This window comes from Rhizobium sp. 9140 (genome assembly GCF_900067135.1).
Taxonomy (GTDB): Bacteria; Pseudomonadota; Alphaproteobacteria; order Rhizobiales; family Rhizobiaceae; genus Ferranicluibacter.
The window spans coordinates 747,501-861,156 of sequence record NZ_FJUR01000001.1 but is presented as its reverse complement, the minus strand read 5'-3'; the positions used below and the strand labels follow the sequence as shown (position 1 = coordinate 861,156).

At 64.0% G+C, this 113,656-nt stretch carries 98 protein-coding genes, 2 tRNA genes, 2 rRNA genes and 3 pseudogenes (1 of these 105 running past the window's edge); 43 read left to right on the top strand and 62 right to left on the bottom strand.

Annotated features, from left to right (window positions below; translation table 11 throughout):
- On the bottom strand, positions 1–406 hold the 5' portion of the coding sequence (locus GA0004734_RS03875; RefSeq protein WP_092931340.1) for a MarR family winged helix-turn-helix transcriptional regulator. The gene continues 98 nt to the left of window position 1, outside the view; the window shows 406 of its 504 coding nt (coding positions 1–406); its start codon is at positions 404–406; its stop codon lies beyond the left edge, outside the window.
- Positions 407–824: 418 nt separating this feature from the next.
- Here GA0004734_RS03875 and polA point away from each other — a divergent pair, with 418 nt between their 5' ends.
- The 3 genes from polA (at position 825) to GA0004734_RS03860 (ending at position 4,695) form a co-directional block, all read left to right on the top strand.
- A complete protein-coding gene (gene polA / locus GA0004734_RS03870; protein WP_092931338.1) occupies positions 825–3,842 on the top strand; it encodes a DNA polymerase I in 3,018 nt (1,005 codons plus the stop codon).
- A 174-nt stretch (positions 3,843–4,016) separates the two neighbouring features.
- Positions 4,017–4,376 (top strand): type II toxin-antitoxin system RelE/ParE family toxin, encoded by a 360-nt coding sequence (locus tag GA0004734_RS03865; RefSeq protein ID WP_092931336.1) that lies wholly within the window; start codon positions 4,017–4,019, stop codon positions 4,374–4,376.
- Positions 4,366–4,695: a helix-turn-helix domain-containing protein gene (locus tag GA0004734_RS03860; protein WP_092931334.1), complete on the top strand. Its 330-nt coding sequence runs from the start codon at positions 4,366–4,368 to the stop codon at positions 4,693–4,695. The genes GA0004734_RS03865 and GA0004734_RS03860 overlap by 11 nt, the downstream gene beginning before the upstream one ends.
- A gap of 26 nt (positions 4,696–4,721) precedes the next feature.
- On the opposite strand, the gene GA0004734_RS03855 is transcribed toward GA0004734_RS03860, so the two are convergent.
- The 4 genes from GA0004734_RS03855 to dut form a co-directional block, all read right to left on the bottom strand.
- Positions 4,722–5,348, bottom strand: coding sequence for a TetR family transcriptional regulator (locus tag GA0004734_RS03855; protein WP_092931332.1), 627 nt, complete (start codon positions 5,346–5,348; stop codon positions 4,722–4,724).
- Between the two features lie 55 nt (positions 5,349–5,403).
- Entirely contained in the window at positions 5,404–8,580 is a 3,177-nt protein-coding gene (locus GA0004734_RS03850) for an efflux RND transporter permease subunit (protein ID WP_092931330.1), read from the bottom strand.
- Positions 8,581–8,589: 9 nt separating this feature from the next.
- The gene (locus GA0004734_RS03845) at positions 8,590–9,891 is read right to left on the bottom strand and encodes an efflux RND transporter periplasmic adaptor subunit (protein ID WP_092931328.1); all 1,302 of its coding nucleotides are present in this window, start codon (positions 9,889–9,891) and stop codon (positions 8,590–8,592) included.
- A 210-nt stretch (positions 9,892–10,101) separates the two neighbouring features.
- Positions 10,102–10,566, bottom strand: a complete 465-nt coding sequence (gene dut, locus GA0004734_RS03840) for a dUTP diphosphatase (protein WP_092931325.1) — start codon at positions 10,564–10,566, stop codon at positions 10,102–10,104.
- Positions 10,567–10,688: 122 nt separating this feature from the next.
- Between dut and GA0004734_RS03835 the strand changes: the two genes are divergently transcribed.
- Positions 10,689–12,272, top strand: a complete 1,584-nt coding sequence (locus tag GA0004734_RS03835; protein WP_092931323.1) for a peptide chain release factor 3 — start codon at positions 10,689–10,691, stop codon at positions 12,270–12,272.
- 101 nt (positions 12,273–12,373) lie between these two features.
- On the opposite strand, the gene otsA is transcribed toward GA0004734_RS03835, so the two are convergent.
- The 8 genes from otsA to GA0004734_RS03795 form a co-directional block, all read right to left on the bottom strand.
- Positions 12,374–13,747 (bottom strand): alpha,alpha-trehalose-phosphate synthase (UDP-forming), encoded by a 1,374-nt coding sequence (otsA, locus tag GA0004734_RS03830; RefSeq protein ID WP_092931321.1) that lies wholly within the window; start codon positions 13,745–13,747, stop codon positions 12,374–12,376.
- A gap of 64 nt (positions 13,748–13,811) precedes the next feature.
- Positions 13,812–14,657 (bottom strand): trehalose-phosphatase, encoded by an 846-nt coding sequence (gene otsB / locus GA0004734_RS03825; RefSeq protein ID WP_092931319.1) that lies wholly within the window; start codon positions 14,655–14,657, stop codon positions 13,812–13,814.
- Positions 14,658–14,715: 58 nt separating this feature from the next.
- Positions 14,716–15,426 carry an HAD-IA family hydrolase gene (locus tag GA0004734_RS03820; protein WP_092931317.1) on the bottom strand — a complete coding sequence of 237 codons (711 nt, stop codon included), beginning with the start codon at positions 15,424–15,426 and terminating at the stop codon, positions 14,716–14,718.
- A gap of 832 nt (positions 15,427–16,258) precedes the next feature.
- Positions 16,259–17,059: a 5-deoxy-glucuronate isomerase gene (iolB, locus tag GA0004734_RS03815; protein ID WP_092931315.1), complete on the bottom strand. Its 801-nt coding sequence runs from the start codon at positions 17,057–17,059 to the stop codon at positions 16,259–16,261.
- Positions 17,060–17,084: 25 nt separating this feature from the next.
- Complete coding sequence (iolE, locus tag GA0004734_RS03810) at positions 17,085–17,987, bottom strand: myo-inosose-2 dehydratase (RefSeq protein ID WP_092931313.1); 903 nt, start codon at positions 17,985–17,987, stop codon at positions 17,085–17,087.
- 37 nt (positions 17,988–18,024) lie between these two features.
- Complete coding sequence (gene iolD, locus GA0004734_RS03805; RefSeq protein ID WP_092931311.1) at positions 18,025–19,923, bottom strand: 3D-(3,5/4)-trihydroxycyclohexane-1,2-dione acylhydrolase (decyclizing); 1,899 nt, start codon at positions 19,921–19,923, stop codon at positions 18,025–18,027.
- Positions 19,924–20,028: 105 nt separating this feature from the next.
- Entirely contained in the window at positions 20,029–21,957 is a 1,929-nt protein-coding gene (iolC, locus tag GA0004734_RS03800; protein ID WP_245292474.1) for a bifunctional 5-dehydro-2-deoxygluconokinase/5-dehydro-2-deoxyphosphogluconate aldolase, read from the bottom strand.
- A gap of 105 nt (positions 21,958–22,062) precedes the next feature.
- Positions 22,063–22,980: a MurR/RpiR family transcriptional regulator gene (locus GA0004734_RS03795; protein WP_092935882.1), complete on the bottom strand. Its 918-nt coding sequence runs from the start codon at positions 22,978–22,980 to the stop codon at positions 22,063–22,065.
- Positions 22,981–23,215: 235 nt separating this feature from the next.
- Here GA0004734_RS03795 and GA0004734_RS03790 point away from each other — a divergent pair, with 235 nt between their 5' ends.
- A complete protein-coding gene (locus tag GA0004734_RS03790) occupies positions 23,216–24,022 on the top strand; it encodes a class II glutamine amidotransferase (protein ID WP_092931307.1) in 807 nt (268 codons plus the stop codon).
- Here GA0004734_RS03790 and coaBC read toward each other — a convergent pair.
- The 7 genes from coaBC to ubiE all read right to left on the bottom strand — a co-directional run bounded on the left by coaBC (position 24,019) and on the right by ubiE (position 34,401).
- A complete protein-coding gene (gene coaBC / locus GA0004734_RS03785) occupies positions 24,019–25,278 on the bottom strand; it encodes a bifunctional phosphopantothenoylcysteine decarboxylase/phosphopantothenate--cysteine ligase CoaBC (RefSeq protein ID WP_092931305.1) in 1,260 nt (419 codons plus the stop codon). The two genes, GA0004734_RS03790 and coaBC, sit on opposite strands and share 4 nt — an antisense overlap.
- A 100-nt stretch (positions 25,279–25,378) precedes the next feature.
- Complete coding sequence (locus GA0004734_RS03780) at positions 25,379–27,934, bottom strand: HWE histidine kinase domain-containing protein (RefSeq protein ID WP_092935880.1); 2,556 nt, start codon at positions 27,932–27,934, stop codon at positions 25,379–25,381.
- A 40-nt stretch (positions 27,935–27,974) separates the two neighbouring features.
- The gene (locus tag GA0004734_RS03775; RefSeq protein ID WP_092931303.1) at positions 27,975–28,544 is read right to left on the bottom strand and encodes a biliverdin-producing heme oxygenase; all 570 of its coding nucleotides are present in this window, start codon (positions 28,542–28,544) and stop codon (positions 27,975–27,977) included.
- A gap of 97 nt (positions 28,545–28,641) precedes the next feature.
- A complete protein-coding gene (locus GA0004734_RS03770; RefSeq protein WP_092935878.1) occupies positions 28,642–30,588 on the bottom strand; it encodes a MacB family efflux pump subunit in 1,947 nt (648 codons plus the stop codon).
- A gap of 20 nt (positions 30,589–30,608) precedes the next feature.
- The gene (locus tag GA0004734_RS03765; RefSeq protein WP_092931301.1) at positions 30,609–31,871 is read right to left on the bottom strand and encodes an efflux RND transporter periplasmic adaptor subunit; all 1,263 of its coding nucleotides are present in this window, start codon (positions 31,869–31,871) and stop codon (positions 30,609–30,611) included.
- A gap of 126 nt (positions 31,872–31,997) precedes the next feature.
- Positions 31,998–33,572 carry a 2-polyprenylphenol 6-hydroxylase gene (gene ubiB / locus GA0004734_RS03760; protein ID WP_092931300.1) on the bottom strand — a complete coding sequence of 525 codons (1,575 nt, stop codon included), beginning with the start codon at positions 33,570–33,572 and terminating at the stop codon, positions 31,998–32,000.
- Positions 33,573–33,624: 52 nt separating this feature from the next.
- Positions 33,625–34,401, bottom strand: coding sequence for a bifunctional demethylmenaquinone methyltransferase/2-methoxy-6-polyprenyl-1,4-benzoquinol methylase UbiE (gene ubiE / locus GA0004734_RS03755; RefSeq protein WP_092931299.1), 777 nt, complete (start codon positions 34,399–34,401; stop codon positions 33,625–33,627).
- Between the two features lie 251 nt (positions 34,402–34,652).
- On the opposite strand from ubiE, the gene mutM reads away from it, so the two are divergent.
- Positions 34,653–35,549 (top strand): bifunctional DNA-formamidopyrimidine glycosylase/DNA-(apurinic or apyrimidinic site) lyase, encoded by an 897-nt coding sequence (gene mutM / locus GA0004734_RS03750; RefSeq protein WP_092931297.1) that lies wholly within the window; start codon positions 34,653–34,655, stop codon positions 35,547–35,549.
- Between the two features lie 201 nt (positions 35,550–35,750).
- Positions 35,751–36,017, top strand: coding sequence for a 30S ribosomal protein S20 (gene rpsT / locus GA0004734_RS03745; RefSeq protein WP_092931296.1), 267 nt, complete (start codon positions 35,751–35,753; stop codon positions 36,015–36,017).
- A 693-nt stretch (positions 36,018–36,710) separates the two neighbouring features.
- Here rpsT and GA0004734_RS03740 read toward each other — a convergent pair.
- Complete coding sequence (locus tag GA0004734_RS03740) at positions 36,711–36,944, bottom strand: hypothetical protein (RefSeq protein ID WP_139056227.1); 234 nt, start codon at positions 36,942–36,944, stop codon at positions 36,711–36,713.
- 190 nt (positions 36,945–37,134) lie between these two features.
- On the opposite strand from GA0004734_RS03740, the gene dnaA reads away from it, so the two are divergent.
- Positions 37,135–38,583, top strand: a complete 1,449-nt coding sequence (dnaA, locus tag GA0004734_RS03735; protein ID WP_245292332.1) for a chromosomal replication initiator protein DnaA — start codon at positions 37,135–37,137, stop codon at positions 38,581–38,583.
- Positions 38,584–38,654: 71 nt separating this feature from the next.
- Here dnaA and GA0004734_RS03730 read toward each other — a convergent pair whose 3' ends face one another.
- Positions 38,655–40,073: a leucyl aminopeptidase family protein gene (locus tag GA0004734_RS03730; RefSeq protein ID WP_092931290.1), complete on the bottom strand. Its 1,419-nt coding sequence runs from the start codon at positions 40,071–40,073 to the stop codon at positions 38,655–38,657.
- Positions 40,074–40,255: 182 nt separating this feature from the next.
- On the opposite strand from GA0004734_RS03730, the gene GA0004734_RS03725 reads away from it, so the two are divergent.
- A complete protein-coding gene (locus GA0004734_RS03725; RefSeq protein WP_092931288.1) occupies positions 40,256–41,122 on the top strand; it encodes a tetratricopeptide repeat protein in 867 nt (288 codons plus the stop codon).
- 32 nt (positions 41,123–41,154) lie between these two features.
- On the opposite strand, the gene GA0004734_RS03720 is transcribed toward GA0004734_RS03725, so the two are convergent.
- The 6 genes and pseudogenes from GA0004734_RS03720 to GA0004734_RS03695 form a co-directional block, all read right to left on the bottom strand.
- On the bottom strand, positions 41,155–42,123 hold the full coding sequence (locus tag GA0004734_RS03720; RefSeq protein ID WP_092931286.1) for a type II secretion system F family protein: 969 nt from the start codon (positions 42,121–42,123) through the stop codon (positions 41,155–41,157).
- A gap of 12 nt (positions 42,124–42,135) precedes the next feature.
- The gene (locus tag GA0004734_RS03715) at positions 42,136–43,146 is read right to left on the bottom strand and encodes a type II secretion system F family protein (RefSeq protein WP_092931284.1); all 1,011 of its coding nucleotides are present in this window, start codon (positions 43,144–43,146) and stop codon (positions 42,136–42,138) included.
- Between the two features lie 4 nt (positions 43,147–43,150).
- A complete protein-coding gene (locus tag GA0004734_RS03710; RefSeq protein ID WP_092931282.1) occupies positions 43,151–44,611 on the bottom strand; it encodes a CpaF family protein in 1,461 nt (486 codons plus the stop codon).
- Positions 44,612–44,656: 45 nt separating this feature from the next.
- Entirely contained in the window at positions 44,657–45,946 is a 1,290-nt protein-coding gene (locus tag GA0004734_RS03705; RefSeq protein WP_092931280.1) for an AAA family ATPase, read from the bottom strand.
- Positions 45,947–45,973: 27 nt separating this feature from the next.
- The gene (locus tag GA0004734_RS03700) at positions 45,974–46,675 is read right to left on the bottom strand and encodes a CpaD family pilus assembly protein (protein ID WP_092931278.1); all 702 of its coding nucleotides are present in this window, start codon (positions 46,673–46,675) and stop codon (positions 45,974–45,976) included.
- Between the two features lie 57 nt (positions 46,676–46,732).
- Positions 46,733–47,488, bottom strand: a pseudogene (locus GA0004734_RS03695) (type II and III secretion system protein family protein); the annotation flags it as partial.
- Between the two features lie 125 nt (positions 47,489–47,613).
- Between GA0004734_RS03695 and istA (GA0004734_RS03690) the strand changes: the two are divergent.
- The 8 genes from istA (GA0004734_RS03690) (at position 47,614) to GA0004734_RS03655 (ending at position 54,776) form a co-directional block, all read left to right on the top strand.
- Positions 47,614–49,110, top strand: a complete 1,497-nt coding sequence (istA, locus tag GA0004734_RS03690) for an IS21 family transposase (RefSeq protein WP_139056207.1) — start codon at positions 47,614–47,616, stop codon at positions 49,108–49,110.
- Positions 49,107–49,865 carry an IS21-like element helper ATPase IstB gene (gene istB, locus GA0004734_RS03685; protein ID WP_092930036.1) on the top strand — a complete coding sequence of 253 codons (759 nt, stop codon included), beginning with the start codon at positions 49,107–49,109 and terminating at the stop codon, positions 49,863–49,865. Before istA (GA0004734_RS03690) ends, istB (GA0004734_RS03685) begins: the two co-directional genes overlap by 4 nt.
- Positions 49,866–49,969: 104 nt before the next feature.
- Positions 49,970–50,479, top strand: a complete 510-nt coding sequence (locus GA0004734_RS03680) for a TadE/TadG family type IV pilus assembly protein (RefSeq protein WP_245292331.1) — start codon at positions 49,970–49,972, stop codon at positions 50,477–50,479.
- Positions 50,479–51,075 (top strand): TadE/TadG family type IV pilus assembly protein, encoded by a 597-nt coding sequence (locus GA0004734_RS03675; RefSeq protein WP_092931274.1) that lies wholly within the window; start codon positions 50,479–50,481, stop codon positions 51,073–51,075. Before GA0004734_RS03680 ends, GA0004734_RS03675 begins: the two co-directional genes overlap by 1 nt.
- 114 nt (positions 51,076–51,189) lie before the next feature.
- Complete coding sequence (locus GA0004734_RS03670) at positions 51,190–52,407, top strand: phosphopentomutase (protein ID WP_092931272.1); 1,218 nt, start codon at positions 51,190–51,192, stop codon at positions 52,405–52,407.
- Complete coding sequence (locus tag GA0004734_RS03665) at positions 52,404–53,372, top strand: adenosine deaminase (protein ID WP_092931270.1); 969 nt, start codon at positions 52,404–52,406, stop codon at positions 53,370–53,372. The genes GA0004734_RS03670 and GA0004734_RS03665 overlap by 4 nt, the downstream gene beginning before the upstream one ends.
- A 130-nt stretch (positions 53,373–53,502) precedes the next feature.
- Complete coding sequence (upp, locus tag GA0004734_RS03660) at positions 53,503–54,132, top strand: uracil phosphoribosyltransferase (RefSeq protein WP_092931268.1); 630 nt, start codon at positions 53,503–53,505, stop codon at positions 54,130–54,132.
- 113 nt (positions 54,133–54,245) lie between these two features.
- Entirely contained in the window at positions 54,246–54,776 is a 531-nt protein-coding gene (locus GA0004734_RS03655; protein ID WP_245292330.1) for a TIGR02281 family clan AA aspartic protease, read from the top strand.
- Positions 54,777–54,778: 2 nt separating this feature from the next.
- Here the strand turns inward: GA0004734_RS03655 and deoA are convergent, their stop codons facing one another.
- From deoA to GA0004734_RS03625, 6 genes are all read right to left on the bottom strand, one after another.
- Positions 54,779–56,092 carry a thymidine phosphorylase gene (deoA, locus tag GA0004734_RS03650; RefSeq protein ID WP_092931266.1) on the bottom strand — a complete coding sequence of 438 codons (1,314 nt, stop codon included), beginning with the start codon at positions 56,090–56,092 and terminating at the stop codon, positions 54,779–54,781.
- 4 nt (positions 56,093–56,096) lie between these two features.
- A complete protein-coding gene (gene deoC / locus GA0004734_RS03645) occupies positions 56,097–56,873 on the bottom strand; it encodes a deoxyribose-phosphate aldolase (RefSeq protein WP_092931264.1) in 777 nt (258 codons plus the stop codon).
- A 128-nt stretch (positions 56,874–57,001) separates the two neighbouring features.
- Entirely contained in the window at positions 57,002–57,394 is a 393-nt protein-coding gene (locus GA0004734_RS03640; RefSeq protein ID WP_092931262.1) for a cytidine deaminase, read from the bottom strand.
- Positions 57,395–57,398: 4 nt separating this feature from the next.
- Positions 57,399–58,370: an ABC transporter permease gene (locus tag GA0004734_RS03635; protein WP_092931260.1), complete on the bottom strand. Its 972-nt coding sequence runs from the start codon at positions 58,368–58,370 to the stop codon at positions 57,399–57,401.
- Positions 58,371–58,373: 3 nt separating this feature from the next.
- The gene (locus GA0004734_RS03630) at positions 58,374–59,507 is read right to left on the bottom strand and encodes an ABC transporter permease (protein WP_092931258.1); all 1,134 of its coding nucleotides are present in this window, start codon (positions 59,505–59,507) and stop codon (positions 58,374–58,376) included.
- Entirely contained in the window at positions 59,504–61,039 is a 1,536-nt protein-coding gene (locus tag GA0004734_RS03625; RefSeq protein WP_092931256.1) for an ABC transporter ATP-binding protein, read from the bottom strand. The genes GA0004734_RS03630 and GA0004734_RS03625 overlap by 4 nt, the downstream gene beginning before the upstream one ends.
- A gap of 233 nt (positions 61,040–61,272) precedes the next feature.
- Between GA0004734_RS03625 and GA0004734_RS03620 the strand changes: the two genes are divergently transcribed.
- Complete coding sequence (locus GA0004734_RS03620; protein ID WP_092935872.1) at positions 61,273–61,482, top strand: SlyX family protein; 210 nt, start codon at positions 61,273–61,275, stop codon at positions 61,480–61,482.
- Positions 61,483–61,550: 68 nt separating this feature from the next.
- Here the strand turns inward: GA0004734_RS03620 and GA0004734_RS03615 are convergent, their stop codons facing one another.
- From GA0004734_RS03615 to GA0004734_RS03595, 5 genes are all read right to left on the bottom strand, one after another.
- A complete protein-coding gene (locus GA0004734_RS03615) occupies positions 61,551–62,543 on the bottom strand; it encodes a BMP family lipoprotein (protein WP_092931254.1) in 993 nt (330 codons plus the stop codon).
- Between the two features lie 269 nt (positions 62,544–62,812).
- Positions 62,813–65,026, bottom strand: coding sequence for a TonB-dependent siderophore receptor (locus GA0004734_RS03610; RefSeq protein WP_245292329.1), 2,214 nt, complete (start codon positions 65,024–65,026; stop codon positions 62,813–62,815).
- A 231-nt stretch (positions 65,027–65,257) separates the two neighbouring features.
- Positions 65,258–66,157 carry a helix-turn-helix domain-containing protein gene (locus GA0004734_RS03605; protein WP_092931253.1) on the bottom strand — a complete coding sequence of 300 codons (900 nt, stop codon included), beginning with the start codon at positions 66,155–66,157 and terminating at the stop codon, positions 65,258–65,260.
- Between the two features lie 151 nt (positions 66,158–66,308).
- Positions 66,309–66,965, bottom strand: a complete 657-nt coding sequence (msrA, locus tag GA0004734_RS03600; RefSeq protein ID WP_092935868.1) for a peptide-methionine (S)-S-oxide reductase MsrA — start codon at positions 66,963–66,965, stop codon at positions 66,309–66,311.
- 119 nt (positions 66,966–67,084) lie between these two features.
- Positions 67,085–67,399, bottom strand: coding sequence for a hypothetical protein (locus GA0004734_RS03595; protein WP_245292328.1), 315 nt, complete (start codon positions 67,397–67,399; stop codon positions 67,085–67,087).
- A 387-nt stretch (positions 67,400–67,786) separates the two neighbouring features.
- On the opposite strand from GA0004734_RS03595, the gene GA0004734_RS03590 reads away from it, so the two are divergent.
- Positions 67,787–67,876: transfer RNA gene (locus tag GA0004734_RS03590), tRNA-Ser, on the top strand.
- A gap of 118 nt (positions 67,877–67,994) precedes the next feature.
- Here GA0004734_RS03590 and GA0004734_RS03585 read toward each other — a convergent pair.
- The gene (locus GA0004734_RS03585) at positions 67,995–68,921 is read right to left on the bottom strand and encodes a manganese catalase family protein (protein ID WP_092931251.1); all 927 of its coding nucleotides are present in this window, start codon (positions 68,919–68,921) and stop codon (positions 67,995–67,997) included.
- A 192-nt stretch (positions 68,922–69,113) separates the two neighbouring features.
- Here GA0004734_RS03585 and GA0004734_RS03580 point away from each other — a divergent pair, with 192 nt between their 5' ends.
- Positions 69,114–69,344 (top strand): hypothetical protein, encoded by a 231-nt coding sequence (locus tag GA0004734_RS03580; protein ID WP_092931249.1) that lies wholly within the window; start codon positions 69,114–69,116, stop codon positions 69,342–69,344.
- A 56-nt stretch (positions 69,345–69,400) separates the two neighbouring features.
- Here the strand turns inward: GA0004734_RS03580 and GA0004734_RS03575 are convergent, their stop codons facing one another.
- Genes GA0004734_RS03575 through GA0004734_RS03565 form a run of 3 tightly spaced genes read right to left on the bottom strand, consistent with a single transcriptional unit; the run spans position 69,401 to position 72,381 of the window.
- Positions 69,401–70,153, bottom strand: a complete 753-nt coding sequence (locus GA0004734_RS03575; RefSeq protein WP_092931246.1) for an ABC transporter ATP-binding protein — start codon at positions 70,151–70,153, stop codon at positions 69,401–69,403.
- On the bottom strand, positions 70,147–71,253 hold the full coding sequence (locus GA0004734_RS03570; RefSeq protein ID WP_245292327.1) for a FecCD family ABC transporter permease: 1,107 nt from the start codon (positions 71,251–71,253) through the stop codon (positions 70,147–70,149). Before GA0004734_RS03570 ends, GA0004734_RS03575 begins: the two co-directional genes overlap by 7 nt.
- A 3-nt stretch (positions 71,254–71,256) precedes the next feature.
- Positions 71,257–72,381, bottom strand: coding sequence for an ABC transporter substrate-binding protein (locus tag GA0004734_RS03565; protein WP_092931244.1), 1,125 nt, complete (start codon positions 72,379–72,381; stop codon positions 71,257–71,259).
- A 104-nt stretch (positions 72,382–72,485) separates the two neighbouring features.
- Here GA0004734_RS03565 and GA0004734_RS03560 point away from each other — a divergent pair, with 104 nt between their 5' ends.
- The gene (locus GA0004734_RS03560; RefSeq protein WP_092931242.1) at positions 72,486–73,316 is read left to right on the top strand and encodes a class I SAM-dependent methyltransferase; all 831 of its coding nucleotides are present in this window, start codon (positions 72,486–72,488) and stop codon (positions 73,314–73,316) included.
- A gap of 55 nt (positions 73,317–73,371) precedes the next feature.
- Here the strand turns inward: GA0004734_RS03560 and GA0004734_RS03555 are convergent, their stop codons facing one another.
- Entirely contained in the window at positions 73,372–74,298 is a 927-nt protein-coding gene (locus GA0004734_RS03555; RefSeq protein WP_092935864.1) for a GGDEF domain-containing protein, read from the bottom strand.
- A gap of 438 nt (positions 74,299–74,736) precedes the next feature.
- Positions 74,737–75,498, bottom strand: coding sequence for an EAL domain-containing protein (locus GA0004734_RS03550; protein WP_092931240.1), 762 nt, complete (start codon positions 75,496–75,498; stop codon positions 74,737–74,739).
- 198 nt (positions 75,499–75,696) lie between these two features.
- On the opposite strand from GA0004734_RS03550, the gene GA0004734_RS25855 reads away from it, so the two are divergent.
- Positions 75,697–75,855, top strand: a complete 159-nt coding sequence (locus GA0004734_RS25855; RefSeq protein ID WP_175386208.1) for a hypothetical protein — start codon at positions 75,697–75,699, stop codon at positions 75,853–75,855.
- 4 nt (positions 75,856–75,859) lie between these two features.
- Here GA0004734_RS25855 and rhaI read toward each other — a convergent pair whose 3' ends face one another.
- Together rhaI and GA0004734_RS03540 are read right to left on the bottom strand one after the other, a co-directional pair.
- Positions 75,860–77,152: an L-rhamnose catabolism isomerase gene (rhaI, locus tag GA0004734_RS03545; protein WP_092931238.1), complete on the bottom strand. Its 1,293-nt coding sequence runs from the start codon at positions 77,150–77,152 to the stop codon at positions 75,860–75,862.
- Between the two features lie 25 nt (positions 77,153–77,177).
- Positions 77,178–79,277: a bifunctional rhamnulose-1-phosphate aldolase/short-chain dehydrogenase gene (locus GA0004734_RS03540; RefSeq protein ID WP_092931236.1), complete on the bottom strand. Its 2,100-nt coding sequence runs from the start codon at positions 79,275–79,277 to the stop codon at positions 77,178–77,180.
- Positions 79,278–79,477: 200 nt separating this feature from the next.
- Here GA0004734_RS03540 and GA0004734_RS03535 point away from each other — a divergent pair, with 200 nt between their 5' ends.
- The 7 genes from GA0004734_RS03535 to GA0004734_RS03505 all read left to right on the top strand — a co-directional run bounded on the left by GA0004734_RS03535 (position 79,478) and on the right by GA0004734_RS03505 (position 86,730).
- Positions 79,478–80,290: a DeoR/GlpR family DNA-binding transcription regulator gene (locus GA0004734_RS03535; RefSeq protein ID WP_092931234.1), complete on the top strand. Its 813-nt coding sequence runs from the start codon at positions 79,478–79,480 to the stop codon at positions 80,288–80,290.
- A gap of 38 nt (positions 80,291–80,328) precedes the next feature.
- Positions 80,329–81,324, top strand: coding sequence for a rhamnose ABC transporter substrate-binding protein (gene rhaS / locus GA0004734_RS03530; RefSeq protein ID WP_092935862.1), 996 nt, complete (start codon positions 80,329–80,331; stop codon positions 81,322–81,324).
- Positions 81,325–81,389: 65 nt separating this feature from the next.
- Complete coding sequence (locus tag GA0004734_RS03525; RefSeq protein WP_245292326.1) at positions 81,390–82,919, top strand: sugar ABC transporter ATP-binding protein; 1,530 nt, start codon at positions 81,390–81,392, stop codon at positions 82,917–82,919.
- Between the two features lie 10 nt (positions 82,920–82,929).
- Positions 82,930–83,967 (top strand): ABC transporter permease, encoded by a 1,038-nt coding sequence (locus GA0004734_RS03520; protein ID WP_092931230.1) that lies wholly within the window; start codon positions 82,930–82,932, stop codon positions 83,965–83,967.
- Complete coding sequence (locus GA0004734_RS03515) at positions 83,964–84,992, top strand: ABC transporter permease (RefSeq protein WP_092931228.1); 1,029 nt, start codon at positions 83,964–83,966, stop codon at positions 84,990–84,992. The genes GA0004734_RS03520 and GA0004734_RS03515 overlap by 4 nt, the downstream gene beginning before the upstream one ends.
- Positions 84,992–85,333, top strand: coding sequence for an L-rhamnose mutarotase (rhaM, locus tag GA0004734_RS03510; protein WP_092931226.1), 342 nt, complete (start codon positions 84,992–84,994; stop codon positions 85,331–85,333). The genes GA0004734_RS03515 and rhaM overlap by 1 nt, the downstream gene beginning before the upstream one ends.
- Positions 85,330–86,730 carry an FGGY-family carbohydrate kinase gene (locus GA0004734_RS03505; RefSeq protein ID WP_092931224.1) on the top strand — a complete coding sequence of 467 codons (1,401 nt, stop codon included), beginning with the start codon at positions 85,330–85,332 and terminating at the stop codon, positions 86,728–86,730. The genes rhaM and GA0004734_RS03505 overlap by 4 nt, the downstream gene beginning before the upstream one ends.
- Positions 86,731–86,810: 80 nt before the next feature.
- On the opposite strand, the gene GA0004734_RS03500 is transcribed toward GA0004734_RS03505, so the two are convergent.
- The gene (locus tag GA0004734_RS03500) at positions 86,811–87,431 is read right to left on the bottom strand and encodes a LysE family translocator (RefSeq protein WP_092931222.1); all 621 of its coding nucleotides are present in this window, start codon (positions 87,429–87,431) and stop codon (positions 86,811–86,813) included.
- 64 nt (positions 87,432–87,495) lie between these two features.
- Positions 87,496–88,383, bottom strand: coding sequence for an N-acetylmuramic acid 6-phosphate etherase (locus GA0004734_RS03495; protein ID WP_092935860.1), 888 nt, complete (start codon positions 88,381–88,383; stop codon positions 87,496–87,498).
- Between the two features lie 210 nt (positions 88,384–88,593).
- Between GA0004734_RS03495 and GA0004734_RS03490 the strand changes: the two genes are divergently transcribed.
- The 4 genes from GA0004734_RS03490 (at position 88,594) to nagA (ending at position 92,521) form a co-directional block, all read left to right on the top strand.
- Positions 88,594–89,493: a BadF/BadG/BcrA/BcrD ATPase family protein gene (locus GA0004734_RS03490; RefSeq protein WP_092931220.1), complete on the top strand. Its 900-nt coding sequence runs from the start codon at positions 88,594–88,596 to the stop codon at positions 89,491–89,493.
- Entirely contained in the window at positions 89,490–90,254 is a 765-nt protein-coding gene (locus GA0004734_RS03485; RefSeq protein ID WP_092931218.1) for a GntR family transcriptional regulator, read from the top strand. The genes GA0004734_RS03490 and GA0004734_RS03485 overlap by 4 nt, the downstream gene beginning before the upstream one ends.
- Positions 90,255–90,317: 63 nt before the next feature.
- Positions 90,318–91,349 carry an SIS domain-containing protein gene (locus GA0004734_RS03480; RefSeq protein ID WP_092931216.1) on the top strand — a complete coding sequence of 344 codons (1,032 nt, stop codon included), beginning with the start codon at positions 90,318–90,320 and terminating at the stop codon, positions 91,347–91,349.
- Entirely contained in the window at positions 91,346–92,521 is a 1,176-nt protein-coding gene (gene nagA / locus GA0004734_RS03475; RefSeq protein WP_092931214.1) for an N-acetylglucosamine-6-phosphate deacetylase, read from the top strand. The genes GA0004734_RS03480 and nagA overlap by 4 nt, the downstream gene beginning before the upstream one ends.
- Before the next feature lie 16 nt (positions 92,522–92,537).
- On the opposite strand, the gene GA0004734_RS03470 is transcribed toward nagA, so the two are convergent.
- The 3 genes from GA0004734_RS03470 to GA0004734_RS03460 are packed head-to-tail and all read right to left on the bottom strand — an operon-like array spanning position 92,538 to position 95,520.
- The gene (locus GA0004734_RS03470) at positions 92,538–93,251 is read right to left on the bottom strand and encodes a copper homeostasis protein CutC (protein ID WP_092931212.1); all 714 of its coding nucleotides are present in this window, start codon (positions 93,249–93,251) and stop codon (positions 92,538–92,540) included.
- A complete protein-coding gene (locus GA0004734_RS03465; RefSeq protein ID WP_092931210.1) occupies positions 93,248–94,159 on the bottom strand; it encodes an ROK family protein in 912 nt (303 codons plus the stop codon). Before GA0004734_RS03465 ends, GA0004734_RS03470 begins: the two co-directional genes overlap by 4 nt.
- Positions 94,156–95,520: an amidase gene (locus GA0004734_RS03460; RefSeq protein WP_092935858.1), complete on the bottom strand. Its 1,365-nt coding sequence runs from the start codon at positions 95,518–95,520 to the stop codon at positions 94,156–94,158. The genes GA0004734_RS03465 and GA0004734_RS03460 overlap by 4 nt, the downstream gene beginning before the upstream one ends.
- Positions 95,521–95,707: 187 nt before the next feature.
- Between GA0004734_RS03460 and GA0004734_RS03455 the strand changes: the two genes are divergently transcribed.
- From GA0004734_RS03455 to nhaA, 4 genes are all read left to right on the top strand, one after another.
- Positions 95,708–96,469, top strand: coding sequence for a sulfate transporter family protein (locus tag GA0004734_RS03455; RefSeq protein ID WP_092931209.1), 762 nt, complete (start codon positions 95,708–95,710; stop codon positions 96,467–96,469).
- A 406-nt stretch (positions 96,470–96,875) separates the two neighbouring features.
- The gene (locus GA0004734_RS03450; protein WP_175386206.1) at positions 96,876–97,841 is read left to right on the top strand and encodes an HD-GYP domain-containing protein; all 966 of its coding nucleotides are present in this window, start codon (positions 96,876–96,878) and stop codon (positions 97,839–97,841) included.
- A gap of 96 nt (positions 97,842–97,937) precedes the next feature.
- Complete coding sequence (locus tag GA0004734_RS03445; protein WP_092931205.1) at positions 97,938–98,759, top strand: bifunctional allantoicase/(S)-ureidoglycine aminohydrolase; 822 nt, start codon at positions 97,938–97,940, stop codon at positions 98,757–98,759.
- Between the two features lie 206 nt (positions 98,760–98,965).
- Positions 98,966–100,189: a Na+/H+ antiporter NhaA gene (gene nhaA / locus GA0004734_RS03440; RefSeq protein WP_092931203.1), complete on the top strand. Its 1,224-nt coding sequence runs from the start codon at positions 98,966–98,968 to the stop codon at positions 100,187–100,189.
- Positions 100,190–100,219: 30 nt separating this feature from the next.
- Here nhaA and GA0004734_RS03435 read toward each other — a convergent pair whose 3' ends face one another.
- From GA0004734_RS03435 to istA (GA0004734_RS03415), 5 genes are all read right to left on the bottom strand, one after another.
- Positions 100,220–100,816, bottom strand: a complete 597-nt coding sequence (locus tag GA0004734_RS03435; RefSeq protein ID WP_139056226.1) for a hypothetical protein — start codon at positions 100,814–100,816, stop codon at positions 100,220–100,222.
- Positions 100,813–101,406 carry a type II secretion system protein GspM gene (gene gspM, locus GA0004734_RS03430; RefSeq protein WP_092931199.1) on the bottom strand — a complete coding sequence of 198 codons (594 nt, stop codon included), beginning with the start codon at positions 101,404–101,406 and terminating at the stop codon, positions 100,813–100,815. The genes GA0004734_RS03435 and gspM overlap by 4 nt, the downstream gene beginning before the upstream one ends.
- The gene (locus GA0004734_RS03425) at positions 101,403–102,515 is read right to left on the bottom strand and encodes a PilN domain-containing protein (RefSeq protein WP_092931197.1); all 1,113 of its coding nucleotides are present in this window, start codon (positions 102,513–102,515) and stop codon (positions 101,403–101,405) included. The genes gspM and GA0004734_RS03425 overlap by 4 nt, the downstream gene beginning before the upstream one ends.
- A gap of 303 nt (positions 102,516–102,818) precedes the next feature.
- On the bottom strand, positions 102,819–103,577 hold the full coding sequence (istB, locus tag GA0004734_RS03420; protein ID WP_092930036.1) for an IS21-like element helper ATPase IstB: 759 nt from the start codon (positions 103,575–103,577) through the stop codon (positions 102,819–102,821).
- Complete coding sequence (istA, locus tag GA0004734_RS03415; protein ID WP_139056207.1) at positions 103,574–105,070, bottom strand: IS21 family transposase; 1,497 nt, start codon at positions 105,068–105,070, stop codon at positions 103,574–103,576. The genes istB (GA0004734_RS03420) and istA (GA0004734_RS03415) overlap by 4 nt, the downstream gene beginning before the upstream one ends.
- Before the next feature lie 102 nt (positions 105,071–105,172).
- On the opposite strand from istA (GA0004734_RS03415), the gene gspG reads away from it, so the two are divergent.
- The 5 genes from gspG to GA0004734_RS03390 all read left to right on the top strand — a co-directional run bounded on the left by gspG (position 105,173) and on the right by GA0004734_RS03390 (position 108,217).
- Positions 105,173–105,616 (top strand): type II secretion system major pseudopilin GspG, encoded by a 444-nt coding sequence (gene gspG / locus GA0004734_RS03410; RefSeq protein ID WP_092935856.1) that lies wholly within the window; start codon positions 105,173–105,175, stop codon positions 105,614–105,616.
- 58 nt (positions 105,617–105,674) lie between these two features.
- Positions 105,675–106,082 carry a hypothetical protein gene (locus GA0004734_RS03405; RefSeq protein ID WP_092931195.1) on the top strand — a complete coding sequence of 136 codons (408 nt, stop codon included), beginning with the start codon at positions 105,675–105,677 and terminating at the stop codon, positions 106,080–106,082.
- 13 nt (positions 106,083–106,095) lie between these two features.
- A complete protein-coding gene (locus GA0004734_RS03400; RefSeq protein ID WP_092931193.1) occupies positions 106,096–106,557 on the top strand; it encodes a type IV pilus modification PilV family protein in 462 nt (153 codons plus the stop codon).
- Positions 106,554–107,327: a PulJ/GspJ family protein gene (locus GA0004734_RS03395; protein WP_139056225.1), complete on the top strand. Its 774-nt coding sequence runs from the start codon at positions 106,554–106,556 to the stop codon at positions 107,325–107,327. Before GA0004734_RS03400 ends, GA0004734_RS03395 begins: the two co-directional genes overlap by 4 nt.
- Positions 107,328–107,530: 203 nt before the next feature.
- A complete protein-coding gene (locus tag GA0004734_RS03390) occupies positions 107,531–108,217 on the top strand; it encodes a type II secretion system protein GspK (protein ID WP_175386204.1) in 687 nt (228 codons plus the stop codon).
- 96 nt (positions 108,218–108,313) lie between these two features.
- Here GA0004734_RS03390 and GA0004734_RS03385 read toward each other — a convergent pair.
- A pseudogene (locus GA0004734_RS03385) lies at positions 108,314–108,472 on the bottom strand (YecA family protein); the annotation flags it as partial.
- Between the two features lie 55 nt (positions 108,473–108,527).
- Here GA0004734_RS03385 and GA0004734_RS26365 point away from each other — a divergent pair.
- A pseudogene (locus GA0004734_RS26365) lies at positions 108,528–109,319 on the top strand (IS66 family transposase); the annotation flags it as partial.
- Positions 109,320–109,808: 489 nt separating this feature from the next.
- Here the strand turns inward: GA0004734_RS26365 and GA0004734_RS03370 are convergent.
- From GA0004734_RS03370 to GA0004734_RS03355, 4 genes are all read right to left on the bottom strand, one after another.
- Positions 109,809–109,885 (bottom strand) — tRNA-Met (locus GA0004734_RS03370).
- A gap of 59 nt (positions 109,886–109,944) precedes the next feature.
- Positions 109,945–110,059 (bottom strand): 5S ribosomal RNA (gene rrf, locus GA0004734_RS03365).
- Positions 110,060–110,126: 67 nt separating this feature from the next.
- A complete protein-coding gene (locus GA0004734_RS03360; RefSeq protein ID WP_139056217.1) occupies positions 110,127–110,393 on the bottom strand; it encodes a hypothetical protein in 267 nt (88 codons plus the stop codon).
- Positions 110,386–113,281 (bottom strand): 23S ribosomal RNA (locus GA0004734_RS03355). The genes GA0004734_RS03360 and GA0004734_RS03355 overlap by 8 nt, the downstream gene beginning before the upstream one ends.
- Between the last annotated feature and the right edge of the window lie 375 nt (positions 113,282–113,656).

The window sequence follows — 113,656 nt, the reverse complement described above, 5'->3', positions numbered from 1 at the left end:
CCATGCGCATATATTCCAGCATCAGCGCGCGCTCGAAGCGGCGGAACCCGACAAAGAGCGCGTCATCGGCCGCCCGCGCCGCCGTCATCGCCTCGTCCCTCAGGCCACGGCCACGATCGGTGAGGAAGACCTGCCGGGTCCGCCGGTCGGTCGGGTGGGGACGTCGCGTGATCAGTCCGTCGCGCTCCATACGCGCCAGCGTGTTGGCAATGGTTGCCTGCTCGGCATCCAGCCGGTCGATGAGCTGGCGCTGGGTCAGCCCGTCCTCGTTCCACAATTCGGCGAGCACCGGAAACTGCCCCGGTGCAAAGCCGAGCTTGCGGCCCCTCTCCTGCAGCTGGCGGGAGAAGCCTCGAGCCAGCAGACTGGCGAGATAGGTGGCGGACTCCATGCGGTCATAGGCCATGAGAATGGGTACGCCCGGGACAGAATCCTGACAAGATCGCAGCGACCACCAAAAGCGGAAAAACCGCCATGCCCCCAAAGAAAAACCGCCATGGCGGAGGCGGGCCATGACGGTTTTTGATGATGGACAAAGGCCCGGAGAGGGGGGTTAGGCCTTTGTCCTTGCATCTGGGTTCGGCGGGGGACAGGCCTTGACCAGATGACGGCGCTAGTCGCTGCCGTTGGTTGAGATTTGTGGGTCCGAATGTGGCTTTTCAAGGGAAGCTCAGGGAAAGCCTGATTACAATTTGGTAAGGTTTGGGGTGGGTCCTCATTTTCCCGGCTTCTCCTTCATCAAACGGTGGGAGACCGCGCGGACGGCATCGGCGGGACGGGTTGCCCGATGGACCTTTCGCGCCTGTCGCGCTATCCGTGTCTCCATGAAAAAAGGCGATCATCTTTTCCTCGTGGACGGCTCCGGCTTCATCTTCCGGGCCTTCCACGCCATTCCCCCGCTGAACCGCAAATCGGACGGCCTGCCCGTCAATGCGGTCTCGGGCTTCTGCAACATGCTGTGGAAGCTTCTGACGGACGCGCGCGATACCTCCGTCGGCGTCACACCGACGCATTTCGCCGTGATCTTCGACTATTCCTCGAAGACCTTCCGCAACGATCTCTACGACAAGTACAAGGCCAACCGTACGGCCCCGCCGGAAGACCTGATCCCGCAATTCGGCCTGATCCGCCACGCCACGCGCGCCTTCAACCTGCCCTGCATCGAGATGGAAGGGTTCGAGGCCGACGACCTGATCGCCACCTATGCCCGCATGGCGGAAGAAGCCGGCGGCGACGTGACCATCGTGTCGTCCGACAAGGACCTGATGCAGCTGCTCACCCCTTGCGTCTCCATGTATGACAGCATGAAGGACAAGCAGATCGGCATTCCCGAGGTCATCGAGAAATGGGGCGTGCCGCCTGCAAAGATGATCGACCTTCAGGCGCTGACCGGCGATTCGACCGACAACGTTCCGGGCATTCCGGGCATCGGCCCGAAGACCGCCGCCCAGCTTCTGGAAGAGTTCGGCGATCTCGATACGCTGCTGGCCCGCGCCGGCGAGATCAGACAAGTCAAGCGCCGCGAGAACATCGTCGCCAATGCCGATCTCGCCCGCCTGTCGCGCGAACTCGTGACGCTGAAGACCGACGTGCCGGTGGAGATGCCGCTCGACGCGCTGGACCTGCACCCGCAGGACGGGCCGAAGCTCGTGGCTTTCCTGAAAGCCATGGAATTCACCTCGCTCACCCGCCGCGTGGCCGCCGCCACCGATACGAATGCCGATGCGGTGGATGCGGCGCATGTCCCGGTCGAGGGCGGCGCGCAGGCGCATGGGCCGGATCTCGACAAGGGCGAGGCCGCGCTCGCAGCCGGAAGCGCCGCACAGGCTGCACAAGGCAAGCCCGAAACCGCGCAGGAAGCGGCCAGCGTCCTCAGCCAGGCGCCTGTGCTGCCCGTGGAGACCGGGGCGACGCCGCAGGCGCTCGCCCAATCCCGGGCCGAGGCCTTTGCCACAGCGCCTATCGACCGCTCGACCTATGTCACGATCCGCGATGTCGCGACGCTTCAAAGCTGGATCGCGGCGGCCCGCGAAGCCGGGCTCGTCGCCTTCGACACGGAAACCAATTCGCTCGATGCGATGCGCGCCGATCTCGTCGGCTTCTCGCTCGCCATCGCCGACAACAGCCGCGATGCGTCCGGCACCTCCATCCGCGCCGCCTACGTGCCGCTGCTCCACAAGAGCGGCGTCGGCGATCTCTTGGGCGGCGGGCTCGTGGAAAACCAGATCCCGCAAGGACAGGCGATCGATCTCCTGAAGAGCCTGCTGGAAGACCCGGCCGTCCTCGTCGTCGCCCAGAACATGAAATACGACTATCTCGTCATGAAGCGTCATGGCGTCGAGATCGCCCGCTTCGACGACACGATGCTGATGTCCTACGTGTCGGATGCCGGCGCGAACACGCATGGCATGGACACCTTGTCCGAGCGCTGGCTCGGCCACCAGCCAATCCCCTTCAAGGATGTAGCCGGCAGCGGCAAGTCGATGGTGACGTTCGACTATGTCGATATCGACCGGGCCACCGCTTACGCCGCCGAGGATGCCGACGTGACGCTGCGGCTCTGGCATGTGCTCAAGCCCCGGCTTGCCGCCAAGAAGCTCATGCGCGTCTATGAGCGGCTGGAGCGGCCGCTGGTTCCCGTTCTCGCGCGCATGGAAGAGCGCGGCATCTCCATCGACCGGCAGATCCTGTCGCGGTTGTCAGGAGAACTCGCGCAGGGCGCGGCGCGGCTGGAGGCCGAAATTCACGAGCTGGCCGGCGAAAGCTTCAATATCGGCTCGCCCAAGCAGCTGGGCGATATCCTGTTCGGCAAGATGGGCCTGCCCGGCGCGTCGAAGACCAAGACCGGTCAATGGTCCACCTCGGCGCAGGTGCTCGAAGACCTGGCACTGTCCGGCCACGACCTGCCCCGCCGCATCGTCGACTGGCGCCAGCTGACCAAGCTGAAGTCCACCTATACCGACGCCCTGCCCGGCTTCGTGCATCCCGATACCCGGCGCGTCCACACGTCCTATGCGCTGGCCGCCACCACCACGGGCCGGCTGTCCTCGTCGGAACCCAACCTCCAGAACATCCCGATCCGCACCACCGAAGGCCGCAAGATCCGCACGGCCTTCATCGCGACGCCGGGCCACAAGCTGATTTCGGCCGACTACAGCCAGATCGAGCTTCGCGTGCTCGCCCATGTGGCCGATATCCCCCAGCTCCGGCAGGCATTCGCCGACGGCATCGACATTCACGCGATGACGGCGTCCGAAATGTTCGGCGTACCGGTCGAAGGCATGCCGAGCGAGATCCGCCGGCGGGCGAAAGCCATCAATTTCGGCATCATCTACGGCATCTCCGCCTTCGGCCTCGCCAACCAGCTCTCCATCGAGCGCTCGGAGGCCGGCGACTACATCAAGCGCTATTTCGAGCGCTTCCCCGGCATTCGCGACTATATGGACGCGACCAAGGCCTTTGCGCGTGAGAACGGTTACGTCGAGACCATCTTCGGCCGGCGGGCGCATTACCCCGACATCCGCTCCTCCAACCCTTCCGTGCGCGCCTTCAACGAGCGTGCGGCGATCAACGCCCCGATCCAGGGCTCCGCCGCCGACGTCATCCGCCGCGCCATGGTGCAGATGGAGCCGGCGCTGGAGGCGGCAAAACTCTCCGAGCGCTGCCGCATGCTGTTGCAGGTCCATGACGAACTGATCTTCGAAGTGGAGGACACCGAGATCGACAAGGCCATCCCCCTCATCGTCTCCGTCATGGAAAACGCCGCCATGCCCGCGCTTGACATGCGCGTGCCGCTGAAAGTCGATGCCCGCGCCGCGCATAACTGGGATGAAGCGCACTGAGACGTCGGGGCTTGTCCTGACGCAAACGTTCAAGGCAGTCTCTACCCCGAGGCCGCTACGAACTGAGAATGCTGAGCCGGTCTCCGCAAGAGACCGCTGGCACAATCCATCGAGATTTTACGCTTTTGCAGGCTTGAATTTATATCTTTAAATATATATTTCTCGAGGCTGACCATGCCGTACGATGTAAAATTCCATCTCGACTTCATTGCGGAATGGAAGGCGTTGGAAATGGGTTTGAAAGAGCGTGTTGGCGAGGTTTTGGATTATCTCGAAGACGACGGCCCGTTCCTGGGTCGGCCTGAGGTGGATACGCTTTCGGGTTCCAGACACGCCAATATGAAAGAGATCAGAGTTACATTCGCAAGACAGGTGTGGCGTTTCGCCTTTGCCTTCGACCACAGCCAGGCCGCCATCGTCCTTTGCGGCGGGGAGAAGCAAGGCAGGAACCAGAAGCTCTTCTACAAACAGCTCATCAGCAAGGCTGACCCCCGTTTCGACTCATGGCTGAAGGAGAAAAATGATGAGCAATGACTGGAAGACGCTCCGCGCCGAACTGCCGCAAGACGTTCGTTCGCGCCTCGACGAAAAACGCGGCGCGCGGCGCCTGGGACAGGCTCTGTCTGAGGTGCGAAAGGCAATGAACGCGACACAGCAGGACGTTGCCACGCGCGCCGCCATGACGCAAAACACCGTCTCGAAGATCGAGAACGCTGACGACGTCCTCGTTTCCTCGGTGGTCCGCTACATGCATTCCATCGGTGGCGGTGTCGAGCTTGTCTTGAAGACGTCTGACGGCAAGGCGACGCGGGTCGACTTCGATCCCGAGATCTACATCAAGCACTCCGCATAACCCCGGCGCGCGTTTCCTGAAATGTCTCAGGTCGCCTGCGCATCGTGCTGCCGAAAGCAGCCAAAAAGGCGGGAGAGGCCCTGACGGCCTTCATGGGCAAGGTCGAAGCGGCGACCGAAGAGAAGCCATTCGCTGCACAGGCCCTTGATCATCCAGCGCAGCGCCCGTGCCGCGCTCGATGGCGTCCAGGCGCCGCTGAGGGCGCCACGCGATGCGGCTCTGCCGAAGGCGTCCTCGAGAAACCGGGTGTGCTCGTCGTCGATTTCCTGCTGGCGTCCCAGCACCGGGGCGAGGTCGCTCGTGTAGTCGCAGCGCAGGAGGATGGTGAGAATGCGCTGGCGCTGCTCGTCGCAGGCCATGACATCCAGCCAGTCGCCGGCGACCGCTTCGATATGCGCGAGGATATCGATCCCGACGGTCTCGATTTCGTCCCGCAGCAATTCCTCATCGGGCAGGGGCACCGCCTTGTAGAGTTCCAGAAAGATATCGGCCTTGTTCTGGAAGTGCCAGTAGATCGCACCGCGGGTCACGCCTGCGACGGATGCGACATCCTCGAGCGTCGCATTGGAGACGCCCTTCTCGAAGAACACATGCTCCGCCGCATTCAGGATGCGGTTGCGGGTTTCCTCCGCTTTCGCCTTCGTCCGCCGCATGGTCTCGTGAACCTCCCACAGGGGCGGCCCGCCTGACGGCGGGCCGGAACCGCGATCACTCGGCCGGTGTGGTGCCGGCGGTGTGGCCGGCATCGCGGCCAGAACCATGGCCGGAAGCCGGTGTCGTCTGCTCGTTCTTCTTGCCGCGCTGAAAGATCTTCATGACGAAGACGAAGAAGACCGGCACGAAGAAGACTGCGAGGATGGTCGCAGAGATCATGCCGCCGAGAACCCCGGTGCCGATCGCGTTCTGGCTGGCGGCCGAAGCACCACTGGCAATGGCGAGCGGCACGACGCCGAGCGTGAAGGCGAGCGAGGTCATAAGGATCGGGCGGAAACGCAGGTGCGCCGCCTCGATCGTCGCATCCATCAGCGACTTGCCGGCCTCCATCTGCTCCTTGGCGAACTCGATGATCAGGATCGCGTTCTTGGCCGACAGGCCCATGATCGTGATCAGACCCACCTTGAAGTAGACGTCGTTGGAGAGGTCGCGCAACGTGATGGCAATGACCGCGCCGATGATCCCCAAGGGAACCACCAGCATGACCGAGATCGGGATCGACCAGCTTTCGTAGAGCGCAGCCAGGCAGAGGAAGATCAGCAGGCAGGAGAGCCCGATGAGAAGCGGTGCCTGCGATCCCGACTGGATTTCCTCGCGCGACTGGCCGGACCACTCATAGGCAAAACCCGAGGGCAGTTCGCCCATCAGCCGTTCCATCTCCGCGATCGCCTCGCCCGAGGAATGGCCCGGCGTCGCCTGGCCCGAAATGCGGATGGAGGGATAGCCGTTGTAACCGACGGTCTGCGCCGGCCCCATCTGCCACTCGATGGACGAGAAGGCCGAGAGAGGCACCATGCCGCCATTCGTGTTGCGCACGTTCAGCGTCAGCAGGTCGGAGGGCTTGGTGCGCTTGGTCACGTCGGCCTGCACGGTCACGCGTTGCAGACGGCCCGAATTCGGGAAGTCGTTGACATAGGTGGAGCCGAGATTGGTCGAGATGGTCGCGTTGATATCGGCAAAGGCGACACCGAAGGTGTTGGCCTTCTCGCGGTCCACGATCAGGTTGAGCTGGGCGACATCCGGCAGGCCGTCCACGCGGACGCCGGCAAGGATCGGGCTCTGCGCGGCAAGGCCGAGCAGCTGGTCCCGGGCGGCGGCCAGCGCCGTATCGCCCTGGCCCGCACGGTCCTGAAGGCGGAACTCGAATCCGTTGCTGGTGCCAAGCCCCTGGATCGGCGGCGGCGACAGCGCGAAGGCGATCGCGTCGCGGATCTGGCTGAAGGCGATGGAGGCCCGCATGGCGATCGAGGACGCCGCATCGTCGGCACCGCGATCCGCCCAATCCTTGAGCGTGATGAAGGCGAGCGCGGCGTTCTGGCCGGAGCCCGAGAAGGAGAAGCCGTTGACGGCGATGATGCGGTCCACCGCGCCTTCCTTGCCGAAGAAGCCTTCCACCTGCTGGATGACCTCGGTCGTCCGGTTGGCGGTGGCTTCCGAGGGAAGCTGCATGGAGACGATGATGTAGCCCTGGTCTTCGTTCGGCAGGAAGGCCGAGGGGAGGCGCATGAACAGGTAGCCCATGGCCGCGACGATCACGAGATAGACGAGCATGAAGCGGCCCGACCGCTTGATCATCCAGGCGACCCAGCCGCTATAGCCGTGCGAGGTCTTGTCGAAGCCACGGTTGAACATGCCGAAGAAGCCGCGCTTCTGCTGGTGCTGGCCCTTCGGGATCTGTTTGAGGAAGCTGCCGGCAAGCGCGGGGGTCAGCGACAGGGCCAGGAAGGCGGAGAACAGGATCGAGGTCACCATGGTCAGCGAGAACTGCTGGTAGATGACGCCGACCGAGCCTGGGAAGAAGGCCATGGGAATGAACACGGCGGAGAGAACCAGCGTGATGCCGATGACGGCGCCGGTGATCTGGCCCATCGCCTTGCGCGTCGCCTCCTTCGGCGTCAGCCCCTCTTCCGTCATGATGCGCTCGACGTTCTCGACCACGATGATGGCGTCGTCGACGAGAATGCCGATGGCCAGCACCATGGCGAACATGGTCAGCACGTTGATGGAGAACCCTGCCGCATAGATGATGGCGCAGGTGCCGAGAAGGGCGACGGGAACGACGATGGTCGGGATCAGCGTGTAGCGGATGTTCTGGAGGAACAGGAACATCACGAGGAAGACCAGCGCGATGGCTTCGAGCAGCGTGTGCAGCACCTTTTCGATCGAGACCTCGACGAAAGGCGCGGTGTTGTAGGGAATGGAATATTCGACGCCTGTCGGGAAATAGCCTTTCAGCTCCTCCATCCGTTCCTCGATCAGCGTCGCGGTGTTGAGCGCGTTGCCGGTCGGGGTCAGCTGCACGGCGATGGCGGCCGAAGGCTTACCGTTGAGGCGGGTCGAGGTGTCATAGCTCTGGCCACCGACCTCGATGCGGGCGACGTCGCGCAGGCGCACGGCCGAACCGTCGGGATTGGCGCGCAGAACGATCGCACCGAACTCTTCCGGCGAGGACAGCTGGCCCTTGACGAGAACCGGGGCCGAGACCTGCTGGGTGATGGGGTTCGGCTGGGCGCCGATGGAGCCGGCAGCGATCTGGGCGTTCTGCGCCTGGATGGCGCTGGTCACGTCGCCAGCCGTCAGGTTCAGGCCGACCATCTTGTCGGGGTCGATCCACACACGCATGGAGCGCTCGGAGGAGAACAGCTGCGCCTGGCCGACGCCCTCGATGCGCTGGACTTCGTTCAGCACGTTGCGGCTGAGATAGTCGCCGAGACCGATGGCGTCCATCGAACCGTCGGTGGAGGTGAGCGAGATGATCAGGAGGAAGCCGGAGCCGGCTTCATCGACCTGGATACCCTGCTGCGTAACCGCATCCGGCAGGCGCGGCTCGACGCGGCGAACGCGGTTCTGCACGTCCACGGCCGCATCGCCCGGATCGGTGCCCGGTGCGAAGGTGACGTTGATGGAGACGGAGCCGGCGGCGTTCGACGTGGACTCGAAATACTGGAGACCGTCGATGCCGTTCAGCTCGTTCTCGATCAGCTGCGTCACGCCCTGATACGTCTCGGTGGAAGACGCACCGGGATAATTGGCGGAGATGCTGATCTGCGGCGGCGCGACGCTCGGATACTGCGCGATCGGCAGGAAGGGGATCGCGATGATCCCGGCAATCATGATGAAGAGGGCGACGACCCAGGCGAAAATGGGCCGGTCGATAAAGAAACTGGGCATGGACCGTCCTTAATTCGCTTGTGCAGGTGCCGCTTGCGCAGGCTTGGCGCCGCCTTCGGGCGCGGCAGGCTTGTCGGCGGCCGCAGACGGAGCGCCCGCCGCAGTGTTGCCGGCAGGCTCGCCTTCCGGCTTCGTCGCGGCCGGTGCCGCTTCGCCTTCGGGCTTCGGCGGCTCGGGGTTCCAGTCGACGGCCTTCACCGGCGCGCCGGGGCCGACCTTCTGGAAGCCCTCGACGATGACCTTCTCATCCGCCTTCAGGCCGCTCGAGATCACCCAGCGATCGCCGACGACGCGGCTCGTCGTGACCGGGCGGATCTCGACCTTGCTCTCGCCATTGACGACATAGACCAGCGCCTTGCCGGCGGTATCGCGCTGGATCGCCTGCTGCGGCACGGCGATGGCATTGCGCTCGATGCCCTGCTGGATCAGGCCGCGCACATACATGCCGGGCAGGAGATCGCCGTTCGGATTGGCGAACTCGCCGCGCAGCGTGATCTGGCCGGTGGTCTCGTCGACGGCCGCTTCCGAGAAGAGCAGACGGCCCTTTTCCGGATAGGGCGTCCCGTCGTCCAGCACCAGCTGGGCGGCCGCCTCGTTGGCATCCGTCATCAGCTGGCCGTCCTGCAGCGCCTTGCGCAGGCGGATGACATCGGTCGCCGTCTGGGTGAAGTCGGCATAGACAGGGTCGAGCTGCTGGATGGTCGCGAGGTTCTCGGTGCCGTTCTGGCTGACCAGCGCGCCTTCGGTGATGAGCGCGCGGCCGATGCGGCCGGTGATCGGCGCGGTGACGTTGGTATATTGCAGGTTCAGGCGCGCGGAAGCGACGCCGGCCTCGGCAATCGCCACATCGGCATCGGCCGCTGCCAGCTGGGCGACGGCATCGTCGAAATTCTGCTGGGTCGCGACATTCGAGCGGCGCAGCTGCTCCTGCCGCTCGGCCGTGATCCGCGCCTGGTTCTGCACCGCCTTTGCCCGGGCGAGCGTCGCCTCGGCGCTATCCACCTGCACCTGGAACGGCGCGGGATCGATGCGGTAGAGCACGTCGCCCTGCTGCACCGTGGTGCCCTGCTCGAACACGCGCGCGACCACAATGCCGGAGACGCGCGGGCGAACTTCCGCCGTGCGGGTCGCAGCGATTCGGCCCGGAAGCTCGTTGGTGATCGGCAGTTCCTCGGTCTTCGTCGTGACGATGGCGACTTCGGACGGCGGGGGTGCCGGCTGACCTTGCGCCTGGCTCTCCTCCTGCTGGCAGGCACTCAGAAAAGCCGCACTGATGACGACAGCGGCGAGCGTCAGACGATTGGTCCGCATAGATAGGTCCCACGAAAAAGACCGGCGCGCGCATGAGATCTCATGGCGTCGGCCGGAGGAAACGAAAATCAGACAGTTGCCCGAAGACGGATTCAGGGCAGGTCGTGCGCTATACAAACACGAGTGTATGTTTTCGAGTCAAGCAGATCCTGCTGATGATGCAGTGCACAATTTTGTGATGACTTACCAAAACTACGCCTCGTCCTGACGTCAGACGCCGGTCGAACCGAAGCCGCCGGCGCCCCGCGCCGTTTGCGAAAATTCCGTGGCCTCCACCACGCGCGCCTGCGTCACCGGCGCAATGATCATCTGGGCGATGCGCATGTCGCGGGTGATGGTGAAGGGCTCCGAACCGTGGTTGATCATCAGCACCTTCACCTCGCCGCGATAGTCGCTGTCGATCGTCCCCGGCGTGTTGAGGCAGGTGATGCCGTTCTTGAAGGCAAGGCCCGAGCGCGGCCGCACCTGCCCCTCGAACCCTTGCGGGATCTCGAAGACGAAGCCGCTCGGCACCAGCGCGCGGGTCCGCGGCGCCAGCACCAGCGGCTCGTCCGCGGGCACGGCCGCCCGCAGGTCCATGCCGGCCGCACCGCGGCTCTCATAGGCCGGCAGCGCCAGGCCTTCTCCATGCGCAAGACGGATGACGGCGAGAACGGGACCGAGAACGTCCGGCATGATCGGCTCCTTCGAAAGACGGGAACAAGGCGGTGCAAGCGTCGGGATGACGGCGTCAACGGCGTCAATTGCATATCGGCCGTCATATCGCTAGATAAGCCCTGCAAAACAGGACAATCCCGATGGCTGAAACGCTTGCCGATGCGGTCTCCCGCCGCCGAACCTTCGCGATCATCGCACACCCCGACGCGGGCAAGACGACGCTGACCGAAAAGCTGCTGCTGTTCGGCGGCGCGATCCAGCTGGCGGGCGAGGTCAAGGCGAAGAAGGACCGTATCCAGACGCGGTCGGACTGGATGAAGATCGAGCGCGAGCGCGGCATCTCGGTCGTCACCTCCGTCATGACCTTCGAATATGGCGGCAATGTCTTCAACATCCTCGATACGCCCGGCCACGAGGACTTCGCCGACGACACCTATCGCACGCTGACGGCGGTGGATGCCGCCGTGATGGTGATCGACGCCGCCAAGGGCATCGAGCCGCGGACGCTGAAGCTGTTCGAGGTCTGCCGCATGCGCGACATCCCGATCATCACCTTCATCAACAAGATGGACCGGGAAAGCCGCGACCCGTTCGAGATCCTCGACGAGGTCGAGGAGAAGCTGGCGCTCGACACGGCGCCGATCACCTGGCCCATCGGCCGGTCGAAGAGCTTCTGCGGCTCCTATTATCTAGCCGAAAACACGGTGCGCGCCGCCGATACGCAGGTCGAGGCGCTGAAGGTCAACGGCCCGCAGGCCGTCGCCGACCGGCTGCCGGAAAACGAGCGCGCCGCCTTCATCGAGGAGACCGAACTCGCCATCGAGGCCTGCCGGCCGTTCGACAGGCAGGCCTTTCTCGAAGGCCACATGACGCCGGTGTTCTTCGGCTCGGCGCTGCGCAATTACGGCGTGCGCGACCTCATCGATGCGCTGGGCGCCATGGCCCCGCCGCCGCGCGATCAGGTGGCCGACATCCGCACGGTGCATGCGAGCGAGGACAGGATGACGGCCTTCGTCTTCAAGATCCAGGCCAATATGGACCCCAACCACCGCGACCGCATCGCCTTTGCGCGCATCTGCTCGGGCAAGCTGGAGCGCGGCATGAAGGCAAGGCTCGCCCGCACCGGCAAGCAACTCGGCCTCACGGCGCCGCAGTTCTTCTTCGCCTCGCAGCGCCAGCTTGCCGATACGGCTTATGCCGGCGACGTGGTCGGCATTCCCAACCACGGCACGCTGCGCATCGGCGACACGCTGACGGAGGGCGAGAACCTCGTCTTCCAGGGCGTGCCGAACTTCTCGCCGGAAATCTTGCGCCGCGTGCGGCTGGAGGATGCCATGAAGGCGAAGAAGCTCAAGGAAGCCTTGCAGCAGATGGCCGAAGAGGGCGTCGTGCAGCTGTTTTCGCCCGAGGACGGCTCGCCCGCCATCGTCGGCGTCGTCGGCGCGCTCCAACTCGACGTTCTCAAGGAGCGCCTGCAAGGCGAATACGGCCTTCCCGTCTCGTTCGAAATGGCCCGCTTCTCGATCTGCCGCTGGGTCTCCTCCAGCGAGCCCGGCGAACTCGACCGCTTCATCACCGCCCGTCGCGGCGACATCGCCCGCGACCTCGATGGCGATCCGGTGTTCCTCGCCCAGGACGGCTTTTCGCTCAATTACGAGGCGGAACGCTGGAAGGCGATCAAGATGGTCGCCATCAAGGAATATCACGTCGCCAAGGCGGCGTGATCTTCACGGACGGCTTGCAAACACCGCCTCCCTCGCGAAACGTCATCCCAACGCGCAAACGTCATCCTCGGCCTTGTGCCGAGGATGACGAAAAAAGGTGATCAGGCCACCAGATCCTTCAGGAAATCGTCGCACCAGCGCACCACGTCGTGCTCGTTCAGATAATCCATCATCTTGCCCCACCGCTCCTGCCGCTCCGGCAGCGGCATGGACAGCGCGCGCGCAATCGCGTTCGCCGTACCCTCGATGTCGTAGGGGTTGACCAGCAGCGCGCCATCCAGTTCGCGTGCGGCCCCCGCAAAGCGCGACAACACCAGCACGCCCGGATTTTCCGGGTCCTGCGCCGCGACGTATTCCTTGGCGACGAGGTTCATGCCGTCGCGCAGCGGCGTGACCAGCCCCACCTTCGCCATGCGGTAGAGCCCGGCGAGGATCGGCCGCGAGATCGAGCGGTTGATATAGCGGATCGGCACCCAGTCGACCGTGCCGAGCGCGCCGTTGACGCGCCCCGCCTGCTCGGCCACCGTGCGCTGCATCGCCTCGTATTCCGGCACTTCGGAACGGGATTTCGGCGTCACCTGTAGATAGGTCACCTTGCCCTGCTGGCCCGGGCTCGCCTCGATGAAGCGCTCGAAGGCGTCGATGCGCTGGGTGATGCCCTTGGAATAGTCGAGCCGGTCCACCCCGATGATCAGGTCGCGCCCCTCGATGCTGGCCGCCGCCTTCTTCACCATCACATGCGATGCGCTCTTCCGGGCAAAATTCGCGAACGCCTTCGTCTCGATACCGATGCCATAGGTGCCGCCCTTGAAGATGCGGCCATGCGCGCTGTAACGGCCCGGCTTGATCTCGTTGCCGATGCCCTCGCGGCGCAGCCCGCCGGCGAAATTCTCCAGATCGTGATCCGTCTGGAAGCCGATGAGATCGTAATGCGAGAGCCCGCGCATGATCTCCTCATGCACCGGCATGGCGAAGAGCACGTCGGCCGGCGGCCAGGGGATGTGAAGGAAGAACCCGATCCGGTTCTGGATGCCCATCTGCCGCAGTTCGGCCGCAAGCGGGATCAGATGATAGTCATGGATCCAGATCACGTCGTCCGGCTGCAACATCGGCGCCAGCCGATGCGCGAAGAAGCGGTTCACGCGGAAATAGCCGGCCATTTCCTTGCGCCCGTATTCGGCGAGATCCAGCCGGTAATGGCAGATCGGCCAGAGCACGCGGTTGGCGAAACCGAAATAATATTCCTCGACATCCTTGTCGGTCAGGTCGGTCAGCGCATAGGTGATCTTGCCCCGGTCCTTGAGATCGAGCGCTGCCGGCTCCTTCGTGCCACTGGACTTGCCGGACCAGCCCATCCAGATGCCGCCATGCTCCTCAAGCGCGGCTTGCAGGGCCACGGCAAGGCCACCCGCCGGGGCATCGCCCGATTTTTCCGGCACCGGCACCCGGTTGGACACGACGATGAGACGGCTCAATGTTTCTTCCTTTCGACTGTCCGCCTGCCGCTTTTCGGGCAGACGGAGAGGTACGCGGGGGCGCTCACGGCTTGCCCGCGCGGGCCAGCGCCGTCAGTGCGTTGCGCACCGCCTCGGCCGAGCCGATGATGGCCTGCGCCTGCGTTTCGAAACCCGGCGCACCGACCCTGAGCGACATCCCGCCTGCGGCATTCGCCACCTTGAACATGGCCTCGTCCGTCACGTCATCGCCGATGGCGAGCGGCTTGCGCCCCTCGAAGGGCGGCTGCGACAGGAAGGTCATGACGGCGGCGCCCTTGCTTGCCGTCGAAGGGCGAAGCTCCACGACCATCTTGCCGAATTGCAGGCCCCAGTCGCCGCCGATGGCAACCGAGGCGCGCCGCATGATGTGCTCGACATCGGCGCAGCGCTCCGGCGCCAGCCGGTAATGCAGCGCCACGGCGGCGCCCTTGTCCTCGAACAGCACGCCATCCCAGTCCTTGACCGTCTTGGCGAGTTCGTTCTTCAGCGTGACAAAGGCAGGCGTGATGTCTGGACGCGTGATCGTACCGGTCTGGTCGCGCAGTTCGGCGCCATGAAGGCCGGCGATCGGGAAGGTCGCGGGATCGAACAGCACGTCGGCATAATGCAGCGCCCGCCCGGTGACGAGCGCGAGCGCACCGCCGAGACGGTTGGAGAGCGACATGAGCGTTGCGGGCAGATCGGGGGGAACGACGATCGCATCCGGCGTTTCCGCCAGATCGACCAGCGTGCCGTCGATGTCGAGAAACAGCGCCCAGTCGTCCGGCTCTGCGGCAATGCGCCCGAAGACGTCGGCCGAGACGTCAGCTGGCACGTCGGGCAGCGGCTCTTTCCCGCCCGTCGTGACGCCCGGATCCGGTGTGAGAAGCGTGTGGGTGTCGTTTGGCATGAGCGTCTAGTTAGGTCGCCGCGTGTCCGCGGCAACCCTTAACGACGCCGGTGCGTGCTTAAACGCCGGACTTTTCAACCAGCATGAGACGTCCGTCGGCGGCAATCTCAACCGAAAGTCCTTCATAGCCCGGGATCTTCAGATGCGTCGTTTCCATCGGATGCTCGTGCGTCGTGGTGACGACAGCGACATCGGCGCCCGCCGCCTCGCCGGCCATGACACCGGCCGGAACGTCTTCGAACACGAGGCAATCAGCAGGATCGAAGCCGACGCGCTCGGCGCCGAGCCGGTAGCAATCCGGCGCCGGCTTGCCCTGCGTCACGTCTTCCGCCGTCACCAGAAATTTCGGCGCGGTGATGCCGGCCTTGGCAAGACGCGCCTTTGCCAGCGGCAGCGGCGAGGAGGTGACGATGGCCCAGCGGTCGGCCGGCAGCGTCTTCAAAAATTCCAGCGCACCGGGGATCGGCTTGACGCCTTCGACATCGTCGATCTCGGCCTGGGTGATATAGGCTGCCTCCTTGACCGGATCGACGCCGGGCAGGCTCAGCTGCGTGATCGTATCGATGCCCCGCTTGCCATGCATGAAGGGCAGGAAGGTCTTGAGGTCAAGCCCGTGCGCCACGGCCCACTTGCCCCAGACACGCTCGGCCGCTGCAATGGAGTTCAGGAGCGTACCGTCCATGTCGAACAGGAAGGCGGAAAACGGCTTGCCGAGCGTGGGATGCGGGGAGACGGCCTCGCTCGAAGACGACGCAGGACCGGGAGACATATGAGAAGCGGACGGGAGAGAAGACAAGGCAGGCATTCCTTTCGGTCTCGGACAGGACGCGGCCGGATGACGTCATGCGTGGCAGGCCGCTTTACAAAGGTCCCCCGGCTTAAGGATATCCCGGACGGAATGCAAACGACGAACGCCGGGAGCGTTCGAATCCCCGCACATAACCCCTCACCGCCTTTCGACAGCAAGCCGCAGCGCCGTGACCGCGCTGAACCGTCTCAATCCCCTGCCTTCCCCGGCAGGTCGGCAAGGCGTGAAACCGGAAACGGTTTCAACAGAAATGATGCGACCGCGTCACGTCCACCGTCCGGTTGCCCCGACACCGGGCTTCGTCAACTCTGCCCGTGCGAGCGGGGATACCGGCGCGATGGCACGGCTGTAATTTCAACGCCTTATCGAAAATTTCGGCCTCATTCATCCCCGCCCCGTCCGCGCCGTGCCATCATCGCCCCGTTCCGTCGCGGATACACCGGAAGGCGTTCCGGCGAGGCGGGGCCGGCTCCGGGGGGCAAGGGCGCGACGCAAGCCCGGTCTCCAGGGGTCCGCAGAAAATGGTCTCCCTCCGGGACGGCGGTGCGATGCGGTCCTGCATCGGGCCGGATGCGCCCGGACGTGCCTGTGCGGCACACAGCTTCGGTTCCGCCTTTCACGGTTTCGACCGCGCAGGGCAAACCGGGGTCAGAGAGACCGGAGTTGCGGGCATAAACCGCCGAACGGGGCACCGGAAGGTGTCATATTAAAACTTATCTAACGCGGCAACTTTCGGTGCCCCGTCCGACATCTCATCTTCAGGCCTCCGGCGTTTTCGCGCGCGGGGTCGTCGTCACACGCCCGTGAAAAGCCAGGCGTGCTCCTTCGCATTGTTGAATTTCCACGCCCGCGAGGGGCCTGCCATGACGTTGAGGTAGTAAAGATCGTAGCCATGGATCGCGGCGACCGGGTGGTAGCCTTTCGGCACCAGCACGACGTCGCCATTCTCCACCGCCATGGTTTCGTCCAGCGCGCGGTCGTCGGTATAGACGCGCTGCATGGCGAAGCCCTGCGAGGGGTTGAGGCGGTGGTAGTAGGTTTCCTCGAGCAGGCTTTCGGCCGGCAGGTTGTCCTCGTCGTGCTTGTGCGGCGGATAGGACGAGGTGTGGCCGCCGGGGGTGATGACCTCGACCACCAGCAGCGCATTCGCCGCCCCGTCGTCCTCCGGCATGATATTGGTGACGTAGCGGGTGTTGGTACCCTTGCCGCGCGTCATCTGCGGGTGCCTGTCCGGCCGGATGACCTGCGCCGTGAACCCTTCGCCGCCCGGCGCCGAGCAGACCCCGAGTTCCAGCTCCGTCGTCGCCGTCACCGTATAGGTGGACCCCTTCGGCACGTAGACCGAGAACGGAGCGCCCTCGAACGGGCTCATCCGCTCGCCGAGTTCGCCGAAATCCTCGCCATCGACCGTCACCCGCGCCTTGCCGGCGACGAGCACGAGGCAGACCTCCCGCTCGCCTGTTTCGCCTGAGATCGTCTCTCCGGGACCGAGCCGGTGCAGCTGAAAGCCGACATAGGTCCAGCCGGCGCTCTCCGGCGTGATGTCATGGACGAGACCGCTGCTGCCCTGCGGCTTGACGAGAAGGTTCGGCATGTCAGGTTCCTTCCGGAGGTGCGATTCAGGACCGGTCGAGACCGGCCTCCCGTGCAAAGGCCTTCAGCGATGCGAACCCGAGCGACTGGTATTCGAAGGGAATGCGGATGGCGCTGTCCTGTTCCGCCTCGATCACCAGCCAGCCGTCATAGCCGTGCTCGGCGGCGATCTTCAGGACGGGTACGAAATCGACGCCGCCCTCCTCGTCGCCCGGCACGGTGAAGACGCCGCGGCGCACGCCTTCGAGGAAGGACAGGCCGTTCTCCTCGACCTGCTTGCGCACCGCGGGGCGGACGTTCTTGGCGTGGATATGGCGGACGCGGTGCATGTATTTCGCCGCAAGCTCCGCCGGGTCCGAGCCGCCGAACCAGGCATGGCCGGTGTCGAGCAGGAGCTTGGTCGCCGGCCCCGTCGTCTCCATCAGCCGGTCGATCTCGGGGCCGGTCTGGACGATCGTCCCCATGTGGTGGTGATAGACGAGATCGATGCCCTGATCGGCGCAATATTGCGCAATCGCCTCGATGCCGGCGCCGAATGCCTCCCACTGATCGTCGGGCAGCACCGGCTTGTCGGCCACAAGCGAGGTCGCGTCATTGCCATGGATGGCGTTGGAGGTCTCGCAGACGATGCAGACCTTGCAGCCATTGGCTTTCAGCAGATCGAGATGCGGCTGGATCGCCGCCTTCTCGGCCTCGACGTCATGGATGAGAAGATTGGTCGAGTGCCAGCCGGAGACGAAGACGAGGCCGTATTCGGCCAGCTTCGCTTTCAGCGCCTGCGGCTCGCTCGGCATCTTATGCCCCTTCTCGATGCCGTCGAAGCCGATCTTCCGGCAATCGGACAGGCAATCTTCGAGCGAAAGATGGGCGCCGATCGTCTGATCGTCGTCATTGCTCCAGGCGATCGGGTTGGTTCCGTAGCGGATCATGATGCTTCTCTGTGACAGGTGAAAACGTTGAAAGGCTTTAGCCGACGCGCTGGGCGGCAAGCGCCCTCTCGTAAGCCCGGCGCGCCTCGCCGACGGCATCCCGCTTGGAGACCTCGGGAACCGCGACATCCCACCAGTGGCCACCGGCATCGGTGGTGATCAGCGGGTCGGTGTCGATGACGATGACGGTCGTGCGCGTCTCCCCGGCCGTCTCCGCCAATGCCGTCTCCAGTTCCGCGAGCGAGGCGACCTTGCGGCTCACCGCGCCCATGGCGGCGGCGTGGGCGGCAAAGTCGATCCTGGGCAGCTCGACGTGATGCGTGTCGGCCAGGAGATTGTTGAAGTTCGCGCCGCCGGTCGCCATTTGCAGCCGGTTGATGCAGCCATAGCCGGCATTGTCGAGGAGGACGATGGTGAGCTTCGCGCCGAGCATGATGGAGGAGGCGATCTCGGCGTTCAGCATCATGTAGCTGCCGTCGCCGACCATCACGATGACGTCGCTCGACGGCTTGGCAAGCTTCACGCCGAGGCCGCCGGCGATCTCGTAGCCCATGGTCGAGAAGCCGTATTCCATGTGATAGCTGCCGGGCTTTTCAGCCCGCCAGAGCTTGTGCAGCTCGCCCGGAAGACCGCCCGCCGCGCAGACGAGCGTGGTGTCGCCGGTCGTGTCACTGGAACGAGTCCGCATGACGGCGCCGATGACCTGCGCATCGGAGGGGAGAGCCACATTGGTGGCGGCAAGCGCTGCGTCGGCTGCAAGCTGCCATTCGGTCTTCAGGCGACCGGCCTTTTCTCCCCAGGCGCTGCCGGCGTGATAGGCTCCAAGGTCTGCCGACAGTTCGGCAAGCCCGGTTGCGGCGTCGCAGACGAGAGGCAGGGATTCATGCTTGGCAGCGTCGAAGGACTGCACGTTGAGGCCGACGATTTTCAGGCCCTCGTTCTTGAACAGCGCCCAGGAACCGGTGGTGAAATCCTGAAGGCGGGTGCCGACCGCGAGCACGAGGTCGGCCTCTTCGGCCAGCGTATTGGCCGCCGATGTGCCGGTGACGCCAACAGAGCCCATGTTGAGCGGGTGGCTGTCCGGCAGCGCGGATTTGCCGGCCTGCGTCTCGACCACGGGGATGCCGTGCTTTTCGGCAAAGGCGGCCAGCGCCGCGCTCGCCTCGCTGTAGAGCACGCCGCCGCCGGCGATGATGACCGGCGTCTTCGCAGCCGCGATCGCCGTGGATGCGGCCAGACGCTCCTGCGGATCGGGACGGAGCCGGCGCGGCAGCCAGACCTTCTCGGCAAAGAAGCTCTCGGGATAATCATAGGCCTCGGCCTGCACGTCCTGGCAGAGCGCCAGCGTCACCGGGCCGCAATCGGCGGGATCGGTCAGCACCTGCATGGCGCGGCGCAGCGCCGGGATGATCTGCTCGGGCCGCGTGATGCGGTCGAAATAGCGCGAGACCGGGCGGAAGCAGTCGTTGACGGTCATGCTGCCGTCGCCGAAGTCCTCGATCTGCTGCAACACCGGGTCCGGCCGGCGATTGGCGAAGACGTCGCCGGGCAGGAGCAGGACCGGCAGGCGGTTGACATGGGCGAGCGCGGCCGACGTCACCATGTTGAGCGCGCCGGGGCCGATGGAGGTGGTGCAGGCCATGAAGCGGCGGCGGAAGCTCGCCTTGGCGAAGGCGATGGCGGCATTGGCCATGCCCTGCTCGTTCTGAGCGCGGTAGGTCGGCAGCGTGTCCTTGATGCCGTGCAGCGCCTCGCCCATGCCGGCGACGTTGCCGTGGCCGAAGATGGCGAAGACGCCGCCGAAGATCGGCACGGTCTCGCCGTCGATCACCGTCATCTGCCGCGTCAGAAAGCGCGCCACGGCCTGCGCCATGGTCAGCCGCACGGTTCCGGCTTTCCCGGCGTCGTCCGATGCGATGGGGGCTTGCTGGTTCATGATCTCAAGGTCTCCTCACGCCGCAGGTTTTGCGCCTGCCTGTCCTTGCCGTCCGTCCGGACGGTGCTTGTCTTCATCGTCATCGGCCGGAACGGCCGCAACCGCTCAGGCTGCCTTGGTATCGGCAAGGCCGACCCAGAGATCGACCAGCTGCTTGAAACGCTGCGCCATGTCGTCGATCGCCGTGGCATCGTCGATCTCGCCCGCCAGCCAGCGGCGCGCGGCATCCACGAAGATCGTGCGCCCCACGGCGAAGCCGCGAACCTGGCGCGAGGTGCGGGCGGCGGCAAAGCCGTCCTTCAGCGCCTCATACGACGCTTCGAGACCCAGCAGAACCACACCGCGGCAGAGCGGATCGCGCGTCTCGATGACGTCGTCGATAGCGCTCCAGGCGCTGCGGCTCGCCTGCGGCTCCAGCTTCCACCAGTCGGGCTTCAGCCCGGCATCGTAGAGTTCGTGGAGCGCGCGCGGAATGGTCGTATCGTCCAGCGTGCCGTGCTTGCCGGCGATGATCTCGATCAGGATTTCGCGACCCACCTTGCGGGCCGCCTCGAAGGCGCTGCGCAGCTTGGCGATCTGCGTCGCCTTCATCTCGGCGGGATCATCCGGGTGGTAGAAGCTCAGCACCTTGATGCAATGATCGACCGGCCAGTCGATCAGGCGACTGCCTAGATCCTGGCTGAATTCGAACTGCAACGGGCGCGAACCCGGCAGCTCGATCGGTTTCGCCACCCAGAAATCCTTGAGCGCGCCGGCCGCATACAGGGCGTCGCGGCCATATTTGTCGTCGATCAGCATGCCGAAGCCCGGCCGGCCGTCGGCGATCTTCGCAGCAGCTTTGACGGCGAGAACCTTGAAGGCGGGGATGCGGGCGAGCCTGGCCGCGTCGCCGGCGGCCATCTCTTCCAGCTGGCTGCGGTGATCGATGGCCAGCGCCATCAGGCTCGGAATATCGCGGCGGCGGGTGGTCGCCCAGTGCACATGGTTGATCGCTTCGTCCTTGCGCAGCGCATGTTCCCTGCTGCCGTTTTCAAGGAAGAACCGAAGCTCCGTCCAGGTCGGAATTTCCGGCGCACAGAGCAGCCGCGAGACGGCGAAGGCGCCGCAGGCATTGGCCCAGGTCGCGGATGTCGCATGCGGCTCTCCCGCAAGCCAGCCGCGCAGAAAGCCCGACATGAAGGCATCGCCCGCGCCGAGAACATTGTAGACCTCGATCGGAAAACCCTTGCCGACGATGCCGTCTTCCAGATTGTCGGAAATCTCGCCGTCATAGACGATGCAGCCCATCGGGCCGCGCTTGAGCACGATCGTGGCTGCGGACTGCGCCCGAATGGTCTTCAGCGCGGCGAGAAGATCGCTTTCGCCGGATGCGATCAGCACCTCCTCTTCCGTGCCGACGATCAGGTCGCAATCGGCAAGCACCGTCTTCAGATGCGCCGAGACATGGGCGGACGCGATGTAGCGGTTGTCGCCGGCGTCATGGCCCGCCAGACCCCAGAGGTTCGGGCGGTAGTCGATGTCGAAGGCGATCCTGACGCCGGCAGCCTTTGCGATGCGGATCGCCTTGCGCTGTGCGGCATCGGTATTCGGCCGGGAAAAATGCGTGCCGGAGACGAGGATCGCACGAGAAGACCCGATGAAGGCCGCGTCGATATCGTCTTCGCAGAGCGCGTTGTCGGCGCAATTGTCGCGGTAGAACAGCAGCGGAAACGAATGGTCGTTTTCAACCGCGAGGATCGCAAGAGCCGTCAGGCGCTCCGGGTCCGTCACGATGCCCTTCGTTTCCACACCTTCGCGGGTCAGCTGCTCCACGATGAAGCGGCCCATCTGCTCCTTGCCGACGCGGGTGAGCAGCGCCGACTTCAGGCCGAGGCGGGCGGTGCCGACCGCGATATTGGTCGGGCAGCCGCCGACGGATTTCGCAAAGCTCGCCACGTCCTCCAGCCGGGTTCCGATCTGCTGGCCGTAGAGATCGACCGAGGCGCGACCGATGGTGATGATGTCGAGCGGCCGTGCCGCATCCCTCTGGCTGATCCCGGTCAACGTTCCTGTCCTCCCGACGTGCGGCGTGTCGTCTTTTTCGTTCTCGAATGGAGCCCCATGAAACATAAGTTCCGCCGCTTCGTCAATATGGAATTTTCATTCCATATCTGAAACGCCCATATCCGACACAAGGGGTGCACGATGCCGCTTCTCGGCGATAGCCACCGTCAGCGCCATGGCAAAGGCCATGCTGGCCGACAGCGAGCGAAAGCCCGCATGGTCCGCCTCGACGATCTCGAACCAGACCCTGGAGGATTCAACCAGCGGGGAAAACGCACTGTCGGTCAGCGACACCACCGGCACCTTGCGGCTTGCCAGAAAGCGGGCCTGATGGATGCTTTCGGACGTATAGGGCGAGAAGCTGACGGCGAAGGCCGCATCCCGCCGCCCGGCGAGCGCCAGAATATCGTCGTCGATGCCGGCGGCGGTGCCGACCATCTGGTAGCGGATCTTCAGCTTGCCGAAGGCATAGGCCATGTAGCCGGAGATCGGATAGGACCGGCGCTTGGCGATCAGGAAGATGGTCTCGGCCTTCGCCAGAATATCGACCGCCTGCTCGAAGGCGGCGGGATCGACCGAGCCGGCGATATTGTCGAGCGACCGGTGGGCGGCGGCGACGAAACCGTTGAAGATCGCACCGCTTTCCAGCTGGCTGTGACCATTGTCGCCGAGCGCGCGCAGCCGCTCCTCATAGCCCGGATTGCGCTCGCGCAGGCGGGCGCGGAAGATCTGCTGGAGGCTGGAAAAGCCCTCGAAGCCGAAACTCTGAGCGAAGCGAACGAGGGTCGAGGGCTGCACGTCGGCAGCCGCCGCAATGCTGGCGGCCGTGCCGAAGGCGATCTCGTCGGGCTGATCGAGCGCATAGGCGGCCACCTGGCGCAGGCGCTTGGGCAGTTGCCCCTTGCGTTCCAGAATGACCGCCTTCAGCGCGTCGAAATCCTGCGGCACGGCGGCAGGTGTCGTCGTGGCATCGTCCTCGGCTTCGACATTCGGCGCGCGCTCGGCATCCGGCATCATGCAGTCACCCCTCTTTCTCGCTTGCCAGGCCATCGTAACGTCTGCACCGCGAGAATGATAGAACGTTCGTTCCAGATCCGACTGTCGCTCAAAGAGCACAGGCGAATGTTAACGCAATTTTACCACCTTTCCCCTGAAGATCGTCAGGGCTTATGGTTAACGACATCGGCCCATACGATTCGCGCAGCAGATCGATACGGCCTCAACACATCCGGCAAGGAGTTTCAGCAGCATGTGCCGATGGGCAGCCTATCGCGGAGAGCCGATCTATCTGGAGGACCTCGTGTCCTCGCCGGCGCACTCCCTGATCGAGCAGTCGCACTGCGCCACGCGGGCAAAGACCGCCACGAACGGCGACGGTTTCGGCATCGCCTGGTACGGCGACCATCCCGAGCCCGGACGCTACCGCGACATCCTGCCGGCCTGGTCGGACTGCAACCTGAAGAGCATCGCCCGCCAGATCCGCTCGCCTTTGTTTCTCGCACATGTCCGGGCCGCGACCGGCGGCGGCACGCGCCGCGACAATTGCCACCCCTTCGTCCATGGGCGCTGGTCGTTCATGCACAATGGCCAGATCGGCGGCTTCGAGCACCTGCGCCGGCCGATGGAGGCGATGCTCGACGACGCGCTCTACACCGCACGCACCGGCACCACCGACAGCGAGCTGCTGTTCCTCATGGCCTTGCAGTTCGGCCTCGACCGCGACCCGCTGGGCGCGATGGCCGAGACGCTGTCTTTCGTCGAGCGGCTGGCGGCGCATATGAAGCACGAGGTTCTGGTCCGGTTCACCGCCGCCTTCTCCAACGGGATCGACCTCTATGCGGTGCGCTATGCGTCCGACCGGTTCGCGCCCACGCTCTATGCGGCACCGATGGGGCCGCAGGGCGGATACTGTCTCGTGTCCGAACCGCTGAACGACGACGACGATGCCTGGGTGGAAATCCCCGACGGCACGGCCGTCGTCATCGGCGAGAACGGCCTCGACATGCGGATCTTCCACCTCGACCCGGAGATCGAGGCGAAGCGGGCGCTCCGCTAATCCAGTTTCGAGGCGATCAGGCCTGCGAGCTTTTCAGCGACCATGTCCTTGTCGAGTTCCGGCCAGCTTTCCTCGCTGTCGCGACCGATGACGGTGACGCGGTTGCGCGTTCCCCCCATGACGCCGCCTGCAACGCCGCTACCGGCGGAAACATCGTTCGCAACGATGAAATCGGCGCCCTTGCGGGCGAGCTTCAAGCGGCCGTTATCAACCGTATCGTCCGTTTCCGCGGCAAAGCCGACGACGAGCTTGGGGCGCTGCGCGTGATGGCCGATGGTCTTGAGGATATCGGGATTCTCCGTCAGTTGCAGCGGCGGCGGAGCCTCCCCCGGCGCCTTCTTGATCTTGCCCCCCGAGACATCGGCAACCCGCCAGTCGGCGACGGCGGCGACCATGACGGCGATATCGGCGGGCAAGGCGGCGAGCACCGCATCCCGCATCTCCACCGCCGTCTGCACATGGACGACCGTGACGCCCTTGGGATCGGCGAGCGTCACAGGGCCGGAGACAAGCGTGACCTCTGCCCCGAGCCGGGCAAGCGCCGCCGCGATGGCATGGCCCTGCCGGCCCGAGGACCGGTTGGCGATGTAGCGGACGGGATCGATCGGCTCGTGGGTCGGACCCGAGGTAACGATGGCGCGGCGTCCGGCGAGCGGGCCGCCGGACGGGCGTTGCGGCTGCGATGCCGCAAGGCGCGCCTCGACGGCTGCGACGATCTCCAGCGGCTCGGCCATGCGGCCCTGCCCACGCTCCCCGCTCTCCGCCATCTCGCCCAGACCCGGGCCGACGAAGCCGATACCGTCGCCCGTAAGGGTCGCGCGGTTGCGGCGGGTGGCGGGGTGCGACCACATCTTCGGGTTCATGGCCGGCGCCAGAAGCACCGGCCGGTCGGTGGCCAGCAGAATGGTGGAGGCGAGATCGTCCGTCAGCCCCTGCGCCATCTTCGCCATGATGTTGGCCGTCGCTGGCGCGACGAGCACGAGATCGCATTCGCGTGCCAGCCGGATATGGCCGACATCTTGCTCGTCCTCGCGGGAGAAAAGCTCGGTAAAGACCTTGTCGGCCGCCAGCGCACCCACGGCAAGCGGGGTGATGAAGGCCTGCGCACCCGCCGTCATGACCGGCCGGACGCTTGCGCCACGCTCCCTGAGCCGGCGGATCAGATCGAGGCTCTTATAGGCTGCGATGCCGCCGGAGATGATGAGGAGAATGCGCTTGCCGGAGAGATTCTCTGAGGGGGATTTGGATACAGGCATGAAACCACCGCGACGGCTTGATCGATGCCGGACCCTAGCGCATGCGGCGACGATCCGGAAGGCACGCCCGGTGCGTCCCCGATCGATGCCGCAAAGCGGTCTACGCCTTCAGCAAGGTGCTCATCGTCTGCACCAGCGCCTCGCGCTCGTAGGGCTTGCGCACCACCGGCACATCGGCAAAGCCGCTGGGGATAGGCGACATATTGCCGTAGCCGGTGGCAAACAGGAACGGGATATCCCGGCGCGTCAGCTCGGCTGCAACTTCGATGGAGGTGCCGGTGCCAAGGTTGACGTCGAGGATCGCCACATCCGGCTTGAAGGTGGCAAGCTTGGCCAGCGCCTCGTCCGCCGAAGCCGCCGTGAGCACCTTCTGAATGCCGTGATCGGACAACATGCCTTCGACATCCATGGCGATCAGCATCTGGTCTTCGACCAGAAGCACGCGGAGCTCCGGATCGAGATCGGTCCCCGCGGCCGACGCATCCGGCCCGGCCACGATGCTCCGGTCCTCGCCCTGATCCGACAACGAGACATGCTTGGCCGGCAGGACGAAATCCGCTTCGACGCCGCCCGGGGCATAGGTCACGGCGCTGCGTCCGTCGAGATCGTAGGGAACGCTGCGATCGATCAGCGCGCTGCCGAAGCCGGTGCGGGTCGGCGGGAGGACCGTGGGTCCGCCGCTTTCGCGCCATGCGATCTCGCAATCGCCGGCCCCCGACACCGATTGCGGCACCGCTTGCGTCAGGCGCCAGCTGACCGACAGCGCACCGCCCGGCCGGGACAGGGCGCCGTATTTGGCGGCATTGGTCGACAGCTCGTGCAGCACCAGCGCCATGACGGAGAAGGCACGGGCGTTGAGCAGCACGGGCGGTCCGGCAAGGCTGATGACGTTGGCGGTGTTGCGGTAGGGGCTGAGCTCCGCGTCGAGCAGATCGGACAGCATGCCGCCGCCATCGCCGCGCACCACCTGGTCATGGGCGAAGGAGAGCGCCTGGATACGGCCCTTGAGGGAGGTCACGTATTCGGTGAGGCTGCGGCCGTCGCCGACCGGCTGGCTGACGAGCGACTTGATCAGAGCGAGGATGTTCTTGACCCGGTGGTTCAATTCCTCGTTCAGCATGCGCTGGCGCACGTCGGCGCGGCTGCGCTCCTCGGCCATCAACTCGCTGTGGCGCAGGCCGATCTCCACGAGAGCGCCACGCGTCACCTCGGCGATCTCGCGATCCGCCTCTGTCCACGGCTGGGCCTGAAGCTGCACGGTTTCCTTCCAGATCGCAAAGCTCTTGCGCGGGGTCAGGCGCTCGCCGAAGGGGCCGCTCTCATAGGACTTGTTGGGGTCGCCGCCCCAGTTCAGCGTCTGCACGAATTCCTTGCGGAAGAAGAACAGATAGTCGCGATGCAGCTGGGTCAGCGGCACGGCCAGCACGCCCGCCGCCTGCTCGCGGAAGCTTTCAGCCTCCGGCAGACGCTGCGCCATGGCATGCGTCGCCCAGACCTGGCCCGCGACGACGGATCCCATGAGCCTAAGGATCGCCGGCACAGCGCTGGCCGGCGGCGCCGACCCGAAGGTCGTCCACGTCCCGTTCATCCAGAGCCCGATGCCGTCGCAGGCCATGAGCGAGGTGAAATGCGAGAGATGGTCGCGCAGCAGCTCGCCCATGTCGGCGTGGTGCGAGGCCATGCGCAGGAAGCGATCGAGCGAGGCCCGGGCGCGGTTGGCGGTGACGAGCTTCTGCTTCTGCTTCAGCGCATGCAGATGGAGGGAAAAGAACTCGCCGAACATTTCGGCCGCCACGCGCTGCGCCATGGGCAGGATTCGCGGCTGATAGTGATGACAGGCGATGAGACCCCAGAGCTTGCCGTCGACGATGATGGAGATCGACATGGAGGCGGCGACGCCCATGTTGCGCAGATACTCGCAATGGATGGGCGAAACGCTGCGCAGATGCGCAAGCGACATGTCGAGCGCTTCGCCGGAGACGTCGATTTCCGGAACGAGCGGAATACGCGCGCCGCTGGCATCGCCGATGATACGGATGGTGTTTTGCAGGTAGAGCGCGCGCGCCTGCTGGGGGATGTCGCTGGCCGGGAAATACTGCCCGAGAAAGCTTTCGAGGTCGCCGCGCTTGGCTTCGGTCACCACCTTGCCGGCGCCGTCCTGCTCGAACGCGTAGATCATCACCCGGTCGTAGCCGAGCATGCCGCGGATGAGGCGGGCGGACTGGCGCAGCAGCTGATCGACGTCGTCGATATCGGTGATGCGCCCGATCAGCGTGCGGGCCAGCTGCAACGGCTGCCCGTCCGTCGCCGGCTCGAACTCGATGATGACAGTTGCCTTGTTGAGGTGAATGGAAACGTCGTAAGCGCCGTTCGCAAGCGTCAGCGCCGACAGCAGCGCCGGGCGACCGCCGTCGCGCAGCGCCGCCACGGCATTGCGCAAGGTATGCGTCGCCTCGTAGCCGATCAGCGCTTCCAGCGCTTGCCCGTTGACCTCGCCCTCCAGACCGAGAACATCCGGCGCATTGGCGGAATGGCGCAGCACCATGCCGGCACGCGCGTCGCAGGCAAGCAGGCATCCGTGCGACTGGATGCTGCCGGGAATATGGATCGGCTCACGGTCACAATTCGTCAGGTCGATCGTCTCGCCCGGCTTCATCATGCGGCTCGCCGGAAGCGTGCTCTGGACGGTCGCGAGGTCATTCAGCATGAGAAGCTCTCCGGAAGGCCGTTTCCGCGACCGTGAACGTGGCTCTGGATGCGCTTGCGACGCGATCGATCTCGATGGCGTCGGCCGATTCCAGGAGATGCAGGAAGCGCGACCAACGGTCGCTCTTTTCCGCCTGAGCCGCAAGATGCCGTGCACCGAAGTCCGACCGCAGCCCCAGCGCCTGGGCACGGCGATAAAGAAGCCGTGCGCCGAGTGCCGAGCCTTCGAGAACATAGAGCATGCCGAGCATCTCTTCCCGTGCAGCACCGAGCGCGGGCATGACCGTGGACATCGGCACCGTCTCGTCGGCGGGCATGCCAAGGTCGGCAAGGTCGGCCCGGATGAGCGCGCCAAAAGCCTGTTCCGACCAGCAGGAGAGATCGTCTGGCCAGGTCCGCCCGGCGAGCATCGTTTCCACGGGAATACGAAAGGCGCTCATTCCACGCAGATAGATCTTGTAGGAAGATAGGCTGTCGAAGGCGCCGATCATGTCATCAAGCGCCGCATGGGCGTCAGCAGTGCTCTCGCGGAGGAAGGCTCGGCGCGACCGGTCGTGCATAGAGGAGTTCCGGAAATTCAACAAAAGAGGTCAGACACGGAGTAAGTATCGGAACGCGGTTCGGTTCCATTCTGGCGGAATTTTTCTGAGAAGCCGCCTACGGCGCCGAGAGAGCGACGGCCGGCTGAAGGCGCGACGCGTTATGCGCCGGGAGGTAGCCAAACACAAGACCGGTGACGAAGGCGCTGGCGAAGGCCAGCAGGACCGGCCCGGCGGAGAAGCTGACAGGCACGCCGAAAGCCTGCGCGATGGCCCCGATCGACAGGCCGAGACCGACGCCGATGAGGCCGCCCAGCGCCGAGACCACCAGCGCCTCGACGATGAACTGGGTGAGGATATCGCGTCCTCGTGCCCCCGTCGCCATGCGGATGCCGATCTCGCGCGTTCGCTCGGTCACGCTGACCAGCATGATGTTCATGACGCCGATGCCGCCCACCAGCAGCGAGATCGCCGCGATGGAGCCGAGAAACACCTTCAGAATATTCGACGTCTCGGTGAAGGTCTCGCGGATGGCGGCGAGGTTGGCGATCTGGGTATCCTGCCGCTGGTGGCGCTCGTCGAGCAGCGCCTGGATCTGGTCCTGCGTGATGTTGATGGCGCTGTCGTCCTTCACCTGCACGGTGATGGAGCGCACGTTGCGCACCCCGAAGAGGCGCAGATTGCCGGTCGAGAGCGGTACGAGCACCGTATCGTCCTGATCGTTTCCGCCGGCGGTCGCGCCCTTGGCAGCCATGATGCCGATGACCTGGAAGGGGATGTTCTTGATGAGGATGTACTGACCGAGCGGATCGGCGCCGTCCGGAAAGAGCGTATCGGCGACCGTCTTGCCGAGCACGGCGACGGCGGCATAACTCTGCATGTCGGCCGGCGCGATGAAGGCGCCTTCGGCAAGGCCCCACGTCTTGGCCTCGGGAAATTGCGGCACCGTGCCGTTGACCGTCGTCTGTGTATCCAGATTGCCGGCGCGCACGGTGAGCGAACTCGACATTTCCGGCACGGCGAAGGAGATGTTCGGCAGTTCGAGGATCGCGTCCGCATCCGCCGGCACGAGCGAAACGATGCTGCCGCCCTCCCCGCCGCGGAAGTTCGCCATGTTCGGCCGGACGACAAGCAGGTCCGAGCCCATGGCGGCGATGCGGCTGAGCACCTGATCCTGCGCGCCAGTGCCGATGGCGAGCATGGCGACGACGGAACTGACGCCGATGACGATGCCGAGAAGCGTCAGCACGGTGCGGAAGAAATTCGCCCGGAGCGCCCGGAACGACATGCGCACGGCTTCGGCCACATCGGAAAACAAGGCCGCCTTGCCGGCCTGCGTCGCAAAGACGCGCGGCGCGGGGCGAACCGGCCGGGTGATGCGGCGCGGCAGGCGGTCCGCGACGATCAGCCCGTCACGGATCTCGATGACGCGGTCGGCCGATTCGGCGAGATCCGGCGCATGGGTGATGATGATGACGGTGTGACCGTCCTCGTTCATGCGCCGCAGCGTCGCCATCACGTCCTTGCCGCTCTGGCTGTCGAGCGCGCCCGTCGGCTCGTCGGCCAGAATGATCTGGCCGCCGTTCATGAGGGCGCGGGCGATGGAGACGCGCTGCTGCTGGCCGCCCGAAAGCTGGCTCGGCAGATGGTCCATGCGGTCGCCGAGCCGCAGGGCCTCCAGAAGCTCGCGCGAACGCGCCTCGCGCAATTTCGCCGAGACGCCGGCATAGATCGCGGGAATCTCGACATTCTCGCGGGCCGTGGAGGTGGCCACGAGATTGTAGCTCTGGAACACGAAGCCGAACATCTGGCGGCGGCGCTCGGCCAGCTGGTCGGCATTAAAACCCGCGACGTCCTCGCCATCCAGATGATAGGCGCCGCCGGTCGGCTGGTCGAGGCAGCCGAGAATGTTCATCAGCGTCGACTTGCCGGAGCCGGACTGGCCGACGATGGCAACGAATTCGCCCGGCGCGATGTCGAGCGAGACGCCGCGCAGGGCATCCACCGGCACGTCGCCGGTCATGAAGGTCTTGCGGATGTTCCTGAGCGAGATGAGGGGCGTCACGGCAACGGTCATAAGCGCCCTCAGAACATCGCCGGCGGGCCGCCGCGTGTCCGGGTGGAGGCGCGCTGGGCATTGGAGGCACGACCGTCCGTGTCGGAGCCGACCACGACCTTGTCGCCTTCGGACAGGCCGCTGCGGATCTCCACGCGGACCCTATTGCGGATGCCGGGCTCGACCGTGCGCATCTCCTGTCGGCCATCGCCCGTAACGACCGCCACTTCGGCCCGCTTGCCGCCGTCGCGCATGCGAAGGGCTGCGACCGGGATGGTCAGCACGTCGCTTGCCTGCGACTGAACGAAGAAAACCTGCGCCGTCATGTTCATCATCAGTCGGCGTTCTGGGTTGGGCACGTCGAACAGCGCGTAGTAGAGAACGACATTGTTCTCGGTCGAAGGTGTCGGCTTGATCTGCCGGAGCGTGCCGGCATAGCGCTCGCCCGGCTGGCCGAGCAGCGTGAAATAGGCCTTCATGCCGATGGAGAGCTTGCCGATATCGGCTTCCGAGACCTCGGCCTCGACCGTCATCGTGTCGAGATCCGCCACCGTGACAATGGTGGGCGCCGACTGGTTGGCGTTCAGCGTCTGGCCTTCCTTGGCGACGACCTCGACGATGGTGCCGGCGAGCGGCGCATAGATTTTGGTATAGCCAAGGCTGATGCGGGCATCCTTGAGCGTCGCCTGCTGCTTGCGCACCTGCGCTTCGAGCGCGGCGACATTGGCCTCGGCCGTGGCAAGGGCTGCGACCGCCTCGTCAAGGGCGGACTGGGCGGCGCTGTTACCGGCGACGAGACTGCGCTGGCGGGTGAGATTGGCGGCGCCGAGCACCACCTGCGCCTTCTTGTCGATCATCTGGGCATCGAGATTGGCAAGCTCGGCCTCGGCGATCTCGATCTGCGTCTCGATGGAGGCGCTGTCGATCTCGGCGATCAGCTGGCCCTGCGTGACCATGTCGCCGACATCGACCTTCAGGCTTTTCAGCTGGCCCGACACCTGCGCGCCGACATCCACATCGCGGATGGGGCTGAGGAGCCCGGACGCCGTGACGCTGTTTTCGATATCGCCGCGCACGACGGCTTCGGTCACCACGGCCTGCGTGACGCCGGCCGCGTTATAGGTCTTCCACCCGTACCAGCCACCAATGCCGAGGATCGCGAGAAGGCCTGCGAGCAGAAACACGCGGCCCTTGCGACGACGCGGCTTTGCCTTCGCTGTCTTTTCCGGCTGGCCCTGTGGCAGGCTTTCGGGCGCGCGGGGCTCAACGATCTTGGGATAGGCTTCCGCCATTCAGGCCGGTCCTCTGGAAGGTTTCTTCACTCTCCAGTTAAGCTCTCACTGCGGTGAAATGAAGTCGAGCCGGATTACATCTCTGTCATGTCGGCGTTTTCCCGCCTGTCCGGACATCGCCCCTGATCAGAGGATCTTGATGACGATGATCGCGAGCAACGCGGCGATCACCCAGAGGGCGACGCGGCCGGAGCGGGTGTGGCGCGCTTCGGCACGACCGATGGCCTCGGCTGTCTGCGCATCGAACTTCAGGCCGTGTTCGGCCATTTCGGTCAGATCGCGCGAGAAGCGTTCGGTCTTGGCAACGATCTCGGGTGCGGCTTCCGCAAGGCGCAAAGCGGCATGCAGGCCGTCCTTGAGGTCGGTCACCACGCGTTTCGGGCCGAGATTGTCGCGAATCCAGGCGCCGACGACGGGTTCGGAAGCCTTCCACATGTTGAAGCGCGGGTTGAGCGAGCGGGACACGCCCTCGACGACGACCATCGTCTTCTGGAGCATCACCAGCTCGGGGCGCGTTTCCATGTCGAAGAGTTCGGTGACCTCGAAGAGAAGCGTCAGGAGCTTGGCCATGGAGATCGTTTCGGCCGGCTGGCCGTGGATCGGCTCGCCGATGGCGCGGATCGCCTGGGCGAAGCTCGCGACATCGTGATGCGACGGCACATAGCCCGCCTCGAAATGCACGTCCGCCACGCGGCGATAGTCGCGGGTGATGAAGCCGAAGAGGATTTCGGCAAGAAACCGCCGCTCCTTCTTGCCGAGCCGCCCGACGATGCCGAAATCGACGGCGACGATCATGCCTTGCCGGTCGACCAGCAGATTGCCCTGATGCATGTCGGCGTGGAAGAAGCCATCCCGGAGCGTGTGGCGCAGGAAGGACTGGATCAGCGTTTCCGCCAGCTTGTTGAGGTCGTGGCCGGCGGCGCGCAGGGCCTCGACATCGGCCATGCGGGTGCCGTCGATCCACTCCATGGTGACGACGTCGCGGCCCGTGCGCTCCCAATCGACGCGAGGCACGCGAAAGCCTTCGTCATTGGCCGTGTTCTCGGCGATTTCGGACAAGGCTGCGGCTTCGAGCCGCAGGTCCATCTCTACCTTGGTTGTCTGCTCCAGCGTCTTCGTCACCTCCACCGGGCGCAGGCGCCGCGTGTGCGGCAGGAAGCGCTCCTGCAGGCGGGCGACGAGGTACATGGCCTCGAGATCATGGGCGAAGCGCTGGCGGATGCCGGGCCGGATCACCTTGATCGCGACCTTTTCCTCCCGCCCGTCGCGCATCACCCAGCCCGGATGGACCTGCGCGATGGAGGCGGCGGCGATCGGATCCTCGATGCGGCTGTAGAGATCCGCGACCGACCGGCCGAGAGACCCCTCGACGGCGGCATAGGCCTCCGTGACCGGAAAAGTCGACATGCGATCCTGGAGAAAAGCGAGGTCGGCGGCGAATTCCGCGCCCACCACGTCCGGGCGAGTGGCGAGGAACTGCCCGATCTTGACATAGGACGGCCCGAGCCGGCCGATGGCCCGCGCCAGGCGGTCGCTGCGCTCTTCGAACTGGGCGCGACGCCGCTCCACAAGGCCTGCGACCTTCTGGGCGAACCTTGCGAAAGGCGGCAGGTTCTCTGGCGGGATCGCCGTAACGACGCCCTCGCGGACGAGGACCCAGCCGATCCTGACGATGCGGAGGTAAGTGGCGGGCGTGCTCATCGGTGCCGGGCGCTCTCATGGCACGGCGGGAACAGGAGGCTGATCATGCGTTTCAGATCTTCCATCCGGAATGCAGCGCCGCGATGCCGCCGGTATAATTGGTGTAGGTAACGCGCGAGAAACCGGCCTTCTCGATCATGCGGGCGAAATCCTTCTGGTCCGGGAACTTGCGGATGGATTCGACCAGATACTGATAGGGTTCGGCCTCGCCGGTTATCATCTTGCCGAAGCGCGGAATGGCGTTGAACGACCAGGCGTCATAGACCTTGTCGAGCAGCGGCATCTCGACATCGGAGAATTCGAGCACCAGCAGCCGGCCGCCGCGCTTCAGCACGCGATAGGCTTCCGACAGAGCGACATCGATGCGCGGCACGTTGCGAATGCCGAAAGCGATCGTATACGCATCGAAACGACCATCCTCGAACGGCAGGCTTTCCGCGTTCGCCTCGATGAATTCGAGATTGTCGGACAGGCCCTTCCTGCGGGCACGCTCGGCACCGACGCCGAGCATGGAGCCATTGATATCGAGCACGGTCGCCCGCGCCAGCCGGTCCGACGCCTCGACGATGCGGAAGGCGATGTCGCCCGTGCCGCCGGCGACGTCGAGGACCTTGTAATCGGCGCTGCGGCGGGGGTGGAGCGCGGCCACCATCGCATCCTTCCAGGCCCGGTGCAGGCCCATCGACATCACGTCGTTCATGATGTCGTAGCGCTTGGCGACCTTGTGGAACACGTCGTTGACGAGGCCCTGCTTCTCGCCCTCGTTCACGCGGCGAAAACCGTAGGACGTCTCCATGCCGCCCTCGGCGGAAACCCGTTCGTCCGTCATACCGTCAACCTCTCGTCCATTCCTAAAGCCGGGATGCAGGCCAAAGCCCGGATACAGGCCAAAACCAAGATGCAGGCAAAATCACGATAACCGGCACATAGGACGTTTGCGCCCATCCCGCCAGACCACAGCGCCTGCAAGAACACCGATCTTGCCAGAACAGGATCTTGCCGAACCATAGCGAATCCGCTCCGGCGACGCTATCTCTTGGAAAAAGCTCCCGAGAGGCACGCCGAGGAAAAGGACGTTCCATGCCCGAACTGCCCGAGGTCGAAACGGTCCGTCGCGGCCTTGCGCCCGTGATGGAGGGTGCGCTGATCACCCGTGCGGAGGTGCGCCGGGCGGACCTGCGCTTTCCGTTCCCGCCCGATTTCGCGCGCCGCATCGAGAACCGGCGGATTCTCGCTCTGTCGCGCCGCGCGAAATATCTTCTGATCGAACTCGACAATGACGACGTCGTCATCGCCCATCTCGGCATGTCCGGCTCGTTCCGCGTGGTGGAGGCGGCGGCCGGGGACGCCGACACGCCGGGCGACTTTCATCATATCAGGGGCAAGGACGAGCGGCACGACCATGTCGTCCTTCATCTTCTGGCGGACAAAGGGCCGGTGCAGGTGATCTACAACGATCCGCGCCGGTTCGGCTTCATGGATATCGGACCGCGCGAGACGTTGGCGGCCCATGCCTTCTTCCGGCAGCTCGGCGAGGAGCCGACCGGCAACCGGCTCGATGCCGCCTATCTCGCCGCGCGCTTTGCCGGCAAGGCGCAGCCGTTGAAATCGACGCTGCTCGACCAGAGGGTCATCGCCGGGCTCGGCAATATCTATGTCTGCGAGGCGCTCTGGCGGGCGCGACTGTCGCCGCTGAAAGCCTCGGGAAAGCTGGTGGACGCCAAAGGGCGGCCGCGCGCGCCGCTGGTCGTGCTGACGGAGGCGATACGGGCCGTCATCGCCGATGCGATCGCGGCCGGTGGGTCGTCGCTGCGCGACCATATCCAGACGGACGGCTCGCTCGGCTACTTCCAGCACACCTTCGCCGTCTACGACCGCGAAGGCAAACCCTGTGCACGACCGGGCTGCGGCGGCATCATCGCGCGGATCCCGCAGGCGGGACGCTCGACATTCCACTGCGCTTCGTGTCAGGTGTAGCGGCAACCTTGCATATCCGCTGTCGATGCCGCTTGAAATAGCGCGTTGACGAAATGGGCGTTTGCGTCTATACGGCGCCCACAGTTTGGGAAGCCACGTTGCAGGTTTCTCGCTATTGCCTCCGAAGAGCTTGGATGACAGGTCGCAGTGACCCGACACGGCGAGGCGGAGGTGCTTGTCAGAATCTGAAGAGAGAAACCCATGGCCAATACAACTTCGGCGAAAAAAGCGACCCGCAAGATCGCCCGTCGCACCGAGATCAACAAGTCGCGCCGCTCGCGCGTTCGCAACTTCCTCCGCAAGGTCGAAGAAGCCATCGCGTCCGGCGACCAGACCGTTGCCCAGGAAGCCCTGCGCGTTGCACAGCCCGAACTGATGCGCGCTGCCAGCAAGGGCGTCGTGCATGCCAATACGGCATCGCGCAAGGTCTCGCGCCTGGCCAGCCGCGTCAACGCACTGTCGGCTTAAGCTTCATCGTTTCATCTGCTGAGAGAGCGGCCCGGTCATCGACCGGGCCATTTCGATTCGTACGCCGGCTTTTCCGGCCAATCGAGCCCCGTGACGACTTCATGTCATGCGTGTGACCAGATATTCCCCATATTAACAACGGCTTGCGAAAGTTTGTGACAGAACGGCCTCATATAAGACGGGGCCTTCAGAGGGAATCTGAGTCAAGCGATTTTTTATTTTTCTTGCTTTTCGAGGCGGCTTTGGACCCCTCAAAAACAAAGCCTTTGATTCGACTGCGATTCTCAAAAGGCGGCTTCGGGCAGTTGCAAAACGCTGCCTGAGAGTCAACGGGCAAGGCCTCGCGGGCCGTAAAAATGGCGATTGATCTTGGGTCATGATCCTGCCTAAATGCTTTCAGCAAGAGACGTGGGACAGCGAGTTTTCGATGTCGGCAGCAGGTCCTGACAAGGGTCCGTTCAGCCTCCACACGTCTTGAACTGGGGTGGACATCACAATTTTCCATCAGCTGAAAGCTTGCCTCACCCTGTCCGGTTCGCCGTACGGGAACGAGAAACTGCATCTTTAGGTTGAGGGCGATATTGAACCTCGGACGGCCCCGACGGGTCGTCGGTCGGCGGCGAGAGCCGTGATGGGAGATCAAGCCCGGCGAATGCGCCGGAGGGAAGAACGGATGCGAGATGCCTCGAACCTTCATCGGTCGCGAGGAAAGATCACATCCGTCGAGACGGCGGCGATGCTTGTATGGCGGAAACGACATGCGGCACGCTGGAACGGTCCCACGGCAAGCGGGGACTCGGATGGCGCAAGGTCGAACAGGCCGATGCCGGACGGGTTTGACGGGGGACCGGAGCGAGCGGGAAACGAGGGTCCCGGCCGTTCGAACGAGACCATGGTGATGCCGCGGTTCAGCGGCAGATCCGACACGAAAAATCCCGGCGGCAAGCGCCGGGCGACAATAAGACTGCCGGCGACGATAGCCGGCATCGGGACAGACATTGGAAGGCGGCACATGCTTGGAAATTCGGTGACCTCGGGGCGCACATTCGCTGGCGGCGAACATGCTCGGCCGATCAAGAGCGGGCAAATCGAACAGACGACAGGAGAGCAGGCCATCATGACCCAGAGCGCACTTTTCGATCGGGTCAGCGCTCTTCTCAAGGCACAGGTCGGGCCTGACGTCTTTGCAAGCTGGTTCGGCCGGCTGAAGCTGCATTCGATGTCCAAGAGCGTCGTGCGCCTCTCCGTGCCCACCACCTTCTTGAAATCCTGGATCAACAACCGTTACCTCGACCAGATCACCACGCTCTTCCAGCAGGAAGACGCCGAGATCCTCAAGGTCGAGATCGTGGTGCGCAGCGCCATGCGCGGCACCCGTGCGCCGATCGAAGCCGACGTCACCGTCGGGGACGCCGCAACATCCGCGCCGGTCTCATCTGTTCGCAAGAGTGCTGTTCAAAGCATCGGGCAGCAGGCAACGGCCGCCCTGCCGGCGGCGGCAAAGCTTCCCGTCGCCACGCCGCTCTTCGGCTCGCCGCTCGATCCGCGCTACAGCTTTGCAAGCTTCGTCGAGGGCTCTTCCAACCGCGTTGCGCTGGCTGCCGCCAAGACGATCGCGGAAGCCGGGGCTGGCGCCGTGCGGTTCAATCCGCTTTTCATCCACTCCTCCGTCGGCCTCGGCAAGACGCATCTTCTGCAGGCCATCGCCATCGCCGCGATCCAGAGCCCGCGTGCCTCACGCGTCGTCTATCTCACGGCCGAATATTTCATGTGGCGCTTTGCCACCGCCATCCGCGACAATGACGCCCTGTCGCTGAAGGAGACGCTGCGCAATATCGACCTGCTCGTCATCGACGACATGCAGTTCCTGCAGGGCAAGTCGATCCAGCACGAGTTCTGCCATCTGCTCAACATGTTGCTCGATAGCGCCAAGCAGGTCGTCGTGGCTGCCGATCGCGCGCCATGGGAGCTGGAATCTCTCGATCCGCGCGTCCGCTCGCGCCTGCAGGGCGGCGTCGCCATCGAGATGGACGGTCCCGACTATGAAATGCGGCTGGAAATCCTCAAGCGGCGTCTCGATGTTGCGCGCGAGGAAGACCCTTCGCTCAACATTCCCGCCGATATCCTGAGCCATGTCGCCCGCAGCATCACGGCCAGCGGCCGCGAGCTGGAAGGCGCGTTCAACCAGCTCCTGTTCCGCATGTCCTTCGAGCCGCAGCTCTCGATCGAGCGCGTCGACGAACTGCTCGGCCATCTCGTCAATGCCGGCGAGCCGCGCCGGGTGCGGATCGAGGACATCCAGCGCGTCGTCGCCAAGCATTACAACGTCTCGCGCCAGGAACTGGTCTCCAACCGGCGCACCCGCGTCATCGTCAAGCCGCGCCAGATCGCCATGTATCTGGCCAAGACGCTGACCCCCCGTTCCTTCCCGGAAATCGGCCGACGTTTTGGCGGGCGGGATCACACGACGGTGCTGCACGCGGTCCGCAAGATCGAGGACCTGATCTCCGGCGATACCAAGCTCAGCCACGAGATCGAGCTTTTGAAGCGTCTGATCAACGAATAGGCCACCTTTGCGGCCCAGTTTCAAGGCGCCGGAGCGATCCGGCGCCTTTTCTCGTTGTCCGGAGAGGCCTTTCAGAGGCCCCGCGCGATGATCTCGTAGAGCGCGCGGATGCATTGCGCCTCCCCGCCGACCGGTGCATGCGGGCGCTCGCTCGGGTTCCAGCCATAGACGTCGAGATGAACCCAGCCGCTCGGGTCGGAGACAAAGCGCTTGAGGAACAAAGCGGCAGTGATCGCGCCCGCCATGCCGCCGGAGGGAGCGTTGGTGAGGTCGGCGATGCGCGTCGTGACATCCTTCTCGTATCCCTTGAAGAGCGGCAGCCGCCACAAGGGGTCATGCGTCGCGACGCTGGCGCGTGCCAGATCGGCGGCCAGCACCTCGTCATCAGTGAAGAACGGCGGAAGGTCGGGACCGAGCGCGACGCGTGCAGCGCCGGTGAGCGTCGCCATGTCGATCAGCAGATCACTCTCGCTTTCGCTGGCATAGGCAAGCGCATCGGCGAGGATCAGCCGGCCTTCCGCATCCGTATTGTCGATCTGCACGGTCAAACCCTTGCGTGACCGGTAGATATCGCCCGGGCGGAACGCATTGCCGGCTATGGAGTTCTCGACGACCGGTACGAGCACCCGCAGCGAGACGTCGAGGCCGGCATCCATGATCATCAAGGCGAGACCCATGACGTTGGCGGCACCGCCCATATCCTTCTTCATCAGCAGCATGGAGGCGGCCGGCTTGATGTCGAGGCCGCCGGTATCGAAGCAGACGCCCTTGCCGACGAGGGTGATGCGTTTTGCGCCCGAGCCCCAGCGCATCTCCAGAAGGCGGGGCGCCTGCTCGGCTGCCCGGCCGACCGTGTGAATCAGCGGGAAATTCTGCTTGAGCAGGTCCTCGCCGAGAATCGTCGTCACCGTCGCGCCGTAATGCCTGCCGAGCGCCTGGAAGGCCGCTTCCAGCGCATCCGGCCCGAGATCGTTGGTGGGCGTGTTGATGAGGTCGCGGGCGAGCGTGATGCCGGCGACCGTGCGCTCGAGCGCGGCGCGGTCGATGCCATCGTCGAGATCGAGCAGCGGACGTTCGTCCGTTTTCGGCTTGTAGCGGTCGAACCGGTAGGCGCCGAGGGCAAAGCCGAGGGCCGCCTGTTCGGCGGGCAGGCTCTCGGTGATGATCTTCCAGGGTCCAGGCGGCAGGGAGCGAGCGAGCTTGCCGGTGGCGAACGGTGCATCGAGCGGCTGGGTGCCGAGACCGAAGAGGGCGCCGCCGAGCCCATCTGTCGCACCGGCGCCGCCGGGGCTGGACGGGACGAGGAGGAGCGCGCCGCTTTCGGCTGTAAAGCCGGCCTGTCGCGCCCAGTTCCGCAGGAAGGGATCGAGCGTCTCTTTCAGGAGATCACTGGGCGTCAGAGCATATACCGGCAAGGGCGATCCCGGGGACGTCGACCCCTCCCCCGGCGTAAAGGGTGACGGACGGTGATCAAGGGAAAAGGGCGGCATGGGATCTCCTGAAGGCAAGGAACGGCAGCGGCTTTCCGGCCGTCTTGCGCCCCTTCGGGCGGGTCGGGCGGATGGCGCGATTAACACTCTGTTAGGGTTAACAGATTATTGATGATGACACGATTTGCGCCGTGAAAGTTGATGCGTGCCGGTGCTTTCCCCTTCTGTCCGGGAGCTTTGCCATGGCGGCACCACGTAACCAGCCTCATCCGCGGCGCGCGTTCCGCGCATCCGTCCATCTGTCCCTGTCCGCGATCCTCATTTCAGGCCTTCTCGCCGGCTGCGCCTCACCCCGCAAGGAGCTCACCACCGGCTCGATCCCGACGACCGCCTCGGCCGGTTCGGCTTCCCTGAATGCAGCCTCCATGAATGCGGGGCAGCTGAACGCCGCCGCGCAGAGCCTGGGGAAAGCCTATGAGAAGAACCCTAAGGATCGCACGGTCGGCCTGAACTACGCCAATGTGCTGCGCATGACCGGACGCAACGATCAGGCCCTTGCCGTGATGCAGCAGGTGGCGATCCAGTATCCGGCAGACCGGGAGGTGCTTGCCGCCTACGGCAAGTCGCAGGCAGCAGCCGGCCAGCTCGATCAAGCGCTCGTGACGGTCGGCCGCGCGCAGACGCCGGACCGGCCGGACTGGAAGCTGAAATCGGCGGAAGGCGCCATTCTCGACCAGCTCGGCCGTTCGCCGGAAGCCCGCCAGCGCTACCGCGAGGCTCTGGACATCCAGCCGAACGAGTCGTCCGTCCTTTCCAATCTCGGCATGTCCTATCTCCTGTCGAAGGACCTGAAGACCGCGGAGACCTATCTGCGCAAGGCGAGCGAACAACCAGGCGCCGACAGCGGCGTCCGCCAGAACCTGGCGCTCGCCATCGGCCTGCAGGGCCGCTTTGCCGAAGCCGAGGCCATCGCCCGCCAGGAGCTTTCCCCCCAGCAGGCCGAAGCGAACGTCGCCTATCTCCGCTCGATCCTGTCGCAGCAGAACGCCTGGCAGAAGCTCGCCAAGGATGGCAAGCCGGCCAAGGCGACGGACACTGGAACGAACTGAGCTGAGCGTCCCTGACGCAAAAGGCCCCGCGCCTACATGCGGTCGGCAACCTGAATGCCGGCGGGACCGAGGATGACGGCGATCAGGACCGGCAGGAAGAACAGGATCATCGGAACGGTCAATTTTGGCGGCAGGGCGGCAGCCTTCTTCTCGGCCTGGTTCATGCGCTGGTCGCGGCTTTCCTGCGCCAGAACGCGCAGCGCCTGGGCGATCGGCGTTCCGTAGCGGTCTGCCTGGATCAGCGCCTGCGTCACCGCCTTCACGTCCTCGATACCGGTTCGCAGGCCGAGATTTTCGAGCGCGATGCGGCGATCGGGCAAGAAGGACAGTTCGGCCGTCGTCAGGACCATCTCCTCGGCAAGGGCCGGCGACTGCCCGGCGATCTCGTCGGCCACCCGGCGCATACCCAGTTCCATGGAGATGCCGGATTCCACGCAGATGAGCAGCAGGTCCAACGCATCGGGCCAGGCGCGGCGGATGGAGGACTGCCGCTTGCCGATCGCATTTCTGATGATGATGTTGGGCAGGTAGAAGCCGACATAGGCCGCCACGATAACGCCGAAAAGGCGCATCGTAACCGGCCTGTCGGCAAAGGCGCCGATGCCGAAGACATAGATACCGGCCAGAGCGATGAAGATGAACGGCAGCACGAAGCGCGCGAAGAGGAAGATATTGAGCGCGTTCTGCGACCGGTAGCCGGCCATCTTCAGCCGGTTGACGGTCTTGTCGTCCACCAGCGCCTTGCGCAGGTTCAACCGCTCGACGACCTGCAGCACCGAGGTGTTGTTCTTCGCCCGCAGCGACGCGCGCCCGATGATCTCGTTGTTCAGCCGCGCCCGTTCGCGCGCGCGGATCTGCTCGCGCTCGGACGCGACGGACTTCATGCGCTTCTGCAGATTGTCGCCTTCGAGGAAGGGGGCTGCCAGCGTGTAGATCGTGGCCATGACGGCGATGGAGACGAGGACCGCCACGACGGTCGCCGGGGTTAACAAGTCCAGCATGACGCCAAATCCCTACATATCGAAGTTGATCATCTGCCGCATGACGAAGATGCCCATGCTCATCCAGATGGCGGAAATCCCTATGATCAGATGCCCGCGCGGATCGGTGAACAGCACCATGATGTAGTCGGGCGAACTGAGGTAGACGAGAAGCGTGACGATGAAGGGCAGCGCACCGATGATGCAGGCCGATGCCTTGGCTTCCATCGACAGAGCCTGGACCTTCGCCTTCATCTTGCGGCGTTCGCGCAGCACCTTGGCAAGGTTGCTCAAAGCTTCCGACAGATTGCCGCCGGCCTGCCCTTGGATGGTGATGACGACCGAGAAGAAGTTGACCTCCTGCAGCGGTACCGTCTGGATCATCCGCGTGCAGGCCTCCGGCACAGTCATGCCGACGCCCTGCGCATCGATGACCCGGCGGAATTCGGTCTTGACCGGTTCCTGCCCATCGGTCGCGATGAGGCGGATCGCGTCGCTGAGCGGCAGGCCCGACTTGATGGAGCGCACCATGACCTCGAGCGAATTGGGAAACTCCTCGATGAACTTCTTGCAGCGCCGGTTGACCAGAAAGCCAACGATCCAACGCGGCAGACCGAGCGAGGCGAAGATCATGATGCCCAAGGCGATCAGGAACGACCCACCGACAACCAGCGCCACGAGAAACGCGAAGAAACCGAGAATGCCGCTGAAGACGTAGAACTGCGTGATCGACATCGACAAGCCTGCCTGGGTCAGGCGCACCTTGATGGGTGGTTTGGCGCGCGCCGATTTTTCCTTCTGCTTCTTCTGCAGGTCTTTCAGCGAGTCCTGAACCGATTTCCGGCGCTTGGAAAGCTCGTTCATGCGGTCGCGGGCGGCCTTGATGTTGACCCGGTCCGTCTCGGCGGCCTTGATCTTGCGAAACCGGGCATTCGCATTCTTTTCATCCTGAATGCGCGAGAACAGGAAGCCGTAGCCGAGGCCCGCCGTCGAGATGGCGGCGAGAACGGCGATGGCGATGATCAAGGGATCGAGACCGAACATCGCCCTACTCCTTGTTCAGGGTGTCGAGCGTGGCGGCGAGGCGCTTGTCCTCGTTGAAATAGCGGGCACGATCCCAGAAATGCGGGCGGCCGATGCCCGAACCCTTGTGACGGCCGACGATCTTGCCGACGGCGTCCTCGCCCTCGATCTCGTAGCGCATCAGGTCCTGCGTGATGATCACGTCGCCTTCCATGCCGACCACTTCGGTGATGTGGGTGATGCGGCGCGAGCCGTCGCGCAGGCGGGCGGCCTGAATGATGATGTCGATCGACCCCGAGATGATCTCGCGCACGGTCTTGGCCGGCAGCGTGTAGCCGCCCATGGCGATCATCGATTCCATGCGGGCGAGGCATTCGCGCGGCGTGTTGGCGTGGATCGTGCCCATGGAACCGTCATGGCCGGTGTTCATGGCCTGCAGGAGGTCGAACACTTCGGCGCCGCGGACTTCGCCGACGATGATGCGTTCGGGCCGCATGCGCAGGCAGTTCTTGATGAGATCGCGCATGGTGATCTCGCCTTCGCCCTCGATATTGGGCGGACGGGTTTCGAGACGCACGACATGCGGCTGCTGCAGCTGGAGTTCGGCGGTGTCTTCGCAGGTGATGACGCGTTCGTTGGCATCGATATAGGCGGTCAGGCAATTGAGGAGCGTCGTCTTGCCCGAGCCCGTTCCGCCGGAGATGACGACGTTGCAGCGGACCCGGCCGATGATCTGGAGCAGGACGGCGCCTTCCGGCGTGATCGCCCCGAAGCGCACGAGCTGGTCGAGCTTGAGCTTGTCCTTCTTGAACTTGCGGATCGTCAGCGCCGCGCCATCGATGGCGAGCGGCGGCGCGATGACGTTGACGCGCGAGCCGTCCGGCAGGCGCGCGTCGCAGATGGGCGAGCTTTCATCGACGCGCCGGCCGACCTGGGACACGATACGCTGGCAGATCGACAGGAGCTGGGCATTGTCGCGGAAGCGGACGTCGCTCTCGATCGTCTTGCCATCGACTTCGATAAAAGTCTGCCCGGCGCCGTTGACCATGATGTCGGCGATGTCGTCGCGGGCCAGCAGCGGCTCCAGCGGCCCGTAGCCGAGAACGTCGTTGCAGATATCCTCGAGCAGTTCCTCCTGCTCGGAGATCGACATGGCAAAGTTCTTGATCGTGATGATATCGTTGACGATATCGCGGATCTCTTCGCGCGCGCTTTCCCCATCGAGCTTGGCGAGCTGCGACAGGTCGATCGTATCGATCAGCGCCGAGAAGACCTGCGCCTTGGTGTCGTAATAGTCTTCCGTGCGGGGCGCGCGCTTGCGCGCTGCCGGTGGTGCCGGCTGGCGAACGAGAGCGGCTGCATCGCGGGCGCTTTCTGCAATCAGAGGAGCCGTGGGCCGCTCCATCACTGCCACGGCCGGCGAGGCCATGACAGGGGGCGGGCTCGGTATCCGGCCGGTGCTGTCGTTTCCGCGTTTACCAAACATGGCTGTTTACCTGATCCCGTCTCATCGTCGCGTCCCTTCTCCGGCTCAGTTGCGGCCGAGAAGGCCGAGCACCATGCCGAGACCCGCTTTCTTGGGCTTTTTGGCCGTGACCCGGCCCGTCAGCAGATGCGCCAGCTGGGAAAAGATTTCGGCTGTCGGGGCCTTCTTGTCGGTCTCGCCGATCATGCGCCCGCTGTTTGCCGCCGTGCCGAAGAGCGCGGCATCGAAGGGAATGATCGCCGCCGCCTCGATTTCCAGCGACTCGCAGAAGTCGGCGACGGAAATCTCGGGGCGCTTCGGCATGCCGACCTGGTTGAGAACGAGATGCGGCGCCTTGTCGTTCGGGCGCAGCTTGCGGATGCTGTCGAACAGGTTCTTGGCGTTGCGAAGATTGGCAAGGTCGGGAACGGCGGTGATGACGAGCTCGTCCGCCTCGCCGACGATGTTGCGCGTCCACTCGTTCCACGTATGCGGCACGTCGAGGATGGAGACCGGGGCATTGCGCTGCAGGATTTCAGCGAGTGCCTGAAAGGCGTTTCCGTCGAAATCATAGGCGCGGTCGAGCATGGAGGGGGCGGCCAGCAGCGAGAGATGCTCGGAGCATTTCGTCAGAAGCCGGTCGAGGAAGACCTCGTCGAGACGTTCCGGCGAAAAGACGGCTTCGGCCACGCCCTGCGGCGGATCCTGGTCGAAATTGATATTGGCCGTGCCATAGGGCAGATCGAGATCGGCAAGCACCGTCTCGGTCGCAAAGAGATGCGAAATCCCCCAGGCGCAATTGTGCGCCAGCGTGGACGAGCCGACACCGCCCTTGGCGCCGATGAAGGCGATATTGCGACCGAGCGGTTCGGCCTCGGGATCGACGAAGATCGAGGAAATCGCGCCCATCAGGTCGGACATGGCGACGGGCGCCACCATATATTCGGAGATGCCGTTGCGGATCAGCTCGCGATAGAGACCGATATCGTTGTAGCGGCCGATGAGGATGACCTTGGTGGTGGGATCGCAGACCTGCGCGAGCGGGGCGAGTTCCTGCATGAGGACGCCGGGCTCGGAGGATGTTTCGAGAATGATGAGGTTCGGCGTCGGCATCGTGGAGAACATGTTGGCGGCCGTCGCCACATTGCCGCTGTTGATGCGGAAGCCGACCTTTGCCATGCGCCGGTCCTGCCCGCAGCGCTCCAGACTGCGCTGCACGGCCTCGGTCTCGCAGAAGGCATGGATGGAGATGCGGGGCAGCGGACGCAGGTGCTCGATGTCCTGCGGCAGGACGACTTCGGCCGGTGCGGCCGCCTCGCCGCTCAGGCTCTCGATCTTGTAATCAATGGCGCTCATGTGGTGCCCCGCGACGCGTCTGCTGCGTCAGTTGGTCGTGATGGAGATCGTGGTGTCCGGGCTTGAACTGATGCCCCTGTAGTCGTCGATGACCTGTCCGCGTCGCGCGGCATCGATCGGCGATTGTGCCTGGGGACCCAGCAGATCCGTGGGATTGGCGATCTGGGCTGCAAGGTTCGACTGGCTGGCGCAGCCGAAATTGCTCCAGTTGCGGTTCTCCGTCGTGTTGCTGACGAGATCCTCCGGCCAGGATCCGCAAGGGCCGGTCGAGGCCGTGATCGCGGTAAAGCTCAGGCGAACGGGCGCCGCATCGCCGCTGCCGGCTGCGTCGTAGCGCGTTTCGAGAAGCCGGTTTGCCGGAACGCCGGTCTGCACCAGGATCGCGCGGATATCGCGGCGCACGGCCTCGACCGCAGCGCCATTGCGCGAACCGCTCGGCAGCATGATCTGGACGACGCCGTTCGCCGAGCCGCGATAGGTCTGGGCAAAACCCTTGATGACCTCGCGCGTGCCGACAGGAAGCCGGCGATCGCTGGAAGCGATGGGGATGTCGATCGCCCGCTCGCTCTCGCCGACGACAATCGGATGCCGGGTGCGGTAGTCATCAGGAATGGCGCCCGTCGACAGGTCGTCGCGCTTCGCGCAGGCCGCCAGACTGGCCGCAATGCCGAGACTGACGAGGGCGAAACGGATGATGCGGGATGAGCCGGTACGGGATGGGAACGGCATGGCCGAACGCCTTTCGGAATGGGGGAACGCGCGCAGTGATGTCATGTCCGTCCCCGCCTATTTGTAAATGAAGCCGACATTGCCGTGATATTGCCCGACCGGCTGGGCGCCACGGTTGCCGTAGATGCGATTGACTTCGCCGAGGAAGAAGCCGGGAAGATCGGCGGACGGGTTGAAATTGTCGTCCGGCCGGGAGATCTGGTTGCGGGCGACGGGGCGCACGAGATAGGGCGTTGCGATGATGACCAGTTCGGTTTCGTTGCGCAGAAAGTCGCGCGAGCGGAAGAGCGTGCCGAAGATCGGGATTTTGGCAAGGCCCGGGACGCCGGAGATGGCCTGGCGGACGTTGTCCTGCACGAGGCCGCCGATGACGATCGAGCCGCCGGAGGGAAGCTCGACACTGGTCGAGGCCTCGCGCTTGCGGATCGACATGTAGGTCTGGCCGGGAATACCCGCGAAGCTACCGCTGACGACGCTGCCCTCGAAGGTAGGTTCGGAAACGTTCGTTTCGATATCCAGCGCGATGCGTCCTGGCCCGAGGACAACAGGCTTGAAGTTCAACTCGACGCCATATTCGACGTCTTTGACCTCGCGTGTGAGGACCGGCTTCGTTTGTCCCGTGACCGCATCCTTCTCTTCTGTCACGGTCTGACCAGAAGGAAGACGATACTCCCCGCCGACGAAAAACTTTGCGCTCTTTCCGGAAATGGCCGTTAGACTTGGTTCGGCGAGGGTCCGCATGACGCCGGCCTGCTCCATGGCATTGATGGAGCTCATAAATGAAACGGTTCCGCTGCCGATCTGGCCGGTCGCCAGTGAGAGCGGCGGTGCAAAATTAGACCACGGTAGCGGCGGGATTGTCCCGCTTCGGGCGGCGTAAAAGTCGGCCACCTATTTCTCTTCTGCAATGAGCGCAGGAGGGCCTGGGGATCTATACCGTGGAATTATATCTGAAGGTTCGACTGGCTTGCTCGGAAGGCATGAGCCGGCGTCAGGCTGCAAAGCATTTCAACATATCGCGCGACAGCGTTTCCAAGATGCTGTCCTATTCGACGCCACCTGGCTATCAGCGACAATCACCGATCCGGCGGCCCAAGCTGGATGCGTTTGTCTCGACGATCGATCACTGGCTGGACGAAGACAGACAAGTGCCGCGCAAGCAGCGCCATACGGCCAAGCGGGTGTTTGACCGGCTTCGAGACGAATGCGGGTTCACTGGCGGCTATACGATCATCAAGGATTACATGCGCGAGCGGGATCAGCGCCGCCAGGAAGTGTTCGTGCCGCTGTCGCATCCGCCCGGCCATGCGCAGGCCGATTTCGGTGAGGCGATGGTGGTCATCGGCGGTGTCGAGCAGAAGGCGCATTTCTTCGTGCTCGACCTTCCGCACAGCGACGGCTGCTACGTGCGGGCCTATCCGGCGGCAGTGGCCGAGGCCTGGGTCGATGGCCATGTCCATGCGTTCGCTTTCTTCGGCGCCGTGCCGCAATCGATCGTCTACGACAACGACCGTTGCCTGGTGGCGAAGATTTTGCCTGACGGCACCCGCAAGCGCGCGACGTTGTTCAGCGGCTTCCTGTCCCACTACCTTATCCGGGATCGCTATGGCCGTCCCGGCAAGGGCAACGACAAGGGGAACGTCGAGGGTCTCGTCGGCTATGCCCGGCGCAACTTCATGGTACCGATCCCGCAGTTTGCGACATGGGAGGCGTTCAACACCTTTCTGGAGGAGCAGTGCCGGAAGCGCCAGCGCGACAGGCTGCGCGGCGAGAGCGAGACGATCGGCGAGCGCTTGCGGCGCGATCTGGCTGCCATGCGCGCCTTGCCAGCCTCGCCATTTGATGCCTGCGACCAGGCAAGTGCCAAGGTGACGGCGCAGTCGCTGGTGCGCTACAAGACCAACGACTATTCCGTCCCGGTCGCCTATGGCCATCAGGATGTGTGGGTGCGCGGCTATGTCAACGAAGTGGTCATTGGTGGCCGTGGCGAGATCATCGCCCGCCATCCTCGGTGCTGGGAACGGGAAGACGTCGTCTTCGATCCTGTCCATTACCTGCCGCTGATCGAGCAGAAGATCAATTCGCTGGATCAGGCAGCGCCCCTCCAGGGCTGGGACTTGCCGCAAGAGTTCGCTACGCTGCGCCGGTTGATGGAAGGCCGCATGGCCAAACACGGCCGGCGTGAGTACGTGCAGGTCCTCCGCCTGCTGGAGAGCTTCGAACTCGCCGATCTGCATGCGGCGGTGAAGCAGGCGATCCAGCTTGGCGCCATTGGCTTTGACGCCGTCAAGCATCTGATCCTGTGCCGGGTGGAACGCCGGCCGCCCAGACTGGACCTGTCCATCTACCCGTATTTGCCGAGGGCGACGGTCGAGACGACATCGGCGAAGGCGTATATGCGTCTCCTGTCGTCGGATGCGGGAGAAGTCGCATGAACACCCAAGCACCCGAGATCCTTCTCACCCATTATCTCAAAACCCTGAAGCTGCCGAGTTTCCAGCGCGAGTACCAGAAGCTGGCCCGGCTGTGCGCCACCGAAGGCGTCGATCATGTCGGATACCTCACCCGGCTTGCCGAGCGGGAGATGATCGAACGGGACCGTCGCAAGGTCGAGCGTCGCATCAAGGCGGCCAGGTTCCCGGTCGTCAAAAGCCTCGACAGTTTCGACTTCGCCGCCATCCCAAAGCTGAACAGGATGCAGGTGCTGGAACTGGCGCGCTGCGAATGGATCGAGCGCAGGGAGAACGTTATCGCTCTCGGCCCCAGCGGCACGGGCAAGACCCATGTGGCGCTCGGCCTCGGCCTGGCCGCCTGCCAGAAGGGCCTGTCCGTTGGGTTCACGACAGCGGCCGCACTGGTCAGCGAGATGATGGAGGCGCGCGACGAGCGGCGTCTCATCCGGTTCCAGAAGCAGATGGCCGCCTACCAGCTGTTGATCATCGATGAACTGGGCTTCGTGCCGCTGTCAAAGACCGGCGCGGAATTGCTGTTCGAGCTGATCTCGCAACGATACGAGCGAGGCGCGACCCTGATCACCAGCAACCTTCCTTTTGACGAATGGACGGAAACCTTGGGGTCCGAGCGCCTGACCGGCGCTTTGCTCGACCGCATCACCCATCACGTCAGCATCCTCGAGATGAACGGCGACAGCTATCGTCTCGCCCAAAGCCGCGCCCGAAAGGCCGGCTGACGCCCTTCGAAAATCGCAACGCGCGCATGAGACCCCCGCTCGGGCCTAAGCCCTCCCGGCGGTCTCATGCGCGCGCCACAAGTGGCCGACTTTTGCGCCGCCGCGTGGCAGGATTTTACTCCGCCGTTGACATCATTCCCTTCCTGATGGTCATTTTCGCTTCGATCGAGACCTTCGTCGCGTTTACCGGCGAACAGATCCTCGCCAACGCCACCCAGACCATGGCCCGCAAGATCCGCACCGGCCTGCTGCCGGCGACGATGAACCAGACCCAGTTCCGCACCGCCTTCTGCAACGAGCTGACGGCCATGCTGAGCTGTTCTGCCAGCGAAGCGGGAACGCCTGCCAAGCTGCTGATCGACGTTCGCAGCTATGCGCGCTTCAGCGATATTCCGATCGCCATTCCGCGCAAGGGCACCGACCTCGACGTTACCGGCTTCGCCTACGCGCCTGGCGGTCCCGGATCGATCAACCTGATCCGGGCTTATTATCGCTGGACCGTCGTGACGGATCTCGTGCGCCCCTACATCACCGGCCTGCGCCCGGCCGGCAGTTCCATGCCGAACGATTATCTGATGGCGACGACGGCCGCCTTCGTGAACGAGAAATTCTGATGACCGGTGCAGATCGCAACACCAGCCCGCGTTCACCTCTCGTCTTGGGTTTCGGCCGCTTGGCGCGCGATCGGCGGGGAACGAGCGGCATCGAATTCGCCCTCATCGCACCGATCCTCCTGATGATCTATCTGGGCGCGTTCGAACTGTCCGTCGGCTTCAACATGTCGCAGAAAGTCTCGCAGGCAACCGGCACCGTGGCCGACATCCTCAGTCAGAAGACGGAGGTCACGCCCACGGAACTCGACGGCATGAAAAACGTGGCGCTGAGCATCATGGCGCCGTTCTCCATGAGCAAATACACGCTGAAGGTCTCCGGCATTCGCGTCACCGCGCCGGGGGTCGGGGTCGTCGCATGGTCGCGCGACGAAAACGGCGGCACGCCCTATGCCGTCAACGCAATCGTTTCCGTTCCCGCGGACCTCACCGTCCTCAACACCTTCGTCGTCCACTCGGAATTCACCGTTCCCTATGAACTCATGCTGTTCACGCCGCCAGGTATGAAGGAGAATTCGCTGGCGATCATGAACCTTTCGGAAAACTACTATTATCGCCAGCGCATTGGCCTCGGGATCAGCTGCGCGCTCTGCAGGTAAGCGCCGCCGCTTCGTAGGCTGCGTGCTCGGTTTGCAAAAGCGGGAGGCGGAGCGTATCTGTTGCCGCCAACGATCGGACCCGGTTTGGGGATAGCTTTCAGGAGATTGCGGAACGTGCGGGCTTTTCTCTTCGTTCTGGACTCCCTCGGTATCGGCGGTGCGCCGGACGCCGCTGCCTTCGGAGATGACGGTGCCGACACGCTCGGCCACATCGCCGAGTTCTGTGCAGCCGGTGCGGCCGACAGACAGGGGCTTCGTGCCGGGCCGCTGGCGCTTCCCAATATGGCCGCGCGCGGGCTCTTCCACGCTGCCCGGCTTTCGAGCGGCAGCCTGGCCGCCGGCCTCACCCTTCCCGAGACCATCGATGGCGTCTATGGCGCGGCCGAAGAGGTTTCGCGCGGCAAGGATACGCCGTCCGGGCACTGGGAAATCGCGGGAACGCCGGTGCGCTTCGACTGGGGGTACTTTCCCGATACCGGCGACGCCTTTCCGGAGGCGCTGGTCGCCCGGATCTGCGAAGAGGGCGGTGTTCCAGGTATCCTCGGCAATTGTCACGCCTCCGGCACCGACATCATCGCGCGGCTAGGCGAGGAGCATCTGCGGACGGGAAAGCCGATCTGTTACACCTCCTCGGATTCCGTCTTCCAGATCGCCGCGCAAGAGGAGCGTTTTGGTCTCGAGCGGCTGCTGGACCTCTGTCAGACCGTCCGCCGGCTGCTCGACGAATACAATATCGGGCGGGTAATTGCCCGGCCCTTTATCGGGCGGACGGCGCAGGATTTCGCGCGCACCGGAAACCGGCACGACTATTCGGTGCTGCCGCCGGAGCCGACGCTGCTCGACCGGCTGAGCGAGGCGGGCCGCACCGTGCACGCCGTCGGCAAGATCGCCGATATCTTCGCCCATCGGGGGATCGGCCGCACCATCAAGGCGAATGGCAACGACGCGCTGTTCGATGCCAGCCTGAAGGCGATCGCCGAGGCCGGGGATGGCGACCTCGTGTTTACGAATTTCGTGGATTTCGACATGCTCTACGGCCATCGCCGGGATGTGGCGGGCTATGCGGCGGCGCTGGAAGCCTTCGACCGCAGGCTGCCGGAGCTGGACGCGGTGCTTGCCCCGGGCGATATCGTCATTCTCACCGGCGACCATGGCTGCGATCCGACGTGGCGGGGGACCGACCATACGCGCGAGCGTGTGCCGGTGCTGCTCTTCGGTCCCGGTGTCGCCACCCGGCCGATCGGGATCATCGATGGTTTTGCCGGCATCGGCGAGACGGTGGCCCGGCATCTTGGCCTCGCGCCCGGCCCCCATGGAAGGAGTTTCCTGTGACGCTGCATCTCAAGAAAGCGGAACTGCACTGCCATATCGAAGGTGCGGCCCCGCCGGCGCTTGCCCTTGCGCAGGCGGAAAAATATGGCGTCGACGTCTTCGGCCTCATTGCCGATGGATCCTATGTCTGGACCGACTTCAGCGAATTCATCGTCTGCTACGACCGCGTCGCATCCCTGTTTCGCACGGAGGAGGATTATGCGGCGCTTGCCGAGACCTATCTGACCGAGCTGAACGCGGCCGGCACCGTCTACAGCGAGATCATCGTCTCGCCCGATCACGGCAACACGATCGGCATCGGCGCCGACGCCTATCTGCGCGGGCTTGCCGCCGGCATCGAGGCGGCACGTGCGAAAACCGGCATCGAAGGCCGGATGATCGTCACCATCATCCGCCATCTCGGACCTGAAGCCGCCGAACGCACCGCGCTCTATGCCGCCCGGCGGGACCATCCGCTCGTGACCGGCTTCAATCTCGCGGGCGAGGAGCGGATGTACCGGGTCGCGGACTTCGCCCGCGCCTATGACATCGCCCGCGATGCCGGGCTCGGCCTCACCATCCATGCCGGCGAGATGGCGGGCGCCGACAGCGTGCGCGATGCGCTCGACATCGTCAGGCCCTCGCGCATCAGCCATGGCGTGCGCGCCATCGAGGATGCCGAACTCGTGCGCCGGATTGCGGCGGAAGGCGTGGTGCTGGAAACCTGCCCCGGCTCCAACATCGCGCTCGATGTCTTCCCCGGTTTCCACGCTCATCCGCTGCGGGCGCTGCGCGATGCCGGATGCCGGGTCACGCTGAATGCGGACGATCCGCCGTTCTTCCACACGTCGCTCGCACAGGAATACGATATCGCCTCCGAGGTCATGGGGTTTGCCGATGCCGAGATCGACGCCATGACCCGCACCGCCATCGAGGCGGCCTTCGTCGATGAGGATACCCGCGCGACGCTGCTTTCCCGGCTCTGATCTTGCCAGCTCCGGGGTTGCGCGAGAGATCGCGCGATGGGCTGGGGACGGTGGTGCGCCGGACTTGCGGCGACGTGTCTTTCCGTGGAAAAAGGATGGGTTCCATCCATCGCGGCAAGAGGCTTAAAGCATGACCAGCGTTACCGTCATCGACCATCCGCTCGTCCAGCACAAGCTGACGATCATGCGCAAGAAGGAAACCTCGACCGCGGGCTTCCGGCGGCTGCTGCGCGAGATTTCCACGCTGCTCTGCTACGAGGTGACGCGCGATCTGGAACTGACGATGGAGACCATCGAGACGCCGATGCAGCAGATCCAGGCGCCGGTGCTCGAAGGCAAGAAGCTGGTCTTCGCCTCGATCCTGCGGGCCGGCAACGGTCTTCTCGAAGGCATGCTGGAACTGGTGCCCTCCGCGCGCGTCTCGCATGTCGGCGTCTACCGCGACCATGAGACGCTCGAAGCCGTCGAATATTACTTCAAGGCGCCGGAAAACATGGCCGAGCGGCTCGTGATCGTCGTCGATCCGATGCTGGCGACCGGCAATTCCTCGATTGCCGCCATCGACAAGCTGAAGGAGCGCGGCGCCGTGAACCTGCGGTTCCTCTGCCTGCTGGCCGCCCCCGAGGGCATCGCCAATTTCCACGCCGTTCATCCCGACGTGCCGATCTTCACCGCCGCGATCGACAGCCACCTCAACGAGAAGGGCTATATCATGCCCGGTCTTGGAGACGCCGGGGACCGGATGTACGGGACGAAGTAAGGTTCGTTAACCCTTGAGAGCGAGGGACGGGGCGCGCCGCGCCGTCTTTCCATGTTCTTAAAGCTCCGCCCGATAGACAAGAACCGTCTTCCTCTCTCAGCGGAGTTGCCGGCATGATAAACCGCTTGCTGATCATCGCAGGCCTTGCCGGTCTCGGCGCCTATACCCTTCCCAACTTGACCGGCAGGTATCTCGACCGGATACCCCCATCTGAGGTGTCTCTTCCGGCCAAGCCCGACGTCGCTCGCCGGGCGGTGCCGGCTGCCGTCGGCGCGCGCGAGGTGATGCTGCCGGCCGGGCCGGGCGGGCATTTCAGCACCGATCTCGAGGTAAACGGCCGCAGCATTCGCGGATTGATCGATACCGGCGCGAGCGTGGTCGCACTGAACGAGAGCACCGCGCGACGGATCGGCCTGTCGCTCGCAACGCTCGACTATTCCATCCCGGTTTCCACCGCGAACGGCGTGGCGAAGGCGGCTTCTGTGACCTTGAAGCGGATCAAGGTCGGCAGCATCGCCGTCGACAACGTCCAGGCCATGGTTTTGCCGGATGCGGCCCTTTCCGAGACGCTGGTGGGCATGAGCTTCCTCAACCGGCTGTCGTCCTTCGCGGTGGAAGACGGCGCCCTGATGCTGAGACGGTAACGTCAGGCGGTCAGGCGCGACAGGATGATGGGACGGGTCGCAGGAGCGACATTCTCGATCGTATAGGCTGAGAGAAAGGCCGATATGGCGTCGTCGGCGGCCGTCTCGTCTGCGGCATGGACGCGGGCAAGCATTTGCCCCGCTGCCACAGCCGTGCCGAGCGGCAGGATGTCGGAGAAGCCGACGCTGTGGTCGATCGCCTGATCGGCGCGGGTCCGCCCTCCGCCAAGGCCGATGACCGCCGTCCCCAAGGCGCGGGCATCGCAGGTGGCGAGAACGCCGGCGCGCTCCGCGGTGATCGGCCGGATAACAGGCGCCGTCGACAGATAGGCTTCCGGACGCTCCACGAAATCCACGGGTCCGCCCAGAGCCGCGACCATGCGGCCGAAGATGTCGAGCGCCATCCCGCTTTCCAGCGCCCGCCGCGCCGCATCCTGGCTTTCGACCGGACCGGAGGTGACGCCGGCCACCAGCAGCATTTCGGAGGCAAGCGCCATGACGACCTGCTCCAGCCGCGTACCTTGCTTTTCGCCGCGCAGGAAGGAGAGGCAATTGAGGATTTCCAGCGCGTTGCCCACGGCATCGGCCAGCGGTTCGCTCATGTCGGTGATGAGAGCCGTGGTGCGCAGCCCTGCCCCGTTGGCGACGTCCACCAGCGAACGGGCGAGGATCTCGGCCTCTGACAGGGATGCCATGAAGGCACCGCTGCCGACCTTGACGTCGAGCACGAGGGAGCCGAGACCGGCCGCGAGCTTCTTCGAGAGGATGGAGGCCGTGATCAGGGGGACGGAATCCACGGTCGCGGTGATATCGCGGATCGCGTAGAGCCGCCGGTCGGCCGGTGCCAGATCCGCCGTCTGCCCGATGATGGCGCAGCCGACGCTTTTCACGACACGACCCAAGGTCTCCGCGGACGGCGCGATATGATAGCCGGGAATGGATTCGAGCTTGTCGAGGGTGCCGCCGGTATGCCCGAGGCCGCGCCCGGAAATCATGGGGACGAGGAGGCCGCAGGCCGCAAGGATCGGCGCGAGCATCAGCGAGACGTTGTCGCCCACCCCGCCCGTCGAGTGCTTGTCGGCCACCGGACGTCCGAGCGCGTGATAATCGAGCACCGTGCCGCTGTCGCGCATGGCGACGGTCAGCGCCACCGTCTCGGCGCTGGTCATGCCGGAAAACCATGTCGCCATGGCAAAGGCCGCAACCTGCGCATCGGCAATGGAGCCGTCGGCCATGCCGGCGACGAAGCCGGCGATCTCGGATGCGTCGAGGGCGACGCCATCGCGTTTGCGGCGGATGATTTCCTGCGGGATCATCGCCTCAATACGCCGCAGGTGCTGCAAGGGACTCGCGCCCCTCGATGACGGAGAGGATATCGCCGAGCAGGCCTGACGCCCCGAAGCGGAAGGTGGAGGGCATCAGCCAGTCGGGGCCGTGAATGGTGGCGGCCAGCGTCAGGTAGAGCCGGGCGTCCGCCACGGTCCTGACGCCACCGGCCGGCTTGAAGCCCACCCGGCGGCCGCTCTCGCGAATGGCGGTCAGCATGATGTCGGCGGCCTCCAGCGTCGCGTTGACGGCGACCTTGCCGGTGGAGGTCTTGATGAAGTCGGCGCCTTCCTGGATGGCGAGGTGGGAGGCGTTGCGGATCAGACCGCGCTCCTTCATCTCGCCGGTTTCCAGAATAGTCTTGAGAACCACGGTTTCCCCGCAGGCCGAGCGGATGGCGCGGATCATGTCGCGCACCGCCTGCTCGTCGCCGGCCATCAGGGCGCGATAGGGAATGACGAGGTCGATCTCGTCGGCGCCATCGGCAATCGCGCTCGTGGTCTGCGAAACGACCTCGTCGACGCTCAGCTCGCCCGAGGGGAAATTGACGACGGTTGCGATGCGCACCGGGCTGGAGGCTCCGAGAATGCTGCGGGCCTGCCCCACGAAGCGCGGCCAGATGCAGATCGCGGCAACGGAGCCGTGCGGCGTGCGCGCCCGTGCGCACAGCGCCTCGATGGCGTCCGGCGTGCAGTCGTCGCTCAGATCGGTCAGGTCGAGCAGGGACAGCGCGAGAGAGGCGAGCTGCCGGTTGCTGGCTTCCAGTGTCATAGGTGCCTCCCTTGGGCGGGTTCGGTCCTGATGCGGTAGAGGTTTTGGCGCCGTTTGGCAAAGCCAATCGCGGCCGTTCACGGCCTTGGGCCGGGAGCCATGGGAGGCTCGGGGCCTTTGGCGCGCGCTCAGCCGATCGTGTCGGTGGCGAAGGAATGCGGCAGGAGGTCCGACAGCATCACCGTCTTCCGCACGCCGGTCTCGTCGCAGAGATAGATGGGCGTGCCGGCTTCGGCGAACTCCGACAGGCGCTGGCGGCAGCCGCCGCAGGGCGGGCAGAGCGGCAGTTTTTCGGCAATGACGGCGACTTCGAGGATCTTGCGGGCGCCGCCCATGATCATATGGCTGATGGCCGTGGTCTCGGCGCACCAGCCCTCGGGAAAGGACAGGTTCTCGATATTGGCGCCGGCGTAGATCGTGCCGTCCTCGGCGCGAATGGCGGCCCCGACGGGGAACTTGGAATAGGGCGCATGCGCGAGCGCCATGGCCTTGCGGGCGGCTTCGAAGAGATCGGTCGCCATGATATCAGCGCTCCTTGACGTAGGGCACCCCGCCGGCCTTGGGCGGCACGGCCTTGCCGATGAAACCGGCGAGCAGGATGACGGTGAGAATATAGGGCAGGGCCTGCATGAGCTGCACCGGGATCTGCCCGATCAGCGGCAGCGGATTGCCCTGAAGGCGGATGGCCAGCGCATCGAGGAAGCCGAAGAGCAGGCAGGCGAGCATGACGTTGAGCGGCTTCCATTTGGCAAAGATCAGCGCGGCGAGCGCGATATAGCCCTTGCCGGCCGTCATGCCCTTGACGAAGCCGGCGGTCATGGCAAGCGACAGATAGGCGCCGCCGAGACCGGCGAGAATGCCGCAGCAGATGACGGCGCGATAGCGCATCCAGACGACCGAGATGCCGGCCGTATCCACGGCACCCGGATTTTCGCCGACGGCGCGCAGGCGCAGGCCGAAGCGGGTGCGGTAGAGAACCCACCAGGTGATCGGCACCATGGCAAAGGCGAGATAGGTGAGGAAGAAGTGGCCGGAGATGAGGTCCGCATAGATCGGCCCGATGACCGGAACCGGACGCATCTCCTCGGCGAAGGGGAAGGTGATGGTCGAGAACCGTGCATCGCCTGCCAGCGCCGGCGTGCGCCCGCCCTGGCGGAACCAGGCTTCGCCCAGAATGACGGTGGAGCCGAAGACGATGAAGTTGATAGCCACGCCCGAGACGATCTGGCTGCCGCGCTGGGTGATGGAGGCATAGCCGTGCACCAGCGACAGGAGGACCGAGATGAGGATGGCGGCGAGAAGCCCGGCCCAGACATTGCCGGTCACCGCGGCGACCGCGCCGGCGGCGAATGCGGCACCCAGCATCTTGCCCTCGAGCCCGATGTCGAAGACGCCGGCGCGTTCGGTGAAGAGGCCGCCAAGGGCCGCGAAGATGAGAGGCACGGAAACGCGGATGGTCGATTCCAGCACCGTCACCAGCATGTGAAAGGCATCCATGGATCAGGCTCCCTTGACGGCCGGCGATGCCGAACGGCTGCTTGCGGCGGAGGCGAAGAGGCGACCGATCGCCGGGCGGAACATGTTTTCGAGCGCGCCGGCAAAGAGGATGACGAGCCCCTGTATGATGACGATCATGTCGCGCGAGATGGTCGGCATTTCGAAGGCGATTTCGGCGCCGCCCTGATAGAGCATGCCGAAGAGGATGGCGGCGGGAATGATGCCTGCCGGATGCGAGCGGCCCATGAGGGCGACCGCGATGCCGACGAAGCCGGCCCCTTGCACGAAATCGAGCTGCATGCGGAACTGCTCGCCCATGATCGGGTTCAGCGCCATCATGCCGCAGAGCGCGCCCGAGATCATCATGGCGATGACGGTGATGCGGGCATCCTTGATACCGGCATAGCGGGCGGCCGACGGGCTGTGGCCCATGACGCGCATCTCGTAGCCGAGCCGCGTGCGCCAGATGAGCAGCCAGCAGCCAAAAGCGGCCAGGAGCGCCAGCAGGAAGGAGATGTTGAACGGCGCATTGCCGATGTCGAGCCCGAAGATGCCGAGCAGCCAATCGAGCTTCGGCAACTGCCCGCCCGCCTCGAAGGTGCGCGTCTGCGGCGCCATTGAGCCGAGCGGCTTCAAGACCCGCGTCAGCAGGTAGACCATCAGGCTCGAGGCGATGAAGTTGAACATGATGGTGGTGATGACGATGTGACTGCCGCGCTTGGCCTGCAGCCAGCCGGGCAGGAAGGCCCACATGGCGCCGAAGGCGGCCGAACCGAGGATGGCCAGCGGGAAGACCACGTACCAGGGCATGATGCGATCGAGCCAGAGGCAGACGAGCGCGACGCCGATGCCGCCGACATAGGCCTGCCCCTCGCCGCCGATGTTGAAGAGGCCGGCATGCGAGGCGACCGCGACCGCAAGGCCGGTGAAGATGAAGGTCGTGGCGTAGTAGAGCGTGAAGCCGATATATTCGCCGCGGCCGAAGGCGCCGTTGATCAGGTGGTAGGCGGCCTCCAGCGGGCTCTCGCCGACGAGCAGCACGACGAGACCGGCGACGAGGAAGGCGACGACGAGATTGACGAGCGGGATGAGACCGTATTCGGCCCAGCCGGGCAGTTTGGCGTAAGGGTTGCTCACTGGGCGGCCTCCATGCGGTTTTCGACGCCGGCCATCAACAGGCCGAGATCGCCCTCGTCGGCGTCGGAGGTCCGCTCGCCGACGACGCGCCCGGCGAACATCACGAGGATCCGGTCCGACAGAGCGCGGATCTCGTCGAGCTCGACCGAGACCAGGAGAACGGCCTTGCCTTGATCGCGCATCTCGATGATCCGCTTGTGAATGAATTCGATAGCGCCGACATCGACGCCGCGGGTGGGCTGCCCGATGATCAGCACGTCGGGATTGCGCTCCATCTCGCGCGCCAGCACGATCTTCTGCTGATTGCCGCCAGAGAAATTCGCCGTCTTCAGGCGCGGGTTCGGCGGACGAATGTCGTATCGGGCGATATTCGCCTCGGCATCCGCACGCATGGCGGCGACATCGAGCAGGGCGCCCTTCTTATAGGCGGGATCGCGGTGATAGCCGAGAATGGCGTTTTCGCTTTCCTCGAATTTGAGCACGAGGCCGACGTGATGGCGGTCTTCCGGAACATGGGCAAGGCCGCGCGTGCGCAGTTCGGCCGGGTCGGCAAGGCCGGTGACATCGACCGTGGAGCCATTGAGTTCGACCGTGCCGCCGGTGGCGCGGCGGATGCCGGCAATGGCTTCGAGAAGCTCGGACTGGCCATTGCCCGCGACGCCGGCAATGCCGACGATCTCGCCGGCCCGGATATCGAAGGAGACGCCATCGACCATGGTGACGCCCCTGATGTCGCGAACCGTGAGATTGCGCACCGAAAGCTTGACGTCGCCGGGGCGGGCCTCGCCCTTCTCGACGCGGAGAAGCACGCGGCGCCCGACCATCAGCTCGGCCAGTTCCTCGACCGAGGTCTTGTCTGTTTCGCGCGTCGCGACCATCTCGCCGCGGCGCATGACGGAAACCGCGTCGGTGACGGCCATGATCTCGCGCAGCTTGTGGGTGATCAGGATGATCGTCTTACCCTCGTTTTTCAGCTGCTCGAGAATGCGGAACAGGTGATCGGCTTCCGGCGGGGTGAGAACGCCCGTGGGCTCGTCGAGAATGAGAATATCGGCCTTGCGGTAGAGGGCTTTCAGAATCTCCACGCGCTGCTGCAACCCGACCGGCAGTTCCTCGATGACGGCATCGGGATCGACCTCCAGCGCATATTCCTTCTCCAGCCGCTTCAGCTCGATGCGAGCCTTGGAGATCGAGGCGTTCAGCACCGGGCTTTCCTCGGCGCCGAGCATGACGTTTTCGAGCACGGTGAAGTTTTCGACCAGCATGAAGTGCTGGTGCACCATGCCGATGCCGCTTGCGATCGCGGCATTCGGGTCCTTGATCGTCAATACTTTGCCATCGATGAGGATCTCGCCGCGGTCGGCCTGATAGAAGCCATAGAGGATCGACATCAGGGTCGATTTCCCGGCGCCGTTCTCACCGATGATCCCGTGGATCGTTCCCTTTTTGACGACGAGGTTGATATTTTTGTTGGCGTGGACAGGGCCGAAGCTCTTGTCGATGCCCCGAAGCTCAATCGCGATATCGCTCATGGCAGCCGCATCCCGTTCCCGGCACCCGTTGTCGGCAGGCTGTGCCGCCGGGTGCTTGCTTGATTGTCCGACCGCCCGCTTTGAGGAAAGCGGGAAGCCTAAGGCTAACATCGATCACGACGATCGGAAGCGCTAAATCAGCGGATCGGCTGTTTCGCGTTTGACCTGCCGCCGGGCGAACCCTCTATAACGAGAGCAGACGATCCGCCAGCGACAAAGAGAGAATGACGATCATGACGACCGACGAGACACGGATGACGGCCATCGAGGAAACGATCGCGCATCAAGCCCGCGTGATCGAGGACCTGTCGCAGCAGCTTGCCGAACAGTGGAAGATCGTGGACCAGGTTCGCACGAAACTGGACCGGCTGACCGAACGGTTCCTCACGCTGGAAGAGACCTCGCTGGAGGCCCCCGCGATCACGCGGCCGCCGCATTACTGACACGCCGTCGAGGGGCATGCGTCGCCGGCCACACGGGCCGACGGTGCTTTCCCGTATCGCGGATCGCCTCAGTAGGCGCAGGCTTCGTCCGTCATGTAGTCGTGGACCTGAAGCGTGCCGGCGATAATGTCAGCCTTGACCTTGTCGACCGCGGCCTGCATTTCCGGCGTGATCAGCGCCTTGTTGTTGTCGTCGAGCGCATAGCCGACGCCGTCTTCCTTCAGGCCGAGATTGGAAATGCCGACCTTGAAGGTGTCGTTCTTGGCGCTCATGAAGCTGTCGTAGACGGCGACATCGACGCGCTTCAGCATGGAGGTGAGGACCTTGCCGGGCTGCATGCCGTTCTGGTTCGAGTCGACGCCGATGCCGAGCTTGCCCGCATCGGCGGCCGCCTGGAGCACGCCGACACCGGTGCCGCCGGCGGCGTGATAGACGACATCGGAGCCTTGATCGAACTGAGACTTGGCGATTTCGCCGCCCTTGACCGGGTCGTTCCAGGCTTCCGGCGTCGTGCCGGTGTAGGCTTCGAGCACCTTGACGTCAGCGCCGGTGGACTTGGCACCGCCGATATAGCCGCAGGCGAACTTGTGGATCAGCGGAATGTCCATGCCGCCGACGAAGGAGACGGTCTTCGACTTGGAGGCAAGGCCGGCGAGAACGCCGACGAGATAGGACCCTTCCTGCTCCTTGAAAACCACCGACTTCACGTTCGGCTTGTCCACGACCATGTCGATGATGGAAAACTTGGTATCGGGATATTCGGCGGAAACCTTTTCGAGCGCTGCCGCCCAGGAGAAGCCGGCCATGACGATCGGGTTATTGCCGTCACCGGCAAAACGGCGGAGCGCCTGCTCGCGCTGCGCGTCGTTGGCGATTTCGAACTCGCGGTAGGCGATACCGGTTTCGGTCTTGAACTTCTCGGCGCCGTTGAAGGCGGATTCATTGAAGGATTTGTCGAACTTGCCGCCGAGGTCGTAAATGACCGCGGGTTTGATGTCGGCGGCCAGCGCCGTGGCCGACATCATCGAGAAGGCAAGGAGACCGAGGAGGGTTTTTTTCATTGTGCAGCCCTGTTTGTTACTATGTGTTTTCTGGGTCCTCCCGCACGCTTCTTCTTGTGTCGGAAGCATGTCTGCGGAACCAGCCGCGCTTTGTGGCGGGCCTGATTGAGGTGTATCCTTGCACGGGCTTTGGGAAAATACACCCGAAATTTTTCAACTGGTAAAACTTTCATCCTCCGATCCGCAAACGACAGAACCGCGGCGATCCCTGTCTGGATCTGCTGCGGTTCGCCTTGTTCACGGGTGATGCGAGCCTTCGCAGGCGGGGATCAGAACGCCTTGCTGAGCTTCAGCGTGATCGTGCGCCCTGCCCCATAGCCGCAGGTGGAAACGCCCTGGCAGCTCTTCACATAGTCCTTGTCGAAGAGGTTGGCGACGTTAAGGGCTGCACCCCAGCCTTGCCTCTCATAGCGAATGGCGGCGTCGGCGAGCAGCGCATCCGGCACTTCGCGGGTGTTCTCGTTGTCCACGAACGACGTGCCCTGATAGCGCAGGCCACCGCCGATGCTCATGCCTTCCAGCGCGCCTTCGGTCAGCGCATAATCAACCCAGACGGCCGCCTGGCTCTTCGGCACGAGGTATGGACGGTTGCCGACGAGGGCCGGATTGAGATCCTCGGTAATCTCAAGATCGGTATAGGAATAGGAGCCGAGCAGCGACCAGTGCGCGTCGAGATTGACCTTGGCTTCGAGCTCGATGCCGGTGGAGGTGACCTCGCCCAGCTGCTCCTGCAGGAAGTCCGGCCGGGTCAACGCCACGTTTTCCTTGACGATCTGGAACACCGACACCGTGAAGAGGCCGTCGATGGCGGTGGGCACGTATTTCAGCCCGGCTTCGAACTGGTGACCTTCCTCCGGCTTGAGAGCGCCGCCGAGATAGGAGGTGCCGATCAGCGGATTGAAAAAAGTGGCGGCACTGACATAGGGCGTCATACCGTTGTCGAATTCGTAAGCAAGGCCGGCACGGCCGCTGAGCGCGCTGTCATTGTTGCGGTAGCTTGTGCCGATCCGCGCGTCGGACTGCGTATCCACATAGTCGTAACGGCCGTTGAGCGTGACGAGGACGCCATCGCCGAAGCGCATCTGGTCCTGCGCGTAGAGGCCCACCTGCTGCAGGGTCAGCACCTGATCGAGATAGACGCCGCTGAGGCCCGGCTGCGGCAGGCCGTAGATTGGATCGAGGGGATCGATCGGCGTAGCCACTGCCGGCCATGCCGGGACGGCCTGGACTTGGTCGAGACGGTAGTGCTTGTAATCGATGCCGGCGAGCAGGTTGTGCTCGACCGGGCCGGTGTCGAGCTTGATCTCGGCGCGGTTGTCGACGGCAAAGCTGTCCACCTTGCTCGTGTGCTCGAAGCCGACGCGATAGAGATCGTAGTAGTTCGGCGCTGCCGGGTCCGTCGTGTTGACGTAGCCGAAGGGGTAGAACAGCACTTCATGCTTGTCGAGGTGGCTATAGCGCAGGTTCTGAGAGAGCTTCAGCCCGTTGTCGAACGTGTGCTCGGCTTCGTAGCCGATCATCTGCTGGTCGGAACGGCCGGTGTCGAGATCCGGCTCCGAGAAGAAGGCGTCGCGGTCGATCTTGCCGAAGGGCGCGTTCACCACGGTGCCCTCGTAGGGCAGGAAGCCATTGCCGGTGTGGCGCTGGTCAAGGCCGGAAAGGGTGGCATAGACGGTCAGGCTGGTCGCATCATCAGGCTGGTAGCGGATCTGCGGCATGAGAAAGCCGCGCAGGTCGTTCGCGTAGTCGCTCTCCTGTTCGCCGCCGGCCACCTTGCCGGTAACGCGATAGGTCACGGCATCACTGACCTTCTGGTTGACGTCGAAGCCGAGGAAGGCATTGCCGAAATTGTTGATGCCGACCTCGACCTCGCGAACGGCCTCGTCCTGCGGGCGCTTGCGGATGAGATCGACGATGCCGCCGGGTGTGGCGCCGCCATAAAGCACGGAGGCTGGACCTTTCAGCACATCGACGCGCTCCAGCATGTAGGCATCCGTCTGGAAGCCGCCAAAGCCGTAGGAATAGAGATTGAGACCGTCGAGGAAGACGCCGGACTGCGTCGCATCGAAGCCGCGGATGTAGAACCAGTCCGTATCCGGATCGGAGCCGAAGGGCTCGGTGGTGACGCCGGCGGTATAGCGCAGCGCTTCGTCGATCTTGGTGACGACGCCGCGGTCATCCAGCTCCTTGCGGCCGATAACGGAGACCGACTGGGGAACGGCCGTCACCGGCATGGACGATTTCGACCCTGCCGTCGTGTCGCGGGCGACGTAACCCTCGACCGGGCCGGTTGCCGATCCCTCTGTTGCCTGCCCGCCGCGCACGACGATGGCTTCCAGTTGCGTCGGCTGTTGGCCCTGCACTTCCTGGCCTTGGGTTTGCGGGGTTTGGGCCAGTGCAGCGGATGTGCCGGCCGCACATGCGATGACTGCGGCTCCCGCGAGCCAGACCGCGTTGCGGCTTTTGTTGATTGTCCCCATCATGTCGTCACCCCATCTCGGCCACCCGGCAGAACGGCCCCGACACCTGTTCCTTATCCGGCACTGTCGCCCCATGAAGATGAGGCGTTTTCTCATGTTTCGCATAGCTCAAGGAAGCGGGATCGGATTGATCCGTCCTGCGGATTTTGAACAATTCCGAGGCGATGTTCTCAGGCGAAGCATCTACGGCAAGACTGCGGCAAATCCGCCACGCGTGCTCGGATATCCCGTCCTTCAACGGCTGCGCAGCCACCGGCCCGGCGTGGTGCCCGCCATCTTGCGAAAGGCCCGGGTGAAATGCGCTTGGTCCGCAAAACCGGTGACGGCTGCGACCTCGCTGAGGCTCGCCTTGCCGGCAGCCAGCAGGGATTTCGCATGCTCGATGCGCGTCTTCATCTGCCACTGGTGCGGCGGCATGCCGGTCGAGGCCTTGAAGGCGTGGCTGAAATGCGACTGGGAAAGGCCGGTGAGCCCTGCCAGCTCCTCCAGCCGGATACCGCGCAGGCAATGGGCCTCGATGAACTCGGTCGCCCGTCGCAGTTGCCAGGGCGCGAGCGCCCCGCGCAAGCGACGACTGGGCGGGGGAACGCGCATCAGAGCGATGAAGAGACCGAGCGCAAGGCCGTCGCCATAAAGATCGTGCAAGGGATCCGGATCGGCGCATTCTGCCGCCAGAAGATCGGCCACGGCAATGAGACGCGGATCGGCAAACATCAGCCGCGGCTGTTCGAGAACAAGGGGATCGAGCTCGCCGCCGACGCGCTCGCCGAGCGCGGCCGCATCGAAATGCAGATCGAGATGGCGGATCGCGCTGATGCCCTGAAGCTCGGCGCGAAGCTCCATACCGGCGGGAATATAGGACAGGCGCCGGCAGGGCGAACCGGGCAGGCCGTGCTCCCCTGCGGAAGACGTGCCCGTCGATATCGACGCCATGGAGAGGCGCCGCGCGGGATCTCCGAGGGTTTCGAGCACCACGAAAAGCCGGGGCGCGTCGGCCACATAGACGCCGCCCGCCAACCGGGCGCATTGCACGTCCCAGAGGTCGGCAACCACGCCGTTATAGACGCGCCGGTTCCAGGTTCCGATCACGTCGAAACCGGAAATCCTGTTGTTCATCCTGGGCTGGAAGGTCATCGGCGCTGTCGCGGCGTTTCGGCGGTTAAAACATGAAAAATATTGTCATGTATTAATCCAAAACGGCCACGGAAGCAATGGCGGGGATGGCAGGCATGCGCTGCCATCCCTGTGCAGCAGGGTCTTGAAACGTGAGTGTCAGAGTACCGGATTAGAGGGCAGGTACCGGGCAGCTCACACCCGTTCCCCGCAGGCCGCAATAGCCATTGGGGTTTTTGGCCAGATACTGCTGGTGCTCTGCTTCTGCGAAATAGAACGTGCCGGCCATCGCGATCTCGGTGGTGATCGGCTCACGGTGGCCCGCCTTCTTCAGCTGCGCCTGATAGGCATCGCGGGCGGTCTTCGCTTCGGCAAGCTGCGCCTCGTCTTCGACATAGATGGCGGACCTGTAGGTCGTGCCGACGTCGTTGCGCTGGCGCATACCCTGCGTCGGGTCATGCTCCTCGAAGAAGACCTTGAGGATCTCGCCGAACCCGACGACCTTCGGGTCGTAGACCACGAGAACGACCTCGGTATGGCCGGTCAGTCCCGTCGTCGTTTCCTGGTAGGTCGGGTTTTTCGTGTAGCCGCCGGCATAGCCGACCGCCGTGACATAGACGCCCGGCAGTTGCCACATCAGGCGCTCGGCGCCCCAGAAGCAGCCCATGCCAAGCAGCACGGTCTTCATGCCGTCGGGATAAGGCCCCTTGAGAGGCTGCCGGTTGACGGCGTGGTGCGTCGATGTGGGCAAGGGTGCCTCGCGGCCGGGAAGCGCATTTTGCGGCTCGGGCATGGTGGTCTTCTTGCTGAAAAGCTCGGTTAGAAACATAAGATCCGTCTCCATTTCAGAATGGGTTGTTCGTATCGTCGAAATTGATGTCGTCGGAGCAAAGGCGGCGAGTCCCTCCACACGGGTCTCGACCTGCCCTGCCGGCCTTCAGAACGGCATCAGGCCAGCCGGCGCCGGCGCGCCGGGCGATACCCGGCCATCCAGAACAACAGCGCCACGATCAGAAAGACCGCGAACGCCGGCTGCTGCAGAAACCAGGGGACGACCGGCTGCACCATGGCAAAGCTGCCGCCCGGCCGCTCCAGAGCTTCGATCATCTCAAGCCCGGACGTGCTGATCGACGCCACCGCAATCCCGAGCGGCGTCATGACCACAGCTGTTTCGGACACCGAGCGCACGGCATCCACGGTTCCCGCGAGAAGCGCGGCAATGAGGGCGAGAACACTCGCGAGCCTGAAGAGAATTGCCATCATTCGTCTCCCCTGCCTGCGGCTCCCCGTAATGCTTTGCAAATACCACAAGCGCTGCAAGCCGGAACTGTCTCTCGCAGCAGCCCGACCTTCCCAGACGGGACCGGTTTCCGCATCACACTTTGCTTCGTGCCTCCGCAATAAGATAGGTTCTCCCCGACCAACCGCAATGGCACCCCGAGCCTAGCATCATCTGCCTGATGGAAAATGCCTGTCGCCGTTCGAAAAATCTGTCAGATTTCGGTTGATCGCTTTGAGATCATCGGTATATATCGCGCCGTTCGCAGGATTTTCCGCTCGTAGGATTTTTGGCGAACCGTTGCACACGGTCGCGATCCTTCGCCATCCGCGCAACAATCTCGCCGCCCAAACCAGCGGTGACGATATCAAGGACAGGTGGCCGAGTGGTTTAAGGCGCACGCCTGGAAAGTGTGTGTGCGTGAGAGCGTACCGCGGGTTCGAATCCCGCCCTGTCCGCCATTCTTTTCGTTTCACCCTATCTTTGTCCGACCGCGCGCAAACGGCACGGAAAACTCAAACAGGCCGCGACCTCAAAAGAGGACCGCAGCCTGCAGCTTTGAACCTCAGGCAATAAAACCTAGCGCGACTTCTTGTAGAGTTTCTGGGCGATTTCGAACATTTCTTCCGGGGCGTAGTCCGGGGTGAAGGCCGAGGGTACGCCGACGAGTTGGTGGATCTTGCCGCCTTCCGGCATGCCGTCGACGACTTCGAGTTCGCCCGGCGGATCGGCCGGAAGGGCCATTTCGCCGTTGCCCCAGATGCCCGCCATTTCCTTGTAGTCCTTCGGGCTGAACGTGTAGAGGCGGCGGTGGGAGCCTTCGTCCAGATATTTCTGGCATTCCGGGATTGTGCTGAGCGGAATATTCGGCGTCGGCAGGAAGTCCTTGATCTTCACGCCGGTGATCTTTTCCAGCGCCAGGGCATAGGCATGCGCGTGGACGGAACCGCGCACGAGGAGATAACCGCAGACCTCGCGGCCGGTCGGGTCGGTCAGGGTTTCGTAAACGCGCAGCTTGTGGAGACGCGCACCGCATTCCAGATGGAAATTGTGGAGGAGATCGACCACGACATTGCCGGTCGTCGTGATGAAGTCGTTGTTCCAGGAAGCGCCATTGCTGTTGACCGGCATGGCACCGCCGCCGCCCGACAGGAAGGCCGCCGCGAGCCGTATATCCTTCATGTCCTCCCACGGCGCGCCGGAAATGTCGCCGCCATCGCCCGTGTCACCATCCTTCTTGTCCGGACCGTTGGCGAGCATGGCGACGCCGTTGCTGACGAGCTCGACATGGCCGAGTTCTTCCGCCGTGATGCTCGCGACGAGGCTGTAGAAGGGGCGCAGCTTGTCCTTGGAGCGGAAGTTGAAGCTCTGGAACATGTAGTTGCCCAGCGTGGACATCTCGCCGTATTTCCCACCCAGCAACTCCTGCAGGGCGGCCGCGGCATTCGGATCCGCCCGCTTGGGCGCAGGCAGTTCTGCCTGCAGTTGATCGACGCGCATGAACATTTCGGTCACCTTTCATTGGGAATGACACATCCGCAACTGAGCGAATGCTTCTGCGTTCCCTCCTGCGGGGATCTTCTTCCGAATGTCTGTCTTTATGCCTTTCGGGGCCGCTGATTGCATGCGCAGTCTGCAGTTTGGCGATTCTCCAAATCGTGATATCCGACCGGTTTCGTAAAAGAAGGGACAGATACCGTGAGCGAACAGACCGTGGCCGAGGTAACCGAAAAGATCTACGCATCGCTCCAGTCGGACAATGCCGACATCGACGACCATATTGCGAGCCTCAAGGCGGCACTTGCCCGGGAGGGTGCGGCGGAAGCCGTGTTCGATCCGGCCAAGCTTGCGCAGAACAACCGCTCGGGCCGCAAGATGATGCAGGCCTACTTCCGGCAGCGCGGCGTGCGGGTCAGCTTCTCGGCCTGACGGGCGGCGAAGCTTCCGGCGCGACCGCGATCGCGCCCTCTGCCCGCGCCTATCCCTCAGAGAGCGCCGTCGACGATGACCATGGGGCGGCCGCGGGAGCAGGGCTCTATGCGGGCGTCGATACGGTAGATGTCGCGCAGCATGGCGGTGGTGATGACGCTGGCGGTGGTGCCGCTTGCGACCATTTCGCCGTTGGCGATCACGATCGTGTTGCTGCAGTAACGCAGGGCGTGGTTGAGATCGTGGAGCGCGATGAGGACGATCATGCCGGTGCGGGTTGCAAGGTTTCCTACGAAGTCGAGAACGTCGATCTGGCGATGAAGATCGAGGGCAGAGGTCGGCTCGTCCATCAGCAGGACGTCGGGCTTGCGCACCAAAGCCTGGCCGAGCGAGACGAGCTGCCGCTGCCCGCCCGACAGGGCGTCGAGCCCGCGGAAGGCGAGGTCCTCGATGCGCAGGGAGGCGAGGATCGCGTCGATCTCGAACAGTTCGTCGTCATGCACCCGCCAGCCGCCGCCCTGCTTGGCGGACAGCAGAAGCGATTCGTAGACCGTGAGTACGGCATTCGAGCCTGTGTCCTGCGGCATGTAGCAGATCGCGCGGTCGCCCCGGGTCTTGTTCGATAGCTCGACGGTTCCCGGACCGGCGAGCAGGCCGGCAATCCGCTTGAACAGGGTGGATTTTCCCGCTGCATTCGGGCCGATGACGGCCGTGACGGAGCCGGGGCTCAAAGGATCGATGCCGACCTTGGAGAGGACCGTGGTGCGGCCATAGCTGGCACCGACATCCCTCAGGGAAAGACTTACCATGCCCGCCTCCTGTTGGAGAAAATCAGGACGAAGAAGAAGGGCACGCCGACGAGCGCGGTGATCACGCCGATGGGCAGGATCGCACCGGGAATGAGCACCTTGCTAACCACCGAGGTGGCCGACAGGAGCAGCGCGCCGCAGATGACGGCGCCGGGCAGGAAGAAGCGCTGATCCTCGCCCACCACCATGCGCGCGATGTGCGGGCCGACGAGGCCGACAAAGCCGATGGTGCCGACGAAGGACACGGGCACGGCCGCCAGCAGGCTGACGATCAGCATCGTATGAAGACGCAGTCGGCGCACGTTGATGCCCATGCTCGCGGCCTTGTCGTCGCCGAGCCGCAGGGCGGTCAGCGCCCAGGCCTGGCGCATGAAGAGCGGCAGGGTCACGACGAGGATAGCGGCCGTCACTCCCACCTTGTCCCAGGTCGCCTTGGTGAGGCTGCCCATCGTCCAGAACACGACGGCTGCCAGCGCCTGTTCGGAGCCGAGATATTCGAGCAGCGACAGAGCCGCGTTGAAGGTGAAGACCAGCGCGATGCCGAGCAGCACGATGGTCTCGACCGTCACGCCGCGCATCGTCGAGGCGAAGTGAATGAACAGGGCAGCAACGACCGCCATGACGAAGGCGTTGATCGGCACCATGTACTGGGTCGCCCCCGGAAAGAGAGCGACGCCGCCGACAAGGCCGAGGGCAGCACCGAAGCTGGCGGCCGCGGAGATGCCGAGCGTGAAGGGGCTTGCGAGCGGATTGGAGAGGATCGTCTGCATCTGCGCGCCGGCGACGGAGAGCGACGCCCCGACGGTCACCGCCATCAGCGCGATCGGCATGCGGATGTCCCAGATGACGACGCGCAGCTGGTTGCTGGCCGTTTCCGGGGAAAACAGGGCCGAGAGGACCTGCGACAGCGTGTAGCTCGCCGGCCCCAGCGCCATGTCGAGGGCCACGCTGGCGGCAAGGGCAATCGTGAGAGCCGCCAGGATGAGGATGCGTCGGAAGGCAAGGGCGCGATATTGATCACGCCCTGTGCGCTCGGCAACCGGGCCTGCGCGATCTCTTTCGCGCCGCGCTGCCTTCTCCGTGGTTGCCGCCGCGGTCATCGCCTATTCGTCCTTGAGGGAGACGAAGTATCCCGGTTTGTACGGAAGCGGCAGGAAGCGCTCGTGGAGCTCCTTGAAGGTCGCTTGCGGGTCGAGATCCTTGAAGAGATCCGGATGCAGCCATTTGGCGATCTGCTGGATGGCGACGAACTGGTAGGGATTATTGTAGAACTGGTGCCAGATCGCGTGGATCTCGCCGTCGTTCACTGCCTTGATGCCCGTGAAGGCGGGGCGCTTCGTCAGGTTCTCGAGTTTGCGATGCGCTTCCTTGAGGTCGGCACCGTATCCTACGCCCACCCAGTTGCCGCCGGGCACATAGGCTTCCCACATGCCGCCGGTGATGATCACCTGATCCGGATTGGAGGCAATGATCTGCTCCGGGTTAACAGAGCCGAACGTTCCGGGGATGATGTCGCGGGCCATGTTCGTACCGCCGGCAAGCTCGACCATCCGGCCGAAATTCTCATTGCCGAAGGACATGCAGCAATCGTCCGAGTATCCGCCGGCGCGCTCGACGAAGACCAGCGGCTTTTTCGGAGCGTTCTTTTCGAGCGTATCGGTCACCTTCCGGATCGCTTCGGCGCGAAACGCGATGAAGTCTTCCGCGACCTTTTCCTTGCCCATCAGTGTGCCCATGATGCGCATGCTCGGCTCGGTGTTCTCCATCGGCTTCTCGCGGAAATCGACATAGACGAGGGGAATGCCGACCTTGGCAAGCTTTTCGATATAGCCCGCCTCCTCCGTCGCGGTCTTCGCGTCGAGGTTCATGACGATGACGTCGGGCTTGAGCGCCACGGCCTGCTCGATATCGAAGGTGCCGTCCTTCATGCCGCCGAAGGTGGCGAGCTTGGCGATCTCGGGATATTTTTCGAGATAGGCGGCATAGGATTCCGGATCGGCCTTCGGCAGATCGTCACGCCAGCCAACGACGTGCTGGAACGGGTTTTCCTTGTCGAGCGCGGCGAGGAAATAGATCTGGCGGCCTTCGCCGAGAATGACATGACGCGCGGGCACGTTGACATCGACCTTGCGGCCCGTCACGTCCGTCACCTCGACGGCAAGGGCAGGAAGAACGGACGACACGAAGAGGCCGAGGGCTGCGATGGCCGACCTGCCGGAAAGACGCATGAGGAAAACTCCAGTGGAACCTGCGGGGCACATATGATTTGTGGATTTTATTCGTCAAGTTTTATCTTTTAGAAACGTTTTACGTTTGAGGCGGGATGTGAGCTATGGGAAACGATCCGGCGGCGCAGGCCGTGAATTACACATTGAGAGATGAGATCCGAGATTACTGGTCCGCCCGCGCCGCGACCTTCGACCAGTCGCCGGGGCACGAGATCTTCTCCGAGGACGAGCGGCAGGCGTGGCATGGGCTGATCGAGAAGCATCTCGGACGTGGGTACGGGCGCGCCGCCCTCGACCTTGCCAGCGGAACCGGGGTGATCTCGCACCTGATGGACGATCTCGGCTACCGCGTGACCGGCATCGACTGGTCCGACGATATGCTGGCCCTCGCGCGCGCCAAGGCGACGGCGCGCGGACGCAGCATCCGCTTTCATCTGGGCGACGCCGAACGGACGCTCGCACCCGATGAAAGCTACGATGCCGTTGTGACACGACATCTCGTCTGGACGCTGGTCGATCCGCATGCGTGCTTCAGGGAGTGGCACCGGGTCCTGAAACCCGGCGGCCGGCTGCTCGTCATCGACGGCGATTTCGTTCATACGGGCTTTTGGGAGCGGGTGATCAAGCGCATCGATACGCTCTCGCAGAAGGCCGGCTGGATATCGCCGCAGCCGGCCCATGCGCCGGCAGGCCTTGCGGACACGCACCGGAGCATCCTGTCGCGGGTGCACTTTTCGAACGGCGCCCGGGCCGACGACGTCGGGCGCCTTCTGACGGATTCAGGGTTTTCGGTGATCGCGATCGACCGCGATCTTCGCCGGATTCACAAGGCGCAGGCAGCGCATCTCGGCCGACTCAAGGCGCTCGCACGGGGTCTCCAGCATCGCTATGCGATCGTGGCGGAGAGGCCCGCGATTTTGAACCCGCCAGACTGAACCTCGTTCCGAGGTATCTCCATCGGAAACCGCAGCATTGGTCCGGCAATGGGCGTCAACCGCCGGCCGACCTGCTGGATCGATGGCCATCGACATCGATGCCGATCTGGTCGCGGCCGCGCATCTTGGCGGCATAAAGGGCGAGGTCGGCGCGCCGATAGAGATCGGCCGGGTCGTCGCCCGCCCGGGCGCTGGCAAGACCGGCCGAGAACGTATAGCGGAAGCTCACCTGCTCGCGCACCGGGCGGGACTGCCGCACCTCCGCCAGCATACGGCCGATGATCGCTTCCGCTTCCCAGGTCGTCGTGTTCGGCAGGACGAGAACGAACTCTTCGCCGCCGACGCGCCCGAGAACGTCCGTCTTGCGTACGAGGCGCTGGATCGTCGCCGCAAAATCCATGAGCACGGCGTCGCCGACGCTGTGGCCGAACCGGTCGTTGATATATTTGAAATTGTCGATATCGAGAACCGCGACGCATCCGACCGCCGCCGTTTGCCCGGCTGACATCGGAGGATCGGTCGGCGCCGTCTTCACGAGCGCTTCGAGCTTCGACATGACGAAGCGCCGGCTGGCGATGCCGGTCAGATCGTCGGTCTCCGACGCCTTGATCGCCATGTCGCGGGCCTGGCGCAGTTCGCGTTCGTCCGGCCGCAGCGACGTGATGTCGGATGCCACGCACAGCATCCAGCCATCGGCCTGCATGGTCTCCGTCATCCAGAGCCACCGGCCGTCGTGAAGATCCGTTTCGAAGGCGCGGAAACCGGTCTTTCCCCGACGCCCGAGCACCGAGCGCAGCCATGTTTCGAAATCGTCGGCCGAGATGACCGTGCCGCGCCGTACGGCAAAATTCCGGCGCATCAGGTCGGACCAGAGAGGACGCTCATCGTCCTCGATATGCCAGGCTGCACGAAAGGCGCCATTGGCAAACCGCAAACGGTCGTCCTGATCGTAGACGGCAACCATGACACCGGTGCCTTCCATGAGCTGCGCCAGATGCAGCAGTGCTTCTTTATCGACCAAGGCTTTCGATCCTCACCAAAGGGAGACGATGGTCAGTACAAGGCGCTCGTGAACAAAAGATCAAGCGCACGCTGCGATCCAGAGAGAACGGACAGCTATGTCGAGGGAAAGCAGCGGGTAGCCCGCGTTGGCATGCCAAAGTATCATTTTCAGATCGTCGAGCGGGTGATCCGGGACATCGCAGCCGAACATCTGCAGATCGAAAGCAGGCTCGAACTGACCTCGATCCAGATCCGGAACGAGGCCGGGTAGACCATCGCATCCGTACATATGACGAGGCGATGGAAGACATCCTGCCGTAACGCGCGGGAACCCGATCCGGCAAAGACGACTGAACCAACCGAAACAGGCGCGGACGAATATAACCGCATTATCGGGTAACGACGGGCCGTTCGACGTTCAATGCGTGGCGGACATCCGTCCGAGCGCCGGATGGGCCAGAGCCTCGAAGCTCGGGCGCGCGAAGAAATAGCCCTGCATCAGGCGAACGCCGAGATCTTCCAAGGCCCGTGCCTCGCCTGCGGTCTCGATGCCTTCGCACAGCGGGATGACGCCGAGATCGTGCAGCATGGAGACGGTGTGGCGAACGATCGTTTGGCGAACCTTGTCCGTATCGATATTGCGGATGAGGTCCATGTCGAGCTTGGCGATATCGGGCTGGAACTTCGCCAGCAGCGCCAGTCCGGCATGGCCCGCGCCGAAATCGTCGATCGCCGTGCGGAAGCCCATTTCGCGATAGGTCTTGAGAATATTGAGAAGATGGGCCGTGTCGAGGATCTCGCCTTCAGTGAATTCGAAGATGATGTTCTTCGGCGAGAATTTGGTGCGGGCAGCGGCCGCCAGCGTCAGGCGGATGCAGGCACGGGGCTCGTAGACGGCATTGGGCAGAAAGTTGATCGACAGGCCGACATCGCTCTGCGCGCCATACAGCCGCGAAGCGAGCTCGATGGCCTTGACCCGGCATTGCTGATCGAAGGCATAGCGGTTCTGCGCATCGACGGCCGAGAGGACCGAGCCGGCGCCCTCACCCGCGATACCGCGGACCAGCGCCTCGTGCGCAAATGTGGTCTTCGAGACGACATCGACGATCGGCTGGAACGCCATGGAAAACGGGATGTGGAAGTCGGCACCGTCGCGACATCCCTGGCAGGCTTCTGGCATTGATCTTCTCCAACTCTATGTAAGCTGGATAAGACGCTACCCATGTAAACACGCCCTTAAAATGTGCGCTTGCAGGCCGCGTATCGGCCCGGTCCGTACGTTTGCGGACCGAACCCTACGGCCAAAACGACCTCACCCTCGGGAACCCCGTTCGCACTTCGCGGGTTTGGCCTTCACCCTACAGGAGAAGACGACACCATGGCGCAACGGCAGGCACCGGCCTTCAGAAGAATGATCACTTTCGTCATCACGCTTTTCCTCGCCGGTGCGGTGCTCGCCGGCATCTACCTGTTCGTGTCCAGTCCCGGCGAGGTACGTGACCAGCCACCGGCCGGCGCTGGGCAGCAGGCGCCCTGACCTTTCAGACGATGCCGCCACCGCCGGCGCGCGCTGCCGGTCGTTCGGCGGCCACCTTGCTGCGATAGCCGCTCTTCCTGTAAGCACCGATCGGATCGATGGCCCCCCCCTGACGATGGCGAGCTTCGGCGAGGATCGCCTCGACATCCGTTCGGAATGCGCGTTTCAGCGTGTCGGACGCCATCAGCGCATCGTTTTCGTCCTGATAGCCGTCCAGAGCCTCGCGATCGACGAGGAGAGCCTGCGCATAGGCACGACGGATCTCGTTGGCGCTGGAGATCAGGCTTTCGATCGGATCGGTGACATTGTGCGACTGGTCGATCATATGGGCCGGGTCGAAATCCTTGATCCCGTGGTGCTCGGCATCCACCAGTTCGTTGAAGACGAGGAAGAGTCGGTAGGGATCGACAGAGCCGGCATCCAGATCGTCGTCGCCATATTTCGAATCGTTAAAATGGAAGCCGCCCAGCTTTCCGAACTGGGTCAGCCGCGCCACGATCATCTCGATGTTGACGTTGGGCGCGTGGTGGCCGAGATCGACGAGGCACTGGGCCTTGGGGCCGAGCGTCGAGGCGATGAGGTAGCTCGTGCCCCAGTCCTGCACCACGGTGGAATAGAAGGCCGGCTCGTACATCTTGTGTTCGGAGAACAGGCGCCAGTCGTCCGGCAGGGCGGCGTAGATATCGCCCATGGAGGCGAGGTAGCGCTCGAAGCTGCGGGTGAAGTGGCTCTGACCGGGAAAGTTCGAGCCGTCGCCCACCCAGACCGTCAGCGCTTTCGAGCCGAGGGCGCGGCCGATCTCGATGCATTCGAGATTGTGCTCCACTGCTTGCGCCCGCGTTCCCGCATCGGCATGGCTGAGAGAGCCGAACTTGTAGGAGAGCGACTGGCCTTCCGCATCCGAGAAGGTGTTGGAGTTCATGGCGTCGAAATGCAGCCCGTGGGCCTTGGCCGCCGCCAGCAGTTCGACCGGGTCTGCCTTGTCCCAGGGGATGTGCAGGGAAACGCCGGGCGTGGCGCGCGTCAGCTGGTTGATGACGGCGCAGTCCGCCAGCTTGTCGAAGATGCCGCGCGGCTCGCCTATGCCCGGAAACCGGGCAAAGCGGGTGCCGCCGGTGCCGACGCCCCAGGAGGGAACGGCGACATGGAAGGCCGAAACCTTCCGCGTCACCGTTTCGATATCGATGCCGCGGCGCGACAGGTGTTCGCCGAGGGCGTGATAATCCGCAGCCTGCGACGCGGCGCGGCTATCGTTATGCGCGGCGATAAGATCGGGCGCGATGCGGTAATCGGTCATGATGGTCTCCTCCCTCTTATACAGCCTAGCGCGGAAAGCTCTGCGCGTTGCCGCCATCGACATTGATGATGTTGCCGGTGGATTTCGCCGACAGGTCGGAGGCGAGGAAGTAGATGGCTTCGGCAACGTCCTCGGGGAGAATGTTGACCTTCAGCATCGAGCGCTTGCGATAATGTTCCTCGAGATCGCTGACCTCGATCCTGGAGGAGGCCGCGCGCTGTTCGCGCCACTCGCCGTCCCAGATCTTGGAGCCGCGCAGAACCGCATCGGGATTGACCGTGTTGACGCGGATGCCGCCTTCCGCGCCTTCAAGCGCCAGGCACCGGGCAAGATGGATCTCGGCAGCCTTCGCCGTGCAGTAAGCCGAAGCATTCGGCGAGGATGCGAGCCCGTTCTTGGACGCGACGAAGACGACGTTGCCGCCGAGCTTCTGGCGGCGGAACAGGCGGAAGGCCTCGCGCGAGACGAGGAAGTAGCCGGTTGCGAGGATGTCGATGTTGCGGTTCCACATGGCGAGATCCGTATCCTCGACCGGTGCGGAAGAGGCGATGCCGGCATTGGAGACGAGGATATCGATGCCGCCGAACTCCACGAGACCTTGCGTGAAAGCGGCGGCAACCTGATTCTCGTCCGTCACGTCAAGCTTGACGCTGCGGACGGCATCGGCGCCGTAGCGCTTGGCAAAATCGGCCTGCGCGCCATCGAGCGCCGTCTGATCGATATCGGCCAGCACGACGCAGGCGCCCTCGGCGATCAGGCGGGTTGCCGTGGCGCGACCGATGCCGCCGGCCCCGCCGGTAACAAAGGCGACGCGGCCGGCAAGGCTCTTCGGCTTCGGCATGCGCTGGAGCTTCGCCTCCTCAAGCAGCCAGTATTCGATGTCGAAGGCCTCCTGTTCGGGCAGGCCCTGATAGTCCGACACGCTGGAGGCGCCGCGCATGACGTTGATGGCGTTGACGTAGAACTCACCGGCGATGCGGGCGGTCGCCTTGTCGCGGGCAAAGGAGAGCATGCCGACGCCGGGGATGAGGAAGATCACCGGATTGGGATCGCGCATGGCCGGCGAATTGTCGTGGCGGCAGGTCTCGTAATAGCGGGCGTAATCGGCACGATAGGCGTCGAGCGCCGCATCGAGATGGGCAACGGCCGTATCGAGGCTGCCTTCGGCCTTCGGATCGAAATCAAGGATCAGCGGGCGGATCTTGGTGCGCAGAAAGTGGTCCGGGCAGGAGGTGCCGAGCGCGCCGAGGCGCTGAAGATCGGCGGAATTGACGAATTCGAGCACGGCGGCCTGATCGTCGAAATGACCAAGCTTCCTTTCCTCACGGCCGATGCGGCCGCGGATTTCCGGCATGAGGCGGGCGGCGATGGCGCGGCGCTGCGGCTCGTCCAGACTGGACGTGACGGCCCCGCCGAAGACGGTCTTGCCTTCGGTTTTCAAGGCAAACCAGTCGATGGCGCGGTTGATGATATCGAGCGTCAGCTCGTAGCAGGCCTTTGCGTCGTCCGCCCAAGTGAAGAGACCGTGGCTTTCGAGCACGACGCCCTTGGCATTCGGATTCGCCGCGACGAAGGCACCGAGATCGAGGCCCAGCTGAAAGCCCGGGCGGCGCCAGGGGAGCCAGCCGATCTCGTCGCCGAAGACCTCCCTGGTCAGTTCGCGCGAATTCTTCGAGGCGGCGATGGCGATGATCGCGTCGGGATGCATGTGATCGACATGGGTGAACGGCACGAAGCCGTGCAGCGGCGTATCGATGGAGGCGGCGCGCGGGTTGAGCGCGAAGGTGCAATGCGGCAGGAAGCCGACCATGCGGTCCTCGTCCTCGACGCCCTTGTAGAGACCCTTCAGAGCTTCTAGCTTGTCGAGATAAAGCGTGGCGAAGCCATCGAGCTTGATGGTGCCGACATCGCCGCCGGAGCCCTTGACCCAGAGAACGCGAACCGGTTCGCCGGTCAGCGGATCGGTTTCGGTCACCTTGGCCGAGGTATTGCCGCCGCCGTAATTGGTGATGCGCTTGTCCGCGCCCAGGAGATTGGAGCGATAGAGAAGCTTGCCCGGCTCATCGAGATCGTTCGCAATCGCATCGTCCCAACGGCTTTCGAGACGGTGGCTCTGTTCCGGCATGTCATCCTCCCATGGTATCGGAACCCCTGCGTCGAACGCAGGTCGGCCCCGTATTGCCGACGATATCGCGCAGTCCCACCACTCATGTCAATCATTTTCGATCATAAATGTTCATGTTGCAGCGCAGTATAGAAATTTATGATCGTTATTGATTGACAGTCCCCGCTTAATTCGCATAACTCGCTGTTGAGGAGACATCCATGCACGAGCGCGAACGCCATCGCATCATCTTGAGCGCCGTCCAGGAAAAGCCTGTGGTGACCGTGCAGGATATCGCGGAACTGACGGATGCGTCGGAGGCGACGATCCGCCGAGACATCGCGTCGCTGCATGTTCAGGGGAAGCTTCGCAGGGTTCGAGGCGGGGCCGAAGCCGTGCATCCGCCGCAAATCGGCAATCTCGCAGCCCGGCCATTCAGAGTGTCGGAATCGATCAACTCCGATAAAAAACGCGCAATCGCCCGCATGGCCGTCGATCTCTGCGAGGAAGGCGACGCGGTCATCATCAATGGGGGAACGACGACCTTCCAGATGGTGCATTTCATGGCGGCCCGCAGGTTGCAGGTCATGACCAACTCGTTCGCCATCGCCGAGCACCTCGTCAAACATTCCAAATGCACGGTGACGGTGCCGGGGGGCACGATCTATCGCGACCAGAGCCTCATCCTGTCGCCGTTCGAAAACGACGCCATCCGGAATTTCTCGGCGCGCCGCATGTTCGTCGGCGCCCAGGGCGCCAGCGCGCTCGGCATCATGGAGTCCGACGCTCTGGTCATCCAGAGCGAGCAGCGCCTGATGCGGCAGGCGGACGAGCTGGTCGTGATGATCGATTCGGGCAAGTTCGCCCGGCGCTCCAGCCTCATTCTCTGCCCGCTCGAAAACGTTTCCACCATCATTACCGACAGCGCCGTGTCTGAGGAGGCCGTGCGCATGGTGGAGGCCGCGGGGGTCAAGCTGATCACGGTTCCCGTGTCGGCGTCGGATACGAAGGATCATACCGCATCGGTCGCATGAGCGGCCGGGCACTTATCGTCAACTGGGAGGAAGACAGCATGAAACTCGCACAAAAGCTTGCCATCGGGGTCGTATTCGCGATGGCCGCATTCGGCTCGGCCGCACATGCCGCAGAGGTCAAGATCGGCCTCGTCGTGAAATCGCTCGGCAACGGCTTCTTCGAAGCCGCCAACAAGGGCGCGCAGGAAGCCGCCAAGGAACTCGGCGACGTCGAGATCATCTATACAGGCCCGACCTCGACGACGGCCGAAGGCCAGATCGAGGTGATCAACGCGCTGATCGCCCAGGGCGTCAATGCCATCGCGATCTCCGCGAACGACCCCGACGCCGTTGTCCCGGCGTTGAAGAAGGCCGCCCAGCGCGGCATCAAGGTCATCTCGTGGGATTCGGGCGTTGCGCCGGAAGGCCGCATCCTGCAGCTCAACCCGTCTTCCAACGATCTCATCGGGAAAATGTGCCTGACGCTCGTCAAGGACCACCTCGACGGCGGCAAGGGCGACTTCGCCATCCTCTCGGCCACGACCACCTCCACGAACCAGAACATCTGGATCGAGGAAATGAAGAAGCAGCTAAAGGACTTCCCCGGCCTCAACCTCGTCACGACGGTTTATGGCGACGACCTCTCCGATAAGAGCTACCGCGAAGCGCAGGGCCTGATGACCTCCAACCCCAACGTCAAGGTCATCGTCGCCCCGACCACAGTCGGCGTGCTCGCGGCCTCGCAGGCCGTCAAGGATGCCGGCAAGATCGGCCAGGTCTATGTAACCGGCCTTGGCCTCCCCTCGGAAATGGCCGGCGCGATCAAGTCGGGCGCGACGAAGGAATTTGCCATCTGGAACCCGATCGATCTCGGCTACTCCGCGGCCCAGATCGCCTACCGCCTCGTCAAGGGCGACACGGACGGTGCGCCGGGCTCGGAGATCGAAGCCGGCCGCATGGGCAAGATCAAGGTCGGCGAGAACGGCGAAGCCGCCATGGCCGACCCCTTCGTCTACAATGCCGAAAACATCGACCAGTTCTCCAAGGTCTTCTGATCTTCCAGACGATCCGGCGGCGCCGTCCCGCGCCGCCGGTCCTCTCCTTCCGACCGGACATGGACATGATGGCCCTTCAACACCCCGTCGCCGAGGATCGTACGCTCGCGCCCGCTATTCTGGAAATGCGCGGCATTTCGCAGATCTTTCCGGGCGTCAAGGCGCTCGACGGCGTCGATATCGCGCTTTATCCAGGCACAGTCACAGCGCTGATCGGCGAGAACGGCGCGGGCAAATCAACGCTCGTGAAGATCCTCACCGGCATCTACCGCCCGAGCGAGGGCGAGATCCGGATCGACGGCGCGCCGGTCGTTTTTGCCGACGCGCAGGCCGCCATCGACGCGGGCGTCACCGCCATCCATCAGGAAACCGTGCTCTTCGACGAGCTGACGGTGGCTGAAAACATCTTTCTCGGCCACGCGCCGCGGACCCGCTTTCGCACCATCGACTGGGCGACCATGAACCGGCGTGCGGGAGACCTGCTGCGGTCGCTCGAAAGCACGATCGACCCGACCATTCGCCTGAAGGACCTGTCGATCGCGCAACGCCATCTGGTCGCGATCTCGCGGGCGCTCTCCATCGAGGCGCGCATCGTTATCATGGACGAGCCGACGGCAGCGCTTTCCCGCAAAGAGATCGACGATCTCTTTCGCATCGTGCGCGACTTGAAGCGCCAGGGCAAAGCCATCCTCTTCATCAGTCACAAGTTCGACGAGGTCTACGAGATCGCCGAAAACTACGCCGTCTTCCGCGACGGCAAGGCGGTCGGACACGGCGTGCTGGCCACGACCCCGCAAGACGATATCGTGCGCTTGATGGTCGGTCGCACGGTCGCCGACGCGTTTCCGAAGATCGCGGTGACGCCCGGCGCACCGGTGCTGGAGGTCTCCGGCTACAGCCATCCGACCGAGTTCCACGATATCTCCTTCACGCTCCGCCGCGGCGAAATCCTCGGCATTTACGGGCTGATCGGCGCCGGACGCTCCGAGCTTTGCCAGTCGCTCTTCGGCATCACCGCACCGGCCAGCGGCAGCGTGCAGATCGAGGGCCGGCCGGTGACGATCCGCTCGCCGCGCGATGCGATCCGCGCCGGCATCGTCTATGTGCCGGAAGAGCGCGGCCGCCACGGTCTGGCGCTGCCCATGCCGATCTTCCAGAACATGACGCTGCCCTCGCTGGGCCGCACGTCCCGCGCCGGCTTCCTGCGGCTTGCCGACGAATTCGCGCTCGCCCGGAAATATGCCGAGCGGCTGGATCTGCGCGCCGCCGCGCTCTCGGTTCCCGTCGGCACGCTGTCGGGCGGCAACCAGCAGAAGGTGGTCATCGGCAAATGGCTGGCAACGCAGCCGAAGGTGATCATTCTCGATGAACCGACCAAAGGCATCGACATCGGCTCGAAGGCCGCCGTCCACGCCTTCATCAGCGAGCTTGCCGCCGAAGGCCTGTCGATCGTGATGATTTCATCCGAACTGCCGGAGATTCTCGGCATGGCGGACCGGGTGATGGTGATGAAGGAAGGCCTGTCGGCGGGCATCCATCCGTGCGCGGGGCTGACGCCGGAAATGCTGGTGCGCGCCGCCACCGGCAACGTGTGAGGACGACACCATGACCTTATCGACCGGGACCTTTCTGAAACGGCGCGAAACTCTGCTCTTCCTCATCATCGCCCTGATGGTCGTCGCGTTCTCGACACGCGCGCCCGGCTTCGGGAACCCGCGCAACCTCGCCGTCATCTTCAACGACACGGCCATCCTGATCATCCTGGCGCTGGCGCAGATGACGGTCATCCTGACGAAGTCGATCGATCTTTCGGTCGCCGCCAACCTCGCCTTCAGCGGCATGGCGGTGGCGATGCTGAACGCGGCCGTGCCGGGTCTGCCGCTCGTGCTTCTCATCCTGCTTGCCATCGGCATCGGAGCGGCGCTTGGCGCCATCAACGGGTTTCTCGTCTGGCGGCTGGAAATGCCGCCGATCGTGGTGACGCTGGGCACGCTCACCATCTATCGCGGCATGGCCTTCGTTCTCTCGGGCGGCGCCTGGGTCAACGCACACCAGATGACGCCGGAGTTTCTCAACGTGCCACGGCTGGCCGTCGCCGGCCTGCCGGTCCTCTCCTGGGTCGCCGTCCTCGTCGTGGTGCTCGTCGCCCTTCTGGCGCGTTACACGCCGTTCGGCCGATCCGCCTATGCGGCGGGCGGGAATCCGGTCGCTGCCGTCTATGCCGGGATCGATGTCGGCTATACGCGCTTTCTCGCCTTCACGCTTTCCGGGGCGCTCGCCGGTCTCAGCGGCTATCTCTGGGTCTCGCGCTATGCGGTCGCCTATGTCGACATCGCCATCGGCTTCGAACTCGACAGCGTCGCGGCCTGCGTCATCGGCGGCATTTCGATTGCAGGCGGGGTCGGCACCGTCATCGGCACCGTGCTCGGCGCGCTGTTCCTCGGCGTCATCAAAAACGCGCTGCCCGTCATCGGCATCTCGCCCTTCACGCAGATGGCGATCTCCGGCTCGGTGATCATTCTCGCCGTCGTCTTCAATGCGCGGCGCGAGCGCCATCGCGGCCGGATCATCCTGCGCAACCGGGCGGCGGAAGACGGCGCCCCCCGCAGGGCCGGCACGACGGACAAGGAGGCCCTGGCATGAGCGCGATCCCCTCGACATCCTCACAGCCAGAGGCAACGCCACCCACCCGCCGCGCCATTCCCGACCGGCTCGGTACGCCGCTTCGCCGGTTGCTCGCCAGCTGGGAGGTGCTGCTGCTCGGCGTGGCGGTTGCGATCTTCGTGTTCAACTCGCTCGCCTCGCCCTATTTCCTCGATGCCTGGAACCTCTCCGACGCGACGTTCAACTTCACCGAAAAGGCGATGATCGCCTTTGCCATGGCGCTTCTCGTCATCGCCGGCGAGATCGACCTGTCGGTTGCCGCCATCATCGCGCTCGCCTCCACCGCCATGGGTGCCGCGGCCCAGGCGGGTGTGGGCGCGGCAGGCCTTGTCGGCATCGGCATCGGCGTCGGGCTTGCCTGCGGCGTCGTTAACGGCGTGCTCGTATCGGTCATGAAGCTGCCCTCCATCGTCGTCACCATCGGCACGATGAGCCTGTTTCGCGGCCTTTCCTACATCGTGCTCGGCGACAAGGCCTATGGCGGCTATCCCGCCGATTTCGCCTTCTTCGGGCAGGGCTATGTGGTCTGGGTGTTCTCGTTCGAGTTCGTGCTGTTCCTGGTGCTCGCCGGCCTGTTCGCCCTGCTCCTGCATGCGACGAATTTCGGGCGGCAGGTTCAGGTGATCGGCAATAACGAGTTCGCCGCGCGCTTTTCCGGCATTCCGGTCGAGCGGATCAAGTTCATCCTGTTCCTGCTGACGGGCCTGATGAGCGGCATCGCCGCCGTCTGCCTCACCTCGCGCCTCGGCTCCACCCGACCCTCGATCGCGCAGGGGTGGGAGCTGGAGGTCGTGACCATGGTGGTGCTCGGCGGCGTCTCCATTCTCGGCGGTTCCGGCACGATCGGCGGCGTCGTCATTGCCGCCTTCGTCATGGGCCTCGTCACCTTCGGGCTCGGGCTTCTCAACGTGCCGGGCATCGTCATGTCGATCTTCATCGGCCTGCTCCTCATCATCACCATCGCGCTGCCCATCCTGGCGCGCCGCATCAAGGCGAGATCCTGATGACCACCGACGCACCGCTCGAACGCCACGCCTTCGTCATGAAGCTGCATGCGGGGCAGGAGGCGGAATATCGCCGCCGTCACGACGAGATCTGGCCGGAGCTCGGCGCGCTTCTCGCGCAGGCCGGCGTCCGCGACTATTCGATCTTCCTCGATCCGGAGACGCTGACCCTCTTCGGCGTTCTCACGCGCCCGCGCGACCACGGCATGGCCGCCCTGCCCGAGCATCCCGTGATGAAACGCTGGTGGGCGCATATGGCCGATATCATGGAGACGCATCCCGACAACGCGCCGGTGTCGCGCGATCTGATCCCCGTTTTTCATCTGCCGCCGCAACCATGACCCCCATACCCGCAAGAGTCGCCGTCTTCGACATTGGAAAGACCAATGCCAAGCTCGTGGTCCTCGACACCGCGAGCGGCCGGGAACTCGTATCCCACCGGATGGCAAACCGCGTGATCGCCGGCGGCGCCTATTCGCATTACGATACGGATGCGCTCTGGACCTTCCTCATCGCGTCTCTCAAAGCGGTGGCGGCCACGCCGGGGTTCGATGCGATCTCGGTCACCACCCATGGGGCGGCGGCAGCCCTTCTCGATGCCCACGGGGAGCTGGCGCTGCCGGTGCTCGACTACGAGCATGACTATCCGCAAGATATAAAGTCTGATTACGACCGGATGCGCCCGGCCTTTAGCGAAACGTTTTCGCCCCGATTGGCGATGGGGCTCAATCTCGGCGCCCAGCTTCATTATCAGAAGACCGCGTTTCCCCACGCTTTCGCCAGGGTGCGCACCATCGTCACCTATGCGCAATACTGGTCCGGCCGGCTCAGCGGACATTTTACCACCGAGGTCACATCGCTCGGGTGCCATACGGATCTGTGGAACCCGGCGCTCGGGCGGTTTTCGACGCTGGTCGATGCGCTCGATCTCTCTGGGATTCTCGCGCCGGTGCACTCCGCTTTCGACGCTCTCGGGCCGCTGCTTGCGCCGCTCGTGCGCGAGATCGGGTTGGACGCGGAACGGGACATCCCGGTCCATTGCGGCATCCATGACAGCAACGCCTCGCTGCTGCCGCATCTGATCGGGCGCGAATCACCGTTTTCAGCGGTCTCCACCGGCACCTGGGTGGTCTCCTTCGGCGTCGGCGGCGATCTCGGGCGGCTCGATCCCGCGCGGGATACGCTGGCGAACGTCGACGCCTATGGCCGTGCGGTTCCATCCGCGCGCTTCATGGGCGGGCGGGAATACGAGGTGCTGACCGCCGGGATGGAGGCTGAGCAGATCGAGGCCGGCGATGCAGCGCTCATCCCGGCCGTCCTCGCGCGCGGCACGATGCTCCTGCCATCCGTCGTCCCCGGCTGTGGACCCTTTCCGGGGATGACGGCGACATGGGTTTCGGCAGAGGACGCTTCGGATGCCGAGCGCCACGCGGCGATCTGCCTCTATCTCGCGCTGATGACGCAGGAGAGCCTGCGCCTGCTGAATGCCGGAGGTCCTCTTCTGGTCGAGGGGCCATTTGCGAGGAACGGGCTTTATCTCTCGGCGCTGTCGGCCTTTTCCGGTCGGAACGTGCTTGCGCTGGAGGGCTCGACGGGAACGAGCCTCGGCGCCGCATTGCTGGCGGGCGGCATCGCGCCTTCGACTTGCGGGGACGCGGCACCCGTGACGCCGCTTGGCCCGCAGGGGGAGATGGAGACCTATCAAAGGCTCTGGCGGGAGCGGATCGCCGCCCGCTGACAGCGCCTGTCAGGCTTTGTTCTTCGACGGCGTGACGTCGCCGATCCTCTGTCGCCCGAAACGGGCGTCGCGCGGACGCTTCATGCGGTGCGGAGCGCGATATAGGCGGCCGTCGCCCCCAGCATGCTTGCCGCGGCGCGATTGAGGATTTTCAGCGCCCTCGGCCGGCGCAGAAACTGGCGCGCCCGCGCGGCAAGAACGATGTAGGGGATCAGCACCGAGAGCAGGACGACGAAGGTCGTCAGCACGAGAAACACGTAGTCGCGCGGGCCGATGGCGCTAAGGTCGATCAGCGTCGGCACGAGCGCGACGTAGAACAGCATCGTCTTCGGATTGCCGAGCGTGACCAGAAGCCCCGAGAGAAAGGCGAACCCCGGGGAGGTGCGAACCCGGTTCTCCTCCACGTCCTGCGCCATCAGGCCCGAGGTCCAGAGCTTCCAAGCGATGAAGCCGAGATAGAGTGCGCCGAGGATCTTGATGACGAGAAAGGCCGTGGTGAAGGTCTGCGCCACATAAGCGAGCCCAAGGACCACACCCGTGAGGTAGACGAGGTCGCCGAGCACGAGGCCGAGGCCCATCAGAAACGTATCGCGAAAGCCGGAGCCGAGGGCGCGCGCAACGATGGCGGTCATTCCCGGACCGGGAATGGCGGCAGCGACGAAAAGGGCGGCGGCATAGGCGAGGAGACTGGCGAGGGTCACGGGCGGAAGCCTTCAAGAAGGACGGATCGAGAAAGCCCCGAAGATACTCCGGGACGCTCGGAGGCTAGCCCCGTCCGTCGCCGAGGGCAAGGGCACGCCGCAGGCTCTGTCCTGCCGCATCCAGCCGCTGCTGTGCGACATCGCGGCCAACGCCGGATGCCAGGAGAACGGCGATCTTGACCGAGCCGTCAGCCGCCTCGAGATGCCGCTCCGCCGTGGCCCGGTCGATCCCGGCGATATCGGCAACCATGCCGGCAGCACGCTGGCGCAGCTTCCTGTTGTCGGGCCGCAGATTGACCATGTGCCCGTCATGGACATGGCCAAGCCCGATGCCGACCATGGTGGAGAACATGTTGAGCGCGATCTTCTGCGCCGTCCCCGCACCCATGCGGGTCGATCCGGAGATCACCTCGGGTGGGGTTTCCAGGAGAACGGCAATATCCGCCGTCTCGAACAGCCGCGCGCCGCGATTGTTGGCGATCGCGACCACGCTTGTACCGGCGGCCCGCGCCGCAGCCGCGCAGCCGAGCGCATACGGCGTCGAACCGCTGGCAGAGACGACGACCAGACAATCCCCGGCTCCGACGCCCGCATGCTCCACATCGCGGACACCGAGATCGTGATCGTCTTCGTAGCCACCCGCGAGGTCGGCAAGGCTTGCCGCGCCCCCGGCGAGCAGAACGACGACCGCATGGGGCGCCAAACCATAGGTGCCGGGCAGTTCGAGCGCATCGACCATGGCCATCAGCCCCGAACTGCCGGCGCCGGCATAGATCAGCCGTCCGCCGGTTTGCAGCGCCTGCGTGGCGAGACCCGCCGCAGCCGCGAGCGGCTCCAGCGTACCATCGACCGCCCGCGCCGCCGCCTGTTGGCTTTCCGCCAGCAGCTTCAGGACCGAGACCGTATCCCTGACGTCGATGTCCCGTGCCTCTGCATGGCGCTCTTCCGTCATGTCCGCCACGCGAACCTCCTTAAAAACAAGTCCAAATGAATACCAATGGAACGGAGAAAATCAAGACGGCGCCGAGAGATCTGTCATAAGTACGAGGATGGCCTAGGCTTATTGTCTTGTAATTTCATTGTAAAATTAGGTTTCTGAATTTTGTTGATTTTCACCTTGGTAAATGGTCCTTTTTTGGTATTATCGCGCCGGAGGTTGTCCATGGATCATTTTCATGTTGGAATCGATGGTGGGGGTACGCGGTGCCGGGCGGCGGTGGCCGCTGCGGACGGCCGTATTATCGGCCGTGGCATCAGCGGCGCCGCCAATATTCTGACTGATCCGGAAACCGCACTCGTTCATATCCGGCTGGCAACAGAGGCTGCCTTTCAAGAGGCGGGCCTTCCCGTGTCCGGGCTTGCCTCGGCCGTGGCCGTTCTCGGTCTCGCCGGCAACAATGTGGCAGACGCCGTCTCCTTCATTGCCGCACGCCTGCCCTTTGCCAGAGCCGAGATCGTGTCCGACGTGCTGATCGCGCTTCAGGGCGCGCTGGGCGACCGCGATGGCGCGGTGGCAAGCCTCGGGACGGGCACCGTCTACAGCATTCGGCAACAGGGCACGGTCTCCATGCTCGGCGGTCACGGCTTCAAGGTGGGTGATCTTGGCAGCGGTGCCCGGCTCGGGCAAGGCCTTCTTCAGGAGGCGCTGCTTGCCTATGACGGCATTCGCCATGGCTCTCCGCTGACAGAGACGGTGCTTGCAGAGTTCGGCCACTCGACCGCGGCCATCATCGCCTTTGCCCATACCGCGCATCCCGCCGATTATGGCCGCTTCGCACCGAGCGTGTTTTCGGCAGCTGCAGTCGGGGATCCGGTCGGCGTCGAACTCGTCCGCATGGCCGCGCGACACATCGACCAGACGCTCGACGCCATCGTCACCCGCGGGGTTCGCACCCTCTGCCTCGTCGGCGGTCTCGCGTCGCTCTACAGGCCGTGGCTCACGGAGCGGCCGGGCGTCGAGATCCTGGAGCCGACGACCGATGCGCTTACCGGAGCCGTTGCGCTCGCGGTCCAGCGCTTCACATCCGATCCGTCTTCGGCCCACGTGGAGGCGGCGCAATGAGCGATCATCTGTCGCATCTGCTGCCGCTCGAGGGCCTGCAGGGCGCGGGGGCCGGACCGCTATATCTCAAGCTGCGCCAGTCGCTGGAAGAGGCGATCCAGTCGGGCCGGCTCAGCCATGGCGACGCGCTGCCGCCGGAGCGCGACCTTGCCGAATATGCCAATATCAGCCGGGTGACTGTGCGCAAGGCGGTGGACGACCTCGTGCGCGACGGGCTTCTCGTGCGCCGTCACGGCTCGGGCACCTTCGTCGTCAAGCCGCTGGCGCGCGTGCAGCAATCCCTCTCCCGCCTCACCTCCTTTACCGAAGACATGGCGCGTCGCGGGCTGACCACACAGGCCCAGTGGATCGAGCGAGGCCTCTTTGCCGCCTCGCCGGACGAAATGATGACGCTCGGCCTGCCGGCCGACGCGCTCGTTGCCCGCCTCGGTCGTCTGCGGATTGCCGACGATATGCCGCTTGCCATCGAGCGCGCCAGCATCTCGGCCGAATTTTTGCCGGATCCGATGCGGGTCACGACGTCGCTTTACGCAGAACTCGACAAGACGCGCGCCCGCCCTGTGCGCGCGGTTCAGCGGATCTCGGCCTGCGAACTGAAAGACACAGACGCCACCATGCTGGGCGTCCGCAGTGGGGCGGCGAGCCTGTCGATCGAGCGCATTTCCTATCTCGCATCCGGCCGCGTGGTGGAGTTCACCCGCTCGCTCTATCGCGGCGATGCCTATGATTTCGTGGCTGAACTCAGCCTTTCCGACACCTGAAGACGGCCCGACACGCAAAGACGGCCCGACACAAAAGAGACGGCCTTGAAGGAAACGCACGACATGACGACCGAACAGACCCATATGCGCCGCGAGATCAACGAGATTCCGGAGGCCGCCGCCCGGCTTCTCGAGGGTTCGCGCGCAGCACTCGATGCTGCAGGTGCCGCGCTTGCGGCACACGACCCCGCCTTTCTCGTGACCATCGCCCGCGGGTCCTCGGATCACGCCGCGCTGTTCCTCAAATATGCGATCGAGCTGACCACCGGCCGGCCGGTCGCCTCTCTCGGGCCGTCGCTCGCCTCGATCTACGGCGCGAAGATGGCGCTGGCGGGGGCGGGCTCCATCGCCATCTCGCAGTCCGGCAAGAGCCCTGATATCGTCGCCATGGCGGACACCGCGACCAAGGCCGGCGCCGTCACCATCGCGCTGACCAACACGCTGCCATCGCCGATTGCCGAGGCAAGCACGCATCCGGTGCACATCATGGCCGGCCCGGAAATCGCCGTTGCCGCGACGAAATCCTACGTGAACTCGATTATCGCCGGCCTTGCCGTTCTCGCGGCCTGGACACGGGACGCAGACCTCGAACGCGCGGTGCGCGACCTGCCCATGCATCTCGCCCGCGCCGTGACGCTCGACTGGAGCGCATTGTTCGACGGCATCGGAACATCCGACTCGCTCTACGTGCTCGGTCGCGGCCCGGCGCTCGCCATAGCCAGCGAAGCGGCGCTGAAGTTCAAGGAAACATCCGGCCTGCACGCCGAGGCCTATTCCGCAGCGGAGGTGCTGCATGGGCCGGTGGCGCTGGTCGAAAAGCGCTTTCCGGTTCTCGGCCTTGCCGCGCGCGATGCGGCCGAGGCGTCCGTGACCGGTATTCTCGACGATCTCGCGGGCAAGGGCGCCCGCGCGTTCCTGACGGCAGAGGCCCATGGGCGCGCCGCACCGCTGCCCTTCGTGGCCACCGGCCATCCCCTCACCGACGCGCTCTGCCTCATCCTGCCCTTCTACGGCTTCGTGGAAGCATGGTCGCGTGCCAAGGGCTTCAACCCGGATCAGCCGGCAGCGCTGAAGAAAGTGACGGAAACGCGATGAACGCACAGCGCGACGAAACGGCCTTCGCCGTCATCGGCGCCCGGATCTTCGACGGGCAGGACTGGCACGCCGGACAGGCGCTTCTCGTCGGCGGCGGCGTCGTCACCGGCATCGTCGCACTGGAGGCTCTGCCTGAAGGGATCGCGACGGTTTCGGCCCAAGGACACCTGCTCATACCCGGCTTCATCGACCTGCAGGTCAATGGCGGCGGCGGGGCATTGCTGAACGATGCGCCGAGCGCGGAGGCAATCCGCACGATCTGCGCGGCCCATGCGTGCTTCGGCACGACCGCCCTCCTTCCGACGCTGATCACAGATACGCCTGACATCCGCACCCTTGCGATCTCTGCCGGGCGGGAGGCGCGGGCAGAGGGCGTTCCCGGCTTCATCGGTCTGCATCTGGAAGGCCCGCATCTGTCGGTGGCGCGCAAGGGGGTCCATGATCCTGACCTGATCCGGCCGATGGAAGCCGACGATCTCGACGTGATCCTCGCCTGCGCCTCGCTGTTCGATGCGGTGATGGTCACGGTTGCCCCTGAAAATACGACGCTCGCGCAGGTGGCCGCCATGAGCAAGGCCGGCATCACCGTCAGCCTCGGCCATACCGCCGCGGATTACGAGACTGTGGCGACCTATGCGCTGGCCGGCGCGCGCACCGTTACCCACCTGTTCAACGCCATGAGCCCGCTCGGGCATCGCGAGCCCGGCTGCGTCGGCGCGGCGCTTGATCTTGGCACGCTGTATGCCGGCATCATCGCCGACGGGTTTCACGTGGACCCGGTGTCGATGAACATCGCGCTGCGCGCAAAGGTCGGCCCGGGCCGGATCTTCCTCGTCACCGACGCCATGTCGACCATCGGCTCGGACCAGACCGGCTTCCTGCTCAACGGGCGCGAGATCTTCCGCCGGGACGGCCGGCTGACGCTTGCCGACGGAACGCTTGCCGGTGCCGATATCGATATGCTGTCGTCCGTGCGCTTCGTCCACCGGACGCTCGACCTGCCGCTCGGCGAGGCCATCCGCATGGCATCGGCCTATCCGGCCGACGCCATCGGCCTGTCGGCCACCAAGGGCCGGCTACTGCCGGGGCTAGATGCGGATTTCGTCCTCCTGACGGAAGACCTCGACATGGTCGCGACCTATATTGCCGGCCATGCCGTGTTTTCGGCCTGAGAACAGGCTATCTCGATCAGAGCGCTGCCTTCAGCGCCCTGACGACACGGGCGTCGGTACGGCGCGTCGTCTCCGGCGCAAAACCCAGCTCCACGAGACGACTATCGGCCGTGGGAACCGAGGCCGAGCAGGAAGCGTGAACCTCCGAGACGCCGGTGGCGAGCAACGGCCCCACGGTCGCCAGCGTGACACCGGAACCCGGCATGATCGAGAGGCGTCCGCCAGCTTTGCGCACGAGATCCGTGATGGCAGCGATACCTTGGGCTGCCGTCTTCTCGCCACCCGAGGTCAGGATCCGCTCGAAGCCGAGATCGATGGCGGTTTCGAGCGCTGTCATCTGATCCGGTACGAGGTCGAAGGCGCGGTGGAGCGTTCGGCCCACGCCATCCGCGCGACGGGCGAGACGGGCGAGGCAGGCGGCATCCAGGCTCCCATCGGCAAGGCTCGCGCCGAGCACCACGCCGGCAAGCCCGGCTCGCCGCGCCGCGTCGATCTCCGCTTCCATCATGGCGATCTCCGTCTCGTCGAAGACGAAATCGCCGGCGCGCGGGCGGATCATCGCATAGACCGGCACGGACATGCGGCCGGCAAGCTGCATGAGACCTTCGGTCGGGGTCAGGCCGCCGAGGGACAGGGCCGAGCACAACTCGATCCGGTCGGCGCCGCCCTCCACCGCGGCCAGAAGGCCGGCGGCGTCATCGACGCAGACTTCGAGGAGAACAGAGCTCATCGGGCATCTCCGGTCAGAGCGAGAAGGGCAGCACCGATCAGGCCGGGCTCGATGCGGCATTCACCGGGCACGACCAGCGGCCGTTCGAATGTGCGCAGGATGCGGGCGCGGACGGCCTGATCGATGGCCGCAATCAGCGGCGTGACGCCCGACAAGCCGCCGCCGACGGGCACGACGGTGGCGCCGGTTATGTTGATCGCGAGCGCCAGAGGCGATGATACGAGATCGACCAGAACCTCGATGGTGCGGGCGGCACCGGCATCGCCCGCCTGCCAGCGCGCGGTGATGTCGTGGCTCGGCAGGGTTTCCGCATGCAAAAGCTGGTGAAGGCGCTCCATGCCGCGCGCGGCCCCGATCGTATCGACGCAACCGCTCTGGCCGCAGCCGCAGGGAAAGGCCGGGATGGCAACCGGGGGATTGCCGGCCATGGCGGCGACAGCGGGACCATGGCCCCACTCGCCGGCAAAGCCGCCATCACCGTTGATCAGGCGGCCATTGACGACCAGCCCACCGCCGACGCCCGTGCCGAGAATGACGCCGAAAACGATGCGGTGTCCGCGCCCGGCGCCGAGGCCCGCTTCGGCCAGCGCAAAGCAGTCGGCATCGTTGGCGATCAGCACCGGCATCCCCAGGCGTTCGCCGAGATCGCGGGCGAGGGGCCGCTGGTGCAGGCAGGGAATGTTGGCAACCGTGATTGCCTGGGTCTCGGGATCGACCACGCCGGCAATCGACAAAGCGATCCGCTCGGGCCGGATGCCGGCCTCCTCGAACGTCTCCTCCAGCGTCGCCACGAAGGCATCGAAGTCGTGAAGCGGCGTCGGCCGGCGCGTCAGCGGGCGGATATCGTCAGGTGAGGTGGCGACGGCACCCTTGATGGCGGAGCCGCCGATATCGAAACAGACGATCATGCCTCACCCCGGATGATATGTTCGGCGGCCAGTGCGGCCGACAGGAGCCGGCGATCCTCGCCCTGCGGCGCCGAGAGCAGGAAACCGACCGGCATGCCGGCCTCTCCCATGCCGCAGGGAATGGAGATGCCGCAGCCATCGAGGAAATTGCCGACCAGCGTGTTGCGCAACGTGCGGAAATTCGTGTCCACGAACAGCGCGTCATCGGTCAGAAGCGGCGCGATGGGCGGTGCGACATGAGGCAGCGTCGGATGGGCCAGCAATTCGCTAGGGGCCAGCATGGCCGAGAAAGCAGCGATCATGCCTGCGCGGGCGGAGGCCAGGGCGACGTAATCGGCCATGGTGGTTTTCTCGCCCATGCGCGTGCGGGTCACGACGCGCGGGTCCATCCGTGCCGCATCCGGACCTGCCAGCCGCTCGCGATGCAGCGCGAAGGCCTCGGCCGTGACGAGCGCACCGTGCCGGGCGAAAAGCTCGAAGACCTCGGCGAAAAGCGGCACCGTCCGGCGCTCGATGCGGGCTCCGGCTTTGGCAAGGCGCGCGAGCGCCGCCTTGAAGGCCGCGACGACGGCGGGCTCGGCCCCGTCGAACATTACGGTCTGCGGCACGACGAGCGTCAGCCCGTCGATCTCTCCGCGACCGGCCTCCGGCATGCCGACGCCGCGCATCGCGGCATCCACCCAGACGGCATCCTGCACCGTCCGGCAGAGGGGGCCGAGCGAATCGAGGCTCGCGGCCAAGGGAAAGACGCCGTTCATGGAATAACGGCCGCGCGTCGCCTTATAGCCGACGATGCCATTCAGGGCGGCGGGAATGCGGATGGAGCCGCCGGTGTCTGTGCCGATCGCCACCGGCACGAGACCTGCCGCCACGGCCACGGCCGAGCCGGAGGAGGAGCCGCCGGGAATGCGCGGCACGTCGGTGGAGGCCGCATTGGCAGGCGTGCCGAAATGCGGATTGATGCCGAGGCCCGAGAAGGCGAATTCGCTCATATTCGTCCGGCCGACCGCCACCATGCCGACGGCAGCGAGTGCCGCGACGACGGCAGCGTCCTTGTCGGCCGGGCCTTCATCGAGAACGACGGAACCTGCCCGCGTCACCGCACCCCGCGTGTCGAACAGGTCCTTCCAGGCGACGGGAATGCCATCGAGAAGACCGAGCGACCGGCAGGCCTTCAGGCGCGCACCGGCAGCTGCCGCTTCCTGCAAGGCACGCTTTTCCAGAACTTCCGTGAAGATCGCCGGGTCGGCGGCAGCGATTCTGGCAAGTACCGTTTCCGTTAAATCGACCGGGTCGAGAGCGCCGTTCTGGAGAAGGACGGCGAGGCTGGCGACGGAGAGGTCCGTCCTGATATCGTTCATGATGCGCTCCGGCGAGATGTCCATTCTCTCCTACTGCATTCCAGCGTAAACCAAAATCGGCCGCGGAGATTTCTGCACTTCGGAAAAGGGGGATCGGGTCGCTCTGCCGGCATCGTCTTGCGGGGATCGGGCAAGCGCTCTACATGGTCTTTCGCACTGCAACACGCACAAGCTCTGGAGCCGCCGGATGATCTTTCACGCTGCCCGCCTGTCGTTTGCCAATCTCTTCGCGCCGGAGACGCGCGCTGCGTTCTGGAAGACGCTCGGCCTGACGATCCTTGCGCTCGTGCTGCTCTGGCTGGCCTTGCGCGAAAGCTTCGTCTACTTCGTTGCTCCTCTCGTCACCGAGATGCTGCCGGGCACGCCGGAATGGGCGGGCTGGTTCACCTTCATCCTCATCATTCTCGCCAGTATCGGGCTTGCGCTCGGCCTTGCCCTGCTGCTTGCACCCGTCACGGCGCTGATCGCCGGGCTTTTTCTCGACGACGTCGCGGAGGTGATCGAGAAACGGGATTACCCGGACGAGCCGGCGGGCCGCGCGCTGCCCATGGGCGAGGCGATCCGCGGAACGCTGAAATTTCTCGGGATCGTGCTTGTCGGCAACCTGATTGCGCTGTTCCTGTTGCTGGTGCCCGGCATCAATCTCGTCGCCTTCTTCCTCGTCAACGGTTACCTGCTCGGCCGGGAATTCTTCGAATTCGCCGCCATGCGGTTCCGGTCGCCGGAAGAGGCCCGGGCTTTTCGCTCCAAGCATCGCGCGACGATCTTCATGGCCGGCCTGTTGCTTGCCGCTTTTCTGGCCGTCCCGATCGTCAACCTTTTGACCCCGCTCTTTGCGGCCGGGCTGATGGTGCATCTGCACAAGGCATTGTCTGCGCGTGACCCCGAGTTCGGCTACCCCCGCATCCGCCCATCGGTGCGGCCGCCCTTGCAGAACGCGCCTCTTTGAGTGGCGTCGTCGAGCAATTCCTGCGCTTAGCCTCCTTGCCGAACGCGTCGCGGTGGAAGGCAGACCGGAAATGTCGCCGGTTTACACCATCGCGGAAGCTGGTGCCTTTAGATAAGGCCTGACCATCTCCGACCTCTTTCTGTGACAATCGGCAAGTTAAAGGCTTCTCGCAGCTGCAAAACAACTTTCAAGAGTGATAGTCGCTTTTGCTACTTTCTCCGTCGCCTTGCCTTTCTACACTGTCGGAAAAGTAGAACCCTCAGATTTGTCTACCCGGCTTAGTGATGTCTTAAAAATCTGTGACTATAACGTCATACGGTTTCTCGCTGCTGGCGGGGTAAGACAAGCGCTCGCTGACATGTGCGTGCGTGTTGCGAGAGACAAGGAGGCATCGAGGGGCGACATCATGGTGAAGCGTATCGAGAGGCACGAGGCCCGGGTCGGCATGTTCATCGAGTCGCTCGAGGGCGCCTGGCAGGACAACCCCTTTGGCCAGCGCCGTTTTCTATTGCGTTCGGAGACAGAGGTCGACCTGATCAAGAACAGCCGGATCACCGGCATCTACATCAACCTTGCCAAAGGCGTTGACGTCGACGGGTCGAACCGCAGCTTCGCCAACAGTTCGCAACCGCGTAGCCCCCCTCCCCCAAAAGCATTGCTCGACGAACGCCGTGCGACGGTCAGGGTCGTCCAGGCCTCGGTCAAACGGCTCGAAGCCGTGTTCATAGAAAGCCGATGCGGCGAACCGATCAACATCGAGAGCGTGTCCGAGATCGTCGGCGACATCTCGACCCAGATCGGCAACAGCCCGGCCATTCTGCTCGACATCACCCGGCTGAAATCGAAAGACAAAGTTACCTTCGTCCATTCCGTCGCCGTATCGGCCCTGCTCGTGCATTTCGCCCGCCACCTCCATTTCGAGGAGCCGCTGGTGCGTGTGCTCGGTTTCGCAGGGCTGGTGCACGACATCGGCAAGCTGGCGATCCCCACCGCAATCCTCAACAAGGCCAGCGTCCTGACCGCAGAGGAACGCGAGATCGTCATGCAGCATCCAGCCATCGGTCATGATATTCTCAAGCGGCAAGGCAATCTGCCGGGTGTCGTGCTCGACATTTGTCGCCATCACCATGAGCGCATGAACTCCAAGGGATATCCGGACGGCATCCCCGCCGGTGAACTCTCGATCTATGTGCGCATGAGCACGATCTGCGACGTCTATGAGGCGGTGACCTCGGTGCGCCCCTACAAGAAGCCGTGGTCGTCTGCCACCGCTCTGTCCTGGATGCTGCAGCATGGCGACCATTTCGATACCCAGCTGCTCTGGAAATTCATTCTCAGCCTGGATTCGGAACTGACCCGGGGCGTGGCCTGACAGCCAAAGCGCGTTTTCGCGAAGAAAACCCTCTCATTCCCTGCCGGACCGTTTTAAGGTGTCGCCGTCACAATCAGGACGGATACCAGCGAGCCGATGAAGAATACGCGTCTTTTTTCCAATATGGGCGGCCTGCCGGGCCAGAGCGAACTGCTTTCGAGCAAAGCGGTGTTCACCACGGCCTATGCCGTTATTCCCGGCAGCGTCATGCGCGACATCGTCACGAGCGTGCTGCCGCACTGGACCGGTACACGCGCCTGGATCATCTCGCGCCCGCTGACCGGCTTTTCCGAAACATTCTCGCAATACATCATGGAGGTTGCACCGGGCGGCGGCAGCGACAAGCCGGAACCCGATGTACGCGCCTCCGCTGCCATCTTCGTGGTCGATGGCGAGATGATCGTCACCTTCGAGGGTGAGGAGAAGGCCCTGCGGACCGGGTCCTTCGCTTATCTGCCCGCCGGCAGGCGCTGGACGCTGAAGAATATGGGCAGCGTGCCGGCGAAATTTCACTGGGTGCGCAAGGCCTTCGAGGTGGTCGAAGGGCTTGAGCCCCCGCCCGCCGTCTTCACACACGAAGACGATTGCGAGATCAGCGCCATGCCCGACACGGACGGGCGCTGGGCGACGACGCGCTTCCTCGATCCGAACGACGTGCGCTACGACATGCACCTCAACATCGTCACCTTCGAGCCGGGCGCCGTCATTCCGTTCCTCGAGACGCATGTGATGGAGCACGGGCTCTATGTGCTTGAAGGCCGTGCGGTCTACCGGCTGAACGAGGACTGGGTGGAGGTGGAGGCCGGCGACTATATGTGGCTGCGCGCCTTCTGCCCGCAGGCCTGCTATGCCGGCGGCCCCGGCCGCTTCCGCTACCTGCTTTACAAGGACGTCAACCGCCACACCAAGCTCTGGTAGAGGCACGAGCATCGGGCTGACCCATTGCCGATCGAAGGCATCTTCGCCCTGTACAGCGTAAGGGTCCGCAGTCAGGACGACGACCCGAAAGTGCTGGTCCTGCGGATCTGCGGCCCGTATAACACAGTGGGCGTGTGCTGCGTGCGCCCTCGGCTACCCGAAAATCTACGGAGACTGTGTCAACCTTTTTTCGAGGTGCCGAAATCATGACCGAACGCCACGCTTCGACCGCCGTTTCCAAGGGCCGCATCCAGTCGACAGTCCGCGCCTTTCTCGACAACGAAACATCGAGCGGCCTTCTGCTGATGGGGGTGGCGCTGCTTGCCATTCTCACTGCGAACTCGCCTCTGGCGGAGGCTTATTTCGGCGCGCTGCACATCTATATCGGGCCTCTGAGCCTGCAGCACTGGATCAACGACCTGCTGATGGCCGCCTTCTTTCTGGTCGTCGGACTCGAAATCAAGCGTGAACTGCTCGACGGGCAACTCTCCACCTGGAGCCGGCGCATTCTCCCAGGCGCGGCGGCTGCCGGCGGCATGGCGGTTCCCGCGCTGATCTACATCGCCTTCAACTACCGGGATCCGGTGGCCGTGCATGGCTGGGCCGTACCGTCGGCTACGGATATCGCCTTCGCGCTCGGCGTTCTCTCGCTGCTCGGCCCACGCGTGCCGGCCTCGCTGAAGATCTTCCTTGCGGCGCTTGCCATCATCGACGATCTCGGCGCCGTCGTGATCATCGCCCTGTTCTACACCTCGGGCATGAACCTGATGGCGCTTGGCGGCGCAGCGATCGTGATCGGTGGGCTGGTGGCCCTCAATCGCGCAGGCGTGCAGCGCCTGCTGCCCTATCTGGCGCTCGGCGCGGTGCTCTGGGTGCTCGTCTTCGCCTCGGGCGTGCATGCCACGCTTGCCGGTGTCATTCTGGCGCTGACCATCCCGATCCGCCGTACGCCGGGCACACCGGAAGCCACGCCCGATACGTCGCCGCTGCACCGGCTGGAGCATGCGCTCCACAAGCCGGTCGCCTTCGTGATCGTACCGATCTTCGGCTTTGCCAATGCCGGCGTTTCGTTCGCCCATGTCAGTCTGGCCGCGCTCGTGGAGCCGGTAACGCTCGGCGTCGCCGCGGGGCTGGTGCTGGGCAAGTGCATCGGGGTGTTCGGCACCGTGCTGATCCTCGTCAAGGCGGGCCTTGCGGACCTGCCGGCAAGAGCGAGTTGGGGCCAGACCTTCGGCGTCTCGCTCGTCTGCGGCATCGGCTTTACCATGAGCCTCTTCATCGGGCTCCTCGCCTTTTCCGATCCTGACATGCAGGACCGCGTCAAGGTGGGCATCCTGATCGGCTCGCTGATTGCGGGACTGCTCGGCTACACCATTCTGCGCCTCACGAACCGGCGGGAGCCTATGTCGGCAACGCATCCGGGCGTCTGACAGGCATCGGCCGGTTCACGCGCGATCCGTTCAGGGCGTTGCAGCCGAACCTTCGAGATCCGGCATCAATTGCGTGTCGCCATTCGGCGTCTCATCATCCAGGACCTGTTCGGACGGCTTGAAGGTGGGTAAGCGCATCGTCTCCCCGTCTTTGTCGAGCACCAACTCCCGACCATCGACTGAGAGGACGGACCAACCTCGAAAGAGGTCTCCCGTTCGCAGCACATGCCGCGTGTCGTCGCTTTCGTCGCGCACAAGCGCGCTCACGCCCTCCGGCGTGCCGATGACGCCGAGGAGTTGAAGGGTGATCGGTTCCGATGGCTGTTCGGTCGGCGGCTCCGCCGCCTCGGAGACGGGTTCGGTCACCGGATCGGGCGGGCGGGTCCGACTGGGGGAGAACAGGGGCCGGTCGCGGAACCCGGTCAGAGATGCGGGGTCGATTGCCGACAGCGGATTTGGATTGATGTTCTGTGCCTGAACTGCCTCCGGCACCGGCACATCCTGTGCGGCAGTCCCGCTGCCTGTGGCGACGATACCCGTGCAGAGACCTGCCGCCAGAAGCAGCGGGACGCCGTGCAGGCGAAGGCGGCTTTGCCACGATGATGCCGGTCGGAGCTTCCACATCACGAACCGGTCTCCGCACCCGCTTCGGGCACTGTCTCCGGCGTCCACCGCGCGCCGATCGCCATATCCACCCGCAGCAGGATCTGCCCGTTATCGCCCGAGCTTGTCTCTCCCGCATCGGGAAGACGGCGGATCGAGAGGCTTTCGACCGTCATCAGAGGCAGACCGCTTTCCAGCCGGTAGAGCAGGCGGAGAAGGCCATCATTGTCGACATCGAAGGTCGTGGTGACGGCGATCTCGTCGCTTCCCTCGCCCTCGGCCACGTCGCCTTCGCTTGCTGCCGTCTCGATGATCCGGCCGGGAGCGGCCGCGATGGCATCGAGGATGGTCTGTTGCAGCCGTGCGATGGCGGCCGTGCGCGAGGGGCTTTCGATGGTGAGGCTTGGTGTCGTATCTCCGGTCGAAGCCGGAATGCTCGCAAGTCGGCGCTCCAGCGTGGCGGCCTGACGGGTTGCCTCCTCCACCGTAAGGCGATCCTCGGCTATCTGGAGATAATTCAGCACACCCAGCGTCATGAACAGCGCGGGCAAGCCGATGAAGACGAGGATGGCCGAGAGGCGAAGGGCCTGCATGCGTGGCGGCGCGATGGTCATGGTGCGGGCGCTCCGTCCTTGCCCGCGCGAATGACGGAGATGTCGAAGCGATCGCGCCCATCCTCCTGCCGCGTTACCGGAGCTGCAAAGCTCGCCTGCGACAGGGCGGGTTCCGCCTCGATGATCGCGACGAGAGACGAGACCTCGGTGGATGTGCCGGCGAGCCGCAGGCTCTGCGGCAGGATGTCGAGTTCGTCGAGCGTGGTCGTGTCGGGAAGAATGGTTGCGAGACGGTCGATCAGCACAAAGCTCGCCTGCTCCGGAGTCTTTGCCTCCAGCATAGCCGCCTCGCGCTCGCGAATGCCGCCGCTGCCGGAAGCCCCCACCATCTTGCGGCGGGTTGCATCCAGCCCCGCCTGTGCGTCCGCGACCTCGCTCGTGCTCATCGAAAGTGCTGCGATCGACGCGAGAAAGCCTGCGAGGGTCAGGACGAGGACGGCAAGCGTGCCCGCCGCGATGCGTCTGCGACGGGTTTTGCGCAGCGTATCGTTCTCGCCGTTGAGAAGATCGATACGCAGACGCTCCTCGATCGGCTCACCTGCCGATCCGACGCGCGAGGGCACCAGGCCGAAGGCTGCAAGCCGGGCGACGCCGGCCGCCACGATCTCGCGCGAGGTCGCGACGACGTCGACGGTGAGCTGACCATCGCCGCCCGGTTTCGAGGCGACATGAAAACCGTGCAGCAGCTTTTCCGATCGCCAGGGCGTCAGCCTGTCGAGGCGGCTGGCCACGATCTGCGCAGCAAAGCCGGATGCTTCCATCGGCACCTTGATCTGGGTCGTCACGACGTGATCGGCCTGCAGGCGCAATTCTGTCTCCGCATTCGCCCGACTGCGGAACGCCCGACGGACGGGTTCGGGAAGGCTGCTGCCATGGCCGAGGAAGACTGCGCCGCGCCGCGAGGCCCGGTAGAACGCCAGGTCGCCGGACGAGGGCGGCATGCCCGCCGCCTCTGCCGCCATCTGCGGATCGCGACGATCGCCCGAGACCTCCACGGCGATCCATCGGGCGCCCGGCGCAAGCGCCACGAAGACGGGCTCGACGGCATCCACAAAGGCGGAAAGCATCGGCCTTGCCGGCCGGACCATGCGGGAAAGGATGCCGCTCATGAGCGCGCCGCCTTATGGTAAGACAAGACCCTGCGCCTCATCCGGTCGCCCTGATCACTTCGTCGATGGTGGTCATGCCCTCGGCGCATTTGGCCAGCCCATCTTCAAGCATCGAGGTCATGCCCCGCCCCTCCGCCTGGCGGGCGATCACGGCGGGGTCCGGATCTCTCCTGTCAACGGCGGAGTAAAATCCTGCCACGCGGCGGCGCAAAAGTCGGCCACTTGTGGCGCGCGCATGAGACCGCCGGGAGGGCTTAGGCCCGAGCGGGGGTCTCATGCGCGCGTTGCGATTTTCGAAGGGCGTCAGCCGGCCTTTCGGGCGCGGCTTTGGGCGAGACGATAGCTGTCGCCGTTCATCTCGAGGATGCTGACGTGATGGGTGATGCGGTCGAGCAAAGCGCCGGTCAGGCGCTCGGACCCCAAGGTTTCCGTCCATTCGTCAAAAGGAAGGTTGCTGGTGATCAGGGTCGCGCCTCGCTCGTATCGTTGCGAGATCAGCTCGAACAGCAATTCCGCGCCGGTCTTTGACAGCGGCACGAAGCCCAGTTCATCGATGATCAACAGCTGGTAGGCGGCCATCTGCTTCTGGAACCGGATGAGACGCCGCTCGTCGCGCGCCTCCATCATCTCGCTGACCAGTGCGGCCGCTGTCGTGAACCCAACGGACAGGCCCTTCTGGCAGGCGGCCAGGCCGAGGCCGAGCGCCACATGGGTCTTGCCCGTGCCGCTGGGGCCGAGAGCGATAACGTTCTCCCTGCGCTCGATCCATTCGCAGCGCGCCAGTTCCAGCACCTGCATCCTGTTCAGCTTTGGGATGGCGGCGAAGTCGAAACTGTCGAGGCTTTTGACGACCGGGAACCTGGCCGCCTTGATGCGACGCTCGACCTTGCGACGGTCCCGTTCGATCATCTCCCGCTCGGCAAGCCGGGTGAGGTATCCGACATGATCGACGCCTTCGGTGGCGCACAGCCGGGCCAGCTTCTGGTACTCGCGCTGGAAACTCGGCAGCTTCAGGGTTTTGAGATAATGGGTGAGAAGGATCTCGGGTGCTTGGGTGTTCATGCGACTTCTCCCGCATCCGACGACAGGAGACGCATATACGCCTTCGCCGATGTCGTCTCGACCGTCGCCCTCGGCAAATACGGGTAGATGGACAGGTCCAGTCTGGGCGGCCGGCGTTCCACCCGGCACAGGATCAGATGCTTGACGGCGTCAAAGCCAATGGCGCCAAGCTGGATCGCCTGCTTCACCGCCGCATGCAGATCGGCGAGTTCGAAGCTCTCCAGCAGGCGGAGGACCTGCACGTACTCACGCCGGCCGTGTTTGGCCATGCGGCCTTCCATCAACCGGCGCAGCGTAGCGAACTCTTGCGGCAAGTCCCAGCCCTGGAGGGGCGCTGCCTGATCCAGCGAATTGATCTTCTGCTCGATCAGCGGCAGGTAATGGACAGGATCGAAGACGACGTCTTCCCGTTCCCAGCACCGAGGATGGCGGGCGATGATCTCGCCACGGCCACCAATGACCACTTCGTTGACATAGCCGCGCACCCACACATCCTGATGGCCATAGGCGACCGGGACGGAATAGTCGTTGGTCTTGTAGCGCACCAGCGACTGCGCCGTCACCTTGGCACTTGCCTGGTCGCAGGCATCAAATGGCGAGGCTGGCAAGGCGCGCATGGCAGCCAGATCGCGCCGCAAGCGCTCGCCGATCGTCTCGCTCTCGCCGCGCAGCCTGTCGCGCTGGCGCTTCCGGCACTGCTCCTCCAGAAAGGTGTTGAACGCCTCCCATGTCGCAAACTGCGGGATCGGTACCATGAAGTTGCGCCGGGCATAGCCGACGAGACCCTCGACGTTCCCCTTGTCGTTGCCCTTGCCGGGACGGCCATAGCGATCCCGGATAAGGTAGTGGGACAGGAAGCCGCTGAACAACGTCGCGCGCTTGCGGGTGCCGTCAGGCAAAATCTTCGCCACCAGGCAACGGTCGTTGTCGTAGACGATCGATTGCGGCACGGCGCCGAAGAAAGCGAACGCATGGACATGGCCATCGACCCAGGCCTCGGCCACTGCCGCCGGATAGGCCCGCACGTAGCAGCCGTCGCTGTGCGGAAGGTCGAGCACGAAGAAATGCGCCTTCTGCTCGACACCGCCGATGACCACCATCGCCTCACCGAAATCGGCCTGCGCATGGCCGGGCGGATGCGACAGCGGCACGAACACTTCCTGGCGGCGCTGATCCCGCTCGCGCATGTAATCCTTGATGATCGTATAGCCGCCAGTGAACCCGCATTCGTCTCGAAGCCGGTCAAACACCCGCTTGGCCGTATGGCGCTGCTTGCGCGGCACTTGTCTGTCTTCGTCCAGCCAGTGATCGATCGTCGAGACAAACGCATCCAGCTTGGGCCGCCGGATCGGTGATTGTCGCTGATAGCCAGGTGGCGTCGAATAGGACAGCATCTTGGAAACGCTGTCGCGCGATATGTTGAAATGCTTTGCAGCCTGACGCCGGCTCATGCCTTCCGAGCAAGCCAGTCGAACCTTCAGATATAATTCCACGGTATAGATCCCCAGGCCCTCCTGCGCTCATTGCAGAAGAGAAATAGGTGGCCGACTTTTACGCCGCCCGAAGCGGGACAATCCCGCCGCTACCGTGGTCTAATTTTGCACCGCCGCTCTCAGCGCCCAGCGCGCCGGGACCGGTCCGGGGGGTTCACGCTGGTGGAGCTCCTCGTCGTCCTCGTCATCCTCGGCCTCGTCATGGGTCTCGTCGGTCCGCGCGTCCTCAACTACCTCACCAGTTCGCGCACGCGCGCGGCGGCCTTGCAGCTGAGTTCGTTCAAGTCGTCGCTCGACCTCTTCTATCTCGATATGGGCCGCTATCCCTCCAGGAGCGAAGGCCTGTCCGCGCTCGTCGTGCGGCCGGGCTCGGCCCAGGGGTGGAACGGCCCCTACCTGCAACAGCAGGCCGTGCCGTCCGACCCGTGGGGCAATGCCTATCAATATTCCATTCCGGGCGACAAGGCGCCCTACCGGATCCTGTCCTATGGTGCCGATGGCGTCGCCGGAGGGAGCGGCGCAGATGCCGACATCGTCAGCCAATAGGCGTAGCTTTTCGCGTACGCCTCGCCCCATCTCGCGTGACAGACGGGGCGGCTTCGCGATGCTCGAGGTCGTGCTGGCTCTCGTCGTGCTCGGCCTTCTCGCTTCGCTGGGATTGCCGCTCGTCCGTACGCAAACCGGCGCAACGGCGCTACGCTCCAAAGCGTTCGAAATCGTCGCGCTGCTGCGCATGGAGCGCAATGCGGCCATCGCCTCCGGGCGTCCCACCACCGTCTTTATCGATGCTGGACGCATTCGATCCGCGCGCACGACAAGCGAGATCGCCCTGCCCGCGACGATGGCGCTCAACCTTTCGCCCGCGCGGTCGTCCGGCTTTCAATTCTTTCCAGACGGACGGGCGACCAGCGGCGAGCTGGCGCTGAGCGCCGGACGCGATCGCATTCGCATCGCCATTTCCGGACCGACCGCCATGATCCGCATCCTGGGGGCATCCGTTGCGCCACGCTAAAACAACGTCTCCGATGCGCAAAGGCGGCGTACAGGGTGGCTTCACCCTGATCGAAGTGCTTGTGGCGTTTCTCGTGCTCGCCTTCGGCACACTGGCAATCCAGCAGGCTGTGATGGCGTCCATCGAGGGGACACGTCGCGCCCAGGATCGTCTGCGCGCGGAACGGGTGGCGCGATCGCTGATGACGGCGCCCATCAGCGGCGATCCCGGCGACGGCATCCAGGCCGGTGTCATGGATGGCCTCTCATGGTCGATCCGATACGAACCTCTTCCCCTTCCGTTTACCACGGCGGCGGATGCCGAGGGCAAGCCGGTGGACTGGACACCGCGCCGGATGATGGTGACCGTGCCCCTTCCGCCGCGCAGCAGCTGGTCGCTCAATGCCCGTCGCGAAGCGGTGGTGAGCCTTGAGACCATCCGGCTCATTCGGGTTTCGACCGCCGAAGATGCGCGTCCGGAAGAGCGTGCACCTTGACGCGCGCCTCGTCTCCACGACCACCGCGACCGGGATCACCGACCTCCGGTTTCCTGCTTGTGGAAGCCCTGACGGCGATGGCCATCGGTGCGCTCCTCCTCGTAGCTCTGGGATCGCTGGTTTCGCTCGTCCTGCGCGCCTCGGACCGAACCGCCTCGACGTCACAACAGATCGAGGAAACAAGCCGCATCTTCTCCACGCTGATCGACAGGATCGAGACCATGACGCCCCAACGCTGGGCAGGTGCCGGAGCCGGCTTTGTGTTCGAGGGGACGGAAACGGCCTTGATCTTCGCCCGCTTCCCGAAGGCGTCCGAAGCGGCTACGGGCAGCCGCCTCGTCATCCTGACCAGTGTTGGCCCGGATTTGCGGGACGAGGAACGTTCGCTTCCGCCGGATGCGACCGATATAAATGCCGTTATGGACCGCGAGACAGCGACCGCCACGCTTCTCCAACAGGGCTATACGGTGCGCTTTGCCTATTTCTCACGCCTTCCCAACGGACAAGAAGCCCTGACAGACCGCTGGTCCGGCCGCCGCGCCATGCCGGTTGCCATTCGCATCGCCTTGGCGGACTCGCGCGGAAAGCTCCATGGGAGCGTCCGCGTACCTATCCGCGTCGATGCCGAACCCGGATGCGCTGCACCCGGACAGGGAATCTGCAGCCTCGTTCCTGACGATCCGTCCACGCCGGAGAATGGATCACCGGCAGGTGCAGCGCCGATCGATCCCAATGACGGCCGGGGCTGGGAGCGCTACGTTCGACCATGAGAGGTCCATCACGCCTTCAAGGACATTCCGGCTATATCCTCATCTCGGTGCTCGCGGTCGTCGCCCTGCTTTCGAGCCTGGTCGCCGCACTTCTTTTGCTCGGACGCGCTGCAACGGATACCGCGCATCTCGCCAGCCGCGATCTTCGGCGGGAAACGCTTCTCCAGTCGGCCGTGGCGCTCGCCGGATATCAACTTTTCATCTTGAAACGCCCGCTCGAAAGTATTGATGGTCAGCAGTTGCGGCTCGATGCGGGCGTCGTCACATTACGGGTCAACTCGGATGCCGGGAAGGTGGACCTGAACGGTTCCGGAAAGGACCTGCTGGCCGCGGCCTATCGGGCCTCAGGATTGACCACCATGCGCCCGGAGGTCTTCGCGTCGAGGGTCATCGACTGGCGGGAGCCCGGGGAGACGCCACAACCGGGCAGCCCCGACACAGCAGCCAACCCACCGCCCGGCCAGCGCGCCCGCAACGCCCCGTTTCGCGCCCTAGATGATATCGCCTTCCTCCCAGGCATGGCGCGAGACGACATCGCCCGGCTTCGCCCGTTTCTCACAGTCTTCAACCCTACAGGCCGATTGTCAGCCTTTTTCGCGCCGGAGCCTCTCATGGCGGCCATTCCCGGAATCGGTAAAACCACGTCTCGAGAAATCGTCGTGCTTCGGCGGAAGAAGGCGGCAGAAACCGATCAGGCCATAGCAAACCTCGTGCTCGTCGCGGCATCTCAGATCGACACGAAACCACCGCGAACATATCGTGTCGTCGTCGAACTTATGTTGGAAAGAAACCGCCCTGAGGTCGGCGTTACCGCCGTTTTGTCCGCAGGCGCCCATTCCACTTCGCCGTTTCAGGTGCTCGCCTGGGATCAGGATGCACTCGGGAAATGAGGGCTCGCAGGGTTGATCGTGGTGGGCTGATCGACAGTAAGCGCAACGAATGGCCCACGGCTATTGTGATTGGCGGACTAGGCTTCTGGTGCTCGGTCAGAATTTCCGCTTTGCCCGCTTCGGTATAAAGTAGGTCCGGATATTGACGAGTGCCCAGGCGACGTCAGCAGCATCCTGGCTGGTCGCCTTCCGTTCTGCCTCGCCGAGCTTGCGGATGGGTGCGGTGATATCCCCAGTGACGGCATGACCTCGGAGGGCGGTAATTACTCACCCCCTTGTCAAAGCGTGCAACCACGGAATTCCTGTTGGTCTGGACCGCGGTGATTTGCAACGTCTGACGAAGGAAGAGCTGATCGATCTGGTGCTGAAGATCCAGCGTCGGGCGCATCCTCGAAGCCGCCGTCGACGGATCGCAAGGAACAGCGCGAACGACCCGAGCCCGGCGGAGCCAAGCCTGGTCATGAACGGCACAGCCGGGTGATAACCGCTCATGTCGATCGCGTCGTCGATCATCGTGCCGATCAATGCGCGTGCTGCGGAACGGTCCTGGGACACGATTTTCCCGTGTCGGTCGTCAGCGAGCATGAGACCATCGAGTTGCCGGAGATCAAGCCCTTCGTCGAGCGCCACCGGCGTCTGGCGGTATCGTCCGTCCTGCGGCATGCTCAACGCCGCGCCCGTGCCGGATGCGGCCAAGGGCATGCCGATCGGACTGCGGCTGCATGCTGTGGCGACCTATCTCATGACCTTTAAGGCGCCGTCCTACGAGCAGCTTCGAGGTGCGGTCGCCAACCTGTTCGGACTGACCGTCGGCCAAGGCGGCCTGATGAATATGCTGCGCCGGCGCCAAGGAACATTCGTCGCCGAGCGCGATGTTGCCATCGCCTCCCTGCGCCGGGCGGCGGTCGTGGCGTCGGATGAAATCGGTGTGCGGGTCGAGGCGAGCAATTCCCATCAATGGGTGTCCCACTGCAGCGAGGCCATCATCCGTCAAGCCGCCCCGACACGCGATGCCGTCGTGGTCGAGACCCTGATGGACGGCCATCGCCCGGATGTTCGGTGTTTCGACCGTTCTTCGGTCCAGCAGGGCCACGCTGCCCGCGACCTCAATGATGTTCGAGGTAGCGGGCAGCGAACGGATCGGGCGACGTTTATCCGTCACATCTGCGTTTCCGGAGACCGACGGAGGAGAGAAGCCACGTCATCGGGATGACGGAAGCAGAAGGGTGACGAGCAGCAGGCGAGGCGGCTTGCGCCACCCGTGGCGGAACTCCCTTATGAACCGACAGAGGTTTTGAGATGCGCCTGACGAACGCGCTTCAGTGGTGTTGGAAGGAAGGTGTCTCCCGCTTTGGCTCACGCCCGGGAACAAACATTTTCCGCATGCATGCTCCGCCTCCCCTGCCCGATTTTCCGCGGCAAGCCGTCTACGACGGTGAGGTGCCATCAGAGACGAGATGCGGGATGTGCAAGGTCCTCATCTCTCTCCCTATCGGCTCAGCTTGATGGAAACGTGCAACGCACCGAACGCCAAAACCCCCGCACGCGAGAGCGCCGGGGGCTTTATGAGTTCTCATGGTGTGATTTGATTTGGTTGCGGGGGCAGGATTTGAACCTGCGGCCTTCAGGTTATGAGCCTGACGAGCTACCGGGCTGCTCCACCCCGCGGAAGGGAAAGGGACTGAGGTTGTGTTGAGAAGATGTTGTTTGATGTTTGCCTTTAGCAGACCTGGCAGCGACCGACTCTCCCGCGTCTTAAGACGAAGTACCATAGGCGCTGGGGCGTTTCACGGCCGTGTTCGGAATGGGAACGGGTGCGGCCACCCCGCCAGAACCACCAGGTCGGCTAAGGGCAAACGATGAGAAGCTGGATTTGTTGGCGAATGGTGAGCTGTAAGCAGTGAGCCGGTTATGACTTTGCTGTGGCGTCTGTTTCGCTGGATTTGAACACGTCTTTGGAGTGCTTGCCGGACGCCTGTGACCCAGACCCTGTGGTCTGGCAAGCGCAAGGCGCGTCGCCCATCGTTGGGCGCGCCGTCCGTGAGCCGAAGCGGCAAAGCCGCGACAGCGTGAGGACAAAACATGCGATCGAGCCGACGAAGGCTTTGCCTTCGCGGCGACCGGCGAAGGCTTTCGCCTTCACCTTGCGATGAGCATGGGCAATGGGAACGATCAAGTTCGATCGAACGATTAGTACCGGTAAGCTTCATGCATTGCTGCACGTCCACACCCGGCCTATCAACGTGGTCGTCTTCCACGGTTCTCAAGGGAATACTCGTTTTCAGGGGGGTTTCCCGCTTAGATGCCTTCAGCGGTTATCCCGTCCATATATAGCTACCCTGCTATGCCCTTGGCAGGACAACAGGTCCACCAGAGATATGTCCATCCCGGTCCTCTCGTACTAGGGACAGATCCTGTCAATATTCCAACACCCACGGCAGATAGGGACCGAACTGTCTCACGACGTTCTGAACCCAGCTCACGTACCGCTTTAATTGGCGAACAGCCAAACCCTTGGGACCTGCTCCAGCCCCAGGATGCGATGAGCCGACATCGAGGTGCCAAACAACCCCGTCGATATGGACTCTTGGGGGTCATCAGCCTGTTATCCCCGGCGTACCTTTTATCCGTTGAGCGATGGCCCTTCCACGCGGGACCACCGGATCACTATGACCGACTTTCGTCTCTGCTCGACTTGTCAGTCTCGCAGTCAGGCGGGCTTATGCCATTGCACTCGACGAACGATTTCCGACCGTTCTGAGCCCACCATCGCGCGCCTCCGTTACTCTTTCGGAGGCGACCGCCCCAGTCAAACTACCCACCATACACTGTCCCGGATCCGGATAACGGACCGCGGTTAGACATCCATGACGATAAGGGTGGTATTTCAAGGATGGCTCCACCTGAACTGGCGTCCAAGCTTCAAAGCCTACCACCTATCCTACACATGCCGACACGAATGCCAGTGTAAAGCTATAGTAAAGGTGCACGGGGTCTTTCCGTCTGACCGCAGGAACCCCGCATCTTCACGGGGAATTCAATTTCACTGAGTCTATGCTGGAGACAGCGGGGAAGTCGTTACGCCATTCGTGCAGGTCGGAACTTACCCGACAAGGAATTTCGCTACCTTAGGACCGTTATAGTTACGGCCGCCGTTTACTGGGGCTTCAGTTCAAAGCTTGCACCTCTCCCTTTAACCTTCCAGCACCGGGCAGGCGTCAGGCCCTATACGTCGTCTTAAAGACTTCGCAGAGCCCTGTGTTTTTGATAAACAGTCGCTACCCCCTGGTCTGTGCCACCCCATCATACTTGCGTACAAAAGGGTCACGCTTCTTCCGAAGTTACGCGTGCAATTTGCCGAGTTCCTTCAGCATAGTTCTCTCAAGCGCCTTGGTATGCTCTACCTGACCACCTGTGTCGGTTTCGGGTACGGTCTATACGGTGGGGCTATTTCCTGGAACCGCTTCCCCGCCCTGACAATCCAATAAGTCAGAACAAGTTACGCAATCCGTCACTTCCCACCAGGCCCACGAATATTAACGTGGTTCCCATCGACTACGCGTTTCCGCCTCGCCTTAGGGGCCGGCTAACCCTGCTCAGATTAACTTTAAGCAGGAACCCTTGGTCTTTCGGCGAGAGGGTCTCTCACCCTCTTTATCGTTACTCATGTCAACATTCGCACTTCCGATACCTCCAGGAGCCCTCACGGGTCTCCCTTCACAGGCTTACGGAACGCTCCGCTACCGCTCTGCGATCCGTTAGGATCGTCAGAACCCTCAGCTTCGGTGCATGGCTTTAGCCCCGTTACATTTTCGGCGCAAAACCCCTTAATTAGACCAGTGAGCTGTTACGCTTTCTTTAAATGATGGCTGCTTCTAAGCCAACATCCTGGTTGTTTTGGGAGTCTCACATCCTTTCCCACTTAGCCATGACTTGGGGACCTTAGATGGAGGTCAGGGTTGTTGCCCTCTTCACGACGGACGTTAGCACCCGCCGTGTGTCTGCCGAGTAGTACTCTCAGGTATTCGGAGTTTGATTAGGATCAGTAAGACGGTGAGTCCCCATAGCCCATTCAGTGCTCTACCCCCTGAGGTATTCGCTCGACGCACTACCTAAATAGTTTTCGCGGAGAACCAGCTATCTCCGAGTTTGATTGGCCTTTCACCCCTAGCCACAAGTCATCCCAATCTATTGCAACAGATGCGGGTTCGGTCCTCCAGTTGGTGTTACCCAACCTTCAACCTGCTCATGGCTAGATCACTCGGTTTCGGGTCTAATGCGACATACTCAAACGCCCTATTCAGACTCGCTTTCGCTGCGCCTACACCTATCGGCTTAAGCTTGCATGTCACACTAAGTCGTTGACCCATTATACAAAAGGTACGCCGTCACCAATAATGGCTCCGACTGTTTGTAGGCAACCGGTTTCAGGTTCTATTTCACTCCCCTTGTCGGGGTGCTTTTCACCTTTCCCTCACGGTACTTGTTCGCTATCGGTCATGCACGAGTACTTAGGCTTGGAGAGTGGTCTCCCCATGTTCAGACAGGATTTCACGTGTCCCGCCTTACTCTAGGACGATAAAAGCATCACCGCATACGGGGCTATCACCCACTATGGCCGACCTTTCCAAGTCGTTCTGCTTTAGCAATCATCGCCACTGGCCTGGTCCGCGTTCGCTCGCCACTACTTGCGGAGTCTCGGTTGATGTCCTTTCCTGCAGGTACTTAGATGTTTCAGTTCCCTGCGTTCGCCTCTTACACCCTATGGATTCAGGTGTAGATACCTTATTGATAATGCTTGGAAACCGAGCGCGTCCTTGACGCGGTAAGCCGTCAGTCGTGAGCCGTAAACAGATGGAAACCAACTGCTCACTGCTTACCAATTCCGGATCACACGTGCCGTCGGCACGCTCGATTTCCCAAGCATTTAAGGTGGGTTTCCCCATTCGGACATCTAAGGATCAAAGCTTATTCGCAGCTCCCCTTAGCTTATCGCAGCGTATCACGTCCTTCTTCGCCTGTGCATGCCAAGGCATCCACCAATTGCCCTTAATTCACTTGATCGTTCTCATTGCCTATGCTCATCCCTTGTTGGGTCTTGCAAACCTTTCCTCCTCGCTTGCGCTCGAAGGGGTGCAAAACCTGGCCATCCGGGCACCTTTGCAGATGCGGCGAATGACATTCCCACGCTAACGATATGCGTGGAAACAACAGCCTGGTTACCTTTTACAACCAGACTTCAATAAGATGCCATCGACGTGTTCGATCTGAGCCTTATCCGCAGGCACGCCGGTGCACTGCAAGGTCAGATCTTAAGACCAGCTTCTCGAGATCATGTCTGAGAGCGCGCGGTCAGGCAACGCTCACCGGCAAACCATCAGAACCGATCCCCCATCATCAACACCCCCTTTTCAGGAGCGCGTCGACAAGAGTGAACCG

What these genes read in the sequence shown, in the direction of transcription:
- rhaS (WP_092935862.1), top strand. Translation starts at nt 80,329, where the DNA reads ATGAAACTCGCACAAAAGCTTGCCATCGGGGTCGTATTCGCGATGGCC.
- GA0004734_RS03635 (WP_092931260.1), bottom strand. Translation starts at nt 58,370, where the DNA reads ATGGATGCCTTTCACATGCTGGTGACGGTGCTGGAATCGACCATCCGC.
- GA0004734_RS03720 (WP_092931286.1), bottom strand. Translation starts at nt 42,123, where the DNA reads ATGCTGGACTTGTTAACCCCGGCGACCGTCGTGGCGGTCCTCGTCTCC.
- GA0004734_RS03515 (WP_092931228.1), top strand. Translation starts at nt 83,964, where the DNA reads ATGAGCGCGATCCCCTCGACATCCTCACAGCCAGAGGCAACGCCACCC.
- GA0004734_RS03550 (WP_092931240.1), bottom strand. Translation starts at nt 75,498, where the DNA reads ATGCCAGAAGCCTGCCAGGGATGTCGCGACGGTGCCGACTTCCACATC.
- GA0004734_RS03540 (WP_092931236.1), bottom strand. Translation starts at nt 79,277, where the DNA reads ATGCCGGAACAGAGCCACCGTCTCGAAAGCCGTTGGGACGATGCGATT.
- GA0004734_RS03725 (WP_092931288.1), top strand. Translation starts at nt 40,256, where the DNA reads ATGGCGGCACCACGTAACCAGCCTCATCCGCGGCGCGCGTTCCGCGCA.
- GA0004734_RS03495 (WP_092935860.1), bottom strand. Translation starts at nt 88,383, where the DNA reads ATGACGGAAGAGCGCCATGCAGAGGCACGGGACATCGACGTCAGGGAT.
- mutM (WP_092931297.1), top strand. Translation starts at nt 34,653, where the DNA reads ATGCCCGAACTGCCCGAGGTCGAAACGGTCCGTCGCGGCCTTGCGCCC.
- GA0004734_RS03470 (WP_092931212.1), bottom strand. Translation starts at nt 93,251, where the DNA reads ATGAGCTCTGTTCTCCTCGAAGTCTGCGTCGATGACGCCGCCGGCCTT.
- GA0004734_RS03715 (WP_092931284.1), bottom strand. Translation starts at nt 43,146, where the DNA reads ATGTTCGGTCTCGATCCCTTGATCATCGCCATCGCCGTTCTCGCCGCC.
- GA0004734_RS03450 (WP_175386206.1), top strand. Translation starts at nt 96,876, where the DNA reads ATGGTGAAGCGTATCGAGAGGCACGAGGCCCGGGTCGGCATGTTCATC.
- GA0004734_RS03480 (WP_092931216.1), top strand. Translation starts at nt 90,318, where the DNA reads ATGACGACCGAACAGACCCATATGCGCCGCGAGATCAACGAGATTCCG.
- iolD (WP_092931311.1), bottom strand. Translation starts at nt 19,923, where the DNA reads ATGAACCAGCAAGCCCCCATCGCATCGGACGACGCCGGGAAAGCCGGA.
- GA0004734_RS03585 (WP_092931251.1), bottom strand. Translation starts at nt 68,921, where the DNA reads ATGTTCATGCGCGTCGATCAACTGCAGGCAGAACTGCCTGCGCCCAAG.
- GA0004734_RS03565 (WP_092931244.1), bottom strand. Translation starts at nt 72,381, where the DNA reads ATGCGTCTTTCCGGCAGGTCGGCCATCGCAGCCCTCGGCCTCTTCGTG.
- nagA (WP_092931214.1), top strand. Translation starts at nt 91,346, where the DNA reads ATGAACGCACAGCGCGACGAAACGGCCTTCGCCGTCATCGGCGCCCGG.
- GA0004734_RS03525 (WP_245292326.1), top strand. Translation starts at nt 81,390, where the DNA reads ATGATGGCCCTTCAACACCCCGTCGCCGAGGATCGTACGCTCGCGCCC.
- GA0004734_RS03570 (WP_245292327.1), bottom strand. Translation starts at nt 71,253, where the DNA reads ATGACCGCGGCGGCAACCACGGAGAAGGCAGCGCGGCGCGAAAGAGAT.
- GA0004734_RS03710 (WP_092931282.1), bottom strand. Translation starts at nt 44,611, where the DNA reads ATGTTTGGTAAACGCGGAAACGACAGCACCGGCCGGATACCGAGCCCG.
- GA0004734_RS03855 (WP_092931332.1), bottom strand. Translation starts at nt 5,348, where the DNA reads ATGCGGCGGACGAAGGCGAAAGCGGAGGAAACCCGCAACCGCATCCTG.
- GA0004734_RS03505 (WP_092931224.1), top strand. Translation starts at nt 85,330, where the DNA reads ATGACCCCCATACCCGCAAGAGTCGCCGTCTTCGACATTGGAAAGACC.
- polA (WP_092931338.1), top strand. Translation starts at nt 825, where the DNA reads ATGAAAAAAGGCGATCATCTTTTCCTCGTGGACGGCTCCGGCTTCATC.
- GA0004734_RS03625 (WP_092931256.1), bottom strand. Translation starts at nt 61,039, where the DNA reads ATGAGCGATATCGCGATTGAGCTTCGGGGCATCGACAAGAGCTTCGGC.
- GA0004734_RS03845 (WP_092931328.1), bottom strand. Translation starts at nt 9,891, where the DNA reads ATGCGGACCAATCGTCTGACGCTCGCCGCTGTCGTCATCAGTGCGGCT.
- GA0004734_RS03535 (WP_092931234.1), top strand. Translation starts at nt 79,478, where the DNA reads ATGCACGAGCGCGAACGCCATCGCATCATCTTGAGCGCCGTCCAGGAA.
- GA0004734_RS03605 (WP_092931253.1), bottom strand. Translation starts at nt 66,157, where the DNA reads ATGACCTTCCAGCCCAGGATGAACAACAGGATTTCCGGTTTCGACGTG.
- rpsT (WP_092931296.1), top strand. Translation starts at nt 35,751, where the DNA reads ATGGCCAATACAACTTCGGCGAAAAAAGCGACCCGCAAGATCGCCCGT.
- GA0004734_RS03490 (WP_092931220.1), top strand. Translation starts at nt 88,594, where the DNA reads ATGGATCATTTTCATGTTGGAATCGATGGTGGGGGTACGCGGTGCCGG.
- iolB (WP_092931315.1), bottom strand. Translation starts at nt 17,059, where the DNA reads ATGCCGAACCTTCTCGTCAAGCCGCAGGGCAGCAGCGGTCTCGTCCAT.
- GA0004734_RS03675 (WP_092931274.1), top strand. Translation starts at nt 50,479, where the DNA reads ATGACCGGTGCAGATCGCAACACCAGCCCGCGTTCACCTCTCGTCTTG.
- GA0004734_RS03620 (WP_092935872.1), top strand. Translation starts at nt 61,273, where the DNA reads ATGACGACCGACGAGACACGGATGACGGCCATCGAGGAAACGATCGCG.
- otsB (WP_092931319.1), bottom strand. Translation starts at nt 14,657, where the DNA reads ATGCCAAACGACACCCACACGCTTCTCACACCGGATCCGGGCGTCACG.
- GA0004734_RS03610 (WP_245292329.1), bottom strand. Translation starts at nt 65,026, where the DNA reads ATGATGGGGACAATCAACAAAAGCCGCAACGCGGTCTGGCTCGCGGGA.
- GA0004734_RS03575 (WP_092931246.1), bottom strand. Translation starts at nt 70,153, where the DNA reads ATGGTAAGTCTTTCCCTGAGGGATGTCGGTGCCAGCTATGGCCGCACC.
- dut (WP_092931325.1), bottom strand. Translation starts at nt 10,566, where the DNA reads ATGCCGGACGTTCTCGGTCCCGTTCTCGCCGTCATCCGTCTTGCGCAT.
- GA0004734_RS03465 (WP_092931210.1), bottom strand. Translation starts at nt 94,159, where the DNA reads ATGATCGTCTGTTTCGATATCGGCGGCTCCGCCATCAAGGGTGCCGTC.
- GA0004734_RS03400 (WP_092931193.1), top strand. Translation starts at nt 106,096, where the DNA reads ATGCGCAAAGGCGGCGTACAGGGTGGCTTCACCCTGATCGAAGTGCTT.
- GA0004734_RS03730 (WP_092931290.1), bottom strand. Translation starts at nt 40,073, where the DNA reads ATGCCGCCCTTTTCCCTTGATCACCGTCCGTCACCCTTTACGCCGGGG.
- upp (WP_092931268.1), top strand. Translation starts at nt 53,503, where the DNA reads ATGACCAGCGTTACCGTCATCGACCATCCGCTCGTCCAGCACAAGCTG.
- GA0004734_RS03555 (WP_092935864.1), bottom strand. Translation starts at nt 74,298, where the DNA reads ATGGAAGGCACCGGTGTCATGGTTGCCGTCTACGATCAGGACGACCGT.
- GA0004734_RS03850 (WP_092931330.1), bottom strand. Translation starts at nt 8,580, where the DNA reads ATGCCCAGTTTCTTTATCGACCGGCCCATTTTCGCCTGGGTCGTCGCC.
- coaBC (WP_092931305.1), bottom strand. Translation starts at nt 25,278, where the DNA reads ATGCCTGTATCCAAATCCCCCTCAGAGAATCTCTCCGGCAAGCGCATT.
- GA0004734_RS03460 (WP_092935858.1), bottom strand. Translation starts at nt 95,520, where the DNA reads ATGAACGATATCAGGACGGACCTCTCCGTCGCCAGCCTCGCCGTCCTT.
- GA0004734_RS03640 (WP_092931262.1), bottom strand. Translation starts at nt 57,394, where the DNA reads ATGGCGACCGATCTCTTCGAAGCCGCCCGCAAGGCCATGGCGCTCGCG.
- GA0004734_RS03860 (WP_092931334.1), top strand. Translation starts at nt 4,366, where the DNA reads ATGAGCAATGACTGGAAGACGCTCCGCGCCGAACTGCCGCAAGACGTT.
- GA0004734_RS03820 (WP_092931317.1), bottom strand. Translation starts at nt 15,426, where the DNA reads ATGTCTCCCGGTCCTGCGTCGTCTTCGAGCGAGGCCGTCTCCCCGCAT.
- dnaA (WP_245292332.1), top strand. Translation starts at nt 37,135, where the DNA reads ATGACCCAGAGCGCACTTTTCGATCGGGTCAGCGCTCTTCTCAAGGCA.
- GA0004734_RS03765 (WP_092931301.1), bottom strand. Translation starts at nt 31,871, where the DNA reads ATGGCGGAAGCCTATCCCAAGATCGTTGAGCCCCGCGCGCCCGAAAGC.
- deoA (WP_092931266.1), bottom strand. Translation starts at nt 56,092, where the DNA reads ATGATCCCGCAGGAAATCATCCGCCGCAAACGCGATGGCGTCGCCCTC.
- GA0004734_RS03790 (WP_092931307.1), top strand. Translation starts at nt 23,216, where the DNA reads ATGTGCCGATGGGCAGCCTATCGCGGAGAGCCGATCTATCTGGAGGAC.
- iolE (WP_092931313.1), bottom strand. Translation starts at nt 17,987, where the DNA reads ATGATCCGCTACGGAACCAACCCGATCGCCTGGAGCAATGACGACGAT.
- rhaM (WP_092931226.1), top strand. Translation starts at nt 84,992, where the DNA reads ATGACCACCGACGCACCGCTCGAACGCCACGCCTTCGTCATGAAGCTG.
- GA0004734_RS03705 (WP_092931280.1), bottom strand. Translation starts at nt 45,946, where the DNA reads ATGAGCGCCATTGATTACAAGATCGAGAGCCTGAGCGGCGAGGCGGCC.
- GA0004734_RS03700 (WP_092931278.1), bottom strand. Translation starts at nt 46,675, where the DNA reads ATGCCGTTCCCATCCCGTACCGGCTCATCCCGCATCATCCGTTTCGCC.
- ubiB (WP_092931300.1), bottom strand. Translation starts at nt 33,572, where the DNA reads ATGAGCACGCCCGCCACTTACCTCCGCATCGTCAGGATCGGCTGGGTC.
- GA0004734_RS03485 (WP_092931218.1), top strand. Translation starts at nt 89,490, where the DNA reads ATGAGCGATCATCTGTCGCATCTGCTGCCGCTCGAGGGCCTGCAGGGC.
- GA0004734_RS03865 (WP_092931336.1), top strand. Translation starts at nt 4,017, where the DNA reads ATGCCGTACGATGTAAAATTCCATCTCGACTTCATTGCGGAATGGAAG.
- ubiE (WP_092931299.1), bottom strand. Translation starts at nt 34,401, where the DNA reads ATGACGGACGAACGGGTTTCCGCCGAGGGCGGCATGGAGACGTCCTAC.
- GA0004734_RS03455 (WP_092931209.1), top strand. Translation starts at nt 95,708, where the DNA reads ATGATCTTTCACGCTGCCCGCCTGTCGTTTGCCAATCTCTTCGCGCCG.
- GA0004734_RS03405 (WP_092931195.1), top strand. Translation starts at nt 105,675, where the DNA reads ATGCTCGAGGTCGTGCTGGCTCTCGTCGTGCTCGGCCTTCTCGCTTCG.
- nhaA (WP_092931203.1), top strand. Translation starts at nt 98,966, where the DNA reads ATGACCGAACGCCACGCTTCGACCGCCGTTTCCAAGGGCCGCATCCAG.
- GA0004734_RS03615 (WP_092931254.1), bottom strand. Translation starts at nt 62,543, where the DNA reads ATGAAAAAAACCCTCCTCGGTCTCCTTGCCTTCTCGATGATGTCGGCC.
- GA0004734_RS03560 (WP_092931242.1), top strand. Translation starts at nt 72,486, where the DNA reads ATGGGAAACGATCCGGCGGCGCAGGCCGTGAATTACACATTGAGAGAT.
- istB (WP_092930036.1), bottom strand. Translation starts at nt 103,577, where the DNA reads ATGAACACCCAAGCACCCGAGATCCTTCTCACCCATTATCTCAAAACC.
- GA0004734_RS03795 (WP_092935882.1), bottom strand. Translation starts at nt 22,980, where the DNA reads ATGCCGGATGCCGAGCGCGCGCCGAATGTCGAAGCCGAGGACGATGCC.
- GA0004734_RS03775 (WP_092931303.1), bottom strand. Translation starts at nt 28,544, where the DNA reads ATGCACGACCGGTCGCGCCGAGCCTTCCTCCGCGAGAGCACTGCTGAC.
- GA0004734_RS03425 (WP_092931197.1), bottom strand. Translation starts at nt 102,515, where the DNA reads ATGAGCGGCATCCTTTCCCGCATGGTCCGGCCGGCAAGGCCGATGCTT.
- deoC (WP_092931264.1), bottom strand. Translation starts at nt 56,873, where the DNA reads ATGACACTGGAAGCCAGCAACCGGCAGCTCGCCTCTCTCGCGCTGTCC.
- rhaI (WP_092931238.1), bottom strand. Translation starts at nt 77,152, where the DNA reads ATGACCGATTACCGCATCGCGCCCGATCTTATCGCCGCGCATAACGAT.
- GA0004734_RS03520 (WP_092931230.1), top strand. Translation starts at nt 82,930, where the DNA reads ATGACCTTATCGACCGGGACCTTTCTGAAACGGCGCGAAACTCTGCTC.
- GA0004734_RS03655 (WP_245292330.1), top strand. Translation starts at nt 54,246, where the DNA reads ATGATAAACCGCTTGCTGATCATCGCAGGCCTTGCCGGTCTCGGCGCC.
- msrA (WP_092935868.1), bottom strand. Translation starts at nt 66,965, where the DNA reads ATGTTTCTAACCGAGCTTTTCAGCAAGAAGACCACCATGCCCGAGCCG.
- gspM (WP_092931199.1), bottom strand. Translation starts at nt 101,406, where the DNA reads ATGACCATCGCGCCGCCACGCATGCAGGCCCTTCGCCTCTCGGCCATC.
- GA0004734_RS03780 (WP_092935880.1), bottom strand. Translation starts at nt 27,934, where the DNA reads ATGAAGCCGGGCGAGACGATCGACCTGACGAATTGTGACCGTGAGCCG.
- GA0004734_RS03445 (WP_092931205.1), top strand. Translation starts at nt 97,938, where the DNA reads ATGAAGAATACGCGTCTTTTTTCCAATATGGGCGGCCTGCCGGGCCAG.
- GA0004734_RS03835 (WP_092931323.1), top strand. Translation starts at nt 10,689, where the DNA reads ATGGCTGAAACGCTTGCCGATGCGGTCTCCCGCCGCCGAACCTTCGCG.
- GA0004734_RS03595 (WP_245292328.1), bottom strand. Translation starts at nt 67,399, where the DNA reads ATGATGGCAATTCTCTTCAGGCTCGCGAGTGTTCTCGCCCTCATTGCC.
- istB (WP_092930036.1), top strand. Translation starts at nt 49,107, where the DNA reads ATGAACACCCAAGCACCCGAGATCCTTCTCACCCATTATCTCAAAACC.
- GA0004734_RS25855 (WP_175386208.1), top strand. Translation starts at nt 75,697, where the DNA reads ATGGCGCAACGGCAGGCACCGGCCTTCAGAAGAATGATCACTTTCGTC.